The sequence below is a fragment of the Actinomadura sp. 9N215 genome, from assembly GCF_044326345.1.
Classification (GTDB): Bacteria; Actinomycetota; Actinomycetes; order Streptosporangiales; family Streptosporangiaceae; genus Spirillospora.
The window spans coordinates 1-115,343 of sequence record NZ_JBIRBA010000029.1 but is presented as its reverse complement, the minus strand read 5'-3'; the positions used below and the strand labels follow the sequence as shown (position 1 = coordinate 115,343).

The window sequence follows — 115,343 nt, the reverse complement described above, 5'->3', positions numbered from 1 at the left end:
GTGTTCGTTCAGCCCTCAGCCAAGCCCGACCGCGCCGCGAGGGCAACAGCCGATCCTCGAACGGCATTTCGCCGCAAGCGATGACCGCCACGGGCGCTGACCGCCCCGGGCCGCGGCGTGCCCGTCCCAGTGAGGCGATCAGCCCCGGTGATGACCTGTGCGCGGATTGCCTGTGTCCCCTGCCGAACCGCCGGTCTTGCCTAGAAGGTGGCGGGCCACTTTGGTGACCGCGCCGATATCCCAGGGCCGTCCGCCGCTCATCGAGCCGCAACTCACCGAGCCGGACGGTCCTGGACCACCAGGCCGACCCGTCCCAGATGAAGGCATCATGACCAGCGTCCAGGCCACCACCACCCGGCCAGCACAACACCAACGCCGCGACCACTACGACGGCCTCTCCCCCTTTCCCACATCCGACACCCCCATACCGCCCCGAAGCGGGGCCCAGAGTGTCCAGGCAGTCCTGACCGGGGCGATCGCGGTGGCGCCGGTGGCCGCGCTGGTGGCGGGGGCGTGGCTGGCCTGGGGGTACGCCGTCACCCTCACCGATGTCGCGCTGGCTCTCGCGTTGTACGTGGTGACGGGTCTGGGCGTGACCGTGGGGTTCCATCGGCTGATCACCCATCGGAGTTTCACCGCGCGCCGGTGGCTGAAGGTGGGGCTGGCCGTCGCGGGGTCGATGAGCTTCCAGGGCAGCGTGCTGGACTGGGTCGCGACCCATCGCCGCCATCACGCGTTCACCGACCGCCCGGGCGATCCGCACTCCCCGTACCGGTACGGGGCCGGGGCCGTCGGGCAATTGCGCGGTGTGGCGCACGCGCATGTGGGGTGGATGTTCCGCAACGACCCCACGGCGGTCGGACACTATGCCCCCGACCTGCGCGCCGACCCGGCGATGGTGCGGGTCGGGCGGGCCTTTCCGGCGCTGTGCGCGGTGTCGCTGACGCTGCCGTTCGCGGTCGGGTGGGCGGTCACCGGCACCTGGTACGGCGGCGTCACCGCGTTCGTGTGGGCCGGACTGATCCGCGTCGCGCTACTCCAGCACGTCACCTGGAGCATCAACTCGTTGTGCCACCTGATCGGCGCGCACCCGCATCCGACGCGACGGCACGACCGCTCAACCGATCTTTGGCCGCTGGCCCTGCCCTCGTTCGGGGAGAGCTGGCACAACGGCCACCACTCCGACCCCTCCTGCGCCCGGCACGGCCGAGAGCGGGGGCAGATCGACCTGTCGGCCGAACTCATCCGGCTGTTCGAACACCTCGGCTGGGCCACCAACGTGCACTGGCCCGACACCGGACGCCGAACCCAGCACCCCCGCACGAACCTCCACCTCGACCACGACAGCGCCGCACACCACAACCAATCGCGCCCGGCCCCATCCATCACGCCGCCGACTCCGCGAACTGATGACCGACTCCTCACGGGCGAGCCAGGACTCAGCAGACGCGCACGCACAGGCCCCGCCGCACCTCGCGGTGCCCGCCAGCACCGCCAGGCCGGAGCGCCAAGGCGCGGCTCTCACCGCTGATCTGCGAGCACATCAACCACTGATCTGGACACAATGCCGAAGCGTTCATGCGGCTGAGCGAGCGGTTCCTTCTGCCCTGCGGATGGCGGACGGCGGGGTCAGCTCTCCGGATGGTCCGGTCGGACAGGCTCGCTGGGCTCGGCGAATAGGTCGCAGATCTGACTGGAGCCGGCGGAGTGCCATTCAACCTTGCCAGGCCGGCCGCGCTCGACCGCGTCCTTGATCAGCTGCTGCTCGACCACAAGGCGTGCCCGCAGCCGTAGTGCGTACTCGCTGGCGGTGAAGAACTTTGGGCGCCGCAGGTAGGTCGCCCTCGCAGGTGCCTTCAGTCGGGGTGCGCAGGCAGTGGCCGAGTTCGGTCTTGAAGAAAGTTGGTCTTCAGCCAGTCCAGGGTTTCCTGGGCCGGTACGACCGGGACCACGCTGACAAGCTCGCCGAGGACGCCGTGGAGATCCAGTTCAGCGCACGCCGCTGGACGGGGAACCACTGCGTGCGGTGGCGCGGGGCGGCAACGACGCAGCGACGTGGGCGACCGGCTCATCCAGCCGCGGCTTGAGTTGCCTGTGCCGTTCCTCCGCCTCCGGGACGTCCACTCCCAGGATCGCGGCGATTTGCTCCCAACCCATGGCCGCCGCCTGCGCAGTGTCCAGCAGCCGTGCTTCGGCCTGGTCGGTTTCAAGGCTGACCGCTTCCAGCAGCACCAGCGCCGCGGCCACCTCCAAGAGCTCGGGTTGCACGCCGGTGCCGACCTGGGCCGCCTGAGAGGCGGCGATGACCGCGCCGATGGCGGCATCGTCGGGCATCGGATGCCGCCTGGCCTCCCACATCACCGCATCCACGCCGGCAGCGTGAAGAGACGTCAGGTGAGCGCGCGCAGCGTGCACCTGCGCGGGCACCGGAACCGGCAGAACGGTAGCCGGGGCAGGAGTTCACCGGCTGTCGCGGGAGCCAATCGGAGGGATGCTGGCGATGTCGCCCTGCGGCCTTCAAGGAGTCCTGAGCGCTGGTGTGTCGATGACCGAGCCGGCGCCGCGGAAAATCTGATCGCCGTGCGGGGCGGGCCTGGGCCCATAATGCTGCGGGTCGGCTGATTCCGCTGGTTTGATCCTGGGAGGCGGGCATGGATGGCACGGATCTGCGGGAGCGCTTCGCCCAGGACGGGTTCGTACGGCTTGCGGCCGGCTTTCCGGCCGGGGCGGCGGAGGCGATGGCCGGGGCGGTCTGGGCCGAGTTGGAGCGCCGGCACGGCATTGTGCGGGAGCGGCGGTCCACATGGACCGTGGCCGATCCCCGCGGCCTGGGCGCGCTACGCAGGCGGGGCGTCTTCGACGCCATGGCCACTGGCGAGGTGACGACCGCGATCGGGCAGTTGCTGGGTCATGGGTCGTGGCCCCGGCCGGGCGCTTGGGGCGTGCCGCTGGTGACCTTCCCGACACCGGGCACGTGGGACGTGCCGTCCAGCGGCTGGCACATTGACTACCCGGCGCGGGCGGCGTTGACGCTGAAGTGGCTGGGCTACCTCGCGCCCGTCGGCGAGCACGGCGGCGGCACGGTCGTGCTGGCCGGTTCGCACCGGCTGGTCGAGCGGTTCCTGAACGAGGCCGATCCGGCTGATCCAGGCCGCTCGCCGGCGGTGCGCGACGCGGTCTTCGGATCCGATCCCTGGCTGCGAGACGTCCTGCGCCCGGAAGAGGCTGGCGGGCGCTTTGAACGGTTGATGCGGGGGACGACGATCGCAGGCGTCCCGGTCCGCGTGGTGGAGCTGACCGGGCGGCCCGGCGACGTGGTCTTCTTGCATCCGCACCTGTTCCACGCCCCGGCCGCCAACCGTTCGGCAGCCCCCCGCCTCATGATCACCGGCGGCCTCGACGGCTAACGCCCTCCCGCCACCGCGCGTAGGCACCTCGCCGGCGGCGCGGTCATGTACGCGCGTTGCGGCGATGGAACAGAACGGCGCCGGCGGCCATCGCGGCGGTGGCGTAAGCGGCGAGGACGCCCAGGCCGGCGTCGTCGAGGAGCGTCCGGACGGGATCGTGGTGCGCGGCGCGCAGATGCTCGCCACCGGCGCGGCCGTCGCCGACGAGATCTTCATCTCGTGCATCAAGCCGCTGACGCCGGACGACCGCGACTTCGCCGTCGGGTTCACCGTCCCGGTCTCGGCGGACGGGCTGAAGCTGTACTGCCGCCGCCCGTACGCGACCACCGGCAGCCCCTACGACTACCCGCTGTCCACGCGCTACGACGAGACCGACGCGCTCGTCGTCCTGGACGACGTGTTCGTGCCCTGGGAGCGGGTGTTCGTCGACCGGGACGTGGACGGCCTGCGCCGCCAGTTCTTCACACAGGCGCGCACGTCCTCGGCAACTGGCAGGCCCAGATCCGGTTCACGGTGAAGCTGCGCTTCATCGCCGGGCTCGCCGGAAAGATCGCCGACGTCAACGGCGTCGGCCGGATCCCGGGCGTCCAGGAGAAACTCGGCGAACTGGCCGGGCTGGCGTCGCTGGTCGAGTCCGCCGTCCTCGCCGCCGAGTACCGCGCCGCACCCGACGCGAACGGCATGTGGCGGCCGGACGCCCGCGCCGTCTACGGCGCGATGGGCCTGCAAGCCGAGCTGTACCCGCGCGTCCTGGCGATCCTGCGCGACCTCGCGGGCGGGGGAATACTGCAACTGCCGTCCAGCGTCGCCGACCTGCACAATCCCGCGACGCGCGCCGACATCGACCGGTACGTCCAGTCGCCCGGGGTCGAGGCCGTCGAACGGGTGAAGCTGTTCAAGCTCGTCTGGGACGCGATCGGATCGGAGTTCGCGGGCCGCCACCACCAATACGAGATGTTCTACGCCGGCGCCCCGTTCGTCGCGAAGGCTACGCCTACCGCAACTTCGGCTACGACCAGGCCATCGCGGACGTCGACGCCTTCCTGGCCGGCTACACCGACACCGCCAAGACCGGAACCGACACCTCCGCCGCCTGACCCGCCTGGAGACCACCATGGCCAAGCCCGAACACGAGTTCTTCCCCGCCGACAAGATCGGCTTCACCCCGTGCGAGGGGCACGTTCCACAGCTCACCGAGCGCATCCTCGCCGCGGACGCCGTGTCCGGCGTGGCGACCCGGATGCTGCGCTTCGAACCCGGCACCGACACCACCCCCAACGGCGTCCAGGCGCACGACTTCTGGGAGGAGGTCTACATCCTCGAAGGATCGATCACCGACCTGCGGCTCGGGGAGACGTTCACCGCCGGGATGTACGCCTGCCGCCCGCCCGGCATGGAACACGGGCCGTGGCGCAGCGACGACGGATGCCTCACCTTCGAGGTCCGCTACCGCGTCCAATGAGCGCCTATCGAAAGGCACCGCCATGTCCGCAATCGCAGGCCCCATGGGCCGTGTCGTAGATCCGGCGACGATGCGCCGCGTGATGGGCCGCTTCGCCACCGGGGCGGCCGTCATCACCGCGCTGGACGGGCGCGGCGACCCGCACGGGATGACCCTCAACTCACTGACCTCGGTCTCTCTGGAGCCGCCGATCCTGCTGGTCTGCTTCAGCGCCCGCGCCCGCACCGCCGTCGCGGTCGCCGAGTCCGGACGGTTCGCCGTGTCGATCCTCGCCGCCCGCCAGGAGCCCATCGCGCTGCGGTTCGCCGGACGCGGCGAGGATCACTTCGCCGGCCTGCCGCTGGCCTACGGCGAGCACGACGTCCCGGTCGTCCCGGACGCGCTCGCGCACCTCGAATGCACCGTCGACCGCAGTGTCACGGCCGGCGACCACGTCGTGGTGTTCGGCGCCGTGGAACGAACCTGCGACCGGGACGGTCCACCGCTAGCCTTCCTCGGCGGCCGCTTCGGCGACTTCACCGGCAGAGGCCACCAGGCCCAGTCCTGGTTCTTCTGACCGAATACCTCCCGGCCTTCGTCCACCCAGCCACTACCGGCGATCTGGGTGCCGAACTCCTCGATAGAGAAGACCCTCGGCGGCGGCGACCTTCCGCATTACGGTCGGCGCGGCCATCAGCGCGACCATGTCGCCGATGGTCACCGGCACGTCCGCGTGGGTCCGAACCTTGATCGTCTTATCGCTGGCCATGGAGAGATCTTTCCCGGTTTGGCGTCATGGCGGCTGGCCCGGCTCGTCGGAGGAGGTGGCCGAGGCGGCGAGTAAGGGAGTGCCAGTGACGGGTGCAGCAGGTGCGGTGCGGCGGCGGGATGTTGCGGCGTTCGGGGATCGGATCGGTCGGGCAAGGTGGAAGACGCCGCGCCCTGCGAAGGATCCGGCGGCCTCGCCGGGGTTGCGGTTTGCGTTCTATGGGCGGATGTCGACGATGGAGTATCAGGATCGGGCGTCGTCGTTCGGCTGGCAGCGTGAGGCTGCCGAGCAGCTCGTCGCGGGCCGGGGTGTGATCGTGGCCGAGTTCTTCGATGCGGGATGTTCACGGAGGTTGCCGTGGGCGCAGCGCCCGCAGGCTGCCGCGTTGCTGTCGGCGCTGGCCGATCCAGAGCGCCGGTTGGATGCAGTGGTGGTCGGCGAGTACGAGCGGGCGTTCTCCGGCGATCAGTTCATCGAGATGGCGCCGCTGTTGCAGCGGCTTGGCGTGCAGGTATGGCTTCCTGAGGCCGGTGGGCTGGTGGAGCCCGGCAGTCTGGAACATCAGGTCCTGATGAGACTGCTGGGCGCGCAATCGCAGCGGGAGGTGTTGCGGTCTCGGCATCGGGTGCTGGCGGCCATGCGGGCCCAGGCGTGTGAGCAAGGCCGGTTCATGGGAGGCCGGCCGCCGTATGGGTACCGGTTGGTCGATGCGGGTCCGCATCCGAACCGGGTGCACGCGGAGTGGGGGCGGCGGCTGCGCCGCCTCGGCGTTGATCCGGTCACCGGGCGGCACGTCCGGTGGATCTTCGCGCGCCGGTTGGAGGGGTGGAGCATGACCGGGATCGCGCGTGCCCTCAACGAGCGGGGCGTGCCGTGCCCGTCCCATATTGATCCTGAGCGCAACAGGCATCGCAGCGGCGAGGCGTGGACGCTGGGCACGGTCGCGGCGATCTTGGGGAACCCGCGCTACACCGGGCGCCAGGTGTGGAACCGACAGCGAACCGATCGCGACACGGCCGGGGCTGGCGGTGGACGAGGAGGTGCGGTGCGGCGTTGGAATCCGGTGGAGGAGTGGGTGATCTCCGAGCAGGCCCTCCACCCTGCACTGGTCAGTGACGAGGACTTTCTGGCCGCGCAGACTGTCCGTGCCGCCAGGCCCACGAGGGATGGCGAGTGCCGTGTCTATGCGCTGGCGGGGTCGGTGGTGTGCGGAATCTGTACGCGGCGGATGGACTCGCACTGGGCCAACGGCCGCGCGGGGTATCGGTGCCGCCACGGTCACACCAGCGCTAAGCTCCGCAAGCCGGATCAGCCGAGGAATCTCTACGTGCGTGAGGACCGGCTGCTCGCCGTCCTCCCTGGGCTTCTCGCCAGCTTCGACCGCAGCCTGCAGGATGCCGGGCCGGGCGAGATCGCGCTCTTCCTGCGCGCCAACAATCTGAAGGTCGTTTGTGACCGCTCGCGTTGGGCCATCAGCGAAGAAATGGGACTGGTACCCCTGAGCCCTTCTTGATGAGCCTCATGGGGTAATTCTGTGTCCGAGGGGGGACTTGAACCCCCATGCCCCGTGAAGGGCACTAGCACCTCAAGCTAGCGCGTCTGCCTATTCCGCCACCCGGACCGGTTGCAGGCCGCAGCGCGGCTGCGGCGGGGTTCACCATACCAAAGGTGACGAGTCGCGGCGAAGTCGATCGGCGGGCACCATGGGACGGTACGCGAGGACGGGAGGGGAGCGCCGTGGTCCAGTTGCCGACCGCTGAGGACGAGGTCGTAGGGCTCTGCCAGGAGTTGATCCGGATCGATACCAGCAACCCGGGCGATCACTCGGGGCCCGGGGAGCGGGCGGCGGCCGAGTATGTCGCGGAGCGGCTTGAGGAGGTCGGGCTGGAGGCGCGGATCTTCGAGTCGTACCCGGGGCGGGCGAGTCTGGTGGCGAGGGTCGAGGGGGAGGACCCGGGGCGGGACGCGTTGTTGCTGCACGGGCATCTGGACGTCGTGCCGGCCCGGAAGGAGGACTGGACGCGGGATCCGTTCGGCGGAGAGATCGCGGACGGGTGCGTCTGGGGACGCGGGGCCGTGGACATGAAGGACATGGACGCGATGATCCTCGCGGTGGTGCGGCAGCGGTTGCGGGAAGGTCGGCGGCCGCCGCGGGATGTGGTGCTGGCGTTTCTGGCCGATGAGGAGGCCGGGGGCAACTGGGGGGCGCAGTGGCTGGTGCGGGAGCATCCGGAGCTGTTCGAGGGGTGCACCGAGGCCGTGGGGGAGGTCGGCGGGTTCAGCCTGACGGTGCCGGGAGACCGGCGGTTGTACCTCATCGAGACGGCGGAGAAGGGCATCGCGTGGATGAACCTGACCGCCAAGGGGACGGCGGGGCACGGGTCGATGGTCCATCCGGACAACGCGGTGACGGCGGTGGCGGCGGCGGTCGGGAGGCTCGGGTCGCATGAGTTCCCGGTGCGGTTGACGAAGTCGGTGCGGGCGTTCCTGGAGCGGGCGTGCATGGCGTACGGGGTGGAGTTCGATCCGGAGCGTCCGGAGGAGTGCCTGGAGAAGATCGGGCCGCTGGCGCGGATGATCGGGGCGACGCTGAAGAATACGCTCAACCCGACGCGGCTGGACGCCGGATATAAGACGAATGTCATTCCGCAGAGCGCCACGGCACAGGTCGACGGACGGTTTTTGCCCGGCCATGAGGACGAGTTCTTCGCGGTCGTGGACGAACTTCTCGGGCCGGACGTCCAGCGCGATTTCGTCCATCATGACCATGCGCTGGAGACGGACTATGAGGGCGCGCTCGTCGCGGCGATGGAGGCGGCGCTGACCTCGGAGGACGCGGGTGCGCTGCCGGTCCCGTACTGCCTGAGCGGCGGGACGGACGCCAAGGCGTTCGCGCGGCTGGGAATGCGGTGCTTCGGCTTCTCGCCGCTGAAATTGCCCCCAGAGTTGGACTTTTCCGGAATGTTCCATGGGGTCGACGAGCGCGTTCCGGTGGACGGTCTGCGCTTCGGTGTGCGGGTCCTTGACGCATTTCTCGACCGGTCCTGAATTTGCCGCTACCAATGCGCTCCGTGGTGCTACCATTACTGTTCGTTGAGGACGATCTGGTCGCAACGGAGGTTGATCGGTGGCAGGTGACGCGGCGCGGGCCGGGGCGATCGTCGTCCTCCCGCGTCGCGTCGCGACCGCCGGCAGGATTGTCCGGCAGCTGCTCGTCCTCGGCGGACTGCTGATCGCAGGCTGGCTCCTCGGTTGCGCCGCGCAGTCGGCGCACGCCGACGAGATGCCCGCGACGCCGCCGCGCGTGGTCGCGGAGGCGTCCGTGCTCGGACACGCGGTCCACGCCGCGACCGACCCTCGGCCCATGCCTTCTGTTGTGCGGGCCGTGGTGGAGCAACCGCCGCCAGAGGCGAAGCAGGAGGAACGGGTGACGCGTGACGCGGCGCCTCTTCCGAAGGTTTCCGAGGGCATGCATGAAGCGGGCGACGCGGCAGGGACGAATGCCGTGCCGGCGTCGCGGCCGCATCTGCGAACGCATGGGGTCGAGGCCGCGCAGACGGCCTTGGCGACCGGCGATCAGGTGACGCAGCGGACCGTCCGGCGGCATCCGGTGCCGACGCGGGCGCCGGAGCGGCCCAACGATCACTCCGTGGCCGGCGGTCTCGCCATGCCCGGCATGACCGCGGGTTTCCCGAGCGTCATTGCATGGGCGCCGGCCCCGTCGCGGGCCCCGCTCTCGCGCGCCTTCGGCGCGGCGCCCCCGGCCGTCCGCACCGCCGCGGACGAGCCGTCCTTCGCGCCCGACTGATCACTGATCACTGACTCCGGGCAGCGCCCATCCCCCTTGGGGCCCTGCCCGGGACCTGCCATGCCCTCCGCGCGGCAGGTCGTCCCCCGACGAGACCCACTTGATCGTGCGTCTCGATCCCCCCACTTCACTGAACGGAGCATCATGCGAACGTGGGCAAAGGGAACATCCCGGGCCGCGGTGCTCACCGCGGGCTTTGTCGCCCTCGGTGTCAGCGCCATCCCGGCCAATGCCTTCGCCGACACCACGGACGGCGGCGGAAGCGTCCTCGGCGGCAACCAGATCGACGCGCCGATCTCCGCGCCCGTTGAGGCGAGCGGCAACGGCGCGTCCCTGATCGGCAGCTCGTACGGCATCTCCCAGGGCGGCGCCAAGGTCCACAAGCGGGCCGAGGGCGGCGGGCGGACGACGTCCGGCACGGGCGGCGCCGCCTCCGGGAACCAGGTCAACGCGCCCGTCGCCGCGCCGGTGAACGTCTGCGGCAACGGCGCCGCCGTGCTCGGACGCGCGGACGCGGGTTGCGACGGCGGCGCCAAGGTCGAGGACGGCGGCACGAGCGGCCAGATCACCGACGGGACGGGCGGCGTCATCGCCGGCAACCAGCTGAACGCGCCGATCTCCATTCCCGTCAACGTGTGCGGCAACGCGGTGGCGGTCGTCGGCGACACGGTGGCCGGCTGCGACGGCGGCTCCCTCGTCAAGAACGGCGGACAGACCGGGTCCGGACAGGAGACGTCCGGCCTCTTCGGTGTCGGCAGCGGGAATCAGGCCGCCCTGCCGATCAGCGCGCCCGTCGACGTGTGCGGGAACGCGGTCGGCAACGCGGCGGCGTCCTGCGCGGGCGGCGCGTCCGTCCGCGACGGCGGCCACCGGACGGGCAGGCAGATCAGCGACGGCGCATTCGGTGTGATCGCGGGCAACCAGGGCAACGCCCCGATCAGCATCCCGCTGACCGTCTGCGGCAACGCGGCCGCTCTGGCCGGGGAGGCCGCCGCGTTCTGCGAGGGCGGCGTCCACGTGCGCAGCAGCTCCGGCGGCGATCAGTACACGTCCGGGATCGGCGGCGTCCTCGCAGGCAACCAGGGAAACGCACCGGTCACGGCCCCTGCGGCCGCGTGCGGCAACGCCGCCGCCGTCATCGGCCTCGCCGCCGCCCTGTGCGAAGGCGGCCCGGGCCATGACGACCCCTACCCTCACCATCGGACGGCCGGCGCCGGTGAGCCACTCCCGCTGAACCCGGCCCCGCTGAGCAAGGGCGCTGCCGTCCTGCCCATCCTGCCCAAGGTCCCGCCGTCCGGCCCCGTGACCCTTCCGCAGACCGACGACCTGCCCGCGACCACCGGACTGCCCAAGGTGGACGGCCTGAACAGCGTCGCTTCCTCGAAGGCGCAGCACCGTACGGGCGAACTTCCCGGTGCCGTGACCGTCCCGGACACCAAGTCCCTCAAGGGCGCCGACCTGGTCAAGGTCGTCCCCGGCACGAGCACGATGCCCAGTGGTGAAGGGACGCCGGTGGCGGTCTCGCTGCTCGGCGCGCGAAACCTCCCGGGCGACACCGTCCTGCCCGGCACGAACGACCGTCACTCTCCGAACGGTGTCCCCACCGCGGACGGCCTACTCAAAACCAATGACCTACCCAAGCCGGACGGCCTCCCCAAGGTGAGCGGACCGTCCGAACTGGAGGGCCTGCCCAACACGGACGCCCTACTCAAGGACCACGGCCTGCCGACGACGACCGTCCTCCCCAACCCGGAAGGCCTCCCCAAGCCGGTTGAGCTGCCCAAGGCGGACGTGTTGCCCAAGGCGGATGAGCTGTCCAACGTGGATGGGTTGCCCAAGCTGCTCAAGACGGACGGGTTGCCCAAGGTGGACGGGCTGCTCAAGGAGTGCGGTCTGCCGATGGCGGGCGGCGTGCCTGGGACGGGCCGTCAGGCTCCGGCGACCGTGCTGCCTGTGCAGGACGCCTCCCTGCCCCAGGTGGACGGCCCGCGCGGTGTGGACGGACCGGGCAAGGGTGGGCTGCCCGCGACGACGGAGGGACTGCTCGCGAAGGGTGGGCTCCCCAAGGTCCCCGAGGTGAAGGGGGTGCCCGCGGTCGATGGGGTGCCCTCGCTGGCCGGGATCGGCGGGCTGCCGCCGGTCAAGGGGGGCTCTCAGCGGGGCGGGAGCATGGCGCCGCTTGGCGCTGGGTCGCCCCTGAACACCAAGGGGCTGCCGGGTGCTGGAGGCATCGCGGACACGTCCGGCATTGCGGGCGGCGGGTCCCGGCCAGTCGACGTGGTGCCGAGGGCGTCGCTGCCGGTGGCGAAGAAGATTCCCGGTGTGCCGGGTGGGGACGTCCTGCCGGCGAAGCCGGTCGTCCCGACGCTCAAGACGGTGACCGCTGGGCTGCCGGACGCGACCGGTGTCGGCTCCGAAGGGCCGGTGTCCGAGGTCGTCCCGGGGGCGGGGGAGCTCGGGCCTGTCCAGCAGGTCGCGGCGGACGGGACGATCACGGACAGCGCCGAGGCCGGGGCGATGTGGACGCTCGTCGTGTCCGGGATGCTGGCCGCCGTGTCCGGGGCGCTGGCGCTGGCCCGCCGGATCCGCCTAGCCCGCCACTGAGCCCATGACCCGTGAGCCCATGACCCCATGAGCGCGTGAGTCCGGTGGATCGTTCGGGCCCTGCGGGCACGTGGCTCCGTGGATCCGTGAGCCGGTGGCCCTGTGGGCCCGTGAGCGCGTGAGCCCAGTGAGCCGTTTGAGCCGTTTGGGCCTGTGAGCCCGCGAGGCGGTGGGTCCGCGAGCCGGTGGGTCTTTGGGCCCGTGAGCCCGTGGCCCGGTGGCCCCGTGGCCCCGTGGGCCGGTGGGGTCGTGGGTGATGTGGTTGGTCGGTGGTTCTTGGATTCTGGTGCAGCCGGTGGGCTTGTTGTTGGTCGGTCGGTGAGTTGGGTGTGCGGCCGGGTGTGGTCGTGAGGACGCTTTGCCCGTCCCGGGAGGCGCGGTCCGGGGCGGGCGAAGCCTTGTCAAGCGAGCGCTCGCCTTCACCATGCGTCAATTGGGACGTACGTAGTGCTACACTCCCGGACGGACCGCCAGTATCGGCCGAGTCAAACTCGACGCCTGATCGGTGGTGGGTGGGGCTGGAGGACGGTCAGAACGTCCGGACGACGCGGATGACCTTGCGGCGGAGCTGAATACGGCGGCGGCCGTCCGGGTAGAGGCGCAACCGATCGATTTCCCAGCCGCCGCGCTCTGCGTGCTCGGTCAGGATCTGCCGGGCCGTATCACGCGTGGTGCCGCGCGGCAGCGACAGGACGAGGTAGGTGTACTCCACCATTGCGACCATTATTACTTGGTCTACCGGCGGCGCGGCACCGTACCGTGGCGACCCGGTCCGCACGGTCTCCGGCGGCATGTCATCCTGTCTGGGGCGTGCGGCGGTGAGAATCCCGTTCGTCCACGGGTCGGAGCGACGATGGTGGGGCGGCCGGAGCGACCGGCGGGCATGAACGCGCCGTCCGGCGACGTTGTACGAAGTCTGTAAGAGAGCAGCCTGTTCAAAGAAGACAAGACAGCGAGGTTGGAGCGACTGTGCCAGCCAAGAACGGCACCGCGAACAGTGGCCGGGGCAACGGCGCCGGTACCCGTCTGGTGATCGTCGAGTCGCCCGCGAAGGCGAAGACGATCGCGGGGTACCTGGGGCGCGGCTACATCGTGGAGTCCAGTATCGGCCATATCCGGGACCTCCCGGGCAGCGCCTCGGAGGTGCCGGCCAAGTACAAGGGCGAGCCGTGGGCCAAGCTCGGCGTGAACGTCGAGCGCGAGTTCGAGCCGCTGTACGTCGTCAACTCCGACAAGCGGCAGCAGGTCCAGAAGCTGAAGAAGCTGCTGGCCGAGGCCGACGAGCTCTACCTCGCGACGGACGAGGACCGGGAGGGCGAGGCGATCGCCTGGCACCTCCAGGAGGTCCTCCAGCCGAAGGTGCCGGTGCACCGGATGGTCTTCAACGAGATCACCAAGGACGCGATCCAGCGCGCCGCCGCGAATCCGCGCGAGCTGAACATGCCGCTGGTGAACGCGCAGGAGACGCGCCGCGTCCTGGACCGCCTCTACGGGTACGAGGTCAGCCCCGTCCTGTGGAAGAAGGTCATGCCGAAGCTGTCGGCGGGCCGCGTGCAGTCCGTGGCGACGCGGCTGGTGGTGGAGCGGGAGCGGGAGCGGATCGCGTTCGTCCCGGCCCACTACTGGGACATCGCGGCCCAGTTCGACACCGGCAAGGACGACGAGCCGAAGGTGTTCAAGGCCGGGCTCGTGTCTGTGGACGGCAAGCGCGTCGCGCAGGGCCGGGACTTCGCGTCCGACGGCACCCTGAAGACGAGGGACGCGCTGCACCTCGACGAGCCCGCCGCGCGCGCTCTGGCCGAGCGGCTCCGGGACAGGCCGTACGAGGTCAAGTCCGTCGAGCGCAAGCCGTACACCCGCCGCCCGTATCCCCCGTTCCGGACGACGACCCTCCAGCAGGAGGCGAGCCGGAAGCTGAACTACTCCGCCAAGTACACGATGTCGGTCGCGCAGAAGCTGTACGAGAACGGCTTCATCACGTACATGCGAACCGACTCGATCACGCTGTCGGAGACGGCGATCACGGCGGCGCGGCGGCAGGCGGCGTCGCTGTTCGGCGGCGAGTACGTGCCGGACAAGCCGCGCGTCTACGCGTCCAAGGTGAAGAACGCGCAGGAGGCGCACGAGGCGATCCGACCGGCGGGCGACACGTTCCGGACGCCGGCGGAGACGGGCCTGTCGGGCGACCAGTTCCGGCTGTACGAGCTGATCTGGAAGCGGACGATCGCGTCCCAGATGAAGGACGCGACCGGCCAGTCGGTGTCGATCCGCGTGACCGGGCTGTCGACGCAGAACGAGCGGGCGGAGTTCGGCGCGACCGGTAAGACGATCACGTTCTACGGGTTCCTGAAGGCGTACGTGGAGAGCGCGGACGACCCGTCCACCGACCGGGACGACCAGGAGCGGCGCCTGCCGAACCTGGCCGAGCACGACCCGCTGACCGCCACGGCCGTGGACGCGGAGGGACACTCGACCCGTCCGCCGGCCCGCTACACCGAGGCGAGCCTGGTGAAGGAGCTGGAGGAGCGGGAGATCGGGCGCCCGTCCACGTACGCCTCGATCATCGGGACGATCCTGGCCCGCGAGTACGTGTTCAAGAAGGGCACGGCGCTGGTCCCGTCGTTCCTGGCGTTCGCCGTGGTGAACCTGCTGGAGCAGCACTTCGGCAACCTGGTCGACTACGACTTCACCGCGCACATGGAGGACGGTCTCGACGAGATCGCCCGCGGCGAGGCGGAGCGCGTCCGCTGGCTGACCCGGTTCTACTTCGGCGATGACGGCGAGGAAGGGCTGAAGGAGCTGGTTGGCGACATCGGCGACATCGACGCCAAGGGCATCAGCTCGTTCCCGATCAAGGACTCCGACATCATGGTGCGGGTCGGCCGGTACGGCTCGTACCTCGACCGGGACGGCGAGCGCGCCAACATCCCGGACGACATCGCCCCGGACGAGCTGACCGCCGAGAAGGCCGAGGAGCTGCTGGCGCAGCCGTCCGGCGACCGGGAGCTCGGCACGGACCCGGCGACCGGGCACACGATCGTCGCCAAGTCGGGACGGTTCGGCCCGTACGTCACCGAGATCCTCCCCGAACAGGCCCCGCCCGCCGAGGGCGAGAAGAAGAAGCGGACGAAGAAGGCGGACGTCGCGAAGCCGCGCACCGGTTCCCTCTTCAAGTCGATGACGCTCGACACGGTCACGCTCGACGACGCGCTGAAGCTGCTGTCGCTGCCGCGCACGCTCGGCGAGCTGGACGGCGAGCCGGTGACCGCCCAGAACGGACGTTTCGGCCCGTACATCAAGAGGGGCACCGACAGCCGTTCGCTCGGCTCGGAGGACGACCTGTTCACCGTCACGCTGGAGCAGGCGAAGGAGCTGTTCGCGCAGCCGAAGCAGCGCGGACGCCGGTCCGCGTCCGCCGCGCCGCTGCGTGAGCTGGGCAAGGACCCGTCCAGCGAGAAGCCGGTCGTGGTGAAGGAGGGGCGTTTCGGCCCGTACGTCACCGACGGCGAGACGAACGCGAGCCTGCGCAAGGGCGACGAGGTCGAGTCGATCACCATCCAGCGCGCCGCGGAGCTGCTCGCGGAGCGCCGTGAGAAGGTGGCCGCGGGCGGCGGTAAGAAGAAGACGGCAACGCGCCGTCGAACCTCCGCAAAGTCCGGCTCCTAGGGACATCTACGCCGATACCCTGACCGACATGACCAGAACGGGCGCATCCCGGCCGCACCCCGCAGCGTCGCCGCCGCCGGGCGTTTCGTCTCTTTCGTCGATCGGGCCGTTCCGGCGGCTGCGGTCCGCGCTGTCGCTGTCCGGCCTCGGGCTGTGGCTGTGCGTCCCGGCGCTGACCGCGATGGCCGCGGCGCTGACCCGCGACGACGACGCGGCCGCCCGCGCGCAGGCGGTCGGCGCCGTGCTCGCGCTGATGCTGCTGCCCGCGGTGCTGCTCGCGCCGCTCGCCGGGATGATCGCCGCCCGCGTCGACCGCCGGCTCATGCTGATCATCGCGGACGTGCTGCGGCTGGTGATCCTCGTGACGGTCCCGCTCGTCGGCACGCTGCCGTGGACGATGGCCGCCGCGTTCCTCGTCGCCTTCCTGGGCCTGCTGTGGACGCCGGCGGCGCGCGCCTCGCTGCCCGCGCTCGTCCCGGACGACGAGCGGCGCGCGGGCGCGCACCGGTCGGCGACCCGCGTCGTGTTCGGGCCCGCCCCCGTCGCCGCGCTGCTGTTCGCGGTCATCGCCCTCATCGCCGAGGGGACGCTCGGCCGCGGCTCCCGCGCCGACCTCGCCCCGTACGTGACGGCCGCCGTGTTCCTGGCCGCCGCCGCGCTGGTCGCCGCGATCCGCGAGATCCCGGCGGCGGAGCCCATCCGGGTCACGTCGCCGCTGAAGCTGATCTTCCAGGGACCGGGGACGGCCACCGCGCGCGGTCTCGGCCTGGCCGTCACGGCGGCGTCCCTCGCGGCCTGCGCGGTCGTCTCCGTCGCGCGCGTCCACACCGGTGAGCTGGGCGGCGGCGACGCGGGCTACGGCAGCGTCCTCGCCGGTCTCACGCTGGGCGTCGCGTCCGGGCTGTTCCTCGGGCCGCGCGTGCTCGTCCCGTTCAGCCGCCGCAGGCTCCTCGGCCTCGCCGTCATCGCCGCCGCGGTCACGCTCGGGGTGATCGCGCTCGTCCAGAACCTCGTCGTCGTCGTGTTCGCCACGGGCCTGCTGGGCGTCCTCGCGGGCGCCGCCTGGACGACCGGCGCGGCCGCCGTCCACGACCCGGGCGCCGGCCACGACCCCGGCGCGCGCACCGACCAGGGCGCGCCCGACGGCGTCCGCCCGACCGCCTATCTGCGTTCCGTCGCCGTCGTCACGGCCGTGGTCGCGTTCGCCGCCGTCCCGCTGATCGCCGGGGCGATCGGCTCGCACCGCCTCGACCTCGGCGACAGCGTGTACGACTTCGACGGGACGGGCGCCGCGCTGCTCATCGCCGCCGTCGTGGCCCTGCTCGCGGGCGCCGTCGCGTACAAGCGGCTGGACGACCGGCGCGGCATCCCCCTCCTCCCCGACCTGCGCGCCGCCCTGCACGGCGATGTCTACACGCCACCGGAGCAGGCCGCCGCCGCTGCCGCCGCGCAGCAGCCCGTCCAGCGGCGGCAGCGCGGCGTGTTCGTCGCGTTCGAGGGCGGCGAGGGCGCCGGGAAGACCACCCAGGCGCGGCTCGCCGCGATCTGGCTCCGCGACCACGGCTACGACGTCGTCACCACGCACGAGCCCGGCGCCACCAAGATCGGCATGCGGCTGCGCGCGCTGCTGCTCGACCGCGACACCACCGGACTGTCCGTCCGCGGCGAGACGCTGCTGTACGCCGCCGACCGCGCCGACCACGTCGCCAACGTCATCAAGCCCGCGATGGAGCGGGGCGCCATCGTCGTCAGCGACCGCTACGTCGACTCGTCCCTCGCCTACCAGGGCTTCGGACGGCAGCAGCGGGTCGAGGACATCGCCCGCGTCAACGCCTGGGCCACCGGCGGCCTCGTCCCCGACCTGACCGTCCTGCTGGAGATCCCGCCGCGCACCGGCCTCGACCGGCTGTCCGCCCCCGCCGACCGCATCGAGTCCGAGTCGCACGACTTCCACGAGCGCGTCCGCGCGGGCTTCCGCGCCCTCGCCGAGGCCGACCCGGACCGCTACCTGATCCTGGACGCGAGCCGCCCGCAGGCCGAGCTGAGCCGCGAGATCCAATACCGCATCCGCGAGATCCTCCCCGACCCCGTCCCGGCCGGAACCGAGGACGTCACGAGCACCTTCCCCGTCATCACCGACCTCTGACCCGCCCACCACGGAGTTCCGAGCCGGTCATCGCGGGTCTTCGGCACGGCTAGCCTCTTACCCATGAGCGTCTGGGATGACCTGGTGGGGCAGGAGCCCGTCGTCGCGCAACTGTCGTCGGCCGCCGCCAACGACGGCGACCCGGCCCACGCGTGGCTGTTCACCGGCCCCCCAGGCGCCGGTTACGTCACCGCCGCGCGGGCGTTCGCGGCGGCGTTGCAGTGCACGGAGATCCCGCGCGGCTGCGGTCATTGCGCGTCCTGCCACCAGGTGCTGCAGGGCACGCACGCGGACGTGGAGGTCGTCCGTCCGGAAGGGTTGTCGTTCGGCGTCAGGGAGGCCCGTGCGCTGGTGTTGCGCGCGGGCTCCACGCCGACTGGGAGCCGCTGGCAGATCGTGCTGTTCGAGCAGGCCGAAAGGGCGACCGAGGGCGCCGCGAACGCGTTGCTGAAGTCGATCGAGGAGCCGCCGTCGCGGACGGTGTGGCTGCTGTGCACGCCGTCGCCCGAAGACCTGCCCGTGACCGTCCAGTCGCGCTGCCGGCCGGCGACGCTGCAGACCCCGCCCGTCGACGGCATCGCGGACATGCTCGTCCAGCGGGAAGGGGTGGACCGCGAGACCGCCGAGGTGCTGGCACGGGCCGCGCAGGGGCACATCGGCCGCGCCCGGCGCCTCGCGGCGGACCCGGAGGTGCGCAGGACGCGGGACGAGGTCATGGCGGTTCCGCGTCGTCTGACGGGGGTGAGCGCGGCCGTCGCGGCGGCCGCGATCCTGGTGAAGGCGGCCGAGGCGGAGCGGGACGCGCGGACGGTCGAGCTGGGCGAGTCGGAGCGGACGGCGTTGCGGCAGGCCCTCGGCGAGAGCGCGAAAGGGCGCATGCCGCGCGGGACGGCAGGCGCCCTCACCGATCTGGAGAAGCGGCAGAAGTCACGGGCGACGCGGGTCATGCGCGACGCCCTGGACCGGACGCTGCTCGACCTCGCGTCCTACTACCGCGACGTCCTGACGCTCCAACTCGGGGCGGGCAGCGACCTGGTCAACGTCGACCTCGGGCCCGAGCTGCGGACGGCGGCGGGCAACGGGCGCCCCGAGGTCACCCTCCGCCGGCTCGACGCCATCATGGCCTGCCGGGAGCGGCTGGACGCGAACGTCAACCCTCTGCTGGCGTTCGAGGCGCTCACCCTGGCCTTGCGCACCGGCTGAAGCTCCCGCGGCCCGCCTCTTCGGCATCGTTCTTTGGCCTGCCTCTTCGGGCTGGTTCTTTGACGAGCGGGCGTGGCCGTTGGCGGACGGCGCGGCGGCGCGGCGGCGCGGTGAGGCGGACGGCGCGGTGGAGCGGTGGGGCTGAGGGTTCTCAGGCGTGGCATGTCCCTTTGGCGGAGGTCGGGCGTCTGTGGGTGGAATGGACGTCCGAAACCTTTGTCTTACAGGAGATCTCCCTTTTCGTTATATAACCGTAGGCATCCCTCAATAGGAACATACGTACCTTGCTCCTCGCTTGGGCCCAATCCTCGGGTCTGCTCCCCCACGGCCAGGAGGTCTGCTTTGCGGCGAGCCTTGATTTCCGCCGCGTGCGCCGTCACCACCGTGACGGCACTCGCGTTCCCAGCGTCAGCGGCTCCGAACCCAACGCAGGCCAAGGGTGAGGTTTCGGAGTACGTCGTCCTCTACAAGGAGGGCGTGTCCCCAGGCAAGGCCCAGCGCGCGGTGCGGGCGGCCGGAGGGAAGATCGTCCACGAGAACCGGGACGTGGGCGTCGCGACCGTCCGGTCGGAGAACCCGGAGTTCATCCAGGACGCGATGGACGAGCGGGCCCTGGAAGGCGTCGCGCACAACCGGACCATCGGCCAGGCGCCGAAGACGGCGAAGAAGAAGTCCGAGAAGGTCGAGCGGACGGTCGGCACGAAGAACAGGGTGTCGCTCGGCGGGAAGCCGTCCAAGGACACCGAGCCGCTGGCCGACCTCCAGTGGGACATGAAGCAGATCCACGCGACCGAGGACGGCTCGTACAAGAAGGAGCCAGGCGACAAGCGTGTGCTGGTCGGCGTCCTCGACACCGGCGTGGACGGCGACCATCCCGACATCAAGCCGAACTTCAACCGCAAGCTCAGCCGCAACTTCACCACCGACATCCCGACCGACGCCGACGGCGCCGAGGTCGACGGCCCGTGCGAGTTCACGTCGTGCGTCGACCCCAACGACTGGGACGACAACGACCATGGCACGCACGTCGCGTCCACGATCGCGTCGCCCCGCAACGGCCTCGGCATGTCCGGGGTCGCGCCGAACGTGTCGATCGTCAACCTGCGCGTCGGCCAGGACTCCGGCTACTTCTTCCTCCAGCCGACCGTGGACGGCCTGACGTACGCGGCCAAGAACGGCATCGACGTCGTCAACATGTCCTACTACGTCGACCCGTGGCTCTGGAACTGCGGCGACAACCCTGCCGACAGCCCGCAGGACCAGCTCGAACAGCGCACGATCGTCACGGCCGTGCAGCGCGCGCTGGACTTCGCGCACAAGCGGGACGTCACGCTCGTCGCCGCCGCCGGAAACCACTACGTCGACTACACCAAGACGAACGTGGACGGGACCAGCCCGGACTTCCCGTCTGTCCCCGGCGAGAAGCCGTACGAGCGGACGATCCCGGCGAGCTGCCTGTCGATGCCCGGCGAGGGCGAGAACGTCATCCCGGTGTCCTCGACCGGGCCGAGCACCCGCAAGTCGTACTTCAGCAGCTTCGGCGACGGGTACGTCGCGGTGGCCGCTCCCGGCGGCGACAAGGCCGACACGCCGGACCAGCGTCCGGACGACCGCGCTGGCGTCTGGGCCGCCTATCCCGAGCGCCTCGCGAAGGCCCGCGGCGAGTTGAACCCCGACGGCACGCCGAAGGTGCCGAACATCATCCGCAGCTGCAAGGGCGACGACTGCGCCTACTACCAGTCGATCCAGGGCACCTCGATGGCGTCGCCGCACGCCGTCGGCGTCGCCGCCCTCGTCGTCAGCAAGTACGGGCACCGGGACCGCCACAACGGCGGCCTCACCCTCGACCCGCGCGCCGTCGAATGGGTGCTGCGCGGCACCGCGACCGAGAAGGAATGCCCGAGCCCGCGGACCGTCGAGTACGTCTGGTACACGCTGGAGGACGGCAAGTGGGTGAAGAACACGTCGACGCAGACCTGTGAGGGCTCGAAGGGCCAGAACGGGTTCTTCGGAAGCGGCATCGTGGACGCTTTGAACGCCGTCCAACGCTGACTCCGTCGGTCGCCGACCACGTCGGTCGCCGACCGCGTCTCGTCGGTGCTGTCGAACCGTCTCGTATCGCTAGTGGCCCAGGACCGGGACCGGTCCTGGGCCACTTCGTTAGCCTGGCCTTGTTTCGTTCGCTTCAAATAACTCTGCGACGGAAGCAACCTGTGAGGGCCCACGGCGTCTCTGGGACATGAAAGGTCAACTTCTCGGCAGTGAACGACCCGACCCGCTTACACGATCGTCCCCGTCGCCGACGTCTTCGGCGCCACACGTCTGCGCGGTCCGTAGGCGGAGAATGCGTTTCTTCCCGCGAATGACTCCCTCCCGGAGGTTTCTCGGATGAGCGGGATTGAGACAGTGGCCGCCGAATTCCCGCCGGACCCGGCCGCCGACCCGCCGGTCACCGATACGACGTCCGCGCTCACCAACGCGGCGCCGCCGACCAAAAGCAATGCGCCGTCCACCACCAGCGAAGCGCCGTCCACCACCAGCGCTGCGCCGTCCACCGCCAGCGCTGCGGCGTCCACCGCCAGTGATGCGGCGTCCACCGCCAGCGCTGCGGCGTCTGCCGCCAGTGATGCGCCGTCCACCGCCAGCGATGCGACGTCTGCCGCCAGTGATGCGCCGTCTAACGTCAGCGATGCGGCGTCTATCAGCAGCGATGGGACGTCCGTCGTTAGCGATGCGGCATCGACCATTAGTGGTTCCGCGTTCGCGGTGGGCGATGCGGGGTCGGCGGTCACGGAGCTTTATCGGGGGCATGCGCTCGGCCTGATGCGCCTCGCTCTGATGATGGTCGGTGACCGGGGGACGGCCGAGGACGTCGTCCAGGACGCGTTCACGGGCCTCTACAAGCGGTGGTCGCGCCTGCGGGATCGCGACAAGGCGCTGACGTACGTGAGGTCCGCCGTCCTGAACCGGTCGCGGACGGTGCTGCGGCGGCGAGGGAGGCCGTTCCGCGCCGTCCACCAGCCGCCCGTCTGGTCGGCCGAGGCGGAGGCGATGGTCGCCGAGGACCGGCGGGAGGTCATGGAGGCGCTGCACCGGCTCCCCGTCCGGCAACGGGAGGCCCTTGTCCTGCGCTACTTCTGCGACCTGTCCGCGGAGGAGATCGCCGACGCCATGCGGGTGAGCCGCGGCACGGTCAAGTCGACGACGTCCCGGGCGATCGCCGCGCTGACCCGGATCCTGGAGGAGGAACAGTGAACGAACCGGAAGAGCGCCTGACGGACGCGTTGAAGGACGTCGGAGAGACCGTCCGGTCCGGGGACGTTCCCCCGCCGCCGTTCCCTGACCGGCCGCCGACGACGACGCCCTTCTCGCGCCCGCTGGTCATGGGCGCCATGATCGCCGCGTTCGTCGTGGTCATGGGCGGTGTGGTCGCGGGCGGCTATCTGGCCGTCGACCGGACGTTCGGCGATCGCAACGCCGCGGCGTCCAGCGAGCGCACGGTGTCGGTGTTCCTGTGCACCAAGTCGTCCAGCGCGCAGAAGTGCCGCGGGGGTGACGCGACCGAGCAGCAGAAGCAGGAGATCAAGCGGCGGCTGCAGGCCATGCGGCAGGCGCGGCGGGTCGACTACGAGTCGAAGAAGCAGGCGTACGAGAGGCTCAAGACGGCGCTCGCCGATGACAAGGAGTTGCTGGAGTCGGTCCGCGCGGGCGACGTTCCCGACTCGTTCCGGGTCCAGGTCGCGGACACCGAGGACGCGCGGGCGGTCAAGGCCGCGATCGACGGCGTCCCCGGCGTGGACGCGGTCATCATCGATCATCGTCGGCCTCGGGCATGATGGGGTGATGCCGTACCGCGTCACGTTCGTCTGCACGGGGAACATCTGCCGCTCGCCGATCGCCGAATGGGTCCTGCGCCACCACGTCGAGGACGAGGGCCTCGACGTGGAGGTGGACAGCTCGGGAACCGGCGGCTGGCACGTCGGCGACCAAGCCGACGAGCGGACGGTCGCGGCGCTGCGTCGGGCCGGCTACCGGTCGGCCCACATCGCCAGGCAGTTCGAGCCGGGCTGGTTCGGACGATACGACCTGATCATCGCGCTGGACGAGGGACACCGGCGGGCGCTGTCGTCGATGGCGCCGGACGAGGAGACCCGCGGCAGGATCCGGATGCTGCGCGAGTTCGACCCGGACGCGGCCCCGTCCGACCTCGACGTCCCCGACCCCTACTACGGCGGACGGGCCGACTTCGATCTCGTCCTGGAGCAGGTGGAGGCGGCCGTCCCGGGCGTCCTGGAGGAGATCCGCGCGGCGCTCAAGGAGCGCTGACCGGGGGTGCGGGACCGGCTTGAGCGCCTCCTCGGGACGGGCGTCGACAGCCTCCACGACCTGGGATCCAGCCACTCGTGGACGCTGCACCGCGCGTCCCTGGCCGACGGCCGCGAGGTGTTCGTGAAGGCGGCGTCCGAATCCGCCGTCCGGGACCGCCGCGCGACCGGCGCCGGGGGAGGGGCGTTCGCCGCAGAGGCCGCGGGCCTGCGCTGGCTGGCCGCCGCGCCCTCCGCCCCCGCGGGTCTGGAGGCGCCCGTGCCCGAGGTGGTCGCGCAGGACGAGTACATGCTCGTCCTGCCGTGGCTGCCGTCAGCGTCGCCGACCCCGTCCGCCGCGGACCGGCTCGGACGCGAACTGGCCGCCCTCCACACCGACGCCCGCCCGACCACCTACGGCGCCCCCTGGGACGGCTACATCGCCGACCTCCCCCTCGACAACACACCGGACGATCGGGGCTGGCCCAGCTGGTACGCCGAACGCCGCCTCGAACCGTTCCTCCGGCTGGGCGCCCGGCATCTGTCGTCCGCCGACGTCCGCCTGATCGAACGCGTCATGGCCGACATCGAAACGCTCGCGGGCCCGCCTGAGCCGCCGAGCCGCGTCCACGGCGACCTGTGGTCCGGCAACATCCTCTGGACGGACGGCCGGGCGCTGCTCATCGACCCCGCGACCCACGGCGGCCACCGCGAGACCGACCTAGCCATGATGGCGCTGTTCGGGACACCGCATCTGGAACGTATCCTCGCCGCCTACGACGAGGCCGCACCACTCGCGGACGGCTGGCGCACCCGGATCCCGTTGCACCAGCTGCATCCCCTCCTAGTCCACGTGGCCCTCTTCGGCGGGTCGTACCGTGCGTCCCTGATCGAAGCCGCCCACACAACGCTCACCTGACCCGACGCGCAACCCTCAATAGACGCGGCCCCCGCGTTCAGCAGACATGGCGCCGGCACGCGTCTCTGAAATGGCGCGCCAGGACGTCGCGCTGGCGGCAAGGTGCGCTGGGACGCGGCGCTGGCGTTGCACGCCTGGCGTCGCGCCGTCATGGCCCGCTGGGACGTGGCACTGGCGTCGCCCGCTGGGACGTCGCGCGGGGTTGGTGCACCGGGGCGGCACGCCGGGGCGGTGCGTTGAGGCGTGCTGCTGGGTAGTGCGCTAAAACGCGGCGCTGGCCTGGCACGCCGGGACGCTGCGCTGGCGCGGCACGCCGGGACGTGGCGCTGGGTTGGTGCGCCGGGACGCTGCGCTGGCGCGGTGCGCTGGGACGTGGCGCTGGGTTGGTGCGCCGGGACGCTGCGCTGGCGCGGTGCGCTGGGACGTGGCGCTGGGTTGGTGCGCTGAGGTGGTGCGCCCGGGCGGTGCGTTGGGGCGGTGGGCTGGGACGTGGCGTTGCGATGGGCGCGTTGGGGTGGGGCGTTGGGCGTGGCGTGGGGCTGTGTGGGGCCGGGCGGCGTGGCGCGTGGTTTTGCTTCGATGTGGTAACTCCGCGTTCATGGGTTTTTGTCGCGAAGGAGATGAGGTAGAAACGACGGGCGACACGGACGCGGGGGCGCGTCCGGGGCGGGGGCGCGCAGGTGGGGCGACGGAGCAGCGGAGAGGAAGGTGCGGGACGGCCCGATGGACGGCAGGCGCGAGAATCCACCCTGGCGGGGTCTCATCCCCGTCGCCGTCGCCGCGGCGGCGGCGCTGTTCATCGGCGGTGGCATGGACGTGGTGCATCGTCACCAGCGCGCCGGCGAGAAGAAGCATGAGGCGGCGCCGGCCGCCGAGTCCAAGAAGACCGAGCCCCGGGTCGTCGTCGGCGTCGCCGAATCGGGTACGGCGCTCATCGTTCGCGACGTCCGCACCGGCGCCGACGTGGGGCTGCCCGTCGCCGCGCCGCAGGGCCGCCGCTTCCACCGCGTCGCGGCGCTGAAGGACGGCTCGTACGTCGTCGCGTCCTACGCCGACCGCCAGGTGACGTTCCATCGCCTCACGCTCCAGGAGAACGGGCGTCCCAAGGACCTGAAGGACATGCCGAAGGCCGCCGTGCCCGGCGTGTCCACCTCGTGGTCGGACCTGGCCGTCAGTCCGGACGGCGACCGCATCGCCTACGTCACCTACCAGCGCGCCCGCAGCCGGGTGGACGTCGTCTCCGCGCGCACCGGTGTCCACAAGGTGTGGACGACCAAATTGCCCGCCCGCGTCGGCAGCCTTTCCTGGTCGGGTGCGACGCTCTCGTTCGTCTGGAGTCCGGTCCGGTCCGCAGGCGCGCGCGCGGGAGCGGGCGTGGTCGCGGGAGCCCGAGGGGGCTCCGGCGGGGGAGCGTCCGCCGAGGTCAAGCACCAGCTCCGCACGCTCAACACCGGCGGCGCCGCGGGCGACCTGAAGCTGAGCAAGGCCGTCCTGACCCTTCCCCAGGGCAGCTCCACGGCGATCCTGAGCCCCGACGGCAAGACCGTCTTCGTCGGCACCGTGAAGAACTCCCACATGTCCCTGCAGGCGTACAGCGTGGCCGGGAAACCCACCAAGGTCCTGTGGCGCCAGAAAGTGGCGGACGAACTGACCAGCCTCGACACCTCGCACCGAGGCAAGGCCCTCCTGGCGACCGCCGGGGACCTCTACACGGCGGACGTCGCCGTCCCCGGACGGGATCTCGCCGACGCCGCCTGGTGAGACCCGGTTCCGGACGGCCTACAGTGGGTCGCACGGAATCGGGCGAACGGAGCGAAACCGTGGGCATGGTGATGGCAGTCAGCTTCACCCGTTACGGCAGGCTCTATTACCTCGACCCCGGCGCGCACAGTCCGAAGGTCGGCGACAAGGTCCTCGTCCCCACCGATTCCGGGCCCGAGGTGGCCGAATGCGTCTGGGCGCCCCAGTGGGTGTCCGAGGACATCGGCGGCCTCCCCGAATGCGCCGGCCCCGCCACCGACGAGCACCTGGCCCGCGACGAGACCAACCGCCGCCGCCGCGCCGAGGGCCGCTCGATCGCCAAGCGCCTCATCCGCAAGCACGAGCTCCCCATGAAGGTCATCGGCGTCGACTACCTCGACACCGACAACGTCTTCAAGATCTACTTCACCGCCCCGCACCGCGTCGACTTCCGGGCCCTCGTCCGCGACCTGGCCCGCGGCATCAAGGCCCGCGTCGAGCTCCGCCAGGTCGGCCCCCGCGACGAGGCCCGCCTCCAGGGCGGCATCGGACCCTGCGGCCGTGACCTGTGCTGCGCAACCTTTCTCAAGGACTTCGAGCCCGTGTCCGTTCGTATGGCGAAGGAACAGGACCTTCCCGTCAACCCGCTCCGCATAGCCGGCGCGTGCGGGCGCCTGATGTGCTGCCTCAAATACGAGCATCCGCTTTACGTCCAGGCCCACGAAAGAATGCCCGCCCTGGGCTCTCGAGTGGACACCCCTAACGGTCCCGGTCAGGTCGTTGGACGTAACGTTCCGTCAGACAAGGTCACCGTCCGGCTCACCAGCGGAGGCCGCTGCTCCTGCCCCTCCGCGTCGGTCTGCTCTCCCCGCCAGCAACACGACGCCCTGTACGACCCCCCGCACCCCGACGACGACGCCCCCCCGCCCCCCGACCACGCCTGACCGGCCCCCGACAGCGACCGCCCGGCGCTCGACGGCGATTGCCCGGCCTCCGACCACGACCGTCCGGCGTCCGACGGCGACTGATCGGCCCCCGACGGCGACCGCCCGGCGCTCGACGGCGATTGCCCGGCCTTCGGCCACGACCGTCCGGCGTCCGACGGCGACTGATCGGCCCCCGACGGCGACCGCCCGGCGCTCGACGGCGATTGCCCGGCCTTCGGCCACGACCGTCCGGCGCTCGACCACGACTGACCGGCGTCCGACAACGATCGTTTGGCCGCTGACGACGACCGCCCGGCCGCTGACGACGGCCGCCCAGCGCCCGATGGCGACCGACCGGCCGCTGACGACGACTGACCGGCCTGCCCGAACCGACCTCAGCCGTAGCGGGCCGAACCGCGACCCGGAGGGCGGAAAACAATCCCCGCGCTTACGCTCGGTGACGCGATAGGGCGCAAAATGTGCGCTTTTGCAGGTCGATCCCTAACTCGTCATCGGCCGGTGTTCATCGATCTCACTGGCCTTCGCCTGGCATTTGATATACGGCCACCGGAATCCTTGGCAGTTTCAACCCTTGTGAAGGATGCCGTCCTTTCTGCACTATTCCGAGAAACCGTCATCCTGGGCCGACCCCCCTCACCCGCCAACCCCAGGAGGCCCCGTGAGACCCGTCCCCCTGATCATGCTTGTCAGCGGCACGGCCATCGTCGTCGCCACGGCTCCCTACATGATCACCCAGGCTCCCGACTCCGTGTCCGCCCCCGCCCCGGTCCCGGCTCCCGCCCCCGAGGTCGATCCCCTTCCCGACGCTGAGCCGGTTCCGGAAACCGACTCCGTGAACGAAGCCGCGCGCGGCGGTGCCGCCGCCCACGCCTCCGGGGCCGCCCCGGCCCGCGGCCGCGACGGTGCCGACGGTCGCCGGCGCGGCGCCGCACCCGGTCGCGCGGCCGCCCCTGCCCCCGGGGCCGCGGCTCCGCGTGCCGCCGCTGCCGCGCCCGGCCACGGCTCGAAGTCCAAGCCCGGCTCGAAGACCCGACCCGGCTCGGGCTCCAGGCCCGGTCGCGTCCCCGCCCCCGACCCCGGGCCGCCCGACGACCCCGGGACGGGCCCCGGCTCCGGCCCTGGCGCCCCCGATCCGGGCCAGGACCCCGACCCCGGGACGGACTTCCCCAGCAGCCTCTTCGGTGCACCGGACCCCGAGGGCGGAGAGACGATCTTCGCGCGCCCCGGCGGCGTCCGCTGCACCCTGGGCTTCAACGTGCGCAAGTCCGACACCTACTACTTCCTCACCACGGGCGCCTGCGCCGAAGTAGGGCTGAAGATCTACGCCGATCCGGGGCTGAAGATCGAACTCGGCACCGTCGTCGCGGTCACGAACTCCTTCACCGGCCTCGCGCGCTATGTCCAGCCTCACGTGGAGAGGCCGGGCAGCGTGCGCACGTCCACGGGGTCCGTGGACATCACGGCGGCCAGCAGCCCGGAGGTCACCCAGCGGACCTGCCGCACCAGCCCCGTCACCGGCACGCACTGCGGCATCGTGACGGGGGTCAACGAGAGCGTGAGCTTCCCCGAGGGGACGATCAAGGGTCTGGCGAGGACGTCCATCTGCAAGGAGCCCGGCGACACTCCCGGCGCTCCCTACCTGTCCGGCACCTTCGCACTCGGCTTGGGAATCGGCGCCTCCGGCAACTGCAACAACGGCGGATCGTCCTACTTCCAGCCGGTCGACGAAGCCCTCAAGGCCTTCGGCGTCGACGTCTACTAACACCACCCTCCGCCAACCAAACCAGCCCCCGGCGCGCGGACTCCGCACCCATGGCGCGCGAACTCCGCACCCGGGCACAGGTGGGGTGGACGCCGCGCCTGGCCCCCGGCGGACGGCCGTGCTAGGACCTCGGCGGGCGGACGCCGCGCCCGGGCGCTGGGGGTGAGGACGCACCAGGGCGCCGGTGAGGCAGACCCTGTCCCAGGGCGCCGCCGTCTGGCCCGCGCTAGGACGCCGGTGGAGTGGACGTTGTGCCAGGGCGTCGCGGTCTGGTCCGCGCCTGGGTGCCGGTGGGGTGGACGCTGTGCGAGGGCGTTGGTGGGTGGACGTGGTGCCAGGGCGTCGCCGTCTGGCCCGCGCTAGGGCGCCGGTGGAGCGGATGCTGCGCTGGACCTTGGTGGAGTGGACGCTGCGCCGGGATGCCGGTGGGGGACGCCGTGACAGGGCACCGTCTGATGGAGGCTGCGCCAATGCGCCGGTGGGGGGAGGCTGCGGCAGGGCGTCGGCAGGGCGACGCACGATTCGGCTTTCGACCCCGGCAGTGATGGCGGTGGCGGGGCCAGGAAGGGCGCAAAATTCGGTTGTGCGGCGAGATGACGCCGATCTAGCGTCCGACCATGGATTCACCGGTGCCGGACGGCCCCGTGCGGCTGCTCGGAATCAACGACCTCCCCGCCTGCCAGCGCCTCGCCGAAGACCGCGACTGGGGACGCGAAGACCACAAATGGCGGTTCCTGTTCTCGGTCGGCGATGTCTACGGTATCGACGACGGGAACGGTGAACTCGCCGGCACGGTGATTTCGACGCCGTACGGCAAGGACGTCGCCGCGATCAGCATGGTGCTCGTCGCCAAGCGCTACGAACGACGCGGGCTCGGCGGACGGCTGATGCGTCACGCGATGGACAACGCGCGCACGGTGAGCCTCTGCCTGACAGCCACCGAATACGGACGTCCACTGTACGAGCGTCTGGGATTTCGGTCCGTGGGCCTCTGCACGGCGTATAAGGGTGTGGCCGAGGGGTTGTCCAAGCGGGGAGTCTCCGTCCCTGCGGAGGCGAGCGACATGCCAGCCGTCCATGCGCTCGACACCGAGGTCTTCGGCGCCGACCGCTCGGAGCTGGTCAAGGGCCTCCCGTCCTTCTGCGAATCGTTCCGCGTCGTCCGAACCAGCCCCGGGCCTGCCCCCGCCCCTGCCCCCGCTTCCGCCCCCGCCCCCGGTTCCGGCCCAGGTGTCGGGATTGCGGGCTTTGGAGGGGTGTGGAGGAATGAGGACTGGGCACTGGTCGGCCCGGTCATCGCGCAGGACACCGAAACAGCCCTCACGCTCGTGGACGAAGTCATCCCGCCGGGCCCGGTACGGCTCGACGTCGATCACCGGCACCCGGAACTGATCGCCTGGGCCGAAGCGCACGGCCTGCGCCCCGCCTTCACCACCACGGTCATGGAATACGGCGCCCCCATCAGCAACGACCCGTCCCGCCTCTACGTCCCCGTGGCCCAAGCCCTCGGCTGACGCCCGCCCCTACCAGGTGCCCCAGACCCTCGGCCGACGCCCCCGGTGTCCCAGACTCCCGGCGTCCCAGACTCCCGGCTGACGACCCGCCTTTGCGGCCCGGGGAGGGGGCGAGTCATCGGCTGACGTTCGGGCTCAGCGAACCGAGTGGAGCTAGGCGGTCGCCTTCTTGGGTGGAAGGGCGTAGCGGAAGATCTTCTTCCAGGTGCTGGTGACCTGCTTGGACAGCGAGCCCGTGTGGTACGGCAGGCCGTACCGCTCGCACAGGGCCCGGACGCGCGGAGCGATCTCCGCGTACCGGTTGCTCGGCATGTCGGGGAACAGATGGTGCTCGATCTGATGGCTGAGGTTGCCGGTCATCAAATGGAACAGGCTCCCGCCGGTGATGTTGCCCGAGCCGAGAAGCTGCCGGACATACCATTCGCCCTTCGTCTCGCCGTCCAGCCGCTCCTCCCCGAACACCTCGATGTCGCCGGGGAAGTGCCCGCAGAAGATGACCGTGTGCGCCCAGACGTTCCGCACGATGTTGGCGGTGAAGTTCGCGGCCAGCGTGGAGACGAACTGCGGGCCGCTGAGCAGCGGGAACGCCAGATAGTCCTTGCCCCACTGGCGGACGACCTTGCGTCCGATCGCGCGCAGCTTGGCCTTCGTCACCTCCGGGTCGTGCGTGCCGTCCTGGATCTCCTCGACCTCCAGGTCGTGCATCGCGACCCCGTACTCGAAGAACATCGCCAGCAGCACGTTGTAGAGCGGCTGCGCGATGTGCGCGCGGCTCCACTCCTGCTCCGGCGCGACGCGCAGCAGCCCGTAACCGACGTCCCTGTCCTTGCCGAGAATGTTGGTGAACGTGTGGTGGACGTAGTTGTGCGTGCGCTTCCACTGGTCGGACGGGGACACGTTGTCCCACTCCCAGGTCGTCGAATGGATCTTCGGGTCGCGCATCCAGTCCCACTGGCCGTGCATGACGTTGTGCCCGATCTCCATGTTCTCCAGGATCTTCGCGACGGCCAGCGTCGCGGTCCCGGCGATCCAGGCGGGCGGCAGCGAGGACGCCATCAGCAGCGTCCGGCCGCCGATCTCCAGGCCGCGCTGCCAGCGGATGACCCGGTGGATGTAGGACGCGTCGCGCTCACCGAGCCCGCCGATGATCTCGTCGCGGAGCGCGTCCAACTCGCGGGCGATGGCGTCGTAGTCGGCGGCCTTGAGGTGTCCCGTCGTGGTGGACGCGGCAGGGGTCGTGGTCGTGGCGGTCATCGTCGTGCTCCTTCAGAGTTCGATTTCCACGGGCCCGGCGGCGGCCGAGACACAGGTCTGGACGATGTCGCCCTCTTCTCCGTGCACCTCTCCGGTGCGCAGGTCCCGGACTTGGCCGGAGCAGAGGCGGCCGACGCAGCTGTGGCAGATTCCCATCCGGCATCCACTCGGCAGCAGCGCACCGGCGTCCTCTCCGGCCACGAGCAGCGGCGTGTCGCCGTCCGCATCGACCTCGACGCCGCTCCTGACGAACATCACACGCCCCCCACCGGCGCCTTGCCCGCCCCCAGCCCTTATCCCGTCTCCGCCACTCGCCCCGCCGCCGCCCCCTGTCCTGCCGCCGACACCTGTTCCGTCACCGGCCCTTGTTCCGTCACCGGCCCTTGTTCCGTCACCGGTCCTAGTTCCGTCACCGGTCCTTGATCCGTCACCGGTGCGCCCTGTTCCGTCGCCGGTGGGGCCTGTTCCGTCGCCGGTGGGGCCTGTTCCGTCGCCGATGGGGCCTGTTCCGTCGCTGGGGTTTGTTCTACGTCGGGTGCTTGTCCGGGTGCTGTTCAGGGTCGTCTGGAAACGTTCGATGCGCAGCCTGTCCCCGGCTCCGGCGGCGTGCCAGTGTGCGGCGAGGTCGTCCAGCATCTCTCCGGGGCCGCAGGCCCAGGCGTCCCGCTCCGCCCAATCGGGGCAGATGCCGGGCAGGTCGGACGGCTTGAGGCGTCCGTCCGCCGCCGTGTGCCGTTCATGCAGACGCAGCCGCCCCATCGCCCGGAGCTCGGCGCCGAAGATGACGTCGCCGGCCGTCCGGTCCGAGTGGACGAGCACGACGTCGGACGCGCCGCCGAGCTGCCGCAGCATGGCCATGACCGGCGTGATCCCGCTCCCCGCCGTCACGAACAGCAGCTTGCGGGGGACGTCCGGGGGCAGCACGAAGTCGCCGTCCGCCGCACCGAGCCGGACGATCGCGCCAGGCCGGACACTTCTGACCAGGTGCGCGGAGACAAAACCGCCCGGCGCGGCCTTGACCGTGATGGTGATCCGCCCGTCCCGCCGCGGCGGGGACGACAGCGAGAACGTCCGCCAATGCCGGACACCGCCCACGTCCACGCCGACCTTGGCCCACTGCCCCGGCCGATGCCCCCGCCACGCTCTCCCCGGCTTGATCACCAGAGTCGCCGCGCCCGGCGCCTCATGCCGGACGGCCTCGACCCGTCCCCGAAGATCCGCCGCGGACCACAGCGGGTTCAGCAGCCCGAGATAGTCCTCCGGCAGGAGCGGCGTCGTCAGGTGACGGACGGCCGCCTCGATGCCCCGGCGTGTCGCACGAGGCGTCGCGGCGGAGCGGCCCGGGCGTCGCGATGCGGTGGCCAAAGGTTCCTCCCGATGGCGGCGCTAACTTACGATTGCGTAACCTACGGAGCCGTAAGGAGGTGTTCAAGACCTCCGACCGGAAACGCGACAGGCATCACACCATCGCGCGATGTCCCATCCGACGCTGTAACCCGCGTCACCAGCGCTCCGCCACCCTCTCAGCGCCATCGGCCATGGGCCGCCGGCCACCTGAGCAGCCGATTCGGGCCCGACAATTCAGCCCTTATGCGTCGCCCGGACGGCATCGGCAAGGGCACGGAACCGCAGTAGGCATGGCCGGGACGGGAATCTGCGCATACCCGATCAGCAGGGCCGGGACGCCAGCGCTCGGTGGGATCCAGAAATCGCGCATCGTCCTCAGGACGATCCCCCGGCGGCGGCCCTGGTCGAGGATGGCCTGTCCGTCGTAGTCCTCGGGCAGCTCGACGGTGGCGTGCAGCCCGGCGGCGATGCCCCGGACCGCGGCCTCGGACCGCGGCCTCGGACCGCGGCCTCGGACCGCGGCCTTGGGCAGCGCGTGGGCCAGCTCGTCGAGCACGAGATCGCGGCGGTGGCGGTACCGAGCGCGCAGGCGGCGCAGGTGACGGTCGAGCTCGCCCCGAGCGACGAAGCCGGCGAACGCGCGACGACCGGCTGTGCGGTCAGATGCTGGACGAGGTGCTGGACGTCCTCATCACCGCCTGGACAGGCGAGCCGGTGCACCACCGCGGCGAGCACTACACCGTCGACGGGATTCGGTTCCTTCCCCGTCCGGTTCAGCGACCACGGGTGCCGGTGTGGGTCGCCGGCTACCCAGGACGGATCAGGCCCCTACGCCGAGCCGCCCGCCACGACGGGTTCTTCCCCCTCGACCTCGAACACCCCGACCAGCTCGCCGAGATCGTCGTGACGCTCACTGACCTGCGGGGCCCGCGACGACGCCGTACGACATCGCCGTAGCCCTCACACCCGGCACCGCCCCCGAGCCGTACGTCGCGGCGGGCGCCACCTGGTGGATGACGTACTTTCCCGCAGAGATCACTCATGACCTGGTGCGGGGCGTCCTGCACGACGGCCCCTACAAGACGAAGGACCATCAATGAGTACGTTCGTTCTGATCCACGGCGGTGGCGACGTCGGCTGGTACTGGCATCTGGTGGAAGCCGAGCTGCGCGCCCGCGGGCATGACACCGTCGCCCCCGACCTCCCGGGCGACGACGACTCCGCGACCCTCACCGACTACACGGACGCCGTGGTCCACGCTGTCGGCGACCGAAAGGATCTCACCGTCGTCGGACATTCGTTCGGCGGATTCACCGCGCCTCTGGTCGCCGACCGGCTCCGGGCCGACGTCCTGGTCCTGGTCGCCGCCATGATCCCTTCCCCTGGTGAGGCACCTCGCGACTGGTGGAGCAACACCGGCTACGCCGAAGCCGCCCGGGAGCAGGCCGCCCTGGACGGCGGCGCGACCGGCAACGACGACCCGTACGTCAGCTTCTACCAGGACGTGCCGCGCGAACTGGCCGAGCAGGCGATGAGCATGGAGCGCGCGCACCCGTCCGCGGCCGCCATGAACGCGCCCTGGCCACTGGAGACCTGGCCTGACGTGCCAACGAAATTCGTCCTATGCGACCAGGATCGCTTCTTCCCGCCCGCATTCTTGCGCAGGCTGGTACCTGAGCGCCTCAACATCGTCCCGGACGAGATCACCAGCGGGCACTGCGTCGCGCTCAGCCGCCCAAAGGAACTCGCAGCCCTCCTGACGCATTACGCGACGACCACCAACCAGAACCCACCCTTCATCCCGACTTAATTGCGAACCGACCCTCCCCTCTCGCTTCAGCCGCCCCCATCTCCCTCACCGCAGGTCAACCCGAGGGCCATCCGCGAACCGCCAGACCAGGCGACGGCTCAACCTGGCAGGATCATCAGCGGCCCGCCCGCAGGATCATCAGCGGCCCGCCCGCCGCCCTTCCGGGCGGCAAGATCTACCTTGGACAACACGGATGGCGCACGGTCACCGCGCAACTGGGCGGGCTTGGCGCACCCCGTCGACGAAGATGTCGACCTTCTCGCTGTAGAAGCAGACCAGCCCGGCGATCTTGCGGCTCTCGTCCAGCGGGGTCGGGTACGACCACGCCAGGTCCTCGTGGACGGTGCCGTCCGCGCGCACCGACCAGTACTCGGCGGTGCCCTTGTACGGGCAGCGCGTCACCGTGTCGGTCGCTTCGAGCAGGTCCATCCGGACGTGCGTTTTCGGCAGGTAGTAGCGCACCGGCAGGCCCGTCTCGAACAGCAGCCGCGGGCTGGACGACTCCGCGACCGTTACCCCGTCCACCTCGACCCGCACGTTCCGCGAAGCCGTCAGGACATCGACGCGCGTGTACGGGTCGCGCGGATGGACGAAGACCTCCTCGTCCTCCTCGAACCAGGCGTCCATCGCGTCCCAGTCCAGGCGGACGAGACCGCGCAGCTCCTCGATGGTCGACTCCGTGTACCGGAGCGCACCGCCCGGAGCCTCGGCGCCGTCCACCCTCACCGTGTAGGCGGTCGCGTCGCCTCGGCTCGGCGACCGCTTGCCCGGCCCGTCTTCGACGAGTTCGGCCCGGACGTCCGCCTCGGGGAAGTAGTAGGTCGGGTAGTGGGGGATCTCCCACACCAGGAACGGACCCGTGGTGTCGGCCACCAGGCGACCGCCCAGATAAGCCCGGACGCGCTTGCCGCTCTTCTCGACCCGAATCCTGGTCTTCTGCGATGTGGTCATGCCTGGGCAACCTTCCCGACCCCCCCACCTATTTCGAGCGAACCCACCCAGTCCCGCCCCCTCCGGACAACGACCTGCCTTTCGCATAACCCCGCCTGATACAGCCTTGGCCACGCGCCGCCCCCCCGATGGCCGTCGAGCCGCGCGACCCGTCCTGCCGGGCCCTCGGCGTTGAGGCTGGCCAGGTCGAGGCTCTCAACGTCCACCCACCAGCCGCTCGGCGTCCGGCGGTGTGTGCTCATTTCGTCAGCTGGACCTCCTTCGGCCTCGGCTTGCGGGGGACGGCGATGATCGGGATGAGGGCGAGGAGCAGGATCGCCGCGGCCCACCAGAACGTCTCGGTGAAGGCGTTCGTGAGGAGCGTGGGCGTCTCCGCCGTGTGTCGTGCGGCGGCGTCGGCCAGGTTGCCGGACGCGCCGGGGATCTCGCCGCGGATGGCGATCTGCAGGACGACCGCCATCGCCGCGGTGCCGAACGAACTGCCGACGCGGATCAGGATGTTTGCGCCGGTTGTCGCCGCGGGCACGGTCTCGTGCGGCAGGCCCTGATAGGCGATCGACATCAGGCTGGGGGTGATCATGCCGTGTCCGAGACCGACGACGAACATCGTGCCCATGATCATGCCGCGCCCGGTCTCCGGGGCGAGCGTGGTGAGCGCCAGGGCGCCGGCGAGGACGCACAGGGTGCCGCCCACGGCGAACCACCGTCCGCCGAACTTGTCGACCAGCCGTCCCGTCCGCCACATCGTGATCATCGCGCCGACGCCCATCGGCGCCAGCAGCCAGCCCGCCTCCAGGGCCGACTCGCCGCGGACGATCACCGCGAACAGCGGGATGAGGATCATCAAGCCGAACATCGCGCCGCAGTAGAGGAAGAGCCCTCCGGTGGCGGCGGTGAACGCGCGGGTGCGCAGTCGGCGCAGATCGATGAGCGCGCCCTGGCCCTTGCGCAGCGCGTGCGCGACGAATGCCGCCACCAGGACCCCTCCCGCGATGACGCTGGCGAGGAAGCGCGCGCCGGTGAGGCTCGCCCCGTTCCCGGCCTCCGACAGCCCGTACACCAGGGCCGCCAGGCCGGGGGACAGCAGCAGTATGCCGAGGGCGTCCAGCCGGGCGTCCGCGCTGCGCTCGTTGTCGCGCGGCAGCATCCGCAGGGCTGCGAACATCGCGATCGCGCAGAATGGGACGTTGACGAAGAACATCCAGCGCCAGCTCAGATTGTCGACGATCACGCCGCCGAGGAGCGGGCCGAGCACCGGCGCGAGCATCGCGGGCACGGAGACGATGCTCATCGCGCGGCCCATCCGTCCGGGCCCGGCCTCGCGGACGAGCATCATCTGCCCGACCGGCATCAGCATCCCGCCGCCGAGGCCCTGCAGGACGCGGAACGCGATCAGTGACGGGATCGACCAGGCGAGCCCGCACAGCAGGGACCCGCCGATGAACAGCCCGAGCGAGACGAGCCACATCGTCCGGGCGCCGAAGCGCTGCACCGACCACCCGGTCAGCGGGATCGCCATGGACAGCGCGAGTGTGTAACCGGTCACGACCCACTGGATCGTCGACAGCGAGGTGCCGAAGTCCCTGCCGAGCGACGCGACCGCGACGTTGACGATCGTGGAGTCGAGCACCGTCATGATCGCGCCGAGCAACACGACGACCGCGAGGTTGCGCAGGCGCGGGTCGATGCCCTCCTGGTCGGCAGGCGGTGCGGTCGTTGTGCTGGTCATCCGGCCGCCTTTCGTTTCCGTACGCCGTATCGGTACTACCGTACACCGTATCGCCGAATCCGTACACCGTATCGATACGGTGTATCGCGTAAGATCTTTGATGTGGCAGGTTCAGCGAGGTCAGGCGACGTTTGGACGCGCCCCCGCGGCGGGCGCCGGCCGAAGCTGACGCGCGAGGCGATCGTCGAGACCGCGATCAAGGTCGCGGACGCCGACGGCCTGGACGCCGCGTCGATTCGCCGCGTCGCGAGCGAACTGGGCGTGCGCGCGATGAGCCTCTACACCCACATCGACACGAAGGAAGACCTCTTCGACCTCATGTACGACGAGGTCGCGGAGGAGGTGCTGATCAAGGGCGATCTGCCGGACGACTGGCGCGAGGCGTTCCTCCAGATCACCCTCAAGGAACGCGAGGCCGGCCTCAGGCATCCCTGGATGCTCGAACTCGCCCACCGCTCCCCGCGCGTAGGGCCGAACGGTCTGCGTCATGCAGAGCAATCCCTGGCCGCCGCCGCGCTGCTCACCGACGACCCAGAGAGCATGGTGGCCATCATCACCACCCTCGACCACTACATGCTGGGCTACACGGTGCGGGAACAGCACGTCAACGACATCGGTGAGAACGGCCTGGAGCGCGCCCACACCAGCCTGCTGGAACGGGAGTACATCCGCTCGCTTCTGGAGAGCGGCGAGTTCCCTCACCTCAAACCCGTCTTCGAGCGGGGCCTCTACGGGCGCGTGAACTTCGAGCGGGGCCTCAACTGGCTGCTCGACGGGATAGAACACGACTACGGACAGAAGTAGCCCCGGCCACGATGTCGACGTAGCGTAGGCGGCGGCGTACGTGGCGCTACGACGAGACGGGGTCCCAGGTGCGGGCAGCGAAGTTCATCAGTGTGGCCACCGTGCTGACGATGGCGACGGTCACCGGATGCAGCGACGACGGCGGCGAAAGGGCGACCGCGTCAGCGAGCGCTCCGTCCGGCCTCGAATCGTTCTACAAGCAGAAACCGTCCTGGAAGGACTGCGGGGACGGATTCGAATGCGCGACCGTCCAGGTACCCCTCGACTACACCAAACCGTCCGGCGGAAAGGTCGGGATCTCCGTCGTCAGGCTCCCCGCCGAGGACGAATCCGACCGCATAGGTTCTCTGCTCACCAATCCTGGCGGCCCAGGCGGTTCCGGTACGGACTTCGTCCGCCAGGCGGCCCGGACGTTCGGGAACGACCTGCGCCGCCGCTTCGACATCGTCGGCTTCGACCCCCGCGGCGTCGCCAAGAGCGACCCGGTCCGCTGCAACACCGGCCCGCAACTCGACGACTTCTTCGCCACCGACGCATCCCCGGACGACCAGAAGGAGACGAACGCACTCGGCGCCGAAGGCAAGGAGTTTGCCCAGAACTGCAAGGCCAAGGCGCCAACCGAGCTCCCTCACGTGGGCACGCTCAACGCCGCCCGCGACATGGACGTCCTACGCGCCGCCTTGGGCGACCCCAAGCTCACCTACTACGGCGCCTCATACGGCACCTACCTGGGCGCCACCTACGCCGAACAGTTCCCTAAGAACGTCCGTGCCCTCGTGCTGGACGGCGCCGTCGACCCCAGGCTGTCCTCGACCGAAATGCTGATCGAACAGGCCAAGGGCTTCGAGACGGCTCTGCGCGCCTTCGCCGCCGACTGCATCAAAGCAGGCTTCTGCCGTTTCGGTGACTCCGTCGACGCGGTCCTGGCCAGCGTCTCGTCCTTCCTAACCAAGACGGACAAGACACCGCTCAAGAGCACTCGCGACCCCCGCAAGGTCACCGAGTCCCTGGCCGTCATGGGCATCGCCAGGGCCCTCTACGTCAAGGAGTACTGGCCCGTCCTCCGCCAGGCCCTCACCCAGGCGACCCAGAACTCCGACGGCACCATGCTCCTGGCCCTCGCGGACGAAATGGTCGAACGCAAGCCGAACGGCGCCTACAGCAACCAGACCGACGCGAACATGGCCATCAACTGCGTCGACAAACCCAACCCCCCGGACCTCAACACCTACGGCAAGTCGGCCGCCGAAGCCGAGAAGGCCGCGCCCCGCTTCGGCCCCTTCGTCGTCTGGGGCGGCCTGCCCTGCGTCTACTGGCCCGTCCAGACCGAACAACAGCCGAAACCCATCACCGCCAGGGGCGCCGCTCCGATCGTCGTCATCGGAACCATCCGCGACCCCGCCACACCGTACAAGTGGTCCCAGAGCCTGGCCGACCAGCTCACCAGCGGCGTCCTCCTCACCTTCGACGGTGACGGCCACACCGCCTACCTGCAGGGCAACCACTGCATCACCGAGGCCGCCGACAAGTACCTGCTCACCGCCACCCCGCCCAAGGACGGCACCACCTGCCGCTGAATAACCAGTGCACGCCGACCCCCGGAGACCCGGTAGACTTCACCCAGCCGTGCCCCGCACGGCGCGCCGCCTTAGCTCAGTCGGCAGAGCGATTCACTCGTAATGAATAGGTCATCGGTTCGATTCCGATAGGCGGCTCCAGGTCAAGGGCCCGTTCCGATCTTCGGAACGGGCCCTTGCTAACGAGTGAGTGACCAACTGAGCGACTAAGACTCGCGGTCTTCTTCCAGAAACACCATCGCCTCCGCTCCGCCGAGCAGGGCGGGCCGGATCTGGTGCCAGTACACGGTCTCGGTCACCTCGGTGCTCTTGTGCTCGGCCCGCTGCGAGATCTCCTCGATGGGCACGCCCGCGTCCGACAACACGGAGACGAAACTGTGGCGCATCTCCCGCGGCCTCGCCACTCGGTGAGCGTCTCGGGCATCGTGGTTCGAGACGACGAACGCGTCCTCGCCCTCAAGCGTGCCGACGACGGGCGTTGGGCACCGCCCGGTGGTGTCCTGGAGTTGGACGAGACACCGTTCGAAGGCGTCGTCCGTGAGGTATTCGAGGAAACCGGCGTGAAGGTCGAGCCTGACCGCCTGACGGGCGTCTACAAGAACATGAGGCAGGTGTGGTCTCCCTGGCCATTCTCTGTCGGCCAGTCAGTGGGGAGCCTCACCCGTCAGACGGAGCGACCTCGGTCGCCTGGCTTCTGCCGTCCGAGGCGACCGAGGTGATGCCCGTGGCCCGCGCCGTCCGTGTGACGGATGCACCGAGCTCATTTCATTCGGGTGGAGTGGGTGACGCGGTGGTTTTGTAGGACGGCGATGGCCTTGACGATGTGGCCGACTTCGCCCGGGCTGCAGCGCAGCTTGTGCAAGATCCGTCATGACTTGAGCGCGGCGTTCGCGTGTTCGCCCGGACCGCGGAGCTTGGCGTGCGACCGGTTCGCCTGCTTCTGCGACTTCGGTTTGTCCATGCCGTTGTAGGGCGTGATGATCATCGAGGCCTCGGCCCTTGGCAAGCTTTGTCGGCCAAGGTGAGGATGCCTGCCCTCTCCAGTTCCCGCAGGATGCCCCACACGCGGGCGGCGGTCAGGTGGTGGACCTTGCCGGACACGCGGCCCCAAGGTCCACACGGGTGCCGGATGTCCGAGGCGGAGGGCGAGAGGGGCCAGCCGGGTCGGCCGCTGGGGGCGGACGGTAGGTCCAGGTGCCCGCGCTGTTCGCATCCCGGCAGGTGTTTGCTGGCGGCCGGGTCTGCGGGTCATTGGGTGGGGCGAGGATGTCGGCGATCTCGTCCAAGCCGCGCAGCGCCACCGGTCCGGCCAGCTCGACCCACAGTTTGGCGCAGTCGAGGTTGGGCGGAGTGCCGACGGCGAAGCTGAAGCGCTCGGCGAGAACGGCGACCTGGACGAGGGTTCCTGTTCAGGGAGTAAAGCGGGCTGCCTCAGGGCTCGGTCTCGTCGTCACTCGAGCCTAGATACTCCGCGGAGGTCATTAGCGCGACGATTTCGGCGTCGAGGTCATCGAGATCGATCTTTGTCGACAGTACTTGGGTCGGTAGCCCATCTTTATCGCGCAGTAGAGCCAAGAAGAGATGCTCCACGCCAGCGTGCGAATGCCCCATCCGCCTGGCCAGGTCATCGGCAGCAGTGATGGTCCGGAGGTAGCGGGGTGTGTGTATCGGCCCCGACTCGCTGTTCTCCATTTCCGCCCTTTTGAGGTCGCGGTTGCGTCGCCTGCACTCTACTTCGCATGCGCCGACGCCGGTCTTCAGTGTTGGCGAACGGAGAAAACGCTCAACGCCTGTCAGGCCGATGGACCTGCACCTTCGATCGAGGGTGCGGGGTCCATCGAACCGCTGGCGGGTCTAGGTGCTGCCGGGCACGTCAACCCTGCGGCACCCACCAGAATCCTCCGATGGAGGGCGCGAACCTGCACTCCCACCAGACCCCGGCGTAGAAGGCGATGGCGCCGTCCTCCCAGGAGTTGCAGCGTCCTGGCGGGGACGACCTGAGACTGCTCGGGGAGATCTGGCTGTGCAGGACCGTGGCCTCGGCCGCGGTCTCGGCGGATGCTGGAGCGGCCGTCAGGGCTCCGGCGAATGTGGTCACCGCGGCAGCGGCAACCAGCGTACGTACCATGGTGGAACGAATTCGCGGCATGGATTTCCTCTTTCGGAAGCAGGTGAATTCACGGGGTCATCGCGAACGTGTCGCGGCCGCTCATGCGGCTGCCTGTGGCCAGGCGGACTACATGACTACAGAGTCCTTGCCATGGGGCGAGCTTTGGTTTGGACGCTGCCCAGCGTCGGGATGGCTTGGCCCGGGACATGAATGCGGAAGCGTGTACCTCGGCTCCCTTCTGCTTCGCTTCTGACGGCCACGCGCGGTTCAGGGTTTTCCACGATGGTCGGCCGGACTGTTCTGTCAGTAGCTTTCGATTTACTTGTCAACACAGGAGTCAGTCGGCCTCACCGTCTTACACGCGTCATGCATCGCTGACCGTTGCATCGATGGCTCAAGATCTTGAGGTGCCCTGTGGAACCGAACCCCGACGATGGTTTCTCTCAATACGTCAAGCAGGTCCGGTCCGAGCTGCGACGAAGGGCCTTCTTGCTGTGCGGCGACTGGTTCGAGGCCGACGACCTAACCCAGAAGACCCTGGTCAAGATGTTCCTTCTGTGGCCGCAGTTGGACAACCGCGAAGAATTGGCCGGCTACCTACGGTCATGGTCCGCACCTACATCAGCGGTCGCCCGGTCGCCCGGTCGCCCGGTGGTCACGGGAGGTCCTCGTTGACCACACTCCCGAACCCCGAGCCGGTTGAACCGGATCGCATCGGCACTCACCCGCTGCTGTCGTCGGCTCTGGACCGGCTCGGCCACCGGCAGCGCGCGGCCACCGGCAGCGCGCGGCCACCGTGCTGCGCTATTGGGAACACCTCACCGTGCGTGAGACCGCGGATGCCCTAGGCTGTTCACCAGCGACAGTACGCAGCCAGATCTCCCGGGCCCTGGCCACACTCCGCTCTTTGTTACGACGTGGTCCGTCTTCCCGGGATGCTGGCGATCAGGTACCGACCCGGAAACGGCCCGACCCATGAGTGAGATTCCACTCGCCCCCTCCTCTGGGCATCCAAACGAGGACACAGCCACAGCGCTGCAGCAACTTCTCGAGGAGTTCCGCGCAGCCCCCGCCTCACCACCGGCGAAAAGCGATGACGAACTCATCACTGAAATCCGCGCCGCCAGCCAGCGTTCTGACGACCACCAGCCTGACTGAAAGCCGGTACCACCGCCACGGTGAGCATGACCCCGGCCACGGCAAAGGTTATCTGTGCGGTACGGCGCGAACCGCTCCGACGGGCCGCCGGGCGCCGCTAGGAGCGGCGCGGGGTCTCACATATCCTGTTTACGTGAGATCGCTGCGGGCGAGCTCGGTCCATGTCCCGTCCGCGTGAACCTGCACTTTCTGGACTCGGAGTAGTTGGCACCTCGCGCTGTACCGTCCGCGCTTTCATGGCACCGGCCCGGACATCACGGCCGAACACGTCCGGCCATACGGCGCAGCGGAAAGGGCCTATCGACGCATGGCACCGAAGGTGCGCCCGACTGTCACCGTTCGGACGCAGCACATCAACGTCATCGGCGCCTACTCCTTCCGCACCCGACCTCGGCCCTCCCCGGCGTCCGCGAAATCCGCGACCCCGACACCGCTGACCAAGACCAGTAGGCATTGGCTCCCAACTCCCCCGGCGAGCCGGTCCGACGGTATGGGTTGGGCAGTGCGTCCTTCTCTCAGCTGTAGGAGTCGAGTTGGAGGGCGCGAAGGTGGCGGACGCGAGCTTAGCTCAGGGCCTCCAGGAGGCCTTGGGTAGACGGGCGGTCGGTGGGACGGGACGCCAGGCAGGTAGCGACGATGCGGCGATGTCGCGCACGCTCCCGGTCGGTGGGAACGGGGCATGGTGTTGGCGCCCTGCCAATATGGCACGGACTGTCACGTCGCGGTTACTCGCTCCCATGAAGGGGTCTGCGGTGAGTGACTAACCGAGTGACAATCGTGGTGGACGGTGGGAGCGCTGTAGGTACTCCTGCGCATGGCCGGCGATTGGATCACTCCAAGTTGATCTTCGCTTGTAATGAACTAGGTCATCGGTTCGATCCGATAGGCGGCTCGCAGTCCAGGCCCCCTTCCTATCTTGGAAGAGGGGTGTTCGCTGCAGGCTTGCTGACAGCGACTCCTGAGCCGCCTCGTTTCTGACCCGCGCGGTCACGCCATCACCTCGGCGGGCCGAAACACGTGCGCGTGGCCTGAGGGCCTAGGCAACGCCAGAGCCGCGCGGCCGCCACGTGGACGGGCGCTTGGGTGGGCGTGCTTCTCGACTGTAGGAGCAAGGTGCCGGTGTCAGGTGCTCGAGCCGGAGGTGCCTGCTCCAGCACCAGGTCAGGGCACTGGTGCCAGGTACTCGGCGAGGATCTTCAGGTGGGTTTCGCGGGCCTCGGCGTGGCATCGGCGGCCCGCGTCGGTGATCTCGACGAAGACGCCGCGGCGGTCGGCTTCGCAGAGGCCGCGCTGCACGTACCCGTGCTTCTCCAGGCGGGCGACGGTGCGGGAGAGGGCGCTCTGGCTGAGGTACATGGCCGCGGCGATCTCCTGCATGCGGCGCTTCTCACAGTTTGCGTCGACGAGGCGGTCGAGCGTCTCGTACTCGCTCATGCTGAGGCCGTGGGCGTCCTGGAGGGCGCGATCAAGGGCGCAGGCGACCGAGTTGTAGCAGGTCGCCAGCCCGCGCCACCGGTCGACGAGTGCAGCCTCCGCTTTCATGCCGCGCATCGTAGCATGTGCGCGCATCTGATGCACTCGAATTAAATTCTACGGAATTTAGTGCGTAGACATTTGATGCATGTGCATGTACTGTGCTTCGACGTGACTATCACTGACACCTCACCTGCCTCCGCCGTCCGTGCGCCGGGCGCCAAGAGCGCGCCGGCCGAACAGACCTGGACTCCCCGGCTGTGGGGAGTCCTCGCGGTCCTGTGCGCCGTGTTGTTCCTCGATGGACTCGACGTCTCGATGGTGGGCGTCGCGCTGCCGTCCATCGGCGCCGAGCTGGGCCTTTCGACGACGTCGCTGCAGTGGATCGTGAACGGTTACGTCCTTGGTTACGGCGGGCTGCTCCTGCTGGGCGGACGCACCGCTGACCTGCTCGGCCGCCGGAAGGTCTTCCTCACCGCGTTGGCCGTGTTCGCCATCGCGTCGCTGGTGGGCGGGCTCGTGAACGACGGCACGTTGCTGATCGCCACCCGTTTCGTGAAGGGACTGGCCGCCGCGTTCACCGCGCCGACCGCCCTGTCCATCTTGACCACCACCTTCCACGAGGGGCCCGCGCGTAACCGGGCGCTGTCGGTCTTCTCCGTGTTCGGCGCCAGCGGCTACTCGTCCGGCCTGATCCTCGGCGGACTGCTGACGAGCTTCGGATGGCGCTGGACGTTCCTGACGCCCGTGCCCCTCGCCGTCATCGCCCTCGTCGCAGGCCTCGCGTTGATCCCGCGGGACAAGCCGGCGGCCGGCGGCGGTCACGACATCGTCGGCGCCGTCACGCTCACCGGCGGCATGCTGCTCGCCGTCTACACCGTCGTCTCCGCGCCCGAACGGGGCTGGCTCGACCCGGTCACGCTGGGCTCGGTCGCGCTGGCGGCGATCCTGCTGGCCGCCTTCTTCATCACCGAGAAGAAGGTTCGGCACCCGCTGATCCGGCTCGGCATCCTGCGGATCGGATCGATCGTCCGGGCCAATCTGAGCATCGTCGCGCTGTTCGGGTCGTACCTGAGCTTCCAGTTCATGATGACGCTCTACCTGCAGGACGTGCTGCGCTGGTCGCCGCTGAAGATGGCCATGGCCCTGTTGCCGGCCGGACTCATCGTGGCCTTCGGCTCCCCGTTCGTCGGCCGCCTGATCGACCGGTACGGGACGCCCCGCCTGATCATCAGCTCCATGACGTCGCTGACCCTCGGTTACGGCTGGTTCCTGGCCACGGCCGGGAACGCCCCGCACTACCTGTTCACGATCCTGCCGACGATGCTCCTGCTGGGCGGCGGGTTCGCGTTCGGGTTCAGCTCGATCATGGGCCAGGCGACGGACGGGATCGACGACTCCGAGCAGGGGCTGGCGTCCGGTCTCGTCCAGACGTCAGGCCAGGTCGGCGCCGCCCTCGTCCTGGCGGTGGTCACCGCCCTGGTTGCGGGCGGAACGGCCGCCGGGGGAGACGGCTTCGGCGAGTTCCACCCGGGCGTCAACCTGGTCGGCGCCGTCGCCGTGGTCGGCTTGGCGCTGAACCTGGTGCCGCTCCTGCGCCGCTACCGCCCCAAGCACGCCTGACCGATCTGTCCATGACACGCGGGGACGCACTCACCCAGAGTGCGTCCCCGCCCTCTTTTCTGCGTCCACGTCCCTCCGAGACATTGCGCCGACTCGTCACTCACCTCCGTCCTGGTCGTGTCGAACCTCCGTCCTGGTCGTGTCGAACCTCCGTCCTGGTCGTGTCGAACTTCCGCCCTGGTCGTGTCGAACCTCCGCCCTGGTCGTGTCGAACTTCCGCCCTGGTCGTGTCGGACTTCCGACCTGGTCGTGTCGGGCTTCCGTCCGGGACAGCCGCCCCGCCCGAGCCGGCCGACCCACCGGACCACCGGTGGCTAGATGCGGCGCTTGCATGGGTTGGTGATCCTGGGGCGATGGCGAGGAAGACCCTCTCCGGCGGGAGCAGAGGGGGCCGAGTGCCCGGTTCACCTGTTGCGCTTCCAGAAGGGGCGGCGGGGTGCGGGATCTCCGGCGAAGTCGCCGAGGACCTGGAGTGCGCGGGTCCATAGCTCGTCGACGCTGGACTGGTCCGATGCGGCGTGCAGGCGGCGGAGGTCGTCGAGAAGCGCGGTGAGGGATGCGGTGTCGAGGTGTTGTGCCTCCATTCGCTGGACGATCGATTCCAGGACGGGAAGGAGCTCGCTCCGCAGGTGTTGAACGCGCTGATCACGCGTTTCGGGGACCTCGCGGAGACGGTCGAGCACGTCGCTCAGTTCCTGCTGAAACTCCGTGGCGGCGGGTGCGCTGCGGGCGCGGCGTGGTGACATCGCGACTGCGCCGGGCGCGCCAGAGGAACGGCTGGAGCCCCGCGTAGGCGGCCCAGACGGCGGCGGCGTACCGCCATACGCGAACGGTGGCGCGACCTCAGGAGCAGGGAGTATCGCGGCGTCGGCCGCCGCCGCGAGTGGAGCTTCCGGAGTGGCGACCGAGAAGGCGGCGTGCATCGTTCTCGGCAGGGCGGTGGGCGCCGCCCAGCCCCGGGGCATCTCCACCGGCTGGACGACCTGATGCGGAGCGTCGCCGTCGGTGACCACTCGGCTGTCCACGGCCACGAACGCGGTGAAACGGCACAGGACGCCGAAGCGGAGCGACGTGTCGACGATGCGCTGTTCCAGGTCGTCAAGGCCGCGGGCCGTGTAGCGGTCTTCGAGTTCGCGCAGGTGCGCGCGGGCCCAGATGGACGTGGCGGCCGGGTTCTTGGTGACGGTGCCCGTGGCGCGCTGCTCCCACGCCGTCCCGCCGGACGCGGTGCCGCGCACGGACAGCGAGCCCGACGGGCTGCCGCGGAACCGCCCTGCGATCACCAGTGGCACATCAGGGAACAGCGCGCCGAGCCGGGCCGGTGTGACGGAATCGGGGATGAGTTCCAGGCCGTCGGGATGGAGTGAGAGCCCGGTCGCCAGCGGCGCGGCGATCCGGTGATGGATGTGCTCCATCACCTCGTCCAGGCGGTCTTCTGACTCGACCAGCTCGCAACGCCCTTGGCCGATGGCGGCGAGACGGTTCAGGAATCCTGCGTTGACCGCCTGATCGATGCCGACGGTGTGGACGCGGACGCCCGACAGACGGGGTTCGAGGTGGGCGAGGAGTTGGTCTTCGTTGCCGACCTGGCCGTCGGTGATGAGGACGAGCACCCGGTCACGCACGGAGTCGCCCAGCAGGCGGCAGCCCTCGTCGAGCGGGGCCAGCATCTCGGTGCCGCCCCGCGGTGTCAGGGCGGACAGGTGCTCGACCGCGCGGAACCGGTTGCGGTCGGTGCCGTCCACCAGCCCGGTACCGAGGTCGCGGGGACGATCGACGACGCTGTCGAAGGACAGGACGGCGAACCGGTCCTCGGTGCGGAGCGTATCGACGATGCGGGCGGCGGCGCGGCGCGCGGCGACCATCTTCCAACCCTGCATGCTGCCGGAACGGTCGAGGACGAGCACGACGTCGCGAGGGCTTGGCCGGGTCTGCCCGGAGGGCAGCACGGTGAAGCTGAACGTCCCTTCCTCGCCGGACTCGTCCGGGACCAGTGTGAGGGCCGCGCTCTCGTGCGCGGCAAAGTCGAGTCGGAGGATGAAGTCGCGATCGAGGCGTTCGCCGGGCCGTAGCCGGACGGTCGTGCGTTCGCCGTCACCCTCTTCGGCCACCACATGCAGCGCGGAGCGGATCTGGGTCAACGGCAGCCCGGCGGGGTCGATGTCGACGGTGACGGCCAGCCGGACCGGGTTGGGGAAGCCGGGGAGCAGCACGGGCGGGCTGATCCGGGACGCGTCCGGGACGGCGTCGGTGTCGTCGGCAACTCCGGCCCCGGCGCGCTCACCGTCCAGCGGCGCTCCCGGGATGTAGCGGGGTGCGACAACCAGGGGGAAGCGGAACGTCGCGCTGGACGCCGAATCGTGCGGCAGCGGCTGGTCGAGCGTCAGCCTGATCGTCACGCGCTCGCCCGGCAGGATGTTGCCGACCCGCATGGTGAAGACGTCCGGTCGGTCTTCCTCCGCGATGGCGGCGCGCTGACCCGCGGCGATCGCGGTGTCGTAGTCCTGCCGGGCCTGGCCGCGTTCTTTCAGCGTCCCCTCGATGACCCGGTCGGCGGCCTCCATCCGCAGGGCGGTGACGGCGCCGCGGTCGGGCAGGGGGAAGACGTAGGTGGCCTCCAGCGGCGTGTCGTGGGGGTTGCGGAAACCTTGGACGACCTCGATCCCGGCGGCGAGCCCGGTGATCGAGGCGTGCACGTCGACGGAGTCGAGCGGCAGGTTGCCCCTGTCGGTGGTGAGCGCGCCCAGCCCGTGGTCGGGCTTCGGCGGCGCGGTCTCGGGCAACGGCAGTATGCGCACGGTCACTGGGACCTCCGAGAAGGATCGGCGGATGGAAACGCGGGGCTTTCCGCGGGGACGAGAAGACCGCGTCGGTGCAGTGTTTCGAGCAATGGGCGGGCGGCGTTCTCGATGGCGGCGAGGTCATCACCGCTCAGGGTGGGAACGTCCAGGAGCAGGGTGAGGCCGGACGCAAGCCGGACACCCTGGACGATCGGTGGAAGTGGTCGGTGGTGGCCGTCGGCCACGGTCGCCCGGCTGTACGACACGTCGGGACGCGTGCTCCAGAAGGTTCCGCGGGAGGTTTCGCCTTCCTGTTCAGTCGTTCCCGCCAGGTCTGCTGGGGTTCCTGATGCGGCGGTGTGGTTCATCGGCCCAGCCGCAGGGTTCGCAGGCGCTCCCGATTCGCTCGCTGCCGAGTCTGTGGAGCCCGTCGAGGCGGAGGTGAGGCGAGTCGGTCGACTCATGGGGTCGGCGAGGCCCGCCGATTCACCTTCCGTTGCCACGGAGTCCGTCGGAGCGGGGGCGAAGGGTGTTGAGCCACCGGCGGAGCCTGCGGGATCGGCGGGGCGACCGGCCATAGAGGCGTCTGCTTGGCCGCCGCCGTCGGCTTCCAGGGCCGCCTGGGTGACGGAGTCGGCCCGCCTGACAGCGGGGTGCGCAGTGTGGCCGGAGGCGGGAGCCGGCCGGGTCGGGAGTGAGGCGATTCGTTCGAGGGTCGCGTCGGTGGCGGCGGCGAGTTCGATTTGGATCTCGGCGATCGAGCGGCCGGCGGCCTGGCGGCGTTTCACCGCGACCAACTGCAGGAGATGGCGGGGCCCGTACAGGGCGGTGCGGCCGCGCCGGCCGAGCGGCGGGTCGATCAGGCCGATCGTGGTGTACCAGCGGATCAGCCGCTCGTTGGGCAGATCGCGCACCCGGCCGCTGACCTGCGCGGATCCGTCCGCGGCGAGGGCCGCCGCGGCGTGGTCCGCCAGCTCGGTGATCGTCCAGGTGCTGTCCATGGCTCGATGATGACACTGTCACGATAACAGTGTCAAGTTCATCTCAAGATCGAGCCGAGGAAAGTCCTTGCTGGAACCGCCGGGCTGCCGCACGCTTGGTGCCTCCAGGTGCGGCTTCGGGGGCAGAGGAGAAGGGGCTTTTGCGGTGCGCAGCAGCGGTGTCGCCGTGTCCAGCGCCGGGGCCTCGGCCCTGTACCGTTACCGCGCGCTGGCCGCGGAGCATCGCTGGGAGCGTCGCGCGGTGCGGGCTGTGCTGGCCTGTGGAGCGGGCGTCGTCGCGGTCGGTGTCACCGTCTGGTGGGCGGGGATCCTGGTCGCAGTTCTCTTCTTCGTCGCGCATGCGGTGTATGTGCGGTACCGGCCGGCGCCTGTGAGCAACTGGCGCAGAGGTGCCTTGGCCGAACGGCGAACCGGGCGGCGGTTGTCGCGCCTGGATCCGGCCGGCTTCCACGTTCTGCATGACCGGGCCTTCTCGGATGATCCTGCGCCGGCGACGAACCTCGATCACCTGGTGGTCGGCTTGTCCGGGATCTATGCGATCGCCAGCAGAAGGCTCCGCTGGGGCGCTCAACTGCACGCCGAACAGAACCGCCTGTTGGCGGGTGCCCGGCCCGTGACGGGCGTGAGCGCTGCGGCCGCCCGTGCTGCCGAGACCGTGGCCGAGCTGCTGTCCGAAGAGTTGGACCAGGACGTACAGGTCACGCCGATGGTCGTCGTACACGGGGCGCGGGTCGCACGGGACGGTGTGCGGCATGGGAGAGTCCTGTTCCATGCCGCCAGGAGCATCCCGCGCGCAATTGTGGGCGAGCCGGTCATCTACACCAGTGCACAAGTCGCCGCCTTGGCCGCGGCCGCTGAACGACGGTTGCCGTCGATGATGGAAACGCTTCTTTCGGAGTGAGCGTCGGTATTAACAATCCCTTCGCTCTAGGTAATGCGTTGATCGCCCATCGATATTCTTGGCTGGTAGCAGTCTGATCATCTTGCCGCGACGGATCGGGCAAAACCCCATGAACTCCACATCTTTGACACACGGGAAAAGTGTCGGCGAAGCGTAAGAATGGTGTTCGGTATTTGGGATTGATCTCTTAAATTGGCCGGTAAGAAGCGCTCGAAGCCTTTACCTTCGGTGGCATGAACGACCATCTCCTGGTCGAGGCGCTACGTGAGCGCGACGCCGACGCCCCCGCCGCGGTGTACGACGCCCATGCCGACCGCCTCTACGCCTACTGCTGGTTTCAGCTGCGTTGCAGAGACGCCGCGCAGGTAGCGCTGCGCGACACGTTCATCGTGGCTGAGGCGCACATCGGCAAACTGCGCGACCCCGACAGGTTCGGCCCATGGCTCTACGCCATCGCCAGGCTGGAATGCGCGCGCCGCCTGCCGCCCAGGGACCAACTGCCGGATGTGCCGGTGGCCAGCCACGACCAGGAGGACGTCGACCATCGCATCATGGCCTGGCAGGCGGTTCTGGCGCTGCGCCCCATCTCGCGGGAGATTCTGGAGCTCAGAGTCAGGCACCAACTGTCCGTTCCCGACCTCGCCGCGGTGTTCGACGTTCCGTTGAAGGACGCCCAGTCGGCCCTTGAGCACGCGCACAGCGAACTGGAAGAGGCGCTGACAGCCGAGATACTCGCGCATCAGGGGCCGTACGGTTGCGCCGGACGCGCCCGGCTGCTGCGAGAACCGCGCGGCGAGTTCAACCACGAACTGAACGGTCGGCTGACGAAGCACGCGGAGGACTGCTCCGTCTGCGGAGCGTTCCGTCCACGCACGGTGTCGGCCGCCAAGGTATTCGGGCTCCTGCCGGACGCCGACCTGGCAGGGGAACTGCGCCTTCGCGTCATGAGCTGCTTTCTGGACCCGGAACTCGTCGGCTACAGGCTCTTCGTCTCCACCCGGGTCACCGAGTTCACCGCGGACGGATTCCCGGTCCAGGCTGGACAGCCGACACGGCCGCTCAGGGCGTCCTGTCCTCGCGGGCTTCTGTGGCTTCGTCAATTCCGCAGGACCGGTTTCTGGTCGAAGGAGAACCTCGTCAGGGATGGCGGCCCCAGGCCGATCCGCCATGGCGCCCAGGCCGTTCGCGTCGTCGGGGTGCTCACGGCGATGGCCCTCCTAGCCGGAGGCGGGGTCGCGTCCATCTACGGGCTCTTCGCCACAGAGCGACGTGACACGGACACTGTGGCCGGTCCGCGCCCGCGCGCGTTTCCCGGGGTTTCGCAGGAAGCGGAGCTAGGCCGATCGCCCGCGGACCATCCGGATGCTGCTGCCCACATGGACGTCGCTCCGGTATCCGCCACGTTCCCGTTGGGTTCGCGGGCTTCGTCCGCACCGCCGACCGCTCGGCCGACACCGTCACGACCGTCCGGTCCCGCGGACGGACCGTCGGGTTCTCCGGCGAAGGGCGCGCTAGCGGTCTCTCCGCTCTTCGTGGATCTGGCCGGTGGTTCGGACGGTTCCGTAGACCTGCGGGCAGAAGGCGGACCAGTGTCCTGGCAGGCGAAGAGCCGTGCACCCCTGCGAGTCGAACCAACGTCCGGACTCCTGAAGGCTGGCCAGAGCGTGACCGTACGCGTGCACGTTTCGCGCCAGCCAAGCTCTCATGGGGACGGCGCCATCGCCTTCTCCCCGGGCAGGAGGCAGGTGCACGTCACCTGGCGACCTGACGCCCCGGACCCGGATCCGACACCGTCGCCGACGCCGACGGGTTCCGGCTCTGGAAACCCGTCCGCTCCGCCGAGCACCAAACGGCCGACCAGTCCGTCGCCCTCCCGCCCCAAGCCTCCGTCCTCCAAGCCTCCGTCGTCTGACCCGCCCACCTCCAGGCCCCCGTCGCCCTCAGAGTCGCCGCCGTCCGGATCGCCACCGTCTGGTGATGGCCCGGATCCGTCACCGTCCACGGGGTCGTCCTCGCCGACCCGGGCTACCGCTCCCGGTACCCGTACGACGTCCAGCCCCTGATCGGCGGCGTGCCAGAAGTACTTGCTATTGCCCGACTCAACTACTCTTCGTAGGTGATCGTTTGCGCTAAGCAGTATTGGTCGGGGGGAGGACGTGCTCATGGCACCTGGCGTAGCAAAGGCCCGTCGCGCGACCCAGTCCTCTTTCCGCGTTGCGGCGCTTCCATTGGTCGCGTTCTCCACGAGCCTGACGCTCGGCATGAGCGTGCAGGCGCCGACCGCGTTCGCCGGCTCCACCGCCGTCGCCGACCCTGGCCCCAGCGCTCGCGACGTTGAGCAGAGCCAACACCAGGTCAAGGAAAGGGCCGCCGAGGTCGGACGGACGAAGGCCACGCTCGCCCAGGCGAACGGCGAACTGGACCGGCTCGCTGTCGCCGCGGAGGTCGCGATAGAGCACTACAACGGCGAACGGCTCAAACTGCAACGCTCGCAGCAGGCCTACAGGGACACCCAACTGCGGCTGGCCGAGGCTGGCCGCAGGCTAGAGGAGACGCGAGCCGAACTGGCATCATTCGCCGCGCAGGCCTACCGGAACAGCACCGGCTACAACCAAATGTCGTCGGCGCTTGTCGGCAATGGTGGCCCGCAGGGCTTCATGGACCGCGCCGCGATGGTCGAGATGCTCGCCAAACGCCGGACCGCCATGGTCGAACGAGTGAGAGCGTCCAGGAACGTCGCCGACGTGTTCCGCCGCCAGGCGCAGACGGCGTTCGCCGAGCAGAGCACTGCGACGCGCCGCGCCGACGAGGCCAAGCGGGTCGCGCAGGACGCCGTCGCCAAGCAGCAAGCGTCCGTGCATCGCATCGAGGCGGAGAAACGCCGCCTTGAGCGGCGGCTTGGCAGCGCTCAGGCTCGAGCTGCCCGCGTCAAGCGCGCGCGGGAACGGGCATGGGAGAAGGTCGAGGCCCGGAAAGCCCGCTCCGAATTTGCTGGCTCAGGACGCCCTGTCGCAGGACCGTCGACGATGGCGGCGCGTGGTGTGGTCGCGGCGCGAGCGGCGCTCAAGTGGCTCGGCACCCCGTACTCGTGGGGCGGCGGCACCGTGGCCGGTCCGAGCTACGGTGTGGCGCAGGGCGCGGGGACGGTCGGCTTCGACTGCTCCGGCTTGACCATGTACGCGTGGGACAAGGCCGGTGTACGGCTCGACCACTGGACCGGTACGCAGTGGACGTCCGGCCCCCACATCCCCATCGACGAGTTGCGCCTCGGTGACCTCGTCTTCTTCGCGACGGATACGTCCGATCCCGGAACCATCCACCACGTGGGCATCTACATCGGCAAGGGCCGGATGGTAGAGGCCCCCTACACGGGCGCACGGGTACGCGTAGCCAGTATCCACCGTGGTGACCTCATCGGCGCGACTCGTCCCGCCTCTGACGGGGACCTCGTGCTGGACTGACGGAGCCTGTATGCGCTGGAAGACGAGAACCCTTCCGCAGGGGATCTGTGCGGAAGGGCTCTACGCAGTCGTATCGCATCGGCGCGGGAGCGGATTCGGCGCTGTTGACGACGTTCGACGTTCAGCTAGGACGCAGCCGGGTCGGTTCAGGAAGGCGGTAGGCAGCCTGTCGGCCGGCCAAGTCGACGTTCAGTGGTCGCCCTGGTCCGCCGCACGCTTGAGGGACCGCTCGATCTCCTGTTCGGCCTCGACGCGCCCGACCCAGCTGGCGCCCTCGACGGACTTGCCGGGCTCCAGGTCCTTGTAGACCTCGAAGAAGTGCTGGATCTCCAGGCGGTCGAACTCGGCGACGTGGTGGATGTCGCGCAGGTGCTCCATGCGGGGGTCGGTCGCGGGCACGCAGAGGACCTTGTCGTCACCACCGGCCTCGTCGGTCATCCGGAACATGCCCACCGCGCGGCAGCGGATGAGGCAGCCGGGGAAGGTCGGCTCCTGCAGCAGGACCAGCGCGTCCAGGGGGTCGCCGTCCTCGCCGAGGGTGTGCTCGACGAACCCGTAGTCGGCCGGGTACTGCGTCGAGGTGAACAGCATGCGGTCGAGCCGGATGCGCCCGGTCTCGTGGTCCACCTCGTACTTGTTCCGCTGGCCCTTCGGGATCTCAATGGTGACGTCGAAATCCAAGATGTCCTCCGCTCCCCGCGCTCTCGCAGTGAATAGTCTTTCGGAAGCCCGTGGGCGAGGCCGGTCCCCACAGGTGAGTGTTTCCCTTATATAAGGATGTCGCACGTTGGTGAGTGCTGAGTGGGAGAGGGGCGTTCACGTGCCTGGACGGGCCCGTGCCCTCGTGGTTCTGTCGCTGTCCCTCCTTAACGTTTTCGCCATCGCCGCTGGGGCGGCAGTGGTGAAACTCACACCCGACCAGCGTCTGACTCCGCAGCCGCCCAGCGTGGCCGTCCGCGACCTAGTGCGGGCACCCGCGTCGGCGGCGATCCCCGTAGCCGATCTCGGGTCCGGCCGGCCTCCGAACCCGTCCACCCTGGCGGGACGGCTCTCGGCGTTGATCGGCGGCCCGCGCGCGAAGGTCAGCGCTGTGGTCATCGACGTGGAGACCGGTCGGCCGCTGTTCGATTGGCACGCCGACCGGCCGGCGACGCCGGCCTCGACCACGAAAGTGGTGACGTCGGTGGCCGCGCTGGCCTCGGTTGGGCCTGCGCACAGGATCACCACGCAGGTCGTGCGGGGTGCCGGTGGCGGGATCGTACTGGTCGGCGGCGGGGACCCGACACTGACGGCTCTTCCCACACGTCCTGACGCGAGTCACCCGCCTTATGCGTCGCTCCAGGACCTGGCCAGGCAGACGGCTACCGCGCTCAAGGCGTCCGGGGTGGGACGAGTACGCGTCGACTACGACACGTCCGCGTACAAGGGGCCTCCCATAGCAGCGGGGTGGAAGCCCAACTATCTGCCCGATGGGGAGGTCGCGCCTGTCAGCGCCTTGGCGGTCGATGAGGGACGCGTGGCTCCGTCTGACCCGTCCAAGAAGGCGCGGGTTTCCGATCCGGCGGGCGCTGCCGCGAAGCAGTTCGCACGGTTGCTGTCCAAGCATGGGGTCAGCGCGAAGGCGGGGCGCAGGATCGTCGCGCAGGAGGGGGCGGTGCGGCTCGGCGCCGTCCAATCACCCCCGATGTCCGCGCTGGTGGAGCACTTGCTGACCGAGAGTGACAACGACGTGGCTGAGGCGGTGGCCAGGCAGGTCGCCATGAAGCTGGGCCGTCCGGCGACATTCGCGGACGCTGCGCATACCGTCCAGCAGGTCCTGGCCAGGCTGGGCGTTGCAGGCGGGGTCTCGATCAACGACGGCAGTGGTTTGTCCACGCGCAATCGCATCTCGCCTATCGCTCTGGCACGCATCGTCTCTGTCGCCGCCGGTGAGGAGCGCCCGGAACTGCGTTCGGTGGTCACCGGCATGCCGATCGCAGGGTTTTCCGGGACGCTGAGCCCGCCGCGCTACGCGGTCGCGGCCAGCCGTGCGGGCGCGGGCATGGTCCGCGCCAAGACGGGCACCCTGGCGGGCGTCAGCACGCTCGCGGGGCTTGCGTACGACGCCGACGGACGGTTGCTGGCGTTCGCCTTCATGGCGGGAGACGGCAAGGGGCCGGTCGATCCGGGCAAGCTGGACCAACTGGCGGCGGCGATCGCGGCCTGCGGCTGCGGCTAATCCGGCATTTCCGGGCGCTCTCGCCCATCTGTCCCGGCCTTGGTTATCCACAGAATCCCGTTCTGCTGCGGTGTGCGGGCGGGGGCGGCGAGGGTGGATGGACGGTCCGCCCCCGGGTGGGCGGGGACTGTTTTGCGGGCTACTGGGGGTTTGGGGTGGGGTGTGGGCTGGTCCGTACGGGAGATAACCAGAACGGTTGTTCGTTGAACGACTGTGCAGGGCGCTCCGGCGCCGCGTCCGAAACGTACGGTGGAGTACATGAGCGCCTCAATGATCGACTGGAACGTGGCGGTCCAGGCCGGGACCCGGCTCGTCAGGCCAGGACCGCAGGTCAGCCACGCCGAGGCCCGCGAGGTCGTGGCGGAGCTGCGCGAGCTGTCGAAGATCGCCCACGGCCATGTCAGGGACTTCACCGGCATGGCCTCCGAGCTCGATCCCGACCCCGCGACGATCGTGGACAGGCCCGGCTGGATCCGGGCGAACGTCGACGGTTTCCGCGTGGTGCTCGAACCGCTCATGGAGCAGATGTCCGAGCGACGCGGGCCGGGCGCCCTGGGCGGCGCGGGCAACGTCGTCGTCCAGGCCGTGGGCTCGCGGGTCACCGGCATGCAGGTCGGCGCGATCCTCGCCTACATGGCCAGTCGCGTTCTCGGCCAGTACGAGCTGTTCCTGCCGCCCGACCCGTCCGGGCGTGCGCCGACCGGACGCCTCACCCTGGTCGCGCCCAACATCGTGCACGTCGAGCAGGAACTCGGTGTTGAGTCGCATGACTTCCGCCTCTGGGTGTGCCTGCACGAAGAGACGCATCGTGCCCAGTTCACCGGTGTTTCCTGGCTGCGCGAGTACGTGCAGGAGCAGATGACCCAGTTCCTGCTCGCGTCCGACCTCGACCCGGGCGTGATGCTGGACCGCATCCGGGACGCGGCCGAAGCCGTCGCCGACGCCGTGCGCGGCGGCGACGCCAACCTCATCGACGCGATCCAGAGCCCCGAGCAGCGCGCGATCCTCGACCGTCTCACCGCGGTGATGACGCTGGTCGAAGGGCACGGCGACTACGTGATGGACGCCGTCGGCCCCGAGGTCGTGCCCTCGGTGAAGCAGATCCGGTCACGCTTCCAGGGACGGCGAGACGGCGGCTCCAGGCTCGACAAGACGATCCGCCGCCTCCTCGGCATCGACCTGAAGATGAAGCAGTACGCGGAGGGATCGCGGTTCGTCCGACGGGTCGTCACCGAGGTCGGCATGAGCGGGTTCAACCAGGTGTGGCAGTCTCCGGAGACCCTGCCCACGCACGACGAGATCAAGGAGCCGACCCTGTGGATGGACCGGGTCATCGGCCCGCGTGCCCTCGACGCGCCGCCTAAGGCCAACGAGGCCTGAGCGTACGAAACCGGGTCGAGTACACCTGGGCCCTGGTGCCGGGCCAGCCCGGGATCTGCACCGAGCGTGGCCGGGCCGGACGCGGGACGCCGCGTAGTGGTAGGGGTTTCTCATGGGGCCTGATCCGGCAGTTGCTGCGGTACGTCTCGCGGTGAGGCGCGTCTTGGCCGACCTTCCACAGGGCGCTCTTGTGCTAGCCGCGTGCAGCGGCGGAGCCGACTCCCTGGCACTCGCCGGTGCGCTGGCCTTCGAAGCGCCAAGAGCGGGGCATCTGGCGGCCGGTGTCACGATCGACCACAACCTCCAGGACGGTTCCGGCGGACGCGCCGATGGCGTCGTCCGAACCATGGCCGACCTTGGCCTGGACCCGTCCGGATCGATCGCGGTCACCGTCGACGGGCCCGGCGGGCCGGAGAAGGCAGCCCGCGACGCCCGCTACAGAGCTCTCGACGCCGCCGCCGGCCGGCTGGGCGCTGCGGCCGTCCTCCTTGGGCACACGCAGGACGACCAGGCCGAAACCGTCCTGCTGGGCTTGGCGCGTGGCTCTGGAGCCCGATCGCTGTCCGGCATGCCAACCGTGTTCCACCACCCAGCCGCCACGGGCGATAGCGAGGGAGTGCGGAGCGTCCGCTACCTGAGGCCCCTCCTTGACCTCGACCGCGGGACAACGCGCAGGGCATGCGAGGCGATGGGCCTCGAACCCTGGGACGACCCCCACAACGTCGATCCCGCCTACGCGCGCGTGCGCGTACGTCATCAAGCTCTACCGGCTCTGGAGAAGGCCCTCGGCCCCGGTGTGACGGAGGCACTGGCGCGGACGGCGAAGATGCTGCGCGATGACGCGGACGCCCTCGACGAACTCGCCGCCCAGGCCTACGCCGAGCTAGAGGCCCCTGAAGACGGCTACACCGTGGCCGTCCGTCTGGAAGGACTCGGAGACCTGCACAGGGCCGTCCGTACCCGTGTAATGCGGATGGCGGCGATAAAGGCGGGAAGCCCACCGGGTACGCTCGCGGCCGTCCATGTTGATGCAGTCGATCGGCTGGTCACGGCCTGGCACGGCCAGCGGCACGTGGATCTGCCCGGGGGGCTTCGAGCCGTCCGGCGGTATGGGAAGCTGCTGTTCGGCCCGGTTTGACCTCGCGGCGTGTGCGAATCGTCACGCGACCGGCCGTACGGCGCGCCCGCAGCGAGAACGGCACGCGGTGATGTCCGTCCCACAGGACGGGCGGGGCTGAACGATGAGGGTGGGGTTGTGGACGAGAAGGACCTGGGCACGGATCTGGCGAAGGTGCTCATCCCTGAGGCCGACCTGCAGGGCAAGGTGCAGGAGCTCGCCGGGCAGATCGACGCCGACTACGCGGGAAGGGATCTGCTCCTCGTCGGGGTACTCAAGGGCGCCGTCATGATCATGGCGGATCTGGCTCGGGCGCTGCATTCGCCCGCCTCGATGGACTGGATGGCTGTGTCGTCGTACGGCTCGGGGACGAAGTCGTCGGGCGTCGTGCGCATCCTCAAGGACCTCGACACGGACATCCTCGACCGGCACGTCTTGATCGTGGAGGACATCGTCGATTCGGGCCTGACCCTGTCGTGGCTGGTGAGCAACCTGCGCTCGCGCGGCCCGGCGTCGCTGGAGATCTGTGCCCTGCTACGCAAGCCGGAGGCGGTCAGAACCGACGTCGAGGTCCGCTACGTGGGGTTCGACATCCCGAACGAGTTCGTCATCGGCTACGGGCTCGACTACTCGGAGAAGTACCGGAACCTGCCGTTCGTGGGCACGCTCGCCCCGCACGTGTACGGCGGCGGGTCCTAGCACGTCCCAGGGGTTCTGGGGCGTGCTCAGGGAACAAGGGACCGTGACGAATCGTTGCAAAGGTCGTTGACGGGTATATGGAAGGGATGCGGGAGAACAGCGTCGGCTGCGTCTGCTGCATCCCGCGGTGTACCGTCGGTGTCCCGGACCCTCGGTCGGGGAGGCACACGAGGGAAGCCGCCATGGCGGATCCGGAGCCCCCGGGCGTCGGGCCGTTCGTGGGGCGCATTGTTGGTCGCCCCGGCGTCCGTCCCGCGGGACGGACGAGGATCGTACACAGATGTTGGTCAGGAGGGACGGGCCCCGGAGGGGTAACCGGATAAATGGACGTGAAGCGCTACTTTCGCGGGCCGCTGCTGTGGATCCTGCTGTTCGGCCTCTTGGTCGCCCTCGTCATGTGGGGCGTCAACCCCGGCCGTTCCTACGAGAAGGTCGACACCTCCAAGGTCGTTCAGGAGATCAACGCTGGTCAGGTCAAGTCTGCAAAGATCATTGACAAGGACCAGCGGATCGAGCTGACGCTCAACAACGGCAAGCAGCAACAGGCCTCCTGGGTCGACGGCCAGGGTCTCCGTCTGCAGGAGCAGCTGCAGAAGCAGGCCGATGCGGGCAAGATGTCCGGCGGCTACAACGTCGACGTGCCGAAGCAGAGCTTCTTCCTGAACCTACTGTTCAGCCTGCTGCCCATCGTCGTCATTGTGCTGATCTTCCTGTTCATCATGAACCAGATGCAGGGCGGCGGCTCGCGGGTGATGAACTTCGGCAAGTCCAAGGCCAAGCTCATCACCAAGGACACCCCGAAGACCACCTTCGCCGACGTGGCCGGGGCCGACGAGGCCCTGGAAGAACTGGAAGAAATCAAGGACTTCCTGCAGAACCCTGCGAAATTCCAGTCCATCGGCGCCAAAATCCCGAAGGGCGTGCTGCTGTACGGCCCGCCCGGTACCGGTAAGACGCTGCTCGCGCGCGCCGTGGCCGGTGAGGCGGGGGTCCCGTTCTACTCGATCTCCGGTTCGGACTTCGTCGAGATGTTCGTCGGCGTCGGCGCGTCCCGTGTCCGCGACCTGTTCGAGCAGGCAAAGACCAACGCGCCCTCGATCATCTTCATCGACGAGATCGACGCCGTCGGACGGCACCGTGGCGCGGGCCTGGGCGGCGGTCACGACGAGCGCGAGCAGACCCTGAACCAGCTCCTGGTCGAGATGGACGGGTTCGACGTCAAGGGCGGTGTGATCCTGATCGCCGCGACGAACCGTCCCGACATCCTCGACCCGGCGCTGCTGCGCCCCGGCCGGTTCGACCGCCAGGTCACCGTGGACCGTCCGGACCTGGAGGGCCGCAAGGGCATCCTGCGCGTGCACGGGCGCGGCAAACCGTTCGCCCCGGACGTCGAGCTGGACATCATCGCGCGCCGCACCCCGGGCTTCACCGGCGCCGACCTGGCCAACGTGATCAACGAGGCGGCGCTGCTCACCGCGCGCTTCGATCGCAAGCTGATCGACATGGACACCCTTGAGGAGTCCATCGACCGCGTCATGGCCGGGCCGGAGCGCAAGACCCGCGTGATGTCGGAGAAGGAAAAGAAGATCATCGCCTACCACGAGGGCGGGCACGCTCTGGTGGCGCACGCGCTGCCGAACTCCGACCCCGTGCACAAGGTGACGATCCTTCCGCGTGGACGGGCCCTGGGCTACACCATGACCCTCCCGATGGAGGACAAGTTCCTCACGACGCGCTCGGAGATGAACGACCAGCTCGCCATGCTGCTGGGTGGGCGCACCGCGGAGGAACTGGTCTTCCACGAGCCGACGACCGGTGCCGCCAACGACATCGAGAAGGCGAGCTCGATCGCCCGCAACATGGTGACCGAGTACGGAATGAGCGAGCGTCTGGGCGCGCGTAAGTTCGGTACCGGCCAGGGTGAGGTGTTCCTGGGCCGCGACATGGGTCACGAGCGTGACTACTCCGAGGACATCGCGTCCGCCATCGACGATGAGGTTCGCCGGTACATCGAGGCCGCGCACGACACGGCGTGGGAGATCCTCGTGGAGTACCGGGACGTCCTGGACGAGCTCGTCGTCAACCTGATGGAGAAGGAGACGCTCTCCAAGGAGATGGTGCTGCGGATCTTCGAGCCGATCCAGAAGCGGCCGCACCAGAACTCCTACACCGGTTACGGCAAGCGTCTTCCGTCCGACCGTCCGCCGATCATGACGCCCAAGGAGCTGGCTCTGCTCGGCCCGCAGGACGTCACCGACCTGACCAAGAACAACGGCCAGGGCGGCGTCACCTCGGAGGCCGCCGACCCGGCCCAGGGCGAAAGCTGACCGCGTTGGCTGATTCGCAGGACGAAGGGCCGGCGCACGACAGGCCGGGGGACGGGACACCGTCTCCCGGCGGTTCGTCCGCCGGTGCCAGGCGAGACCGGTTGTCGGCGGACGAAAAGGCCACGAGCGACATGGCGAAGTCCGCGAACAGCTCGGAAACGGCCGCGGACGATTCGCAGAAGGCCGCGGACGATTCGGAAGCGGCCGCGCGCGACGCCGGCCGTGCGTTCGTGGAAGGCGAGGCGCGGATCCTGGAGGAGCCGCCTGGGTTCGACCACGCTCGGATCGAGAAGGCGGTCCGCGAGATCCTGATCGGGATCGGCGAGGACCCAGACCGCGACGGGCTCCGCGAGACGCCGGCCAGGGTGGCGCGTGCGTACGCCGAACAGTTCGCGGGCCTGCGGCAGCAGCCGGAGGACGCGCTGACGACGGTGTTCGACGCCGACCACGAAGAGATGGTCCTGGTGAAGGACATCGAGGTGTACTCCGTCTGCGAGCACCACCTGGTGCCCTTCCACGGGGTGGCCCACGTGGGTTACACCCCCAACAAGAAGGGCCAGATCACCGGGCTGTCCAAGCTGGCCCGGTTGGTGGACGTGTACGCGCGTCGCCCGCAGGTTCAGGAGCGGCTGACGAGCCAGGTCGCCGACGCGATGATGAGCGTGCTGGAGCCGCGCGGAGCGATCGTGGTGATCGAGGCGGAGCATCTGTGCATGACGATGCGCGGGGTGCGGAAGCCGGGCGCGAAGACGGTGACGTCGGCGGTCCGCGGCGACTTCCGTGATCATGCCGAGACGCGGTCCGAGGCGATGAGCTTGATTCTCGGGCGTTACTGACCGCCCGCCCCGCCCCCAGGCCGGAGATCGTGTGAACGGGCCTCAGCGTCGTGCTGAGGCCCGTTCCGCTGCCATCGGACTGGAATGCCGGGTGATCCGGGCCGCCGGAGGCGCCGCCGCGGTCGGGCGAGTTCAAGGCATAGGGTTGGGTGTCATGACCATTGCCGTCGTTCCGGGGCTGCCCGCGCCAGGGCGCTGCCTCGTCATGGGCGTGGTCAACGTGACCCCTGATTCGTTCTCGGACGGCGGGGCCTGGTTCGACCCTGAGAAGGCCGTCACACATGGGCTGGACCTTGTCGCGGAGGGCGCCGACATCGTGGACGTCGGCGGCGAATCCACGCGGCCTGGAGCGCAGCGCGTGTCAAGGGACGAGGAACTGCGGCGCGTGGTTCCCGTCATAGAGGCGCTCACCGACGAGAACGTCCCGGTCAGTGTCGACACCATGCGCGCCGAGGTAGCGGAGGCGGCCGTCGAAGTTGGCGCCCAGTTGGTGAACGACGTCAGTGGTGGGCTGGCCGATCCACAGATGCCCCAGGTCGTCGCCGCGGCAGGCGTTCCGTACGTCGTGATGCACTGGCGCGGTCACAGCCATGACATGCAGACGCGCGCCGTCTACGAGGACGTGGTGCGGGAGGTGCGCGACGAACTGCTGCGCAGGGTCGACGCCGTGCTGGACGAGGGCGTCGACCCGTCGATGATCGTGCTCGATCCTGGGCTCGGTTTCGGCAAGAACCCGGTGGCCGGGCACAACTGGTCGCTGATGGCCCATCTGGACGCTTTCACCGGTCTCGGCTACCCCGTCCTGGTCGGGGCATCCCGGAAGAACTTCCTCACCAGGCTTCTCGCCGAGCCCGACGGGACGCGCCGTCCGTTCCTCGAATGCGACGACGCGACCGTGGCGGTCACGTCGCTGGTCGCCGCCGCCGGGGCATGGTGTGTGAGGGTCCACCGCGTTCGCCCGAACGCGGACGCCGTGCGCGTGGCGGCCGCCATCCGCGCGGCCCGCCCCCTGGACGAAGGCGAAGACAGCCCTGGGTCCGCCCATTCCGTCAGACATGACAGCGCTGGGGCCATCCGACCCGTCGACGAAGACGGCGCTGGGGCGGACCGTCCCATCAGTGAGAGGACCCCTAGGCAAGCCGCGGCGGACGGTCGCGCCGACCAGGACGGGAGCCACCGCCTATGAGTCGTGCAGTGAATCGCGCCGACGTGGACGAGGTCCACGCGGAGTTCTACGCGGCGTTCGAGGCCGGTGACTTCGACCGCATGTCCGACGTTTGGGCGGACGGGCCGTACGCCGACGGCGTCTCCTGCGTGCATCCCGGTTGGACGATGCTGCACGGCCGTGAAGAAGTGCTGCGTTCCTGGGCGCTCATCATGGCCAACACGACGTACATACAGTTTGTGCTCACCGACGTGGAAACCGACGTCTACGGTGACCACGCCGTGGTGACGTGCAAGGAGAACGTCCTCACCGCCGACGAGGACACCGAGGGCGGGTTCCTCGCGGGGGGAAGCATCGTGGCCACCAACCTGTTCGTACGGGCGGACGGAGAGTGGCGGCTTCTGCTCCACCATGGTTCCCCTGTCCTCAACGTCGCGGATGCAGAGGAAGAATGAGTCTCGACCGCATCGAGCTGCGCGGCCTACGGGCGCGCGGACGGCACGGATTCCTGCCCGCGGAGCGTGAGCTCGGGCAGGAGTTCGTGGTGGACGCCGTCCTCGGCCTCGACACCCGCCCCGCCGCCGCCGGGGACGACCTTTCACGTACCGTCGACTACGGAACGCTCGCCGGCCGCCTGGTCGCCGTCGTCGAGGGAGAACCCGTCAACCTGCTCGAAACACTGGCCGACCGGTTGGCAACAATATGTCTGGAAGATAGGACGGTGTCCGAGGTGGAGATCACCGTCCACAAGCCGAGCGCCCCGGTGCCGCACCCCTTCACGGACGTGGCCGTGAAGATCAGGAGGAGTCGCCCATGACAGCGTCCGACCGCATGCCCGACCGCACCGCCACCGGCGGCCACATGCTGGTCGAGCACCGCGTCGTCTTCTCGATCGGCAGCAACCTCGGAGACCGCCTGGACAACATCCAGGGGGCCGTGGACGCGCTGTTCGACGCACCCGGGCTGAACTTCGTGGCCTTTTCCCCCGTGTACGAGACATCCCCGTACGCGCCGCCCGGCGAGACCCTCCCGGAACAGGGCGATTTCCTGAACATCGTGCTCATCGCCGACACGCGGCTGCCACCGGAGAACCTCCTCGAACGCGTGTTGAACATCGAGACCTCGATGCGGCGGGAACGCGAGGTCCGCTGGGGGCCGCGCACGCTCGACATCGACATCGTGGTGTTCGGGGATGTCTCGTCCGACGATCCCGATCTGACGCTCCCGCACCCGCGCGCGCACGAGCGGGCGTTCGTACTCGTCCCCTGGGCCGACATCGAGCCGGACGTGCTGCTCCCCGGGCACGGCCGCGTAGGTGACCTGGCCCAGGCCAAGCAGTCGCAAGGTGGTCCGTCGGCCGTTCGCCGCCGGGAGGACCTGGTCCTGCAGCAGCCTGCATGAAACCGTCCCGACCGCTGTTCCTCGTCGCCCTCGTGGCCGTCATAGCGGTGATCACCTGGGCGGTGCTGCGTTCCGCCTACCTTTCGTTGCCGCCGCTGCCCTGGACGGCCGTCCCCACCCTGCTGCTGCTGGCCCTCGGCGAAGCCTTCACCGGCCTGAACGTGCTGCGCCGCATCCGCCGCAGGCCCGACAGCAGACGCGGACCGGACGCGCGCCGCAGGCCGTCGCCCAAGCCGCTGGATCCGATGGCGGTGGCGCGGCTCGCCGCCCTGGGCAAGGCCAGTGCGCACTCCGCCGCGGTCATCGCGGGCGTCTTCGCCGGGTTCGCCGCCAGCCTCGCGTCGTCGCTCGACAAGCCGACCCCCCGCCATGACTTCTTCGTCAGCGGCGGCACGTTCCTCGCCGCGTGCGTGCTCGTCGCCGCCGCGTTCCTCCTGGAGTACGCGTGCCGCGTGCCCAAGGATCCGGACGAAGAGGAACGCAACCGTGGCGCGTCCCGCGCTTAACCCACGTCGCTTCCGGGGAATCCCGTCATTTGTCGATGTCGCCGACGACGAAGAACATCGAGCCTAGAATGGCGATCATGTCGGCGATCAGGTTGCCGGGCAGCAGTTCCTTCAGGACCTGGATGTTGTTGAAGGACGCGGACCGCAACTTCATCCGCCACGGAGTCTTCTCACCGCGCGACACCAGGTAGTAGCCGTTGATGCCTAGGGGGTTCTCCGTCCAGGCATAGGTGTGGCCCTCCGGCACTTTCAGGACCTTCGGGAGCCGCTGGTTGATGGGGCCGGGCGGGAGTTCGGCCAGGCGGTCGAGGCAGGCGTCGGCGAGGTCGAGCGACGCGTGCGCCTGGTCCAGTAGGCACTCGAACCTGGCGAGGCAGTCGCCCTCCGTCCGTGTGACCACGCGGACGTCCAGGTCTCCGTAGGCGAGGTACGGTTCGTCCCGGCGAAGGTCGAAATCCAGACCGGACGCGCGTGCGATCGGCCCCGACACCCCGTACTGCAGGATCTGTTCCTGCGTGAGCACTCCGACGCCTCTCGTCCGCGCACGGAAGATTTCGTTGCCCATGATGAGGTCGTCGATGTCGCCCATGCGGCCACGGACCTCGGACACCGTCTTCCGCGCGCGCTCCGTCCAACCGGCGGGAAGCTCCTCTTTCAGCCCGCCGACCCGGTTGAACATGTAATGCATGCGTCCACCGGAGATTTCCTCCATCACACGCTGCAACGCCTCACGCTCACGGAACGCGTAGAAGATCGGGGTGATGGCGCCTACTTCGAGCGGATACGAGCCGAGGAACATCAGATGGTTGAGGATCCGGTTGAGCTCGGCGAGGAGCGTCCTGGCCCATACGGCGCGGGCAGGGACCTCCATGCCCAGCATCCGCTCGGCGGCGAGGACGACGCCGAGCTCGCTGGAGAACGCGGACAGCCAGTCGTGCCGGTTCGCCAGCACGATGATCTGCCGGAAGTCCCGGACCTCGAAGAGCTTCTCCGCCCCCCGGTGCATGTAGCCGATGATGGGCTCGGCCGCCGAGATGCGCTCGCCGTCCAAGGTCAGCTTCAGCCGGAGCACGCCGTGCGTGGACGGGTGCTGGGGGCCGATGTTCAGAGTCATGTCCTCGGTGGCGAGCTCCTTGGCGCCCGCACCGATCCCGACGATCCGTTCGGTGGTCATGATCCAGCCTCCGCCGCTCCGGTCACCGCTTCATGGTCGCATGGCGAGTGGTACGCGTTATCCGATTGACTAGGAGATGATGAACGCGACCCATGGCGATCCGCCATACGAGCCTGCCGCGGACTCTGGAGCCCAGGGCGCGGCACACCAGCCCGCGCCGCCCGGCCCAGGTCATGGCGGTCAACCGCCGGGCCCTCCCGGTCACGGTCAGGTGCCGGTTCACTACCCGCCGAACCCGTCTCGGCCGTCGGGGCAGCCCGGCTACGCCGCGGACGAGGCGTTCGCGGCGGGCGGCGGACTTGTTTGGTCCCCCATCTCGAAACGCCACGCGCTGCACAGGCTTCTCACCGCCGTCCTGTGGGCGATTCCGGTAGGTGGTGTGGGCGCGTTCATCGTATGGAGGAACGGCGGGGTGGTCCCCGCCGTCATGTGGGTCGCCGCCGTCGGGCTCGGGGTCGGCCTCACCTGGCTGGTGGCCGAGCTCGACCGCCGGGCATACGGCTACGTCGAGCGTGCGGACGACCTCATCGTCACCCACGGGGTTCTCGTCAAGCGGCTCATCGTCGTCCCGTACGGGCGGATGCAGTTCGTGGACGTCACGGCAGGGTTGCTGGAGCGGTGGATGGGCATCGCCACCGTCCGGATGCACACGGCCGCCGCGGCCACCGACGCCACCATCCCTGGCCTGCCCGCCTCTGAGGCCGCCTACTTGCGCGACCGCCTCGCCCAGAAGGGCGAGGAACGGAGCATGGGCCTATGAGCGGCCCCTACGGCCCGGCCCGTCGGGCCCTCTTGGCCCTCACGGCCCTGGCCCGTCGGGCTCCCCTGCCCCGAACGGTCCCGGCCCGAACGGTCCTAGACCGAACGGCCCTGGACGATCGGGGCAGCCCGGCACCTACGGCTCCGGCCCCTCCGGTCCTGCGGGTCCGCCTGGCCCCTATGGTCCGCCAGGGCAGCCCGGTCCGTACGGGCAGCCTGGACGGCCTGGCCCTTATGGGCCTTACGGGCCCAATGGTCGTCCTCGTCCGCCCTATGGCCAGCGTCCGCCGCACGGTCCTCCGCCCGGCCAGCCGTATGGGCCGCCTCATCCGCCCTACGGCTACGGGCCACCGCCGGGTCACCGTCCACCGATCCGGTTTTCCGAAGGCACGCACAGGCTTCATTGGGCGACTGCGCCACTGCGCGCGTTCATTTTCCTCATCATCTACTTCGTTCTGCTCGGCTTTCCCTTGCTGCTGACCCAGACGGAGGACGGCATAACCCTCGCGCTCACTCCAGAGGTGGTTGCCAGATTCCTCATCGTGACCGTCGTCATGGGGCTGATCGCAGTGGGAACGGGCCTCTGGACGTGGCTCGCCGTACGTTTCCGCGTCGACGGTGACGACCTCGTCGTCGAGACCGGTCTGCTCCGCAAGAACAAGCGTCGAATCCCGCTTTCCCGTATCCAGGCCATAGACCTCGTCCGTCCGCTGGTCACGCGCGTGTTCGCGCTTGCCGAAGTGCGCGTGGAACTGGCCGGTGGGGCGCGCAGCGAGATTGCGCTCCGCTACCTGGGGCGGCAATCCGCCTTGCAGTTGCGCGCTGAACTTCTGGCCCGCGCGGCCGGATTGCCCGGCCACACTCCCGAGGCGCCGGAACGTCACCTGTGGCGCGTTCCGTTCGGTGCTCTGCTCGGTTCCCTGATCGTTCGGTTGCCCGTGATCGGGACGGTGCTGCTCTTCTTCGCGTCCCTGGTGTTCCTCGTGATGTACGCGGAGGGCGGGATCCTGGCGGTCACCATCCCCGTCCTGCTCGGGCTCATCCGGGCCGTGACCGCGCCTCTGGTGATGTACGCCAACTTCACGGTCGCTATGTCACCGGACGGGATCCGGCTCCGCTACGGGCTTCTGGAGACCCGGATGCAGACGCTTCCGCCGGGACGCGTCCAGGCCGTCAGCATCGTCGAACCGGCGATCTGGCGCTCCCTCGGCTGGGCGCGGGTCGAAGTCACCGTCGCCGGGTACGCGGGCGAGCGGCAGGCGTTGTCGTCGACGCTGCTGCCTGTGGCGCCCAGGCACGTCGCCATGCATCTCGTTTCGCAGGTGTTCCCTGGAACCCATGTCGACGCCGTCTCCCTCATTCCCGCGTCGTCCAAGGCGGTGGCGATCGACCGCGCGGACGGTGCCGGCACCGACGACGTCGTCTTCGTGGCCCGGCACGGATGGCCCTGCCGTCGCACCGACGTCATCGCTCATGCGCGCGCGCAGAGCGTCCGTCTCACGATGAACCCGTTCCAGCGGCTCTTCGGACTCGCCACCGTCCACGTCGACGCGCCTCCAGGCCCGGTACAGGTGGCAGCGACCGACCGCGAACTGGGCGAGGCCCGCGCCATCGTGGAATCGACCGCCCGCCGTGCCCTGGCCGCCCGCCGAGCCGGCGGGGACCCTGCCCGCTGGGCCCGCTGACCTGACTTATCCACAGAATCACGTTCTAGTTCCGTGGCCGTCCGGGGTCGTCGAACATGGGTTCCGGTCGGCCCGCCCGATGGGGGGAAGGGCGGGCCGACCACCTGAACGTCACAACCACAAGCACCCCGGCGAGCGTGAATGAGTCGACGCCGTCTTGGCCGAGGCGACAAGGGCGCGCCAGCGGTAACGGCGCACTTGAGACGCCTACGCCGCCATCTCGTGGCCGCCGGCAGCGGAAAGGAGTGGTCTTGAACTATGTGAGATGCGAATATCGTCAGAACATGAGCGTTTTAGCCTATGACCCCTGGTCTCCAGAGTTCGTGGCGGATCCCTACCCGGTGTTCGAGCGGCTCCGCGCCGACCGTCCCGTGTTCTTCCACGAACCCACCTCCCAGTGGGTGATCAGCCGATACGACGACGTGAACGCTCTCTTGCGGGACCGTCGGCTAGGACGGACGTACCTCCACATCGCGAGCCACGAGGAATTCGGTCAGGAACCGGAGGCCGACTTCCTCAAGCCGTTCTGGGACCTCGTCCGCGCCGGCATGCTGGACATGGAACCGCCCACGCACACCCGGCTGCGGCGCCTGGTGTCCAAGGCGTTCACCGCCCGCATGGTGGAGGGCCTGCGCCCGACCATCAAGCGGCTCGCAGCGGAGCTCGCCGGGGCGCTCGCCGCAAAGGGCGGCGGCGACCTCATCGCCGAGGTCGCGGAACCGCTGCCCGTCAACGTGATCGCCGAGATGCTCGGCGTCCCCGTGTCGGACCGGCACCTCCTGCGTCCCTGGTCCGCCGACATCTGCGGCATGTACGAACTGAACCCGCCCGACGAGGTCCAGCGGACGGCCGCCCGCGCGGCCGCGGAGTTCTCCGACTACCTGCGCCGCCTTGCCCGCACCCGCCGCCACGAGCCGCGCGACGACCTCATCACCGCGCTCACCCAGGTGGCGGACGAGGGCGACCGGCTAACCGAGGACGAGCTGATCGGCACCTGCGTCCTGCTGCTCAACGCCGGTCACGAGGCGACCGTCAACGCGACCGGCAACGGCTGGTGGGCGCTGTTCCGCAACCCCGGCGAACTGAAACGGCTCCGGGCCGACCCGTCTCTCGTCCCCACGGCCGTCGAAGAACTGCTGCGCTACGACACGCCGGCGCCGATGTTCGAGCGCTGGGTCCTGGAGGACATCACCGTCGCCGGCGTCCACGTCCCCCGTGGGGCCGAGGTCGCGCTGCAGTTCGCGTCCGCCAACCGCGACCCTGAGATGTTCCCCGACCCCGACCGGCTCGACCTGTCGCGCATCCCGAATCCGCACATCACGTTCGGCCTCGGCATCCATTACTGCCTCGGCGCCCCGCTCGCCCGGATCGAACTCGCCGAGTCCTATGACGCGCTCCTCCGCCTCGCTCCCGACCTCCGCCTGTCCGCCGAACCGGAGTGGAAGCCCGGCTTCATCCTGCGCGGCCTAGAGGCCCTTCACGTGGAACGCTGACCCGCCAGGTCGTCCGTCGGCGGTCGACCGCCGGGTGATGAGGGTCCGGGACGCGTGGAGTCAGCAGGATTCGCCGGCGGAGCGGGGTGGCGCAGTCGCGAGGACATTCTCGCCAAGCGTGGCCGTCCTCGCTCATCTGCGGCACCGCCGCGAGCGGGATCGTGTTGGCGAGCCGTCTGGCGCCGGACCGACCATGGCCGGCCTGGTACCTCGCCACCGGGCCTCGGTCGATCTCGAGGCGCCGACGGCCGACAGCCGCATCGGGTGCGGCCGCTGCAGGGGGCGCCAGGCAGCGTGACCAGGCAGTGGGGTGGTCAGCAAGCGCGATCATGATGTGAGCGGTCGCGAAGTGCGGCGTCGCGAGGCGGGATGGTGGCGGGGCGAGGTGGTCTGGGAGCGGGGTGGTCAGGGAGCGTGGCCTCGAGGTGGGGCGTTGCGGGGCGGGATGGTGGCGGGGCGAGGTGCTCCGGGGAGTGGGACGGTCAGGGAGCGTGGCCTCGAGGTGGGGCGTCGCGAGGCGGGATGGTGGCGGAGGGAGGTGGTCAGGGAGCGGGACCGTCAGGGAGCGTGGTCGCGATGTTGGGCGGTCATGGGGTGGACGGTCGGGGCAGCAGGTGGTCAAGAGCGGGGGTGGTCCAAGGCGGGTGATCAGGAGGAAGGTGGGCCACGAGCAGGAAGGGGGTGGGCCACGGAGGGGATGTCACGGGGTGAGGACGTCCGGGATTGGGATGTCCACGGCCTGTGTCAGCCATCCGAAACCGCCTAGGCCCGACGGGTCGGTCAGTTCGGCGTCCTCGCCGGCGTGGCAGAGGGCGGCGACGTAGGACCGAGGGTCCCGATGGGCCAGGTACATCGGCGGGCGGGTGCCGGTGAGGCCGAGGGCGCGCAAGGCGGTGCGCTGGGTCGTCAGGAGGCTGGACGTGGCACCGGCGCGTTCGCCGGCGGCGGTGCAGGCGTCAAGGGCGACATGGGCGGTGACGTCGCAGGAGCCGTCCGGGACGGCGGGGACGGTCAAGCCGTCGCGGTAACCGGTCAGGGTGCCGTACGCGGGACGGGACTCGCGGGAGTGCGAGTAGTCGACGGCGAGCGCGAGCCCGCGGGAGACACGTCCGACTACGGAGGCCCAGGCGGTGCAGCGCGGGTGACCGATCTCGGCGCGGTCGCCGGGTTCGTGGAGCGGCCACCAGTCCGCGAGCCAGGCCCGGTCCTCGTCGGACGGTGCCGGCCCAGGGCGTTCGGTGCCCGTGGACGGTTGGACCAGCACCTTACGGACGCCGTCAGGGGCGCGTTCGACGACGTCCAACGGCACGTTGTCGAGCCACTCGTTCGCCACGGCGAGGCCGGTGATGCGGCTCGGCAGGTCGGTTCGCCAGGCGATCCGCGCCGGGGTGTCGGGCGGGCGCGGTGCGATCTCCACGGCGGTCGGCGCGAGCCGGGACGCCAGCTCGGACGGAACGGAGGCCAGGATGTTGCTCAGCAGCCGCCCGGAGCCCGCGCCGATGTCGACGACGTCCACCCGGTCGGGCCGGCCGAGCAGGGCGTCGACCTCGACGAGGAGGCGGGCGATGGCGGTGGCGAACCGAGGGGAGGCGTGCACGGAAGTGCGGAAATGCTCGGCCGGATGTTCACCGCGCCGGTAGAAGCCGCCTTCTCCGTACAGTGCGCGCTCCATCGCGGTGCGCCAGGGCAGCCACTCGGTAACCAACGCCTCCACGACTGTGACGTTACCGTGGGCGACGGTGTCCGGTCGGCCATCCTTGAGGTGGACGGGGGTCCGACCTGCGGCTGATCCATCGCTGAGCGGCCGGTACGTACGCTGTCCGCATGGTAGTGAGGACGTGGGATTGGCTGCGGTGCAGGAAGCCGCTGGTCGATGCGTTCTTCGCGGCGCCGGTGCTGCTCCTCACCCTCGCCGGACTGGTGGGGGAGCCATACGGGATCAGCAAAGTTAAGTACGCGCTGATGATGGTCCTGCTGACCCTCCCCTTGGTTCTGCGCCGTACCCTCCCGCGCACGGTATTCGCTGCGATCGCGCTGATCTCGTTCGTTCAGTGTGTGCTGGATGTCGTTCCGGTGTTGGCGAATGTCGCCGTCCTGATGGGCCTCTACACGGTCGCGGCCAACTGCTCGTTCCGGTGGGGGCTGGCGGCGATGCTCAGTACCGAGGTGGGCGCGGCCTTGGCGACGTGGCGTTACCCGGATGGTGCGAACAACAGGAAGTACACGTTCGTCATGCTGACGGTGGTCGTGGCGGGCGTGTGGCTCCTCGGCCTGCACATGCGGACACGCCGCGCATATCTGCGTTCGGTGGAGGAACGGGCCGAACGGCTGGAACGTGAACGCGACAACGAGGTCAAGGTGGCCATGGCAGGAGAACGCGCGCGGATCGCCCGCGAGCTTCACGACGTCGTGGCGCACAACGTCAGCGTGATCGTGGTGCAGGCCGACGGCGCGTCCTACGCCATCGACACCGATGTGGGACGGGCCAGGCAGGCCCTGGAGACGATCTCCTCGACGGGACGGATGGCGCTGGCGGAGATGCGGCGGCTCCTGGGTGTCCTGCGCGAGAACGACGACATAGGCGCGTTCGCGCCTCAGCCGGGGGTGGCGCAGATCGACGACCTGGTGGAGCAGGTCCGCGCGTCCGGGCTCCAGGTGATGTTCGAGGTGGACGGGTCGCCGGTGGTCATGTCGGAAGGACGCCAGCTGACGGTCTTCCGGATCGTCCAGGAGGCGCTGACCAATACGCTCAAGCACGGCGGCCCGCGCGCGGCCGTGTCGATCCGATTGCTGTACGCGGGCGACGCGCTGGAGGTCCGGGTGGACGATGACGGCCGCGGCGCCGCGGCCCCCGACGACGGACGGGGCCATGGCCTCGCCGGTATGCGGGAGCGCGTCGCCGTGTACGGCGGCAACGTCCGAGCGGCGCCGCGCCCCGGAGGCGGCTTCGAGGTGGTCGCGCGGATCCCGGTCCGTGAGGAAGTGGGTGCGGCATGACGGAGGAGATGCGGCCGCGATCCGAGCCGCGGCCTGGCGAGGCGAGAACGTGGGCGCGAATCTGGCTGCGGCCTGGGCTTGCCTGGCCTGGCCGAGGCGGGGGGTGTGGGCGCGAACCTGGCGCGGGCGAATGTGTGGGGGCAAGCCTGGCTGTGACCTGGCGGGGGCGAATATGTGGGGGCGAATCTGGCTGTGGCCTGGTGGGGCGAGGAGTGTGGGAGCGAGCCTGGCGGGGGCGAGTGTATGGGCGCGAATCTGGTCGGGGTCTGGTGGGACGAGGGAGTGGGGGCGAGCCTGGCGGGGGCGAAAGTGTGGCCCGAACGTGGCTGGGGCCTGGTGGAGGCGAGGGTGTGGGGCGAATCTGGCTGCGTTTGGTGGGGGCGAGCGTGGCGGGGGCGAGCCTGGATGCGGCCGGGAGGGGGTGTTCCTTGAGCGGGGGCTGCTCGACGATGGGGGCGTCCCTCTGGGGGGCTTGGGGACGAGGTCGTTTCTCTGCGGGGAGTGCGCATGATGGAGGTTGACGACGTGGCGGCTCCCATCCGTGTGGTGCTGGTCGATGACCAGGAGCTGGTGCGGGCCGGGTTCACGATGGTGCTGGACGCGCAGCCGGACATCGAGGTCGTCGGTGAGGCAGGCGACGGTGTGCAGGCACTCGAACTGCTGCGCGGGACGCACGCGGACGTGGTGCTCATGGACGTGCGGATGCCGCGCATGGACGGGATCGAGGCGACCCGGAGAGTGGTGGCGCAGTCCGGGCCGAAGGTCGTCATCCTGACCACGTTCGACCTCGACGAGTACGCGTTCGCGGCGATCAAGGCGGGGGCGGGCGGGTTCCTGCTGAAGGACGCGGGGCCCGCGCAGCTGATCGAGGCGATCAAGGCGGTGCACTCGGGGGACGCCGTGGTGGCGCCGAGCACGACGAAGCGGCTGCTGGACCGGTTCGCGGTGCATCTGCCGGAGGCGGGGGAGAAGGCGAGCGGGGCGCTGGAGAGCCTCACCGAGCGGGAAGGCGAGGTGCTCAAGCTCGTCGCGCGCGGGATGTCGAACGCGGAGATCGCGGAGCGGCTGTACGTCTCGGAGGCCACCGTCAAGACGCACATGGGACGGATCCTGATGAAGCTCGGCCTGCGCGATCGGGTCCAGGCGGTTGTCTTCGCCTACGAGACAGGGCTGGTGAAGAGCGGCCAAAGAGGCGACTCTCCGTAACAGCGTTGTCAATTCATGATGACCATTTGCCGTCATCATGGGGATTGACCTTGGTCTACCTGAGGGTAGCTGGGTAACTACCGTACGCGACGCCGCCTTATCGCGCGACGTCGGCAATTTTCAGATCGGGCCTGCTAAGCCCACGTACGGGAGGATTCTCGTGTTCAAGAAGCTTGCCGCCACCGGCATCCTCGGCTTCGCCGTCGCCGGCGCCGCGCTGGGCGCGACGCCCGCGTATGCCGCCACCTACGGCGGTGACCACGGTCACGGCCACGGTCACGGCCACGGTCACGGCCACGGCCACGGCCACGGCCACGGTCACGGCCACGGCTCGTTCAACCACAACAAGACCAGCGGTAACTTTTCGATCCTGGGCGGCAACCAGGTGTTCGCGCCGATCTCGATCCCGGTGAACGTCTGCGGCAACGCTGTCGCGGTCATCGGCGCGGCGCAGGCGGGTTGCAAGGGCGGTGCGTCCGTCGACAACTGAGTCTTCTGATCCTGGCAGGAGCCGAGAAGTGCGGCTTCCGCACGCATCGGGATGAAGACTCACTGGTCCTCATGGACGGGGCGTTCGCGCCCATCGCTGAAGCGCCGGAAACCTGAAGGGGTCTCCGGCGCTTCCGCATACCGTCATCTGTCTCCTGCGGCCCGTCCTCCTAGGCCCGCAGCGTGTCCGGCAAGCATCGAGTAGCACGCACACCCGGCAACGGCTCAGCGCCCGCGAGCAGCGTTCGCGGGGATCCGTCAGCCGACTCGCACAGCGTTGCAGGACATGGCGGGTGTGCGGGACGCGGGGCGGCGGGAGTCTGGACGTACGGGGTGGAGCGGCGCACTACGGCCGTCGGCCGCGGGGGTGTAGCGGTGCAGAGCATGGGGTGTGGGTGGGACGTGCAGGTGTGGGTGGGGACGTGCTGGGTGTGGGTGGGGACGGGCACTGCCAGGCGCCTCTGCTCGTCGGCCAGCTCGCCGGGACGTGCCGGGTGAGGGTGGGGAGTGCAGGGTGTAGGCGGGGACGTGCAGGGTGTAGGCGGGGACGTGCACTGCCAGGCGCCTCCGCTCGTCGGCAGCTTGCCAGGACGTGCCGGGTGTGGGTGGCGACGTGCAGGGTGTAGGCGGGGGCGTGCAGGGGTGTGGTGTGGGTGTGGAGTGTGGTGGGGGTGGGTGGGTTTGTGGTGTGTCGGTGGGAGGGGCGATGGGGTCGTACGACTTAGGTCGTACGTGGGGGCGGTGTGTAGGCGCGAGGTTGACGGGGAGCGTGGCCGGCGGGCGGATGGCAGGGGCGGCGCGGATTTCTAGCGTGGTCATCGTCCAGTCCGAGCCATGAAGGAGTCCACGTGACCAGCACGTTCGTCGATCCGCCCGGGGGAGTCCCAGGGGCCGCAGCAGCGCCGGCCGTCACGGCCGAGGGGGTGTCGAAGGTGTACGGGTCCGGTGACGCGGCGGTGCACGCGTTGCGCGGGGTCAGCGTCGCGTTCGCCAGGGGCGCGTTCACCGCGATCATGGGGCCGTCGGGGTCGGGGAAGTCGACGCTGATGCACTGCCTCGCCGGGCTGGACACCGTCACGTCCGGACGGATCGTCCTCGGCGACGCCGAGATCACCGGGATGGGCGACCGGCAGTTGACGATGCTGCGCCGCGACCGTGTCGGGTTCGTGTTCCAGGCGTTCAACCTGCTGCCGACGCTGACAGCCGAGCAGAACATCCTGCTCCCGCTCGAACTCGCGGGCCGCAAGCCGGACCGCGCGTGGTTCGACCAGGTCGTGGACGTCCTAGGGCTGCGCGACCGGCTGCGGCACCGGCCGAGCGAGCTGTCGGGCGGGCAGCAGCAGCGGGTGGCGTGCGCCCGCGCGATCGTCGCCCGCCCCGAGGTGATCTTCGCGGACGAGCCGACCGGCAACCTCGACTCGCGGGCGGGCGCGGAGGTCCTGGGGTTCCTGCGCGCGTCGGTCCGGGAGATGGGGCAGACGATCGTGCTGGTCACCCATGACCCGGTGGCCGCCTCGTACGCCGACCGGGTGGTGTTCCTGCGCGACGGCGAGATCGTCTCGGAGATCGTCCAGCCGACGCCCGCGGCGGTGCTCGACCAGCTCAAGAGCCTGGGGGCGTGATGCTGAGGACGACGTTGGCGGGCCTGCGCGCCCACAAACTCCGGCTGCTGCTGACGGGGATCGCCATCACTCTCGGCGTCGGTTTCATCTCGGGGACGTTCGTCCTCACCGACACGATGGACAGCGGCGTCGCCAAGACGTTCGCGCGTTCGGCCGACAAAGTCGATTTCGCGGTGCTCCCCGACGACGACGCAGAGGAGGAGCTCAGCGCCGACACACTCAGCCGGGTTCGTGCAGTACCCGGCGTGACGGACGTGCACGGCATGGTCAAGGGCGACGCAGCCCTCGTCGGCAAGGACGGTAAGGCGGTTGGCGATTTCCCCACCGTCGGCATGTCCGTGCCGTCCGGACGGCTGCTGCGCTACGAGTTCGATAAGGGACGGCCTCCGTCTGGCGGGGGCGAGACCGTCCTCGACACCGAATTGGCCAAGCGGGAGGGCTACACCGTCGGTGACGCGGTGACGATCCTGGACAAGAAGGGCCGGCCGCACCGGTTCAACGTCGTCGGGCTGGTCGATTTCGGCATCGACGAGGAGGCGAGCTTCCGCGGCGGCGTGGGGTTCGATCCCGCGACCGCGAGGGCGATGACCGGCGAGAAGGCGTACGAGGAGATCGACGTCGCGGGCGGGGACCGGGCGGCGATCGAGGCGGCGGTGAGGGCGGCGGGCGAGGCGTCCGGCCAGGCCCGGGGCCAGACCGGGGACGCGGGGGCGTCCGGTCGTGTGTACAGCGGGACGGAGCTGGGGGCGAAGCTGGCGAAGGCGGCGGGCGCCGACACGAAGATCATCCGCACCGGGCTGCTGATCTTCGGGCTGGTGGCGATGCTGGTGTCCGCCCTGGTCATCTACAACACGTTCTCCATCCTGATCGCGCAGCGGATGCGGGAGATGGCGCTGCTGCGCTGCGTCGGCGCGACCCGCCGGCAGGTCTTCGGCGGTGTCGTGGCGGAGTCCGCGGTGGTCGGGCTGGTCGGGTCGCTGCTCGGCCTCGCCGCCGGCGTCGGCCTCGGCGCGGGCGCGCTCGTCGGGATCAGGCAGCTGGACGCCAGCCTCGCCATGACGGGGCCGTCCGGCACGTCCCTCGCTCCGCGGACGATCTTGATCGGCCTGGCCGTCGGCGTCATCGTGACGGTCGTGTCGGCGCTCCTGCCCGCCCGCGCGGCGACCCGTGTCGCGCCCGTCGCGGCGCTGCGCTCGGAGTTGGAGCCGGGCAGCGGACGGTTCCGCCTCGGCGTGCCGCGCACCACGATCGCCGTCGTGCTTGGCGTCGCGGGCCTGGCCATCGGGGCGCTCGGGTCGCTCGCCATGCCGAAGGGCCAGGCCGCGATGTTCGTGGTGGCGCTCGCCGGCGGCGTGTTCTTCCTCGCGGTGATCGCGGCGATGCCCGCGCTCGTCCGTCCGCTCGGGCGGTTCGCGGGCGCGGCCCCGGCACGGCTCGGCGGGGTCCCGGGACGGCTGGCGGTGGCGAACGCGCAGCGCGCCCCGCGCCGCACCGCGACCACCACGATCGCGCTGACCATCGGCGTCGGGCTGATGAGCCTGTTCGCGGTGATCGCGGCGAGCGGGAAGGCGACCGCGACGCACCAGCTGGAGGAGCAGTTCCCCGTCGAGTTCCAGATCCAGACGCAGGACTTCGACGGGACCGTCCCGCGCGCGCTTGGCGAGACCCTCCGCAAGCGCCCCGAAGTCGCCGAGGTCATCGAGCTGCACCGGCAGGAGACCAAGGCGGCGGGTAATGACGAGGACGTCGCCACCATCACCGCGTCCGCCCTCGGCACGATCGTGAAACCCGAGATGAAGGAGGGGACGCTGGACGCGGCGCGCAAGCCGGGCACCGCGATGGTGGACGCGGACACCGCCAAAACGCCTGGCCTGGCCATGGGGAGCACCGTCCAGGTGAAGACCGCCCACGGCACCGTTCCGGTGAAGATCGCCGGGGTCTACGCGCCGGGCACGGGCCTGGACGGGATCGTCGTCCCCGAACCCGACTTCACCAGGTACTTCGGCGCCCGCGACCCCGCGGCGATCTTCGTCAAAACCAATGACGACGTGCCCGCGTCCGCCGCCCGCCGGGCCGTGGAGAGCGCCGCGCAGCCCTATCCGGCCGCGAAGGTGACCTCCAGCGCCGAGTTCAAGGAGTCGATGACGAAGGCCGTCGACATGATGCTGATGATCTTCGCGGGCCTGCTCGGCCTGGCGATCGTCATCGCGCTGTTCGGCATCGCCAACACGCTCACGCTCTCCGTCGTGGAACGCACCCGCGAATCGGCGCTGCTGCGGGCCCTCGGCCTCACCAAACGACAGCTCCGCCGGATGCTGTCCGTCGAAGCCCTGGTCATGGCCGTGATCGGCGCGCTCACCGGCGTCGTGCTCGGGGTGGCGTTCGGCTGGGCCGCGACGAACGCGATGGCGTCCGACTCGATCTTCTCGCTGCCCTATCTGCAGGTCGTCGCGTTCGTCGTCCTCGCGGGCCTGGCCGGGACGGCCGCCGCCGTGATGCCCGCACGCCGCGCCGCGAAGACGTCCATCGTGGAGTCCCTGTCCCATGACTGACCAGGGGTACGGGGTGACGACCGCCACCTGGCCGTCACCCCGTACCCTCGGCGCCACCGCAGCGGTCACCCCTGGCATCCCAGCCTCGGCCAGCGCCTCGGCCGCCTCTTCGGCTGTCACCTCGGCCGTCGTCGCAGTTCTCGCCTTGTTAGCCGCCCCTTAGCCTTGGCTGTCGCCCTGGCCCTGGCCCTGGCCTGGCCTTGGTCTTGGCTTTCGCTCAGGCCTTGGCCTTGGCTGTCGGCTTGGTCGTCGTGGCGGCTGCCTTCCTGGCCGTCACTTCGGCCGTATCCGTGGTTGCCATCCTGGCCGTTGCGTTGGCCGTAACCTTGGAGTCGCCCTGACCGTCGCTTCGGTGGCCGACCGGGCTGCCACTTGGCTGTCGCCTCGGCCGTCAGCTTGGCCGCCGGCGCGGACGTCATCCTGGTCGTGACCCGCCGGGCGGCGTGACCCGGGCCCGCGGGTAGCCTGGTTCGCGCACGTCCGGTACCTACCTGAGGACTGGAACGAACCGATGGACCCACACGTCACGCATTCCTCCGCCGCGCCTGGAAACGGGCCGGAGCCGACCCCGGAGGACAGGCCCGCGCGGCTCGCGGTCGGCGTCGTGGGCGCCGGACGCGTCGGCACGGCGCTCGGCGCGGCGCTGTCCCGCGCGGGGCACCGTGTGATCGCCGCGACGGCCGTGTCCGAGCGGTCGCGGTCACGGGTGGCGGAACGCCTGCCCGGCGCGGACATCGCGGCGCCGCCCGACGTCGTCGCGGCCGCCGATCTGGTGCTGCTGACCGTCCCGGACGACGAACTGCCCGAACTCGCGTCCGGCCTGGTGACGGCGGGTGTCGCGGTCACCGGCAAGCTCGTCCTGCACACCAGCGGCCGCTACGGCGCCGCCATCCTGGACCCGCTCACCCGCGCCGGCGCGCTCCCCCTCGCCCTGCACCCGGTCATGACGTTCACCGGACGTCCGGACGACGTGAACCGGCTCGCCGGGATCTCGTTCGGCGTCACGTCGCCCGAGCCGCTGCGCCCGGTCGCGGAGGCGCTCGTCGTGGAGATGGGCGGCGAACCCGTCTGGATCACCGAGGAGATGCGCCCGCTGTACCACGCGGCGCTCGCGGGAGGCGCGAACCACCTGGTCACGCTGGTCGTCGAGTCGATGAACCTGCTGCGCACCGCCGGCGTCGCCGAACCTGGCCGGATGCTCGGCCCGCTCCTCGGCGCCGCCCTCGACAACGGCCTGCGCCTCGGCATCGACGGGCTCACCGGCCCGGTCGCCCGCGGCGACGCCGGAACCGTCTCCGACCACGTCGGCGAACTGGCCAAGGTGTCGCCCGAAAGCCGCCGCGCCTACATCGCGCTGGCCCGCCTCACCGCCGACCGGGCCCTCGCGGCCGGAATGCTCAAGCCCGAGGACGCCGAACGCCTCCTCGAAGCCCTGGCCGACTGACGGTGCGGCCGACGTTGGCGGGTTTCAACGGAACGCGGTCGCGGATGAGATCGGCGGACCGTTCGGCGGGGGCCGTTGGTGTTGCCGGCTCATCGGACGTCCGCCGGAAACCCAACGGTCGCATCGGACGCGAGGCACCCGGGCCTCGCGGCAGTGAAGGGGACACCGTGACACCGACGATCACCCGGACACGGGACGAACTGACCGGAGCCCGCTCCCGGATCAAGGGACGCCTGGCGCTCGTCCCGACCATGGGGGCGCTGCACGAAGGCCACCGCTCCCTGTTCCGGCGGGCCCGCCGAAGCGCGGACGCGGTAGCGGTCAGCATCTTCGTCAACCCGCTCCAGTTCGGCCCGGACGAGGACCTCGACCGCTATCCCCGGACCCTCGCCGCCGACCTCGAAATGTGCGCCGCCGAAGGCGTCGACCTCGTCTTCGCCCCGCCCCACTCGGTGATGTATCCGGACACCCCGCAGGTCACGATCAAGTCGGGCCCGATGGGAGAGGTCGTCGAGGGCGCCTCGCGGCCCGGCCACTTCGACGGGATGCTCACCGTCGTGCTGAAGCTGCTCAACCTCGTCCGTCCCGATATGGCGATCTTCGGCGAGAAGGACGCGCAGCAGCTGGCGATGATCCGCCGGATGGTCGCCGACCTGAACGTCCCCGTCGAGATCGCCGCCGGGCCGACCGTCCGGGAGCCGGACGGCCTGGCCCTCTCAAGCCGCAACCGCTACCTCTCCGAGGCCGAACGCCGAACCGCCCTCGCGCTGTCGCGCGCGCTCCACGCCGGTGCGGACGCGTCCTCCGGCGGGCCCGAGGCCGTGCTCGCCGCGGCGAACGCCGTCCTCGACAAGGCCGTCACCGCGGACCCGCCGCTCCTCCTCGACTACCTCGTCCTCGTCGACCCCGCGACCTTCACCGCGATCACGCCCCCGTACGAGGGCCCGGCCGTCCTGGCCGTCGCCGGCCGCGTCGGCGCCACGCACCTCATCGACAACGTCCCCGTCCAGTTCCCCGAGGAGCCCTGATGATCCGGACGATGTTCAAGTCGAAGATCCACCGTGCCACCGTGACCCAGGCGGACCTGCACTACGTCGGCTCCCTCACCGTCGACCAGGACCTGATGGACGCCGCCGACCTGCTGCCCGGCGAGCAGGTCGCGATCGTGGACATCGACAACGGCGCCCGGCTGGAGACCTACCTGATCGCGGGCGAGCGCGGCTCCGGCGTCATCGGCGTCAACGGCGCAGCCGCCCGTCTCGTCCAGCCCGGCGACCTGGTCATCATCATCAGCTACGCCCAGCTCACGGACACCGAGGCCCGCGAGTTCGTCCCCGGCGTCGTCCACGTCGACCGCTCCAACAAGATCATCTCCCTGGACACCGACCCCGCCGCCCCCGTCCCCGGCACCACCGAACTCCGCGGAGACCAAACCCACCCCTAACCCCAAAGACAACGTCCGCGGACGCCCTTGCGCGGGCGCTCGCGGCCTCGGGCTGGACGGCAGCCCCTAGCCAAGCGAAGACCCAACTCGCTCCTAACCCTTGAGATGACGTACCTGACCCTTATGCGCGGCGCGATCGCCGATGACCGCTAACGCGGGCGGGGCCACCACTTGGCGCGATGGGGGGCCACTGTCGAGCCGAGGCGAACATGCTCTTGGTCCTGAAGGTGAGATGCGTGGCCCTCCTACGTGAGCGGTCGATGCCTCAAAGTGGGGCCGGGAGCCTCCTGACGAGCGCAGGACAACCCGCTGGTGTTTCTGGAGGTGAGATGCGTTGGTCTTCTGCGTGAGCGGTTGTTGCCTTGGTGGGCTGGGGGCCTGTTGGTGAGCGGAGGGCGACCCGCTGTCGTTTCTGGTGGTGAGATGTGTCGGTCTTTTGCGTGAGCGGTTGTTGCCTCGGCGTGGGCCGGGAGCCTCCTGGCGAGCGGAGGCCTAGCTCGCCCTAAGCCTCAGGGACGACGTGCGGCGTTTGGCGTGGGCGCGGGTTGTCCGGTTGCTGCCCTCTTTAGCTGGGGTCTTTGGTGACCGGAGACCTGACCTGGCCCCTGGCTCCTGAGGTGATGTGTGGGGGTGGGTGCGTCGCTTGGTGGCCGCCTCCGGGTGGCGGGCCTCCACCGTCCGTAGTCGCCGGTCCGCTTGCGGGCGTACTCCACCTGCGTCACCGGCATCGCCGTCACCGGCATCGCCGTCACCGGCATTGCCGTCACCGGCATTGCCGTCGCCAGGTCGGGCGGGTCCAACGCCCACGTCACGATCCGGGGTGTGACGTGCGTGGGCGTTTGGCGTGGGCGTGGGCTGTCTGGTTGCTGCCCCAGGCGGCGATGGGTTCTTGCGAGTGGAGTCGTAACCCTGCTCCGGTCCCAGAGGGGATGCGCGTGGGGCGTTTGGCTTGGGTGGGCGGTTGTTTGGTTGGTGCCTCGGTGGGGGTGGTGGGCCTCTTGGTGGAGAGTGTTGACACATTCCCGTTGTCCTGCGGTTTTGTGTGAAATGTGGGGGTGGGCGGTGGAGTGGTCCGGGGTTAGGGTCATAATGACGAGAATCGATCCCGAGGAGGGTTCATGATCCCTTCCGTTCTCGCCGCCCCCGACCCCGGCTGGAGCACCGAGACCGACGTCGTCGTCATCGGCTCCGGCATAGCGGGCCTGGTCGCCGCGTTGCGGTGCCGTCCGCGCGGGCGGGTGCTGCTCGTCACCAAAGCCCTCCTGGACGCGGGGTCGACCCGCTGGGCGCAGGGCGGGATCGCCGCTGCGCTCGCGCCCGACGACACCCCCGAGGAGCACTTCGCCGACACCCTCACCGCCGGCGTCGGCCTGTGCGACGAGGACGCCGTCCGGGCCCTCGTCACCGAAGGGCCGGAGGCGGTCCGCGGCCTCATCGAGCTTGGCGCCGCGTTCGACCGGTCCAGCGGTGGCGACATCGCCCTGACGCGCGAGGGCGGCCACCACCGGCGCCGGATCGCCCACGCGGGCGGGGACGCGACGGGTGCGGAGATCAGCCGCGCGCTCCTCGCCGCCCTCAAGGACTCCGGTGTCGAGGTCATCGAGCACGCACTGGTTCTCGACCTGCTGAAGGACGTCGCAGGACGCGCGGCCGGGGTCACCCTCCACGTCATGGGTGAAGGACAGCCGGGCGGCGTCGGCGCCGTCCGCGCCCGGGCCGTCGTCCTCGCCACCGGAGGGCTGGGCCAGGTGTTCTCGGCCACCACGAACCCCGAGGTCTCCACTGGCGACGGCGTCGCGCTCGCGCTGCGCGCCGGGGCGGATGTCGCCGACCTCGAGTTCGTCCAGTTCCACCCCACCGTGCTGTGGCTCGGCGAGGGTGCGCGGGGCCAGCAGCCGCTGATCTCCGAGGCCGTCCGGGGTGAGGGCGCGCATCTCGTCGACCACTCCGGGACACGCTTCATGGTCGGACGCCACGACCTCGCCGAACTGGCTCCGCGCGACATCGTCGCCAAGGGGATCATGAACCGGATGCGCGAGACCGGCACGTCCCACATGCTGCTGGACGGTCGGCACTTCGGCGCATCGATGTGGGAGAACCGGTTCCCGACCATCCTCGCCGCCTGCAGGCATCACGGCATCGACCCCGTGACGGATCTGATCCCGGTCGTCCCTGCCGCTCACTACGCGAGCGGGGGCGTCCGGACGGACCTGCATGGACGGACGTCCGTCCCCGGCCTCTACGCCTGCGGCGAGGTCGCCTGCACGGGTGTCCATGGTGCGAATCGTCTGGCTTCTAACTCCCTTCTGGAAGGCCTCGTCTTCGCCGAGCGCATTGCCGCGGCCCTTCGCCTAACCGACGCAGGGTCGAGGGACGCGGAGATGCCGCGTGGCTCCGATGAGGGGAGCAGGCTGCTCGGGGCGGGGGTGCGGGGGGAGATTCAGCGGATCATGACCTCCTATGCGGGTGTCCTTCGTGGGGCGGACGGGTTGGAGACCGCTGCCCGTGAGCTGGCCGGATTGCTCCGGACAGATCCACAGCCGGGCCCCGGGCCGAGCCCCCGGCCGAGCCCCCGGTTTGGTCCCGGGCCTGCTCCAGGGCCGACGTCTGGATCTGCTCCCGGCACGGGGTCGGAGTCTGCTCCCGGCAGGGCGTCTGGGTCTGGTCTCGGCAGGGCGTCTGGGTCTGGTCTCGGAATGGGGTCTGGGTCTGGTCTCGGAATGGGGTCTGGGGCTGCTCGCGGCACGGGGTCAGGGGCTGCTCCCGGGATGGGTTCCGGATCGGTGTCTGGGGCGGAGTCTGGGTCTGGGGCGGGGGCCGGGGTTGGTCTCGGGTCGGGGCTTGAGCCAGGGAGCGGGGCGGTTCTGGAGCCGGGGGTGGAGGCGTGGGAGGTCACCAATCTGCACATTGTCGCGTCCGCGATCGTGGCGGCGGCGCGGCGGCGGGAGGAGACGCGGGGCAGCCACTGGCGGGAGGACTTCCCCGAGAGACGCGACGAGGAATGGCGCGGCCATCTGGTCACGCGGCTGGAGGGGAACGTCCTGACGACCACCTACGAACCTCTGGAAGGAAAGCGCTCATGACACCGGAACTGTCGCAGAAGCTGAGCGACGCCGGGCTCGATCCACAGACTGTGGATAACCTCGTCCGGACGGCGCTGGCCGAGGACGGCGAGGTCGACGTCACCAGCATGCCGATCTTCGCGCCCGACGAAACCGCGGCCGGGGACCTCAGGGCCCGCGAGGACGGCGTCGTCGCAGGCATCCCCGTGGCGTGCGTCGTGTTCGACGTCTTGGACGTGGCATACGACGCGAAGGCCGAAGACGGCGAACGGGTCGTCCCCGGACAGGTGCTCATCTCGGTGAGCGGTCCCACCAGAGCATTGCTGCGGGCTGAGAGGACGGCCCTGAATCTGCTCACTCACCTGTCTGGAATCGCGACGGCGACCCGGAAATGGATGGACGCGATGTCCGGTACCAAGGCCAAGGTCCGTGACACCCGCAAAACGCTCCCGGGCCTACGCGCCGTGCAGAAGTACGCCGTGCAATGCGGTGGCGGCGTCAACCATCGGATGGGCCTGTACGACGCCGCCCTCATCAAGGACAACCACGTCGCCGCGGCCGGAAGCGTCACCAAGGCGTACGAGGCGATCCGCGCCGTGTACCCGTCCCTCCACATCCAGGTGGAGTGCGACACTCTCGCGCAGGTCGAGGAGGCGCTCGCGGTGGGCGCGCGGAGCATTCTGCTGGATAACATGACCGACGCCGAGATGACCGAGGCGGTTCGCCTTGTCGCGGGGCGGGCGGAGCTTGAGGCCAGCGGTGGGCTTACCCTGGATCGGGCCCGAGACGTCGCCGTGACCGGGGTGGACTACCTTGCGGTCGGCGCGCTGACGCACTCGGCGCACGTGTTCGACATCGGCCTTGACTTCACCTGACCAGCGGGGACCTGATGCTGCTCACCATCGACGTCGGCAACACCCAGACCGTTCTCGGCCTGTTCGAGGGCGACGAGGTGATCGAGCACTGGAGGATCAACACCGATCCGCGGCGCACCGCCGACGAGATCGCCGTGGTCCTGCAGGGACTCGTCCAGCAGAGCCCGCTGCTGGCCGACACCGACATCAGCGGCATCGCACTGTGCTCCACGGTTCCGTCCGTCCTGCACGAGATGCGGGAGATGTGCCGCCGCTACTACGGCGACGTCTCTGCGGTGATCGTGGAGCCCGGCGTCAAGACCGGCGTCCCCGTCCGGATGGACAATCCGAAGGAGGTCGGCGCCGACCGCATCGTGAACGCGCTGGCCGCCGTCCACACGCACGGCGGCCCCGCGATCGTCGTCGACTTCGGCACCGCCACCACCTTCGACGCCGTCTCCGCGAAGGGCGAGTACGTGGGCGGCGCGATCGCGCCCGGCATCGAGATCTCGATCGACGCGCTGTCGTCGCGCGGCGCCCAGCTGCACAAGATCGAGCTGGTCAGGCCGCGGAACGTGGTGGCCAAGAACACCGTCGAGGCGCTGCAGTCCGGGATCATCTTCGGCTTCGCCGGGCAGGTGGACGGCATCGTCGAGCGGATGTCCGAGGAACTCGCCGCAGACCCCGGCGAGGTCACGGTCATCGCCACCGGCGGCCTCGCGCCCCTCGTCCTGGAGGAGTCCCGCAGCATCGACGCGTTCGAGCCCTGGCTCACCCTCATCGGCCTACGCCTGATCTACGAGCGCAACACCGTCTAGCCGCCACAGACCGGACCCACCCGACGCACGCTTGACAGGACGGCCGGGCCCCGCCCCATTGGCGGCGCGCGCGGCCCCAATTCCCGTTCTATGCCCTCGACCGGAGTCCTGCGGGCCTACGGCCTTGCGAGTGCGCCAGGGCCCCAGGCCGGACCGCCCAGAACGCACAGAGCCATTCGAACGGGCCCCAGGGCAGCGTGCAGGTCGGCGCCCATCCCAGTCGGCTGCGTGACGTCCGAAACTGATGACTCGCTGAGCACAGGGCCCACGCAGACGGTGTCGCTCGCCCGCGTGGACGAGATGTCACTCTCCTGGGTACGCGCCGCCTTGGCCGCTCGTCCGGCTGTGGATCACTCTTTGGGGCGCGAGCGCCCGGGGGTGGCCGGGAGGGGCCGGGCAGGCTCGACGGGTGGCGTGTCAACGACTGACTAGGCGGGGGACGGCCTTCCCACGAAGCGCGCACACGGACGCCTAGGCGACGGCACGAGTCGCCGACGGGGCGACCGCGTGCGAGACGCCGGTGCGGGACGGCGGTACGGGACAGTGGCACAGACGGCGGCGCGGGAGGACGGGACGGCGGTGCGGGACGGTGCGGCGGGATGGTGCGGCGGGATGGTGCGGCGGGACGGTGCGGCGGGACAGTGGCACAGACGGCGGCGCGGGAGGACGGTGCGGGACGGCGGTGCGGGACGGCGGGACGGCGGGACGGCGGTGCGGCGGTGCGGCGGTGCGGTGCGAGAGTGTTGGGGGACGAGGCTTGCCGGGGGCAAGGGTGACTTCTGGCCTGGGGGGCGGCGAAGGTTAAGCGCTTTCGCGGATGACAAGGTCGGGTCTGAGGACCACCTGACGGTGCTGATGGGACTTGCCCTCGCCTACCTCGGCCAGCGCGAGTTCGGCGGCTTCCCAGCCGAGTTCGCGGCGGGGCTGCCGGATGGTGGTGAGGGGCACGGCGGCGCTCGCGGCGAGTTCGATGTCGTCGTATCCGATCACCGCGATGTCCTCGGGGACGCGCGCGCCGAGCCGGATCAGCTCGTTGATCAAGCCGATCGCGAGCAGGTCGTTGGCGCAGAACACGCCGTCGGGTGTCGGCGACATCGCCATGATCTGGTGGGCGGCGGCTTGGCCCTCGCTGGGGCTCAGCGCGTCCAGAATCAGGATCGGGGGTTTTCCGAAGCCGGCCTCGACGATCGTACGGGCGGCGCCGTCGCGGCGTTCGACGCAGGGCTGCGGCTCGGGGACGCCGGTCACGAAGGCGATCCGCTCCCGGTCGGTGCCGAGCAGGTGCGCGGCGGCGATCTCACCGCCCGCGACGTGGTCGACCTGGGCGGAGCAGACCCCGGACGCGTCCCGGTCGATCAGCACCACGCTCATCCCCGCGGCGCGCAGCTGGGCGATGTCGCGGGAACCGAGCCCGACGGGGATGATCAGGACGCCGGCGGCGTTCTGCTCTTCCAGGAGTTCCACGGAACGCCGCTCCTTGGCGGCGGAGTGGTCGCTGGAGAGCCAGAGCGCGTCGTGACCGAGGGCGTTGAGCGCGGCCTCCGCCCCCCGGGCGACGTCGGTCGCGTACGGGTTGGTGAGGTCTTCGACGACGACGCCGAATGCGCGCCGCGGCTCGTCGCCGAACTCGCCCGCGGTGCGTTCGGGACGCCGCCGGAGCCGGCGCGCGGACTCGTTCCGGACGAATCCGAGCTCCTCGATCGCCGCGCGAACACGGTCACGGGTAGCTTCGGCCACGAGGTCTGGCCGGTTTAGGACATTCGAAACGGTCCCAACTGAGACTCCAGCACGCCTCGCGACCTCACGAATACTGGTCTGTGGCAACTCGCTCCTCGTCCCGTCCCAGGCATGTTTCCCCAGGTAGTGGAGTTTTGCATAGTGCATTCGCGAAAGCACGGTCACAGACCGCGACCATCGGCGCGCACATTGCACTGAACCAGCGCTTGACGGGCCGGATCCGGCCGCCTAGCGTTCCGAGCCGAAGCGTAGCTTGAAACGATTCACGATCTTCGACCACGGCGAGATCTGGCGAGTCCAACGAGAAGGGACGGTGCGGATGGCTGGCGATCCCATCCCGTCTCCCTCGGATGGCCAACGAGTGAATCGTCACCCGGAGTTCCCCCGAAAGCCCCCGCAATCGGCCCAACGGCCACCTCCGGCCAAGCGCGCGAGACAGAAAAGGAAACCGATGATCTGAGTCCGGAGGCGCTCCGGGCCCGGCAACCCAACGCGCGTACAGATCGAGGCCAACCCGTGCCTGTGCAGCGGACGGCTGCATCCCCGCGGTCATCACCACGGACGAGGGAGGACGGAGTGGAACAGGCCACACTCGCACGTCGTGGCACCGACGATTTCGGGCTGAGCGAGGAAGAGATTCGGCTGCTCGCTCAAATCGCCAGCGGTGTCACCGCCGATGTGGCGGCTCGCAAGCTGGAGCTGAGCGCACGGACCTTGCGACGCCGGTTGCGGACCATCTGCGACCGGCTGGAGGTCAACACCCCTATCGAGGCCGTGGTGTGGGCGGCCCGAAGGCAGCTCATCTAGCGGCAACCCCCAATGACGCTCGTCCGGGGACGGCGAGCGCCACGAGAATCCAGGCGGCAAACATTCAGAACCCTCCGTCCGACCCCGCAGCGGCGGCGCCCGCACCCTGACAGGTAGGTCCCTGCAGGAGGCGTCGCCGCGGACGGTGTTCAACGCTCGCCGCAGACGGTGTTCAACGCTCGCCGAGGACACGTCAAGCGCGCCCTCGATCTCATCGACGCCCGCAACGCCCGTGACACCCACCAGATGCGCCCGCCGACCGCAGGGGCCCATCCGAGGGCGTCCAGGGGCGTCCTAGGACGCTTGCCGAGCGCAAGGGATTCCGCTGACCATTCTCAGTCGGACACCAGGGCGCTAGGACGCTGGGGGCGTCCGCCGGGCTCAGGCGACTCGGACGCCGCCGGCGAAGGGACGGCCCGCCATGGGCGCGATCTTCACGACGTCGCCGGTGTGGGGCGCGTGCAGCATCTTGCCGCCGCCGACGTAGATCCCCATGTGGTGCAGGTCGGAGTGGAAGAACACGAGGTCGCCCGGCTGGAGCTGGCCGCGGGACACGTGGGTGCCCGCGTTCCACTGGCTGCCGGTGTAGTGCGGCAGGTTGATGCCGACCTGCTTGTAGGCCCACATCGTCAGGCCCGAGCAGTCGAAGGCGTTCGGCCCGGCGGCGCCCCAGACGTACGGGTCGCCGATCTTGGTCATCGCGTAGCGCAGGGCCTGCACGCCCTTGCCGGTGCCGACGACGGGGAGTTTGGCGAGCTGGGTGGGGTCTCGCTTGACGAGCGTGCCGCGGACCTTCTCGTACGTCTCGGTGACCTTCTTGCGCTGCGAATCCAGTTGCGTACGCAGCGCCTTCACCTGCGTGGCGCGCGCTTCGGCGGACTTGCGGGCGCGCTGCGCGGCCTGCATGGCCTGCATCAGCCCGAGGACTTTGGTGCTGTCCCGCTTGGCGAAGTAGTTGAGCGTGGCGGCCTGGTCGAGGACGGACTGCGGGTCCTGGGAGGCGACGAACGACACCGTGGGGTCGGAACCGCCCTGCATGTAACTGGTCGCGGCCAGAGAACCGACCTTCTCGCGGATGGTCTGGAGGGATTTCTCCTGCCGTTGGGCGTTCTCGGTGGCGACCTTGGCCGCGCGCTGCGACTGCGCGAGTTTGACCTTCAGCCCGTTGTACTGCTCGGTGAGCTGCTCCAGCTGGTCGGCGAGCTTGAGGGCCTTCGCCCTGAGTTCCTTCGTGGACGGCTCAGGGTCTGCGTGCGCGACCGCGACCGTGTGCGGTGCGACCGAAAGGGCGACGAGCGCACCGGCCACGGTGATCGCTCTACCGCGGAACCGGGCCGTCCAGGGCGCCCAGGCCGTCCGGGGCTTCTGGACTTTTCGGGCCGTCCGGGCTTTCCGCGCCGATGGCGACTGCCGGGAGCTTGAACGAGCAGATCGTGAAAGGGAAGCAGGGCGCGATGGCTCCACGAATTCTCCTCTCCTCGTCCGCCTACCGAGTTAGCTGACGGGTTGGGGCTGGAGCAGCCCGTCCGCGGGCACGCGTGGAATTCGGTTCCACGCGGCTGCGGATTCACCCCTCACGGTGTCAGCCCGGGGCGGCTCCCCGAACGCTCCGGAAGTGGGTCCCCGGCTCCTCGGGGCGCTGGTTGCGGCCCTTGGACTCGGCGGTGCGGCCTCCGCGTCCTGCGGTTGGCCGACGTCAGCGCAGGACACTAACGGAACCCGCTTTGGATGCCAACCAGAACATGCGAAATCGCAGGTGGCGGCGGCTTGTCGGCACCGGAGCGCCGGTCACGCCCCCTGAAATCCTGTGTCCTTGCTCACTTTTTGGCACCCCGGGCAATGCCTAGTCGGTTTTATCTAGTCACTGCTGCTCGCCCATCGCCGCATGCGGAGCCAGCCCGCATCGCCCGCCTGCGGGCACTACTGACCGCTGGCGGTGGCGACGCGTTCGATAATCTCGCCTGTTTGTGGAGGTCGTGATCCGGCGAGCCCGTACCGCCGACGTTCAAGAGATTCGCAGGCTGGTCGATCGGTACGCCGGTTCGGGACGACGCCTGCTGAAGAAGTCCACGGTGAAGCTGTACGAGGACGTCCAGGAGTTCTGGGTCGCCGAGGACGTCCAGCACAGCACGCCGGGACCGGTCGTCGCCTGCGGCGCGCTGCACGTGATGTGGGAGGACCTCGCGGAGGTCCGTTCCGTCGCCGTGAGCAAGGAGTACGGCGGACGCGGCATCGGGCACCGGATCGTGGCCCGTCTGCTGGAGACCGCGCGGGAACTCGGCGTGCGGAGGGTGTTCTGCCTTACCTTCGAGGTGGAGTTCTTCGCGCGCCATGGCTTTCAGCAGATCCTGGGGACTCCGGTGGCGCCAGAGGTGTACGAGGAGCTTCTCCGCTCCTACGACGAAGGCGTTGCAGAGTTCTTGAACCTCGACCGGGTCAAGCCCAATACGTTGGGCAACACCCGGATGTTGCTTCGCCTGGAGGACTGACCCGATGAGCGATTCCCCCGACCGCGGGCGGCGGTACCCGCCGCAGCAGGGGCAGGGTTCCTACGGCCCGCCGCCTCCGTACCAAGGTCCCCAATGGCAGCAACCTCAACAGCAACCGCAGGGACAACCACAGCAGCAGTGGCAGCAGCCGCCGCAACAGCAACAGCAGTGGGGTCAGCAGCCGGGGTACAACGAGCCGTACGACGCGTCCCATGACGACTACGGCGGCGATGAGCTGCCCTTGGCGCCGATCCATCGCCGTGCAGGCGCGCGGCTCATCGACAACGGGCTCGTCGCGGTTTTCGGGTTCGCGCTCGTCCTGCCGATCACGATCGGTGCGTTCGGCCTGGGCAAGCCTGGCAGCAAGACCGAGGACGAGGGGGGTGTGTGGAACTGGCCCATCATCTTCACCCTTTTCTGTGTCCTGTCGGTGTTGCCGTTGCTCTACGAGGCCGTCCAACTGTCCATGTCTGGACGAACGCTCGGCAAGCGCGTCATGGGGCTTGGCATCGTCCAGGCGCCCGGCGGGCAACCATTGACCACCACGCAAGCCGTGTGGCGCGCTGGAATCGTCCATGTGGGCTACCAGATCGGCGTTTTCTTCTTCCTGGTCATCGCGGTGATGGTGTGGGACTACGCCGCGTACGGGATGGTGCTGGTCTGGGCGGGCGCGTTGATGGCGTACCTGTGGGCGATCTGGGACCAGCCCCTGCACCAGGCACTCCACGATCGCTTGGCCGGGACGCTGGTCGTCGATGAGCGGGCCGGCTACGACGAGTACGCCGAATACCCGGAGTAAGGCCCGTGCGGGAGGCACCGCTCGCCGAACCGGGCCAGCGCCTCCTGGCGCGCATCGTCGACACCCTCATCGTCGGTGTGCCCGTCATCGTCGTCGTCCGTGCCTTGGTGTCCGGACCCACGGTGGACGTCGTCGCCCCACCGGCCTTCGCCGGATGCATGCTGCTGTACGAGGCGATCCAGCTCACCCTCTGGAGCCGGACGATCGGCAAACGCGTCGCCGGCATAGAAGTCGTCGTCGTCGCCCCCAATGCGCCTCTCGCGCCCGGGGAGACGGCGGCGAAAGCCCGCCGCGGCAAGACGGAGGCACTGACCTCCGAATCCGCGCCCGAATCGCAAGAGACAGACGCCGAGTCGAGCCGGCAAGGGCAAGAGGACGAATCGGGACCGACGCCGGACGCCGCGACGGACCTCGTGCCGATCAATGAGCGGCCCCGCCTGGACGTTGTGCGCGCCGTTGCGCGTGCCGCGGTCTATTCGCTGCCGATCGCGGCGCGTCCGATTCCCGTTGCCGGGCTACTTGCGGGCATCTTCTGGTTGGCGAACGCGGGGGCCCTGTACGAGGGCACGCGCCGCCAGGCCGTCCATGACAGACTCACCGGGACGCTGGTCGTAAAACGCCTCTCCCGTTGAATCATCGGCCTTCTGAGAGCCACTCTCAGGTTTCCTCGTCCGAACTGTGAGACGGCCGGGCCCGACTTCGCCGGCTCATGATCCCTCGGCGCACGGAGTGGACACGCCCGGCCATACCGGCTTTCGTGGAGATGTCCGCTCTGTTTCGGACGCCCGGCGTTCGCACGGCTAATGCCAGCTCGTTCAGGTTACGGCCCTGAATCGGGGTGAGATGTGTCTCGTCCCGGACGCGTCCTCCGCTTTGAGAGGGCGCTTGTGGCCCCTTGCCCTTCGGCCTGGGCCTGGCTCACATTGGGCCCAGGACTTACTCCGGATGGGACACCGTCTCGCTTGGAACGGGCCTTTCGCTTCACGTGTCCCTCGGGATCGGAGGAGCTCGGCACCCGGCTCCGGCATCGCCTCCGACGCGGGTTGAAGAACTGGGGCGGAGGTGGGATTGTGTCGCAATCTCCTGATTTCGGGATGGGCGAGTACCGAGCGCTTCCACGCGGAGAGCGCGGTCCGTGACTTCCCGTCACGGGCGGGCGGCAACAGATTTCGGCTCGGCTCACCAGGTCGTTATCCAGCCACATCGTCCGGCCGGGGCGGTGATCAGCCGCCGTGCTGCGGGCCGGGCGGCCCCCGGGACATTCCCCCGGGTCGCGGTTAGCGCCGTTACGTCAGAGTTAATCGGTGGCGGCGGTGTCCGTGTGCCCCGGCTGTTAAGGTCGCCCGCACCGCTTTCGCCTCCGGACGGTCCGTCCGCCGGAAAGCGGAGCCGTCCGCAAACGCGGGCCAATGCGCGAGCGCCGACCCAGGTCAGCGCGTCGCGTCGTGACGCCCGCCGTGCCCGAAAACCCCGTCGTGCTCGGGCCTGGCGAAGAATTCGCAGGCCGTGTCCGGTGCGTCCGGGCGCATCGCCGGACGCTCTGGAAACGACGAGGCGATTACTCCCGGTCACGGGCCGGAAGGCGACTTCGCCGGGGAGTGCCGGTTCAAGGAGGGCGGCGGAATTGTCATCGGCGCACCACTCGGTATATGTTTGTCAACCGAATGCAGTTTGCTCAAGCCGAAAGGGTCTGTCCCCATGGCACAGAAGGTTCAGGTGCTTCTCGTCGACGACCTCGACGGTGGCGAGGCGGACGAGACCGTAGCGTTCTCGATCGACGGCGCCTCCTACGAGATCGACCTGAGTGGCGCCAACGCAACGAAGCTGCGGGATTCTCTTAAGCCGTTCGTGGAGAAGTCGCGCAAGGCGGGTACGGGCACGCGTCGTCGCCGGCAGCGCGGCGCGTCCAGCCGCGAGCGCAGCGCTGAGATCCGCGCCTGGGCCAAGAACAATGGCATCAAGGTCAATGAGCGCGGCAGGATCCCGGCCCATGTGATCGAACAGTACGAGGCGGCCAACTGACCCGTCAGCCCACCGGCGGCCCGTCTCCGTTCGTGAGACGGGCCGTTCGTCTGCGGCCCGGTTCACTGTTCACTTCACCCGTTCACTCGGCCGGTTCCCATGCGCATCGTTCCTCTGGCCCGTTCGCTCAGCCGAGTTCGCATGTGCCACCGTTCCCGTGGCCAGTTTCCGCCCCGTTGCCTGCCTCCGTTTCCCGTCCGGTTTCGTTTGGGCTCCAGTTCGCCTGACTGGTTCGTCCGACCAGTTCGTCCGACCTGGTTCGCCCGACCCGGTTCATCCGCGCCGTCGTTTTACCTGCGGGCCGCTCGTTACCCGCAGTCCGCTCGCGTTGCGGCGTCGTTTCGCTCGCGGCTCCAGTTCACTTGACTGGTTCGTCCGCCACGTCGTTTCCGGCTTGGCCGGTACGCGCACCGCTTCACGCGGCGTCGTCGTTTCGTCCACGGCTCCTGTTCGCTTAGCGGTTCGTCGGACAAAGTTCCCCGCGCGGCGAACAAGAGTTGCCCGCCCGGCGAGTTGACGTGGCTGGTCGGCAAGGTCTCGTTCGCGCGGCGGCGTCGTTCGCTCGCGGTTTGCCTTCGTTCGTTGCGTTCATTCGCTTGAGTTGTTCGTCTGCGGACTGGTCTCCCAAGTGGTCGGCCTCGGCGGCCTCGGTGGGGCTGCGGCTCCTTGCTGGACGGTCGGCCGCCTCGTCCACCACGCGGCGGTTTCCGTAGTTGATTCGTGTGGCGGGCGGCTTGGATGACTTGCGGCCGCAGTTCGCTTGATCCGTCGTGCGCGGTCTCGTCTTCCGCTCTTCCGCGTGGTTCGTTCGGGTTGAGCGGTCACGCGCCCCGGGTTCGGGGGATCGTTCGCGGTGTCGACTTGCTTGCTCTGGCCCCCTTGGCTGGCTGGTTTGCTTGGGCCGGTCTTGCAGCCGGTCCGCGTGGGCCGGTTCGGTTGCGGCGGTGCTCGCTCGTGCACAGCCCTCTTGTTGCGCGCTGGTCGCGTTCGCTTGTGGCGTAGCGGCCGGACGGTTTGCGCGCGCGCCCAGTGAGGTACAGAGGCCGCGCGGGTGGAACTTCACCCCCATTCGGCACTCCCGGCCCGCGCCCTGACCGACCTGCGGAAAGCCCCCGTTCGCTTGGGGCGTAGCGGGAACATGACGCACCGATGCGGTAGTTGGATGAGACTGAACAGCGCTTAGCTGGGGAACGTCTCCTGGTGGGAGTGCACCGGGCGGCCTCCTCGGGGCGGGCTAGCATGCGGAAGGACAGTTCCGGACGTTCCGGACTCTGCCCAACCGCTCTGTGAGGAGCGACGAGATGTTCGAGAGGTTCACCGACCGCGCGCGGCGCGTTGTCGTCCTGGCCCAGGAGGAGGCCAGGATGCTCAACCACAACTACATCGGCACCGAGCACATCCTCCTGGGCCTGATCCACGAGGGTGAGGGTGTCGCTGCCAAGGCTCTGGAGAGCCTCGGGATCAGCCTTGAGGCGGTGCGCCAGCAGGTCGAGGAGATCATCGGCCAGGGCCAGCAGGCGCCGTCAGGCCACATCCCGTTCACTCCGCGTGCCAAGAAGGTCCTTGAGCTGTCGCTGCGCGAGGCGCTGCAGCTCGGCCACAACTACATCGGCACCGAGCACATCCTGCTGGGTTTGATCCGTGAGGGCGAGGGCGTCGCGGCCCAGGTTCTTGTGAAGCTCGGCGCCGACCTGAACCGGGTGCGCCAGCAGGTCATCCAGTTGCTGCACGGCTATCAGGGCAAGGAGCCGGCCGCCTCCGGCGGGCCCTCGGAGTCGGCTCCGTCTACCTCCCTCGTCCTCGACCAGTTCGGCCGCAACCTGACGCAGGCCGCGCGCGAGGGCAAGCTCGACCCGGTGATCGGGCGGGGCAAGGAGATCGAGCGGGTCATGCAGGTGCTGTCCCGCCGTACCAAGAACAACCCGGTGCTGATCGGGGAGCCCGGCGTCGGCAAGACCGCCGTCGTCGAGGGCCTTGCGCAGAAGATCGTCAAGGGCGAGGTGCCCGAGACGCTGAAGGACAAGCAGCTCTACACCCTCGACCTTGGCGCGCTGGTCGCCGGCTCCCGGTACCGCGGTGATTTCGAGGAGCGCCTGAAGAAGGTGCTGAAGGAGATCCGCACCCGCGGCGACATCATCCTGTTCATCGACGAGCTGCACACGCTGGTCGGTGCGGGCGCCGCCGAGGGCGCGATCGACGCCGCGTCCATCCTCAAGCCGATGCTGGCGCGCGGCGAGCTGCAGACCATCGGCGCGACGACGCTGGACGAGTACCGCAAGTACCTGGAGAAGGACGCCGCGCTAGAGCGCCGCTTCCAGCCGATCCAGGTCGCTGAGCCGTCGCTGTCGCACACGATCGAGATCCTCAAGGGCCTGCGGGACCGCTACGAGGCGCACCACCGCGTGTCGATCACCGACAGCGCGCTGGTCGCCGCGGCGCAGCTCGCCGACCGCTACATCAGCGACCGGTTCCTGCCGGACAAGGCGATCGACCTGATCGACGAGGCGGGCTCGCGGATGCGCATCCGCCGGATGACCGCTCCGCCGGACCTGCGCGAGTACGACGAGAAGATCGCCGACGTCCGGCGCGACAAGGAGTCCGCGATCGACGCGCAGGACTTCGAGAAGGCCGCGGCGCTGCGCGATAGCGAGAAGAAGCTGCTCGGCCAGAAGGCGCAGCGGGAGAAGGAGTGGAAGGCCGGCGACATGGACGTCGTCGCCGAGGTCACCGACGAGCTGATCGCCGAGGTCCTCGCCACCGCCACCGGCATCCCGGTCTTCAAGCTGACCGAGGAGGAGTCCACCCGGCTGCTGCGCATGGAGGACGAGCTCCACAAGCGCGTCATCGGCCAGGAGGACGCCATCAGGGCGCTCTCGCAGTCGATCCGGCGCACCCGCGCTGGGCTGAAGGACCCGAAGCGTCCCGGCGGCTCGTTCATCTTCGCCGGTCCGTCCGGCGTCGGTAAGACGGAGCTGTCCAAGACGCTCGCGGAGTTCCTGTTCGGCGACGAGGACGCGCTGATCCAGCTCGACATGTCCGAGTTCATGGAGAAGCACACCGTGTCACGGCTGTTCGGCTCCCCGCCCGGCTACGTCGGGTACGAGGAGGGCGGCCAGCTGACGGAGAAGGTGCGCCGCAAGCCGTTCTCGGTCGTCCTGTTCGACGAGATCGAGAAGGCCCACCAGGACATCTTCAACAGCCTCCTGCAGATCCTGGAGGACGGCCGCCTCACCGACGCGCAGGGCCGTGTCGTGGACTTCAAGAACACCGTCATCATCATGACGACGAACCTGGGGTCCAAGGACATCTCCAAGGGCGTGTCGATGGGCTTCGCCCGTCAGAACGACGAGCAGGGCTCCTACGACCGGATGAAGGCCAAGGTGGGCGAGGAGCTCAAGCAGCACTTCCGCCCCGAGTTCCTCAACCGCGTCGACGACACGGTCGTGTTCCACCAGCTCACCCCGGCCGAGATCATCCAGATCGTCGACCTGATGATCGCCAAGGTGGACGACCGGCTCAAGGACCGGGACATGGGCCTCGAACTGCAGCAGGAGGCCAAGGACCTGCTGGCGCTGCGGGGCTACGACCCCGTGCTCGGCGCGCGGCCGCTGCGCCGGACCATCCAGCGCGAGATCGAGGACCAGCTCTCCGAGAAGATCCTCTACAACGAGCTGAAGGCCGGCCAGATCGTGCTCGTGGGCACCGAGGGCTTCGACCCCGACAACAAGGACGCGACGGTGGAGAACGCCAAGTTCACGTTCAAGGGCGTCCCGAAGCCGACCACCGTCCCGGACAGCCCGCCGCCCATCGAGGGCGCGGTCAACTTCAACAAGGACTGAGAACGTCCAGGAAGGGCCCGCATCGGATTCGTCCGGCGCGGGCCCTTTCGCATGCGTGGCGTCTTCTGCGGGCAGCATGCGCGTACCCACGACTCGCAGGAGCCGACATGAGTCCCGCGCCGCGCATGACGCTTTCCGCCCCCGTCCTCGACGCACCCGACCCGCGCGCCCTTGCGGCCTTCTACAGGCGGCTCCTGGGCTGGACGGTCGTGCAGGACGAGCCCGACTGGGTGAAGCTGCGACCGCCCAACGGCGGAACCGGGCTGTCGTTCCAGACTGAGCCCCTCTATGAGGCGCCCACTTGGCCCGCCTCTGCCGACGCCCAGCAGATCATGGCCCACCTGGACTTCGAGGTGGACGACCTGGACGCGGCCGGCGAACACGCAGAGGCCACGGGCGCCGTGCTGGCCGATTTCCAGCCCGAGGCGGACGTTCGCGTCTATCTCGACCCCGCCGGACACCCGTTCTGCCTCTTCCTTCCGGGGTCGGAGGAGCCTCGCGATCCCGAGGACGGCCCGTAATCCACAGAACGTTGTTCTAGTGCCTGTGGCCGGGCGCGTCCGCGATCGTGGATGTCGGAGGTGAGCCATAGTGTTCGAACATGCGATCGAGTACGGGACTTCGACGGGAAGGGGGCGCCCGCGAGGCCTACGTCGCGCAGGCGTTCCTGCGGGACGTCCGAGCCCCCGCGCCGGCCGAGCTTCCGATCTTCCGGTCGCGCCTGCAGGGCGAACTCCTGGCCCGTCTCCTGCTGGGGCCGGAACGCGAGATGTCGATGCTCGACCTGGCGGTGATGCTCCACACCGACCTCGCCTCCGTGATGCGCGAGGTGGAGCGCTTGTCCGGGGCCGGCGTTCTCGCCCTTCGCCGCACCATGGCCGGACGCCTCGTCAGGCGGGCCCCCGACAGCCCGCTGTACGGGCCCCTCGCCCATCTCCTGATGCTGACCTTCGGCCCCGCGGCGGTGGTGGCGGAGGAGTTCGGCCGGCTGCCCGCCGTCCAGGAGGTCCACCTCTTCGGCGCCTGGGCGGAACGCTACGAGCACCCCTCAGGCCCCCACCCGGCCGACGTGGAGGTCCTCATCATCGGCCACCTCGCCCCGGACACCGCATTCGACACCGCCCAGGAAGCCGCCGCCCGCCTGGCCCTCCCCGTACACCCCGTCGTCCGCACCCCACCCCAATGGCAGGACGGCAACGACCCTTTCCTCCGCGAAATCCGCAACGGCCCCCTAATCCCCCTCTAGCCCCACCCAGCCCGCCCCACACCCAACCCAGCCTGGTCACGCCCCCGCTCAGCCTGGCCAGCGCCTTTCGCTCGGCCCGGCCCGTGCCCTCGCTCAGCCGTACCTTGGTCCAGCCCGATCCCCTCGACCAGCCTGGTCTCTCTGGCTCAGGCCGGTCCGCACCCGACTCAGGCCGGTCGGTGCCCCCGCTTTGGCCGTTCCCCGGGGATTAGGCCGGTTCGCCTCTGCGCTCTGGCTGGCCCCGGTTCAGGTCGGGCGCGCCTCGGGTCGGACTCGGGGTGCGCCCCGCCCTAGCCCTTCCTCGCTCGGTGGTGCGGCATCAGGCCGGTGGTGCGGAGGTGGCGGGTGCTGAGGGGTGCCTGGTGGCGCTCAGACGTCCATCTGAGCTGGTTCGGCGCTCAGACCATGCCTGGCGGCTCCCGAGGCCTGCCGTGTCTCCTCGCTGGCCTGTGACCCCGCCAGGCGAGCTCAGGGCCGTTTGCGGGGCCTCTGCCAGGCCCCTTGAGCGAGAGCGGGACGCGTGCCGCCGGACCGGCGCTGGTGAGGAAGGGCAGCAGGAGCACGACGATCCCGGTGAGGACGGTGATGACCAGCAGCCCGGCGGGTGGCGAGGTGTGGGCGTCCAAGGCGTGTGCTGGCGGCCGGGCCGTGCCTGACCACTGACGTCTCGCGCGTGTCCACCTGGGCCTGCCTTGGTGCGGACGCGATGGCGGTCCAGGCCTTGGCCGGGGGTTGCGGTGGCGTAGGCGTAGCTCTGGCGTCCAGCGGTGTCGGGCAGGCGCGCGTAGGACTGTTCCAGGCGGTCGACGGTGAGGTCGGCGGCCCGGACGTAGACGGCGGGCGCGTCTGCGGTTTCGTCGACGTTCAGGTGCAGCCGGTGTACGGGCAGCGCGTTGGTCATCGCGGACGATTCGAGATTGACGTCGACACAGCCGTTGAGGCGTGGGTCGTGGCGGTCGTGGATCGGCCATCGGCCGTCCGGTGCCTCGTCCAGGGCGAGTGGGCGTCCGCCCAGGGGGTGACGGACGCGTCTCTCCGCTGGGTGGTGAGGTGGTGATGTCTGGGTGGTGGGGGGTGGTGGTGTCTGGCGGGCGGGGGATGGATTGGTTGGGTGGGGGTTTGCGGGCAGGCTCAGGGTGTGGTGGTGAGCCAGGTGGTGATCTCTTGGTGGAGGCGGGTCTTGGTTGAGGCGGGGGCGAAGGAGGCGTCCACGCCGGCGCGGGCCAGGTTGGCTAGGGCTTGGTCGTCGTAGGCGAAAGTGTCGCGGACGCGGGTGTATTCGGCGGTGAGGGGGGTGCCGACCAGGGCGGGGATGTCGGTGTTGAGGGTCACGATCAGGCCCGCGCCGAGGAGATGAGGGAGGGGGTGGTCCTCGAGGGTTGGAGCGAAGCCCAAGGCGACGTTGGAGGACGGGCACACCTCCAGCGGGATTCGACGGTCGCGGACTTCGGCGACGAGGTCGGGGTCGTCCAGGATGCGGATGCCGTGGCCGAGACGTTCGGTGCGGCCCGGGCCGAGCGCGTGCCGGATGCTGGCCGGGCCCTCGCCTTCGCCTGCGTGGTGAACGACGTGCAGGCCCGCGTCGCGGGCGGCGGCGAAGACGTCGTTGAACGGGTCGCCGGGGTGGGCCTCGTCGCCGGCGAGTCCCACGGCGACGACGCCGTCGTGGTGGCGTGCGAGGTCGAGGGTCCGCCAGGCGCGTTCGACGGAGCGGCGCCGCGAGTGGTCGAGGATGAGGCGGCATTCGATCCCGAACGCCTCGCGTCCGGCGTCCAGGCCCTCCAGGACGGCCGCCAGCGGCATGCCGAGGTCGCCTAGCCGCTCGCCGTGGCCGGCGGCGGTGAAGGACACCTCGGCGTAGCGGGTGCCCTGCGCGGCCTCGTCCTCGCAGAACTCGTAGGCGACCCTCCGGAAGTCGGCGGGACGGCGCAGGCAGGCGCGGACGAGGTCGTTCTGCGCGAAGAAGGCGGCGAAGCTCCCGAACGTCCCCACGTCGTCGGGCACCTTCACGCCGTTGGCCGCGCCGATCTCGCGGAGAGTGGCCCACCGGACGGTGCTCTCCAGGTGCACGTGCAGGTGGGCTTTGGGCAGGCTCAGCAGGTCACGCACGGGCGTACGGTATGCGACGGCCGGCTTGGCCCACCAACCATTATTCGCGTTGACCTTGCATGAGGTCCCGGGGCCGGAGCCAAAGGCGGTGCGAGGCGCGCCGGGCAGTGTCGGGAAGCAGGTGCTGGTCGAGCACGCGCTACGGATAGCCCGCGGTATCAGCCACCACCGCCTCCTGTGTCATTCGCACCGCTCGTATCACGTGACTGACCTGCTGGTGTTCGCGGCCGGGGCGATCAGCTGCTGGGAATGGGTTGACGTCGAGGGGTTGCGCGGGAAGCTCTACAGCGGCTGGGGCGTGACCGAAGTGTCCGAGGGCGGTCAGATTAATGCGTTCGAGCTGGGGCGTTGGAAAGCGGCGGAACCGGCGTTCGGGCTCACGCCTGAGATGCTCCTTGGGGAGGTGGCCGACGACCTGGACCGCCTCAACGGTTGTCCGGATTTCACCGGGCGGTGCCTGGCCGTGCTTGACCGGTACCTGGAAACCCGGGAGGAGACCGACCGGCGGGCTCTGCGGAACGCCTACCTGGCGATTCCCGAGCATCAGCGCCATTATTCGCTGGGTGACATGGACAACACGGCGAGCGTCCGATAGGCGGTTGGTTTCGGGACGAGGACGTGGTCACCGAGGTCATGCGCGAATGGGCGCTGGACTATTTTGCTGATCGCGCCCGCGTCGCGTTGAGTACGCGGTCGAGCGTCCCGCGGACGACCCGGAGGAACCTGCCGCCGGGACGATTACCCGAAGGGATGGCCTGAGGACGCGGGAATCGCCGTGCTGTAGAACGACCATCCGTCGCCGATCGAGGTCGGCGGCGTCGTCTATCCGTCGGTCGAGCATGCCCACTGGGCACTCGACGCCCGCGACCGGATCTGTGCCGCTGAACGTGCCTACGACGCCCAGAAGCTTGCGGAAATGGAGCTCCGCGTCGAGAACTGGCGGCAGATCCGGACGGCGGTGATGGCCGGTCTCCTGCGCGCGGAATACGGGCGGCATCCCGGGTTGGCGGACGTCCTGATCGGGACGGGTGACGCCCCGATCGCCTACGTGGGGATGGGCTCCGTCCACTGGGTCGCGCAGGGTGGAAACGGACGCAACTGGGTGGGCCGGCTGGTTGAACTCGTGCGCTAGGAACTTCGGGTCCAAAGTTCGGAGATCCCTTTCCCCTGACACCCGTCCAGCCCTAAGCTGATCAACTTCGCCGACGGGGAAAGGGGAACCGGTGAAACACAGGTGGGCATACGGGGCCATCGGGGTACTGACGGCGGCGGCCCTGACGGGCTGTTCCGCGAACCCGGCGCAGGTCGACGCGGCAAAGGTCGCCGATGTGCAGAAGACGAGCAAAGTCGCGGAACAGCTGCGGCAGGCCATGGACCAGTTGCGGTTCCAGGAGGTTCTCGACACGGCGCCGCCGACCACGGCACAGCTCCGCACCACGCGGAACCCCGTGGACAAGGAGGCGCAGCGCACGCGTCCGTTCGCCGCGGCCGACCCTAAGCCGATCGTGCAGCAGCCGCAGATGGACGCCACCATCATCGAACTGGACGGGCGCGGTCGTCCCGTCTCGTCCGGCACCGTTCTGATGAGCCCGACGTACAAGAACGGCGTGGTCGTGCCCGTCGACGGGAACCTGTCCACGACGAGTGTGCGGTGGCGGCAGTGGGATGACGCGGGCTGGTACAAGAACAAGGGGCAGGGCAGCATCGACGTGGTTCCGGGCAGGGAGGGCGCGCCGCTCGACCACATGCTCGACTACCCCGCCTCCGTCCTGAAGCTCATGGTCAACTTCGGGGTGCTGCGGCTCGTCGACAAGGGCGAGATCAAGCTGGACGACACCTACGCGTACAAGCCGACCGAGATCAGCCCGCTGTGCGGGGAGGCCACGAGCAACACCGTCCGCAAGTACATGGACGCGTCGCTCACCGTTTCGTCCAACGGTGCGTCGTGCGCGCTGATCAAGCTGCTGCACGACCACAAGGCCATCGACCCGCTGAACCAGACCTTCCAGGACCTCGGCCTGCAGACGCTGCAACTGAAGGGGACCAGGGCGTCCAACGGCGGCCGCTGGTCGAACGAGATCACGATGAGCTCGCTCGACACCGCCAAGCTGCTGACGCTCGTCAACGGCGCCCCGGGCACGGTGTGGACGGCGCCCGACGGCAAGCCGGTGAAGAGCGACGACGTGCTGAGCCCGGCGTCGCGCAAGTTCTTCCGCGCCGAGCTGGCGCAGCAGGGGTTCAACGACATGCTGTCCAGCACGAACTGGTGCGGCGGGAAGTATCCGGCGGCCGGTCTGCCGAACGCCGCCCCGTCCCGCTGGATCGGCGCGGACGGCACCGTGACGGTCGACGGGAACAAGTTCGGGCGCGACGTCCGTCCCTGCAACAAGAAGGCCGAGGTCGCGTTCGCGCACAAGACCGGCTGGGTGAACAACTCGGCGGGCGACGCGGGCATCGTCCGCGCCCTGCGCGGCGAGGGCGGGCGCAACTACGTGATCGTCGTCTTCTCGAACCTCGGCACGCAGTACATCGACGCCGGACGGCCCGAGACCCCGCCCGGCATCTACCCGTTCTCCTACACCGAGAAGTTCGCGAAGCTCGGCCGCGCCATGGACGCCTACGAAAAGCGTCGCGCCGCCGGTCACTGAGGCTCACTCCTGGCCTGGGGGCCGGTCCGATGGGGACCGGCCCCCAAAGGCTTGGAAAGTCTCCAAGCGCCGATCGCCTGGACGTCTGTCGCGCACGGGGCGGCGGGCGGCGTTACTGGGGGAGGGCGTAGAGGCCGTCGTCCAGGGGGTCGACCAGGCCGTCCGCGATCAGGGCGTCCAGGGCGCGTTCCCGCTGGACGGCGTCCGACCAGACGACGTCGAGGGCCGGTTTCGCGACCGGTCCTTCGGCGTCGCGCAGGACGGCGAGGATGCGCCCCCGGCACTGCCGGTCGGTGCCCGCGTACGTCTGGCCCCGGCGCGGCGGGCCGTCGTAGGCGGGACGGCCGTTCCGCTGCCACGCGCACTTGTCGACCACCGGGCAGTCGACGCAGCGGGGCGTGCGGGCGGTGCACACCAGCGCGCCCAGTTCCATGACGGCCACGGCCCAGCGGGCGGCCGTCGCGGGATCGACGGGCAGGAGGCTCTCCGCGAGTTCCACCTCGGCTCTCGTCTGCGACTTCGGCGGGTACTCGTCGCCGGACAGCAGCCGGGCCAGGACGCGCCGCACGTTCGTGTCGAGGACGGCGTGCCGCTGCCCGAACGCGAAACTCGCGACGGCCGCGGCGGTGTAGGCGCCGATGCCGGGCAACGCCAGCAGTTCCTCATGCGATGACGGGACGTCGCCGCCATGCCGTTCGGTGATCGCGCGGGCGCTCTCGTGCAGGCGCAGCGCGCGGCGCGGGTAGCCGAGGCGTCCCCAGGCCCGGACGGCTTCCCCGGACGGCTCGGCGGCCAGTGCGGTGGGCGTCGGCCAGCGGGACATCCAGGCGTCCCAGACCGGCAGGACGCGCGACACCGGGGTCTGCTGGAGCATGATCTCGCTGACCAGGACGCCCCACGGGGTCGCGTCCCGCGCCCGCCACGGGAGATCCCGGGCGTTCACCTCGTACCAGTCGAGGATCGGGGCTGTGTAGGCGGCGTTAACGGCGGTGGAGTTCATGGCGCGCCGCCATTGTGGCACGCGGCGGGTCGTCCCCTCTTTCCGGATCGCTGAATGCATACTGACCGCATGGGGGCGGACACTGAACGTAACCAGGACGGTTCCCGGCTCGACCAATACTGGCGGCGCCGTGCGGTGGCCTTGACGGGCGTCCTCGGCGCGGTCGCGCTGCTCGCCTGGGCCTGCACCGGCGGCTCGGGGGACGCGGAGGACGGCGAGCCGGTCCGGAACGCGGGCGCGGCCGGCGGCGCGGGCCCCGAGGCCCCGCCGACGTCGATGCCGACGGTCACCGTCACCGCGACGGCCACCCCGGAGGAGACCCCGGCGGACGACGGCGGCCCCTGCCGCGAGGACGACCTCGTGGTCAACATGTCGGCGTCCCGGGACACGTACGCGCGCGCAGACCGGCCCCAGTTCAGGATCACGGTCGTCAACATGGGCGGGGGCTCGTGCGCGTTCGACAAGCAGGGGTTGGACGTTCGCGTCACGTCCGGCCCCGACCGGATCTGGTCGTCGGCCGAATGCCGTCGCGGCGACCCGTCCAAGGAGACGCTCCGGCGCGGCATCCCCTTCGTCGAAACGATCACCTGGAACCGCACCCGCGGTTGCAGGGGCGGCGCCTCCGCTCGTCCCGGGACCTACGTGGCCGACCTGAAGGGCCACAAGGTCGAGAAGCGCATCTTCCACCTCCGCTGACCTTCCGATCAGCGGTTGCGAGAGGCGAGAACGGGGTTACACGTACCGTTCGAGGATTGAGGATTCGGCGAGGCGGGAGAGTCCTTCGCGGACGCTGCGTGCGCGGGACTCGCCGACGCCGCCGACCGCCTGGAGGTCGTCGATGCTGGCGGCGAGGAGTTTCTGCAGGCCGCCGAAGTGCTCGACGAGGCGTTCGACGACCATGCTCGGCAGCCGCGGGACCTTGGCGAGGAGCCGGAAGCCCTTGGGGCTGACGGGCAGGTCGAGGGCGTCCGGTCCGGCGAAGCCCATGACCTCGGCGACCGTCGACAGGTCGAGCAGCTCGGTCGCGGACAGCGTGTCGAGCGCCGACAGGATGGCGGCGACGCCGCGGGCGCGGGTGTCGTCGGACGGGTAGTCGCGGACGATCAGCTCCCGGTCGACGTCGACGCCGGAGACGAGCTCGTCCAGCTGGAGGGACAGGAGCCGTCCGTCGGTGCCGAGCTCGACGACGTAGCCCTCGATCTCGTCGGCGATGCGGCGCACCATCTCCAGGCGCTGGACGACGGCGCTGACGTCCCGGACGGTGACGAGGTCCTCGATCTCCAGCGCCGACAATGTGCCGGACACCTCGTCCAACCTCAGCTTGTAGCGTTCGAGCGTGGCCAGGGCCTGGTTGGCCTTGGACAGGATCGCGGCGGAGTCTTCGAGGACGTAGCGGATCCCGTCGAGGTACAGCGCGATGATGTGCATCGACTGGCTGACCGAGATGACGGGGTATCCGGTCTGGCGGGCGACGCGCTCGGCGGTGCGGTGGCGCGTTCCCGACTCCTCGGTGGGGATGGTGGAGTCCGGCACGAGGTGGACGGCGGCGCGGACGATGCGGCTGTGGGTGTGGTCGAGGACGATCGCGCCGTCCATCTTGGCGAGTTCGCGCAGCCGGGTGGCGGAGAACTCGACGTCGAGCTCGAAGCCGCCCGTGCACAGGTCCTCGACCGGTTTGTCGTAGCCGAGCACGATCAGGCCACCGGTGTGGCCCCGGAGGATCCGCTCCAGTCCGTCGCGGATCTGGGTGCCCGGGGCCACCGCGGCCAACGTGGCGCGGCGTCGTTCGTCATGACCCTTGTCGTGTGATGGCACCTGACCCCCGGAGGTCGCTGGACGGCGTCAGTTTACCGAGGAGGGCCGCGCGCTGGTTCCTCCCCAGGTCGCAAGCGTGTGCTGCGCGGGGTAATACTCTGGCGGGATCCACGTTACGGGGCCGTAAAGGCGACCTGCAGGGCCTGTTGCAGGCTGTCGACCTCCATCACCTTCATGCCTTCGTAGCTGGTCAGCTGCGGGTCGGCGCGCTTGAGCGGGGATCCGTCGGCGAGTTCGAGGGACCCGCGCGGGACGACGGCGTGCTTGAACCCGAGCCGCGCCGCCTCGGCGAGCCGCCGCTGGACGCCCGGCACGACGCGGACCTCACCGGCGAGCCCGACCTCGCCGAGCGCGATCAGGCTGCCCGACAGCGACTGCTCGACGGTGGACCCGGCGACGGCGAGGGCGAGGGCCAGGTCGACGGACGTCTCGGTGAGCCGGACGCCGCCGACCGTCGACACGTACACGTCCTGCTCGTGCATGGAGATCTTGCAGCGCTGCGCGAGGACGGCGAGGACCATCGCGACGCGCGACGTGTCCAGCCCGGACGTGGCGCGCCGCGGCGCCGGGAGGTGCGACTTCGCGACCAGCGACTGCACTTCGGCGACGAGGGGGCGGCGGCCTTCGAGCGTCACAGTCACGCAGGTGCCGGGGACGGGCTCCTCCCGCCGCGTGAGGAACAGCCCGCTCGGGTCGGGCAGGCCGACGATGCCGAGTTCGGACAGGTCGAAGCAGCCCAGCTCGTCGGTGGGCCCGTAGCGGTTCTTCACGGCGCGGATCATGCGGAGCCTGGAGTGCCGGTCGCCCTCGAAGTACAGGACGACGTCGACGAGGTGTTCCAGCAGCCGCGGCCCGGCGATGGCGCCGTCCTTGGTGACGTGGCCGACCAGCACGACGGTGACGCCGCGTTCCTTGGCGACGCGGATGAGGTTGGCGGCGACCTCCCGGATCTGGGTCACGCCGCCTGGCGCGCCGTCGACCTCGGACGTCCCGATCGTCTGGATGGAGTCGACCACGAGCAGCGACGGCTCCACGGTGTCGACATGCCCGAGGATCGCGGACAGCTCCGTCTCCGCCGCCAGGTACAGGTCGTCGGTGACGGCCCCGACGCGGTCGGCGCGCAGCCGCACCTGCTCGGCCGACTCCTCACCCGTGACGTACAGAACACGCGGCCCCGCCGCCCTCTCACCGTTCGCCCGCGCCTCGGAACCCCGGGTTTCAGAACCCCGCGCCTCCGATGCGCGGGTTTCGGAATCGCGGGCCGCTGGGACGGCGGCGGTTTCGGGCGGGGTCGACGCCAGTGCGGCGACCTCCAGCAGCAGCGTCGACTTGCCGATGCCCGGCTCGCCCGCGAGCAGCAGGACGGCGCCGGGGACGATGCCGCCGCCGAGGACGCGGTCCAGCTCGTCCAGGCCGGTGGCCCGGGTCTGCGCGGACCGCACGTCCACCTGCCCGATCGGACGCGCCGGAGAGCTGACCGGTCCGGCGGACACGACCCGCGCCGGGGTCGCGGACGTCGCCTCGGTGACCGTCCCCCAGGTCTGGCACTCGCCGCAGCGCCCGACCCATTTGGACGTCTGCCACCCGCAGTCCGAGCACCGGTAGGCCGCCTTGGCCGTCTTCGCCTTCGCCATGCGCGGAAGCGTAGAGGTCTCCTCCGACAGCCGGGCGCAAGCCAGCGCCCCGGTCGGCCGGGCGCGCGGCGGCGGCCTGGCCGGTCGGGTGGGCTCAGGCCGGGGGGGCGGTCAGGCGGCGAGGTTCTTGCGGGCGCGTTCCACGAGGTCGCCGAGGTGGTCGGCGACGATGTTCGGCCGTTCCATCATGACCATGTGCCCGGCGGACGGGACGATCTCCAGCCGTCCGTCCGGCACGCAGGAGGCGATCCTGAGACTGTGCCCGACGGGCGTGAGCAGGTCGTGCTCCGCGCCGATGACCAGGTTGTCGGCGGCGGCGAGGGACGCGCAGTCGCTGATCGCCTCGGTCGTGATCATCGAGTGGAGGAAGCCGGCGAAGGCGTCCATCCGGGTCTCGGCCATCATCCGCTCGGCGAAGGCGACGGCGGCGGGGCTCGCGTCGGGGCCGAACGCGATCAGGTCCTCGACGAGCGTGCCGGCACGTCGGCCGAGGTGGCGGACCCTCTCGACGGCGCCCGACCCGGCGCCGAGCGCGCCGAGCGCGCGCGGCAGGACGCGATGGGTGGCGCGCGCGAGCAGCGCGGGCGCGCCGAGGGTGATCTCGCCGAGCCCGCCGGACGACGTGCACACCAGCCCCGTGGCGACGATCTTGCTGCCGAGGAGGTCGGCGTACTCGTCCGCGTACCGCAGGACGGTCATCCCGCCCATGGAGTGCCCGACGAGGACGACCGGCGTCCCGGCCGGGACCGTGGCGTCGATGACGGCGGCGAGGTCGGCGGCTAGGCGGGAGATCGCGTATCCGTCGCGGGCGCCGCCTTCGGAGCGTCCGTGGCCGCGGTGGTCCCAGAAGACGAGGCGGGCGCGGCCGCGCAGGGCCTTGCGCTGGAAGTGCCAGGAGTCCTGGGTGAGCGTCCAGCCGTGGCAGAACACGACGGCGAGGTCGGTGCGGTCGTCGCCGTCGATCTCGGCGTAGAGGCGCGTTCCGTCGTCGGCCCGGACGGGGAAGGGACGTCCGCGCACCGCCCCGAACGGCTCGCCGGCGAACGGGTCGGGACGCGCTTGCAGCCGGCGCAGGGCGCGCCGCTGAACGGCCAGCCCGGCGATCCCGGCCGCGGCTCCGGCTCCGGCCGCGCCGATCGCCGTGGCCGCGAGCAACCCGCGGAAGCCCCGTCCCTGGGCCGGTTTGGCCGTTCGCGGAGTTCGGAGGGGCGGTGGTCCAGCGGTGGTGCGGGTCGACTTGGCGGCGAGACGGGCCATGGCCGGTTCCTCCCGTTGCTCAAGGTCGCGGCACGCCGTCTGGTGCCGCGAGCGCCTTCGGGACCCATTGTTGTATACGGAGTCTAGTAAGCGCCATCGCCGGGAGGGACCGAGCGGCTGACCCGGCGGTGAGCCAGACGCACCGCCACTACCAGGCGTGGCGCCACGTCCTCGCGCACCGGCGCCATCCAGGCGCGGCGCCGCGATCAGAGGCACCGCCGCGGTCAGGGGCGGCGCCACCAGAGGTTGACGGCGTAGTCCACTTCGAGGCCCGGGTGCTCGCGCAGGCAGGCGTCGGCCAGGTCGGGCGGGAACTCGATCCGCAGGACGGCGGCGAAATCGTCCCGGTTCTGGAACGACCAGCGGATCGTCAGCGGCTCGCGGGCGAAGCCGTGCCGCGTCCAGAACCGCTCCACCGCCTCCGGGTCGTACGACGGAAGGCCGCGCCGGAACCAGCGGCCGAACGTCGACCGGGTCGCGTCGTTGTCGATGATGAAGATCGCGCCGCCGCGCCGGACGACCCGTCCCAGCTCGGCGAGGCCCGGCTCGCAGCCGGGCCCGAAGAAGTACGCCCACCTGGCGTGGACGACGTCGACCGACGCGTCCGGCAGCGGCAGCGCCTGCGCCGCGCCGACCCGCACCGTGACGTTCGGCAGCTCACGGGCCCGGCGCGCCGCGGCCGACGCGAGGGTCGCGTGCGGCTCGACGCCGATCACCCGGCGCGCGTCCGCGGCGAAGAAGGGCAGGTGGAAGCCGGTGCCGCAGCCGACGTCCAGGACGTCCGCGCCCTTCCACGGACGGATCGCGCGCATCGCCTCCGCCAGGACGCCGTCGGGGTCGGCGGCGCGGTTCTCCAGCTCGTAGACGTGCGGGGTGTTCCAGATGTTGGGGCTCGGCACGGCGCCGTGTGCGATCTCGGCCACGGGGACAGAGGGTAGCCACCGCCTGGCGCGACGCGGCCTCGCCGCCGCCGGGAGGAAAGCAGGATCACGCGGGGCGAGGGTTTCATCACCGGCGCGGGCGCATAGGCTTTCCTTTGCGAACCGCACCTTTCGACCGTGCCCCTACGACACTGCCGAGCGACCATTCCTGGCGAGGAAGCCTTGACCGCGCAGCACAACGGCGTCTCTTCACCGGCCCTCCGCGTCCCGGACGCGCCGATCACGCTCTCCACCGCGTCGGTGTACCCGGAGAAGGTACCGAGCGCGTTCGAGATCGCCGCGCTGCTGGGCTACGACGGCATCGAGGTCATGGTCTCCACGGACGCCTCGTCCCAGGACCTGAACGTCCTGCGCCGGCTGTCCGACTACCACGAGGTCCCGATCAGGTCGATCCACGCGCCGTGCCTGCTGCTCACCCAGCGGGTCTGGGGACGCGAGCCATGGGGCAAGTTGGTGCGTTCCAAGGAGGTCGCGGAGGAGCTCGGCGCGGAGGTCATCGTCGTCCACCCGCCGTTCAGGTGGCAGCGCGACTACGCGAAGGAGTTCGTCGAGGGCCTCGCCCGCATGCAGGACGAGACCGACGTCCTGTTCGCGGTCGAGAACATGTTCCCGCTCAAGGCGCGCGGCGCCGAGGCGGGCATGTACCTGCCCGACTGGAACCCCGTCGACCAGGACTACCCGCACGTCACCCTCGACCTGTCGCACACCGCCGTCTCCGGCTCCGACCCCCTCGACATGGCGGCGAGTCTCGGCGACCGGCTGCGGCACATCCACCTCGCCGACGGCGTCGGCATCACCAACAAGGACGAGCACCTCGTCCCCGGCCGCGGCAACCAGCCCTGCGGGACGTTGCTGGAGAACCTCGCCGAGGGCGGCTTCCGCGGGCACATCGTCATGGAGATCAACACGCGGCGCGCGGCCAGCCGCGTCGAGCGGATGGAGGACCTCGCCGAGGCGCTGGCCTTCACCCGCCTGCACCTCGCCGCCGCCGACCGCACCTGGGAGGTCACCCCGGCCGGCGAGGTCAGCCGCCGGGGTGTCCGGTGACGCGTCCCGTGGACGAACCGGACGCCCGGCGACCTGGGAAGAAGCGCGGCTCGTCGCGCGAGGCGGGGCCAGGGCCCGCGCGGGGGCCGGGACGGCGGCCCGGACCGACCGAGACCCGCGAGAAGATCCTCGCCGAGGCGCGCGACCTGTTCGCCGAGAAGGGCTACGACGGCACGTCGCTGCGCGCCATCGCCCGCGCCGCCGGCGTCGACCCCGCGCTCGTCCACCATTTCTTCGGCAGCAAGGAAGGCGTGTTCATCGAAGCGATGCGCTTCCCGGTGGACCCGGCCACCCTGCTGCCCCGCGTGCTGTCCTTCCCACGGGAGCGGTTCGGCGAGCTGATGGTCCGGACGTTCCTGGACGTGTGGGGCGACGACGAGCGCAGGGCGCCGGTCCTCGCCATGCTCCGCTCGGCGATGACGAACGAGCGCGCGGCGGCGCTGCTGCGCGAGTTCGTCACGTCCGCGCTGTTCGGACGCGCGGGAAAGGCCACGGACACCCCGCAACTGCAGATCCAGGCCGCCGCCGGGCAGCTGATCGGGTTGATGATCCTTCGCTACGTCGTCCGCGTCGAGCCGATCGCGTCCGCCTCCGAGGACGAGCTGGTCGAGCTGGTGGCCCCCACCATCCAGCGCTACTTCGTCTCCTGACCGTCCGCGCGCCCCCTCCTTCCCGCACAGCCTCCGCCGCTTCCGTGTGCGCTGTCCGCTTCCCGTAGCGCGCTCCCCGCTCCCTTCGGAGCGCTTCTCGTTTTCTAGTTGTGTGAACCACTTGACCGTGCGCCTGCGCGAGCATAAATTCAACACATGATGAGTTTTAGTTCGGCGGTACGCGTCCAGGGCCTCCAGGTCGTGCGCGGCGGCCGCGAGGTCCTGCACGGGGTCACCTTCGACGTGCCGCGCGGTTCCGTCCTCGGACTCCTCGGCCCGAGCGGCTGCGGGAAGACCACCCTGATGAGGGCGCTCGTCGGCGTGCAGATCGTCAAGGGCGGCACGGTGACCGTGCTCGGCGAGCCCGCCGGGTCGCCCGGCCTGCGCCGCCGGGTCGGGTACTCGACGCAGACGCCCGCCGTGTACGCCGACCTGTCCGTCGCCGAGAACCTGCGCTACTTCGCGTCCGTCCTGCGGGTGCCGCACCCGCGCGCCGACGCCGACCGCGTGATCGACGAGGTCGGTCTCGGCGAGCACCGCGACCAGACCGCGCAGACGCTGTCCGGCGGACAGCTCAGCCGCCTCAACCTCGCCGTCGCCCTCCTCGGCACGCCCGACCTGCTCGTCCTGGACGAGCCGACCGTCGGCCTCGACCCGGTGCTGCGCCAGGAGCTGTGGGAGCTGTTCCGGGCACTGGCCGACCGGGGCGCGACCCTCGTCGTGTCCAGCCACGTCATGGACGAGGCGGGCCGCACCGACCGGCTGCTGCTCATGCGCGACGGCAGGCTCCTCGCCGACGGCACGCCCGACGGGCTGCGCGACCGCACCGGCACGTCCGACCTCGAAGAGGCGTTCCTCCAGCTGATCGCCGAGAAGGCAGGGAGCCCAGCATGAGCCTCGCCGTCACGCTCGCCACCATGCGCCGCATCCTGACGCAGCTCAAGCACGACCGCCGCACCCTCGCCCTGCTGATCGGCGTGCCCACGCTGCTGATGATCCTGCTGCGGTACGTGTTCGACCAGCCGGTGCTCTTCGACCGGATCGGGCCGATGCTGCTCGGCCTGTTCCCGTTCATCGTCATGTTCGTCGTCGCCAGCGTCGCCACCCTCCGCGAGCGGACGACCGGCACCCTCGAACGGCTGATGACGATGCCGCTCGCCAAGCTCGACCTGCTGGTCGGCTACGCGCTCGCGTTCGGCGTCCTCACCCTCATCCAGGTCGCCGCCGTCCTGCTCATCTCGCTGACGTGGCTCGGCCTCGATCTCAACGGCTCGCTCGCCTCACTGGTCCTCGTGTCCCTGCTGGACGCGCTGCTCGGCATGGCGCTCGGCCTGTTCGCGAGCGCGTTCGCCCGGTCGGAGTTCCAGGCGGTGCAGTTCCTGCCCGCGTTCGTGCTGCCGCAACTGCTGCTCTGCGGCCTCATCATCCCGCGCGAGAACATGGCGTCCTGGCTTGAGGCGATCTCGGACGTGCTGCCGCTCACCTACGCCGTCGAGGGGATGAAGGAGATCAGCGCCCACCCCGACCTCACCGGCACGCTGACCCTCGACATCGCCGTCATGGCCGCCTTCACCCTCGCCGCCCTCCTCCTGGGCGCCGCCACCCTCCGCCGCCGGACTGTGTAGGCCCAGGGGGGCGACCCCCTGGAACCCCCGTCACGGGCGGCGAACCGTTTCCCGAGCCGCTGGCGCGTCTCGCGAAACAGTCCGCCGCCCGGCGGGTCGTGCGACCTCCGGCGCGGGGCGCCTCCGGCCGCACGACCCGTGACTGTGCTGGCCCAGGGGGGCGACCCCCTGGAACCCCCGTTACCGGCCGGGCAGCCGTTTCCCGAGCCGCTGGCGCGTCT

Annotated in this window: 98 protein-coding genes, 2 tRNA genes, 4 pseudogenes and 1 riboswitch; of the genes and pseudogenes, 74 read left to right on the top strand and 30 right to left on the bottom strand. The window is 69.8% G+C overall.

Annotation, left to right across the window (positions count from 1 at the left end; all coding sequences use genetic code 11):
- The first annotated feature begins 328 nt into the window (after positions 1-328).
- Positions 329-1,531: an acyl-CoA desaturase gene (locus ACH34T_RS36000; protein ID WP_396025443.1), complete on the top strand. Its 1,203-nt coding sequence runs from the start codon at positions 329-331 to the stop codon at positions 1,529-1,531.
- Positions 1,532-1,989: 458 nt separating this feature from the next.
- On the opposite strand, the gene ACH34T_RS35995 is transcribed toward ACH34T_RS36000, so the two are convergent.
- Positions 1,990-2,370, bottom strand: coding sequence for a hypothetical protein (locus tag ACH34T_RS35995; protein WP_396025442.1), 381 nt, complete (start codon positions 2,368-2,370; stop codon positions 1,990-1,992).
- 281 nt (positions 2,371-2,651) lie between these two features.
- Here ACH34T_RS35995 and ACH34T_RS35990 point away from each other — a divergent pair, with 281 nt between their 5' ends.
- The 5 genes and pseudogenes from ACH34T_RS35990 (at position 2,652) to ACH34T_RS35970 (ending at position 5,425) form a co-directional block, all read left to right on the top strand.
- Complete coding sequence (locus tag ACH34T_RS35990; RefSeq protein ID WP_396025441.1) at positions 2,652-3,407, top strand: phytanoyl-CoA dioxygenase family protein; 756 nt, start codon at positions 2,652-2,654, stop codon at positions 3,405-3,407.
- A gap of 64 nt (positions 3,408-3,471) precedes the next feature.
- Positions 3,472-3,924, top strand: a complete 453-nt coding sequence (locus tag ACH34T_RS35985; RefSeq protein ID WP_396025440.1) for a 4-hydroxyphenylacetate 3-hydroxylase N-terminal domain-containing protein — start codon at positions 3,472-3,474, stop codon at positions 3,922-3,924.
- Positions 3,921-4,340: pseudogene (locus ACH34T_RS35980) on the top strand (4-hydroxyphenylacetate 3-hydroxylase C-terminal domain-containing protein); the annotation flags it as partial. The gene ACH34T_RS35985 and the pseudogene ACH34T_RS35980, both read left to right, overlap by 4 nt.
- Before the next feature lie 181 nt (positions 4,341-4,521).
- Positions 4,522-4,869, top strand: coding sequence for a cupin domain-containing protein (locus ACH34T_RS35975; RefSeq protein ID WP_396025439.1), 348 nt, complete (start codon positions 4,522-4,524; stop codon positions 4,867-4,869).
- A gap of 22 nt (positions 4,870-4,891) precedes the next feature.
- Positions 4,892-5,425, top strand: coding sequence for a flavin reductase family protein (locus tag ACH34T_RS35970; RefSeq protein ID WP_396025438.1), 534 nt, complete (start codon positions 4,892-4,894; stop codon positions 5,423-5,425).
- Positions 5,426-5,458: 33 nt separating this feature from the next.
- On the opposite strand, the gene ACH34T_RS35965 is transcribed toward ACH34T_RS35970, so the two are convergent.
- Entirely contained in the window at positions 5,459-5,617 is a 159-nt protein-coding gene (locus ACH34T_RS35965) for a hypothetical protein (RefSeq protein WP_396025460.1), read from the bottom strand.
- Between ACH34T_RS35965 and ACH34T_RS35960 the strand changes: the two genes are divergently transcribed.
- Positions 5,553-7,130, top strand: coding sequence for a recombinase family protein (locus ACH34T_RS35960; RefSeq protein ID WP_396025437.1), 1,578 nt, complete (start codon positions 5,553-5,555; stop codon positions 7,128-7,130). The genes ACH34T_RS35965 and ACH34T_RS35960 overlap by 65 nt on opposite strands.
- A 22-nt stretch (positions 7,131-7,152) precedes the next feature.
- On the opposite strand, the gene ACH34T_RS35955 is transcribed toward ACH34T_RS35960, so the two are convergent.
- Positions 7,153-7,238, bottom strand: a tRNA-Leu gene (locus tag ACH34T_RS35955).
- A 116-nt stretch (positions 7,239-7,354) separates the two neighbouring features.
- On the opposite strand from ACH34T_RS35955, the gene ACH34T_RS35950 reads away from it, so the two are divergent.
- From ACH34T_RS35950 to ACH34T_RS35940, 3 genes are all read left to right on the top strand, one after another.
- Entirely contained in the window at positions 7,355-8,665 is a 1,311-nt protein-coding gene (locus tag ACH34T_RS35950; RefSeq protein WP_396025436.1) for a M20/M25/M40 family metallo-hydrolase, read from the top strand.
- Positions 8,666-8,744: 79 nt separating this feature from the next.
- On the top strand, positions 8,745-9,425 hold the full coding sequence (locus ACH34T_RS35945; RefSeq protein WP_396025435.1) for a hypothetical protein: 681 nt from the start codon (positions 8,745-8,747) through the stop codon (positions 9,423-9,425).
- 144 nt (positions 9,426-9,569) lie between these two features.
- Complete coding sequence (locus ACH34T_RS35940) at positions 9,570-12,029, top strand: chaplin family protein (protein WP_396025434.1); 2,460 nt, start codon at positions 9,570-9,572, stop codon at positions 12,027-12,029.
- Positions 12,030-12,558: 529 nt separating this feature from the next.
- Here the strand turns inward: ACH34T_RS35940 and ACH34T_RS35935 are convergent.
- On the bottom strand, positions 12,559-12,744 hold the full coding sequence (locus tag ACH34T_RS35935; protein ID WP_396025433.1) for a DUF5703 family protein: 186 nt from the start codon (positions 12,742-12,744) through the stop codon (positions 12,559-12,561).
- Positions 12,745-12,998: 254 nt separating this feature from the next.
- Between ACH34T_RS35935 and topA the strand changes: the two genes are divergently transcribed.
- The 4 genes from topA (at position 12,999) to ACH34T_RS35915 (ending at position 21,096) form a co-directional block, all read left to right on the top strand.
- A complete protein-coding gene (gene topA, locus ACH34T_RS35930; protein ID WP_396025432.1) occupies positions 12,999-15,695 on the top strand; it encodes a type I DNA topoisomerase in 2,697 nt (898 codons plus the stop codon).
- Between the two features lie 28 nt (positions 15,696-15,723).
- Positions 15,724-17,841 (top strand): dTMP kinase, encoded by a 2,118-nt coding sequence (gene tmk, locus ACH34T_RS35925; RefSeq protein ID WP_396025431.1) that lies wholly within the window; start codon positions 15,724-15,726, stop codon positions 17,839-17,841.
- Positions 17,842-17,904: 63 nt separating this feature from the next.
- A complete protein-coding gene (locus ACH34T_RS35920) occupies positions 17,905-19,044 on the top strand; it encodes a DNA polymerase III subunit delta' (RefSeq protein ID WP_396025430.1) in 1,140 nt (379 codons plus the stop codon).
- Between the two features lie 477 nt (positions 19,045-19,521).
- Positions 19,522-21,096, top strand: coding sequence for a S8 family peptidase (locus tag ACH34T_RS35915; protein WP_396025429.1), 1,575 nt, complete (start codon positions 19,522-19,524; stop codon positions 21,094-21,096).
- Between the two features lie 227 nt (positions 21,097-21,323).
- Here ACH34T_RS35915 and ACH34T_RS35910 read toward each other — a convergent pair whose 3' ends face one another.
- On the bottom strand, positions 21,324-21,836 hold the full coding sequence (locus ACH34T_RS35910; protein WP_396025459.1) for a hypothetical protein: 513 nt from the start codon (positions 21,834-21,836) through the stop codon (positions 21,324-21,326).
- Here ACH34T_RS35910 and ACH34T_RS35905 point away from each other — a divergent pair.
- The 8 genes from ACH34T_RS35905 to ACH34T_RS35870 all read left to right on the top strand — a co-directional run bounded on the left by ACH34T_RS35905 (position 21,811) and on the right by ACH34T_RS35870 (position 30,230).
- The gene (locus ACH34T_RS35905; RefSeq protein ID WP_396025428.1) at positions 21,811-22,299 is read left to right on the top strand and encodes a SigE family RNA polymerase sigma factor; all 489 of its coding nucleotides are present in this window, start codon (positions 21,811-21,813) and stop codon (positions 22,297-22,299) included. The two genes, ACH34T_RS35910 and ACH34T_RS35905, sit on opposite strands and share 26 nt — an antisense overlap.
- Positions 22,296-22,880 carry a permease-like cell division protein FtsX gene (locus tag ACH34T_RS35900; RefSeq protein ID WP_396025427.1) on the top strand — a complete coding sequence of 195 codons (585 nt, stop codon included), beginning with the start codon at positions 22,296-22,298 and terminating at the stop codon, positions 22,878-22,880. Before ACH34T_RS35905 ends, ACH34T_RS35900 begins: the two co-directional genes overlap by 4 nt.
- Positions 22,881-22,887: 7 nt before the next feature.
- A complete protein-coding gene (locus tag ACH34T_RS35895; protein WP_396025426.1) occupies positions 22,888-23,370 on the top strand; it encodes a low molecular weight protein-tyrosine-phosphatase in 483 nt (160 codons plus the stop codon).
- A gap of 6 nt (positions 23,371-23,376) precedes the next feature.
- Positions 23,377-24,267, top strand: a complete 891-nt coding sequence (locus ACH34T_RS35890; RefSeq protein WP_396025425.1) for a fructosamine kinase family protein — start codon at positions 23,377-23,379, stop codon at positions 24,265-24,267.
- Between the two features lie 723 nt (positions 24,268-24,990).
- Positions 24,991-26,028 carry a hypothetical protein gene (locus ACH34T_RS35885; RefSeq protein ID WP_396025424.1) on the top strand — a complete coding sequence of 346 codons (1,038 nt, stop codon included), beginning with the start codon at positions 24,991-24,993 and terminating at the stop codon, positions 26,026-26,028.
- A 65-nt stretch (positions 26,029-26,093) separates the two neighbouring features.
- Positions 26,094-26,951, top strand: coding sequence for a stage 0 sporulation family protein (locus ACH34T_RS35880; protein WP_396025458.1), 858 nt, complete (start codon positions 26,094-26,096; stop codon positions 26,949-26,951).
- A 661-nt stretch (positions 26,952-27,612) separates the two neighbouring features.
- On the top strand, positions 27,613-28,716 hold the full coding sequence (locus ACH34T_RS35875; RefSeq protein WP_396025423.1) for a S1 family peptidase: 1,104 nt from the start codon (positions 27,613-27,615) through the stop codon (positions 28,714-28,716).
- A gap of 617 nt (positions 28,717-29,333) precedes the next feature.
- Positions 29,334-30,230: a GNAT family N-acetyltransferase gene (locus tag ACH34T_RS35870; protein WP_396025422.1), complete on the top strand. Its 897-nt coding sequence runs from the start codon at positions 29,334-29,336 to the stop codon at positions 30,228-30,230.
- Positions 30,231-30,383: 153 nt separating this feature from the next.
- On the opposite strand, the gene ACH34T_RS35865 is transcribed toward ACH34T_RS35870, so the two are convergent.
- The 3 genes from ACH34T_RS35865 to ACH34T_RS35855 all read right to left on the bottom strand — a co-directional run bounded on the left by ACH34T_RS35865 (position 30,384) and on the right by ACH34T_RS35855 (position 33,387).
- A complete protein-coding gene (locus ACH34T_RS35865) occupies positions 30,384-31,484 on the bottom strand; it encodes a fatty acid desaturase family protein (RefSeq protein ID WP_396025421.1) in 1,101 nt (366 codons plus the stop codon).
- A gap of 12 nt (positions 31,485-31,496) precedes the next feature.
- A complete protein-coding gene (locus ACH34T_RS35860) occupies positions 31,497-32,849 on the bottom strand; it encodes a ferredoxin reductase (protein ID WP_396025420.1) in 1,353 nt (450 codons plus the stop codon).
- Positions 32,850-33,072: 223 nt separating this feature from the next.
- The gene (locus ACH34T_RS35855; protein WP_396025419.1) at positions 33,073-33,387 is read right to left on the bottom strand and encodes a hypothetical protein; all 315 of its coding nucleotides are present in this window, start codon (positions 33,385-33,387) and stop codon (positions 33,073-33,075) included.
- A gap of 107 nt (positions 33,388-33,494) precedes the next feature.
- On the opposite strand from ACH34T_RS35855, the gene ACH34T_RS35850 reads away from it, so the two are divergent.
- Complete coding sequence (locus ACH34T_RS35850) at positions 33,495-33,788, top strand: LLM class flavin-dependent oxidoreductase (protein ID WP_396025418.1); 294 nt, start codon at positions 33,495-33,497, stop codon at positions 33,786-33,788.
- Positions 33,789-33,927: 139 nt separating this feature from the next.
- Complete coding sequence (locus ACH34T_RS35845; protein ID WP_396025417.1) at positions 33,928-34,641, top strand: alpha/beta hydrolase; 714 nt, start codon at positions 33,928-33,930, stop codon at positions 34,639-34,641.
- A 204-nt stretch (positions 34,642-34,845) separates the two neighbouring features.
- On the opposite strand, the gene ACH34T_RS35840 is transcribed toward ACH34T_RS35845, so the two are convergent.
- Entirely contained in the window at positions 34,846-35,592 is a 747-nt protein-coding gene (locus ACH34T_RS35840) for a DUF427 domain-containing protein (RefSeq protein ID WP_396025416.1), read from the bottom strand.
- Between the two features lie 238 nt (positions 35,593-35,830).
- Positions 35,831-37,321, bottom strand: coding sequence for an MDR family MFS transporter (locus ACH34T_RS35835; RefSeq protein ID WP_396025415.1), 1,491 nt, complete (start codon positions 37,319-37,321; stop codon positions 35,831-35,833).
- Between the two features lie 102 nt (positions 37,322-37,423).
- Here ACH34T_RS35835 and ACH34T_RS35830 point away from each other — a divergent pair, with 102 nt between their 5' ends.
- The 3 genes from ACH34T_RS35830 to ACH34T_RS35820 all read left to right on the top strand — a co-directional run bounded on the left by ACH34T_RS35830 (position 37,424) and on the right by ACH34T_RS35820 (position 39,843).
- A complete protein-coding gene (locus ACH34T_RS35830; RefSeq protein WP_396025414.1) occupies positions 37,424-38,125 on the top strand; it encodes a TetR/AcrR family transcriptional regulator in 702 nt (233 codons plus the stop codon).
- Between the two features lie 68 nt (positions 38,126-38,193).
- Entirely contained in the window at positions 38,194-39,702 is a 1,509-nt protein-coding gene (locus tag ACH34T_RS35825) for an alpha/beta hydrolase (protein ID WP_396025413.1), read from the top strand.
- A gap of 65 nt (positions 39,703-39,767) precedes the next feature.
- Positions 39,768-39,843: transfer RNA gene (locus ACH34T_RS35820), tRNA-Thr, on the top strand.
- 65 nt (positions 39,844-39,908) lie between these two features.
- Here the strand turns inward: ACH34T_RS35820 and ACH34T_RS35815 are convergent.
- On the bottom strand, positions 39,909-40,106 hold the full coding sequence (locus tag ACH34T_RS35815) for a hypothetical protein (protein ID WP_396025412.1): 198 nt from the start codon (positions 40,104-40,106) through the stop codon (positions 39,909-39,911).
- Between ACH34T_RS35815 and ACH34T_RS35810 the strand changes: the two genes are divergently transcribed.
- Positions 40,014-40,421, top strand: coding sequence for an NUDIX domain-containing protein (locus ACH34T_RS35810; RefSeq protein WP_396025411.1), 408 nt, complete (start codon positions 40,014-40,016; stop codon positions 40,419-40,421). The two genes, ACH34T_RS35815 and ACH34T_RS35810, sit on opposite strands and share 93 nt — an antisense overlap.
- Positions 40,422-41,133: 712 nt before the next feature.
- Here the strand turns inward: ACH34T_RS35810 and ACH34T_RS35805 are convergent.
- Both ACH34T_RS35805 and ACH34T_RS35800 read right to left on the bottom strand, forming a co-directional pair.
- On the bottom strand, positions 41,134-41,394 hold the full coding sequence (locus ACH34T_RS35805) for a Clp protease N-terminal domain-containing protein (RefSeq protein WP_396025410.1): 261 nt from the start codon (positions 41,392-41,394) through the stop codon (positions 41,134-41,136).
- A 181-nt stretch (positions 41,395-41,575) separates the two neighbouring features.
- The gene (locus ACH34T_RS35800) at positions 41,576-41,800 is read right to left on the bottom strand and encodes a hypothetical protein (protein WP_396025409.1); all 225 of its coding nucleotides are present in this window, start codon (positions 41,798-41,800) and stop codon (positions 41,576-41,578) included.
- A gap of 426 nt (positions 41,801-42,226) precedes the next feature.
- On the opposite strand from ACH34T_RS35800, the gene ACH34T_RS35795 reads away from it, so the two are divergent.
- Positions 42,227-42,487 carry an RNA polymerase sigma factor gene (locus tag ACH34T_RS35795; RefSeq protein ID WP_396025408.1) on the top strand — a complete coding sequence of 87 codons (261 nt, stop codon included), beginning with the start codon at positions 42,227-42,229 and terminating at the stop codon, positions 42,485-42,487.
- Positions 42,488-42,602: 115 nt separating this feature from the next.
- Positions 42,603-42,791, top strand: a pseudogene (locus ACH34T_RS35790) (RNA polymerase sigma factor); the annotation flags it as partial.
- Between the two features lie 1,340 nt (positions 42,792-44,131).
- On the opposite strand, the gene ACH34T_RS35785 reads toward ACH34T_RS35790, so the two are convergent.
- Complete coding sequence (locus tag ACH34T_RS35785; protein WP_396025407.1) at positions 44,132-44,512, bottom strand: MarR family winged helix-turn-helix transcriptional regulator; 381 nt, start codon at positions 44,510-44,512, stop codon at positions 44,132-44,134.
- A gap of 102 nt (positions 44,513-44,614) precedes the next feature.
- On the opposite strand from ACH34T_RS35785, the gene ACH34T_RS35780 reads away from it, so the two are divergent.
- Complete coding sequence (locus ACH34T_RS35780) at positions 44,615-46,066, top strand: MFS transporter (RefSeq protein ID WP_396025406.1); 1,452 nt, start codon at positions 44,615-44,617, stop codon at positions 46,064-46,066.
- Positions 46,067-46,470: 404 nt separating this feature from the next.
- On the opposite strand, the gene ACH34T_RS35775 is transcribed toward ACH34T_RS35780, so the two are convergent.
- Complete coding sequence (locus ACH34T_RS35775) at positions 46,471-48,870, bottom strand: VIT domain-containing protein (protein ID WP_396025405.1); 2,400 nt, start codon at positions 48,868-48,870, stop codon at positions 46,471-46,473.
- Positions 48,867-49,760, bottom strand: a complete 894-nt coding sequence (locus tag ACH34T_RS35770; RefSeq protein WP_396025404.1) for a MerR family transcriptional regulator — start codon at positions 49,758-49,760, stop codon at positions 48,867-48,869. The genes ACH34T_RS35775 and ACH34T_RS35770 overlap by 4 nt, the downstream gene beginning before the upstream one ends.
- Positions 49,761-49,992: 232 nt before the next feature.
- Here ACH34T_RS35770 and ACH34T_RS35765 point away from each other — a divergent pair, with 232 nt between their 5' ends.
- Positions 49,993-50,748 (top strand): nuclease-related domain-containing protein, encoded by a 756-nt coding sequence (locus ACH34T_RS35765; RefSeq protein WP_396025403.1) that lies wholly within the window; start codon positions 49,993-49,995, stop codon positions 50,746-50,748.
- 260 nt (positions 50,749-51,008) lie between these two features.
- On the opposite strand, the gene ACH34T_RS35760 is transcribed toward ACH34T_RS35765, so the two are convergent.
- Positions 51,009-51,554, bottom strand: coding sequence for a hypothetical protein (locus ACH34T_RS35760; protein WP_396025402.1), 546 nt, complete (start codon positions 51,552-51,554; stop codon positions 51,009-51,011).
- 1,356 nt (positions 51,555-52,910) lie between these two features.
- On the opposite strand from ACH34T_RS35760, the gene ACH34T_RS35755 reads away from it, so the two are divergent.
- Complete coding sequence (locus tag ACH34T_RS35755) at positions 52,911-54,209, top strand: NlpC/P60 family protein (RefSeq protein ID WP_396025401.1); 1,299 nt, start codon at positions 52,911-52,913, stop codon at positions 54,207-54,209.
- Positions 54,210-54,398: 189 nt separating this feature from the next.
- Here ACH34T_RS35755 and ACH34T_RS35750 read toward each other — a convergent pair whose 3' ends face one another.
- Positions 54,399-54,890 carry an inorganic diphosphatase gene (locus ACH34T_RS35750; RefSeq protein ID WP_396025400.1) on the bottom strand — a complete coding sequence of 164 codons (492 nt, stop codon included), beginning with the start codon at positions 54,888-54,890 and terminating at the stop codon, positions 54,399-54,401.
- Positions 54,891-55,053: 163 nt separating this feature from the next.
- On the opposite strand from ACH34T_RS35750, the gene dacB reads away from it, so the two are divergent.
- The 11 genes and pseudogenes from dacB to ACH34T_RS35695 all read left to right on the top strand — a co-directional run bounded on the left by dacB (position 55,054) and on the right by ACH34T_RS35695 (position 65,858).
- On the top strand, positions 55,054-56,427 hold the full coding sequence (gene dacB / locus ACH34T_RS35745; protein ID WP_396025399.1) for a D-alanyl-D-alanine carboxypeptidase/D-alanyl-D-alanine-endopeptidase: 1,374 nt from the start codon (positions 55,054-55,056) through the stop codon (positions 56,425-56,427).
- Between the two features lie 270 nt (positions 56,428-56,697).
- The gene (locus tag ACH34T_RS35740) at positions 56,698-57,807 is read left to right on the top strand and encodes a zinc-dependent metalloprotease (RefSeq protein WP_396025457.1); all 1,110 of its coding nucleotides are present in this window, start codon (positions 56,698-56,700) and stop codon (positions 57,805-57,807) included.
- 112 nt (positions 57,808-57,919) lie between these two features.
- Complete coding sequence (tilS, locus tag ACH34T_RS35735; protein WP_396025398.1) at positions 57,920-58,945, top strand: tRNA lysidine(34) synthetase TilS; 1,026 nt, start codon at positions 57,920-57,922, stop codon at positions 58,943-58,945.
- A gap of 117 nt (positions 58,946-59,062) precedes the next feature.
- Positions 59,063-59,623 carry a hypoxanthine phosphoribosyltransferase gene (gene hpt / locus ACH34T_RS35730; RefSeq protein ID WP_396025397.1) on the top strand — a complete coding sequence of 187 codons (561 nt, stop codon included), beginning with the start codon at positions 59,063-59,065 and terminating at the stop codon, positions 59,621-59,623.
- A 323-nt stretch (positions 59,624-59,946) separates the two neighbouring features.
- Entirely contained in the window at positions 59,947-61,950 is a 2,004-nt protein-coding gene (gene ftsH / locus ACH34T_RS35725; RefSeq protein ID WP_396025396.1) for an ATP-dependent zinc metalloprotease FtsH, read from the top strand.
- Positions 61,951-62,081: 131 nt separating this feature from the next.
- The gene (folE, locus tag ACH34T_RS35720) at positions 62,082-62,786 is read left to right on the top strand and encodes a GTP cyclohydrolase I FolE (protein ID WP_396025395.1); all 705 of its coding nucleotides are present in this window, start codon (positions 62,082-62,084) and stop codon (positions 62,784-62,786) included.
- Positions 62,787-62,991: 205 nt separating this feature from the next.
- Positions 62,992-63,807, top strand: a pseudogene (folP, locus tag ACH34T_RS35715) (dihydropteroate synthase); the annotation flags it as partial.
- Between the two features lie 161 nt (positions 63,808-63,968).
- Positions 63,969-64,406 carry a nuclear transport factor 2 family protein gene (locus ACH34T_RS35710; protein ID WP_396025394.1) on the top strand — a complete coding sequence of 146 codons (438 nt, stop codon included), beginning with the start codon at positions 63,969-63,971 and terminating at the stop codon, positions 64,404-64,406.
- Entirely contained in the window at positions 64,403-64,768 is a 366-nt protein-coding gene (folB, locus tag ACH34T_RS35705) for a dihydroneopterin aldolase (RefSeq protein ID WP_396025393.1), read from the top strand. Before ACH34T_RS35710 ends, folB begins: the two co-directional genes overlap by 4 nt.
- The gene (folK, locus tag ACH34T_RS35700; RefSeq protein ID WP_396025392.1) at positions 64,765-65,352 is read left to right on the top strand and encodes a 2-amino-4-hydroxy-6-hydroxymethyldihydropteridine diphosphokinase; all 588 of its coding nucleotides are present in this window, start codon (positions 64,765-64,767) and stop codon (positions 65,350-65,352) included. The genes folB and folK overlap by 4 nt, the downstream gene beginning before the upstream one ends.
- Positions 65,349-65,858 (top strand): DUF3180 domain-containing protein, encoded by a 510-nt coding sequence (locus tag ACH34T_RS35695; protein ID WP_396025391.1) that lies wholly within the window; start codon positions 65,349-65,351, stop codon positions 65,856-65,858. The genes folK and ACH34T_RS35695 overlap by 4 nt, the downstream gene beginning before the upstream one ends.
- Before the next feature lie 25 nt (positions 65,859-65,883).
- Here ACH34T_RS35695 and ACH34T_RS35690 read toward each other — a convergent pair whose 3' ends face one another.
- Positions 65,884-67,032 carry an NADH-quinone oxidoreductase subunit D gene (locus ACH34T_RS35690; protein ID WP_396025390.1) on the bottom strand — a complete coding sequence of 383 codons (1,149 nt, stop codon included), beginning with the start codon at positions 67,030-67,032 and terminating at the stop codon, positions 65,884-65,886.
- Between the two features lie 412 nt (positions 67,033-67,444).
- On the opposite strand from ACH34T_RS35690, the gene ACH34T_RS35685 reads away from it, so the two are divergent.
- The 3 genes from ACH34T_RS35685 to ACH34T_RS35675 all read left to right on the top strand — a co-directional run bounded on the left by ACH34T_RS35685 (position 67,445) and on the right by ACH34T_RS35675 (position 70,969).
- A complete protein-coding gene (locus tag ACH34T_RS35685) occupies positions 67,445-67,792 on the top strand; it encodes a PH domain-containing protein (protein WP_396025389.1) in 348 nt (115 codons plus the stop codon).
- Between the two features lie 541 nt (positions 67,793-68,333).
- Positions 68,334-69,476, top strand: a complete 1,143-nt coding sequence (locus ACH34T_RS35680; protein ID WP_396025388.1) for a PH domain-containing protein — start codon at positions 68,334-68,336, stop codon at positions 69,474-69,476.
- A 284-nt stretch (positions 69,477-69,760) separates the two neighbouring features.
- Positions 69,761-70,969, top strand: coding sequence for a cytochrome P450 (locus tag ACH34T_RS35675; protein ID WP_396025387.1), 1,209 nt, complete (start codon positions 69,761-69,763; stop codon positions 70,967-70,969).
- Between the two features lie 700 nt (positions 70,970-71,669).
- On the opposite strand, the gene ACH34T_RS35670 is transcribed toward ACH34T_RS35675, so the two are convergent.
- Positions 71,670-72,683 (bottom strand): SAM-dependent methyltransferase, encoded by a 1,014-nt coding sequence (locus ACH34T_RS35670; RefSeq protein ID WP_396025386.1) that lies wholly within the window; start codon positions 72,681-72,683, stop codon positions 71,670-71,672.
- 110 nt (positions 72,684-72,793) lie between these two features.
- Between ACH34T_RS35670 and ACH34T_RS35665 the strand changes: the two genes are divergently transcribed.
- From ACH34T_RS35665 to panD, 8 genes are all read left to right on the top strand, one after another.
- A complete protein-coding gene (locus ACH34T_RS35665; RefSeq protein WP_396025385.1) occupies positions 72,794-73,966 on the top strand; it encodes a sensor histidine kinase in 1,173 nt (390 codons plus the stop codon).
- A 507-nt stretch (positions 73,967-74,473) separates the two neighbouring features.
- Positions 74,474-75,172, top strand: coding sequence for a response regulator (locus ACH34T_RS35660; protein WP_396025384.1), 699 nt, complete (start codon positions 74,474-74,476; stop codon positions 75,170-75,172).
- A 160-nt stretch (positions 75,173-75,332) separates the two neighbouring features.
- A complete protein-coding gene (locus ACH34T_RS35655) occupies positions 75,333-75,662 on the top strand; it encodes a chaplin family protein (protein ID WP_396025383.1) in 330 nt (109 codons plus the stop codon).
- Positions 75,663-76,509: 847 nt separating this feature from the next.
- The gene (locus ACH34T_RS35650; RefSeq protein ID WP_396025382.1) at positions 76,510-77,283 is read left to right on the top strand and encodes an ABC transporter ATP-binding protein; all 774 of its coding nucleotides are present in this window, start codon (positions 76,510-76,512) and stop codon (positions 77,281-77,283) included.
- Complete coding sequence (locus ACH34T_RS35645) at positions 77,283-79,835, top strand: ABC transporter permease (protein ID WP_396025456.1); 2,553 nt, start codon at positions 77,283-77,285, stop codon at positions 79,833-79,835. Before ACH34T_RS35650 ends, ACH34T_RS35645 begins: the two co-directional genes overlap by 1 nt.
- 511 nt (positions 79,836-80,346) lie before the next feature.
- Positions 80,347-81,279, top strand: a complete 933-nt coding sequence (locus tag ACH34T_RS35640; protein WP_396025381.1) for a Rossmann-like and DUF2520 domain-containing protein — start codon at positions 80,347-80,349, stop codon at positions 81,277-81,279.
- Positions 81,280-81,446: 167 nt separating this feature from the next.
- Positions 81,447-82,307: a pantoate--beta-alanine ligase gene (gene panC, locus ACH34T_RS35635; RefSeq protein ID WP_396025380.1), complete on the top strand. Its 861-nt coding sequence runs from the start codon at positions 81,447-81,449 to the stop codon at positions 82,305-82,307.
- The gene (gene panD / locus ACH34T_RS35630) at positions 82,307-82,723 is read left to right on the top strand and encodes an aspartate 1-decarboxylase (protein ID WP_396025379.1); all 417 of its coding nucleotides are present in this window, start codon (positions 82,307-82,309) and stop codon (positions 82,721-82,723) included. The genes panC and panD overlap by 1 nt, the downstream gene beginning before the upstream one ends.
- A 671-nt stretch (positions 82,724-83,394) precedes the next feature.
- Here the strand turns inward: panD and ACH34T_RS35625 are convergent.
- A pseudogene (locus tag ACH34T_RS35625) lies at positions 83,395-83,574 on the bottom strand (hypothetical protein); the annotation flags it as partial.
- A 267-nt stretch (positions 83,575-83,841) separates the two neighbouring features.
- Here ACH34T_RS35625 and ACH34T_RS35620 point away from each other — a divergent pair.
- The 3 genes from ACH34T_RS35620 to ACH34T_RS35610 are packed head-to-tail and all read left to right on the top strand — an operon-like array spanning position 83,842 to position 87,457.
- Positions 83,842-85,806: an L-aspartate oxidase gene (locus ACH34T_RS35620; protein WP_396025378.1), complete on the top strand. Its 1,965-nt coding sequence runs from the start codon at positions 83,842-83,844 to the stop codon at positions 85,804-85,806.
- Positions 85,803-86,660 carry a carboxylating nicotinate-nucleotide diphosphorylase gene (gene nadC, locus ACH34T_RS35615; protein WP_396025377.1) on the top strand — a complete coding sequence of 286 codons (858 nt, stop codon included), beginning with the start codon at positions 85,803-85,805 and terminating at the stop codon, positions 86,658-86,660. Before ACH34T_RS35620 ends, nadC begins: the two co-directional genes overlap by 4 nt.
- A 14-nt stretch (positions 86,661-86,674) precedes the next feature.
- Positions 86,675-87,457, top strand: a complete 783-nt coding sequence (locus tag ACH34T_RS35610; protein ID WP_328362219.1) for a type III pantothenate kinase — start codon at positions 86,675-86,677, stop codon at positions 87,455-87,457.
- A gap of 801 nt (positions 87,458-88,258) precedes the next feature.
- On the opposite strand, the gene ACH34T_RS35605 is transcribed toward ACH34T_RS35610, so the two are convergent.
- On the bottom strand, positions 88,259-89,341 hold the full coding sequence (locus ACH34T_RS35605) for a LacI family DNA-binding transcriptional regulator (protein ID WP_396025455.1): 1,083 nt from the start codon (positions 89,339-89,341) through the stop codon (positions 88,259-88,261).
- Positions 89,342-89,770: 429 nt separating this feature from the next.
- Between ACH34T_RS35605 and ACH34T_RS35600 the strand changes: the two genes are divergently transcribed.
- A complete protein-coding gene (locus ACH34T_RS35600; protein WP_067902439.1) occupies positions 89,771-90,001 on the top strand; it encodes a LuxR C-terminal-related transcriptional regulator in 231 nt (76 codons plus the stop codon).
- Between the two features lie 381 nt (positions 90,002-90,382).
- Here ACH34T_RS35600 and ACH34T_RS35595 read toward each other — a convergent pair whose 3' ends face one another.
- On the bottom strand, positions 90,383-91,309 hold the full coding sequence (locus ACH34T_RS35595) for an NlpC/P60 family protein (protein WP_396025376.1): 927 nt from the start codon (positions 91,307-91,309) through the stop codon (positions 90,383-90,385).
- Positions 91,310-91,468: 159 nt separating this feature from the next.
- A riboswitch (cyclic di-AMP (ydaO/yuaA leader) is annotated at positions 91,469-91,662 on the bottom strand.
- 306 nt (positions 91,663-91,968) lie between these two features.
- Here ACH34T_RS35595 and ACH34T_RS35590 point away from each other — a divergent pair.
- The 7 genes from ACH34T_RS35590 to ACH34T_RS35560 all read left to right on the top strand — a co-directional run bounded on the left by ACH34T_RS35590 (position 91,969) and on the right by ACH34T_RS35560 (position 100,396).
- Complete coding sequence (locus ACH34T_RS35590; protein ID WP_396025375.1) at positions 91,969-92,490, top strand: amino-acid N-acetyltransferase; 522 nt, start codon at positions 91,969-91,971, stop codon at positions 92,488-92,490.
- Between the two features lie 4 nt (positions 92,491-92,494).
- The gene (locus ACH34T_RS35585) at positions 92,495-93,289 is read left to right on the top strand and encodes an RDD family protein (RefSeq protein WP_396025374.1); all 795 of its coding nucleotides are present in this window, start codon (positions 92,495-92,497) and stop codon (positions 93,287-93,289) included.
- Positions 93,290-93,294: 5 nt separating this feature from the next.
- On the top strand, positions 93,295-93,921 hold the full coding sequence (locus ACH34T_RS35580; protein ID WP_396025373.1) for an RDD family protein: 627 nt from the start codon (positions 93,295-93,297) through the stop codon (positions 93,919-93,921).
- Between the two features lie 1,066 nt (positions 93,922-94,987).
- The gene (locus ACH34T_RS35575) at positions 94,988-95,311 is read left to right on the top strand and encodes an Lsr2 family protein (RefSeq protein ID WP_396025372.1); all 324 of its coding nucleotides are present in this window, start codon (positions 94,988-94,990) and stop codon (positions 95,309-95,311) included.
- Positions 95,312-96,612: 1,301 nt separating this feature from the next.
- Entirely contained in the window at positions 96,613-99,150 is a 2,538-nt protein-coding gene (locus ACH34T_RS35570) for an ATP-dependent Clp protease ATP-binding subunit (RefSeq protein WP_396025371.1), read from the top strand.
- Between the two features lie 107 nt (positions 99,151-99,257).
- Positions 99,258-99,671, top strand: a complete 414-nt coding sequence (locus ACH34T_RS35565) for a VOC family protein (RefSeq protein WP_396025370.1) — start codon at positions 99,258-99,260, stop codon at positions 99,669-99,671.
- Between the two features lie 80 nt (positions 99,672-99,751).
- Positions 99,752-100,396, top strand: coding sequence for a hypothetical protein (locus ACH34T_RS35560; RefSeq protein ID WP_396025369.1), 645 nt, complete (start codon positions 99,752-99,754; stop codon positions 100,394-100,396).
- Between the two features lie 319 nt (positions 100,397-100,715).
- Here the strand turns inward: ACH34T_RS35560 and ACH34T_RS35555 are convergent, their stop codons facing one another.
- Both ACH34T_RS35555 and add read right to left on the bottom strand, forming a co-directional pair.
- Entirely contained in the window at positions 100,716-101,411 is a 696-nt protein-coding gene (locus ACH34T_RS35555; RefSeq protein WP_396025454.1) for a putative glycolipid-binding domain-containing protein, read from the bottom strand.
- Positions 101,412-101,527: 116 nt separating this feature from the next.
- On the bottom strand, positions 101,528-102,505 hold the full coding sequence (gene add, locus ACH34T_RS35550) for an adenosine deaminase (protein ID WP_396025368.1): 978 nt from the start codon (positions 102,503-102,505) through the stop codon (positions 101,528-101,530).
- Positions 102,506-102,626: 121 nt separating this feature from the next.
- Here add and ACH34T_RS35545 point away from each other — a divergent pair, with 121 nt between their 5' ends.
- The 3 genes from ACH34T_RS35545 (at position 102,627) to ACH34T_RS35535 (ending at position 105,153) form a co-directional block, all read left to right on the top strand.
- Entirely contained in the window at positions 102,627-103,100 is a 474-nt protein-coding gene (locus tag ACH34T_RS35545) for a hypothetical protein (RefSeq protein WP_396025367.1), read from the top strand.
- Positions 103,101-103,421: 321 nt separating this feature from the next.
- A complete protein-coding gene (locus ACH34T_RS35540; RefSeq protein WP_396025366.1) occupies positions 103,422-103,637 on the top strand; it encodes a hypothetical protein in 216 nt (71 codons plus the stop codon).
- Between the two features lie 91 nt (positions 103,638-103,728).
- Complete coding sequence (locus tag ACH34T_RS35535; protein ID WP_396025365.1) at positions 103,729-105,153, top strand: serine hydrolase; 1,425 nt, start codon at positions 103,729-103,731, stop codon at positions 105,151-105,153.
- Between the two features lie 112 nt (positions 105,154-105,265).
- On the opposite strand, the gene ACH34T_RS35530 is transcribed toward ACH34T_RS35535, so the two are convergent.
- On the bottom strand, positions 105,266-106,153 hold the full coding sequence (locus tag ACH34T_RS35530; RefSeq protein ID WP_396025364.1) for an A/G-specific adenine glycosylase: 888 nt from the start codon (positions 106,151-106,153) through the stop codon (positions 105,266-105,268).
- A 69-nt stretch (positions 106,154-106,222) separates the two neighbouring features.
- On the opposite strand from ACH34T_RS35530, the gene ACH34T_RS35525 reads away from it, so the two are divergent.
- Positions 106,223-106,849: a hypothetical protein gene (locus ACH34T_RS35525; RefSeq protein ID WP_396025363.1), complete on the top strand. Its 627-nt coding sequence runs from the start codon at positions 106,223-106,225 to the stop codon at positions 106,847-106,849.
- Between the two features lie 36 nt (positions 106,850-106,885).
- Here ACH34T_RS35525 and disA read toward each other — a convergent pair whose 3' ends face one another.
- The 4 genes from disA to ACH34T_RS35505 all read right to left on the bottom strand — a co-directional run bounded on the left by disA (position 106,886) and on the right by ACH34T_RS35505 (position 111,782).
- The gene (disA, locus tag ACH34T_RS35520) at positions 106,886-107,968 is read right to left on the bottom strand and encodes a DNA integrity scanning diadenylate cyclase DisA (RefSeq protein WP_396025362.1); all 1,083 of its coding nucleotides are present in this window, start codon (positions 107,966-107,968) and stop codon (positions 106,886-106,888) included.
- Between the two features lie 113 nt (positions 107,969-108,081).
- Positions 108,082-109,602 carry a DNA repair protein RadA gene (radA, locus tag ACH34T_RS35515; RefSeq protein WP_396025361.1) on the bottom strand — a complete coding sequence of 507 codons (1,521 nt, stop codon included), beginning with the start codon at positions 109,600-109,602 and terminating at the stop codon, positions 108,082-108,084.
- Between the two features lie 111 nt (positions 109,603-109,713).
- Complete coding sequence (locus tag ACH34T_RS35510) at positions 109,714-110,859, bottom strand: alpha/beta fold hydrolase (RefSeq protein WP_396025360.1); 1,146 nt, start codon at positions 110,857-110,859, stop codon at positions 109,714-109,716.
- A 224-nt stretch (positions 110,860-111,083) separates the two neighbouring features.
- Positions 111,084-111,782, bottom strand: coding sequence for a class I SAM-dependent methyltransferase (locus tag ACH34T_RS35505; RefSeq protein WP_396025359.1), 699 nt, complete (start codon positions 111,780-111,782; stop codon positions 111,084-111,086).
- A gap of 180 nt (positions 111,783-111,962) precedes the next feature.
- On the opposite strand from ACH34T_RS35505, the gene ACH34T_RS35500 reads away from it, so the two are divergent.
- The 4 genes from ACH34T_RS35500 (at position 111,963) to ACH34T_RS35485 (ending at position 115,122) form a co-directional block, all read left to right on the top strand.
- A complete protein-coding gene (locus tag ACH34T_RS35500; RefSeq protein ID WP_396025358.1) occupies positions 111,963-112,847 on the top strand; it encodes a sugar phosphate isomerase/epimerase family protein in 885 nt (294 codons plus the stop codon).
- Positions 112,844-113,497 (top strand): TetR family transcriptional regulator, encoded by a 654-nt coding sequence (locus ACH34T_RS35495; protein ID WP_396025357.1) that lies wholly within the window; start codon positions 112,844-112,846, stop codon positions 113,495-113,497. Before ACH34T_RS35500 ends, ACH34T_RS35495 begins: the two co-directional genes overlap by 4 nt.
- Before the next feature lie 156 nt (positions 113,498-113,653).
- On the top strand, positions 113,654-114,391 hold the full coding sequence (locus ACH34T_RS35490; protein WP_396025356.1) for an ABC transporter ATP-binding protein: 738 nt from the start codon (positions 113,654-113,656) through the stop codon (positions 114,389-114,391).
- On the top strand, positions 114,388-115,122 hold the full coding sequence (locus tag ACH34T_RS35485) for an ABC transporter permease (protein ID WP_396025355.1): 735 nt from the start codon (positions 114,388-114,390) through the stop codon (positions 115,120-115,122). Before ACH34T_RS35490 ends, ACH34T_RS35485 begins: the two co-directional genes overlap by 4 nt.
- Positions 115,123-115,343 lie beyond the last annotated feature (221 nt).

Excerpts from the sequence above, each read along its gene's own strand:
- ACH34T_RS36000 (WP_396025443.1), top strand. The coding sequence starts at position 329 with ATGACCAGCGTCCAGGCCACCACCACCCGGCCAGCACAACACCAACGC.
- ACH34T_RS35990 (WP_396025441.1), top strand. The coding sequence starts at position 2,652 with ATGGATGGCACGGATCTGCGGGAGCGCTTCGCCCAGGACGGGTTCGTA.
- ACH34T_RS35985 (WP_396025440.1), top strand. The coding sequence starts at position 3,472 with ATGGAACAGAACGGCGCCGGCGGCCATCGCGGCGGTGGCGTAAGCGGC.
- ACH34T_RS35975 (WP_396025439.1), top strand. The coding sequence starts at position 4,522 with ATGGCCAAGCCCGAACACGAGTTCTTCCCCGCCGACAAGATCGGCTTC.
- ACH34T_RS35970 (WP_396025438.1), top strand. The coding sequence starts at position 4,892 with ATGTCCGCAATCGCAGGCCCCATGGGCCGTGTCGTAGATCCGGCGACG.
- ACH34T_RS35960 (WP_396025437.1), top strand. The coding sequence starts at position 5,553 with ATGTCGCCGATGGTCACCGGCACGTCCGCGTGGGTCCGAACCTTGATC.
- ACH34T_RS35965 (WP_396025460.1), bottom strand. The coding sequence starts at position 5,617 with ATGGCCAGCGATAAGACGATCAAGGTTCGGACCCACGCGGACGTGCCG.
- ACH34T_RS35940 (WP_396025434.1), top strand. The coding sequence starts at position 9,570 with ATGCGAACGTGGGCAAAGGGAACATCCCGGGCCGCGGTGCTCACCGCG.
- ACH34T_RS35935 (WP_396025433.1), bottom strand. The coding sequence starts at position 12,744 with ATGGTGGAGTACACCTACCTCGTCCTGTCGCTGCCGCGCGGCACCACG.
- tmk (WP_396025431.1), top strand. The coding sequence starts at position 15,724 with ATGACCAGAACGGGCGCATCCCGGCCGCACCCCGCAGCGTCGCCGCCG.
- ACH34T_RS35920 (WP_396025430.1), top strand. The coding sequence starts at position 17,905 with ATGAGCGTCTGGGATGACCTGGTGGGGCAGGAGCCCGTCGTCGCGCAA.
- ACH34T_RS35895 (WP_396025426.1), top strand. The coding sequence starts at position 22,888 with ATGCCGTACCGCGTCACGTTCGTCTGCACGGGGAACATCTGCCGCTCG.
- ACH34T_RS35885 (WP_396025424.1), top strand. The coding sequence starts at position 24,991 with ATGGACGGCAGGCGCGAGAATCCACCCTGGCGGGGTCTCATCCCCGTC.
- ACH34T_RS35880 (WP_396025458.1), top strand. The coding sequence starts at position 26,094 with ATGGTGATGGCAGTCAGCTTCACCCGTTACGGCAGGCTCTATTACCTC.
- ACH34T_RS35870 (WP_396025422.1), top strand. The coding sequence starts at position 29,334 with ATGGATTCACCGGTGCCGGACGGCCCCGTGCGGCTGCTCGGAATCAAC.
- ACH34T_RS35865 (WP_396025421.1), bottom strand. The coding sequence starts at position 31,484 with ATGACCGCCACGACCACGACCCCTGCCGCGTCCACCACGACGGGACAC.
- ACH34T_RS35850 (WP_396025418.1), top strand. The coding sequence starts at position 33,495 with ATGCTGGACGAGGTGCTGGACGTCCTCATCACCGCCTGGACAGGCGAG.
- ACH34T_RS35845 (WP_396025417.1), top strand. The coding sequence starts at position 33,928 with ATGAGTACGTTCGTTCTGATCCACGGCGGTGGCGACGTCGGCTGGTAC.
- ACH34T_RS35840 (WP_396025416.1), bottom strand. The coding sequence starts at position 35,592 with ATGACCACATCGCAGAAGACCAGGATTCGGGTCGAGAAGAGCGGCAAG.
- ACH34T_RS35835 (WP_396025415.1), bottom strand. The coding sequence starts at position 37,321 with ATGACCAGCACAACGACCGCACCGCCTGCCGACCAGGAGGGCATCGAC.
- ACH34T_RS35805 (WP_396025410.1), bottom strand. The coding sequence starts at position 41,394 with ATGGAGAACAGCGAGTCGGGGCCGATACACACACCCCGCTACCTCCGG.
- ACH34T_RS35785 (WP_396025407.1), bottom strand. The coding sequence starts at position 44,512 with ATGAAAGCGGAGGCTGCACTCGTCGACCGGTGGCGCGGGCTGGCGACC.
- ACH34T_RS35755 (WP_396025401.1), top strand. The coding sequence starts at position 52,911 with ATGGCACCTGGCGTAGCAAAGGCCCGTCGCGCGACCCAGTCCTCTTTC.
- ACH34T_RS35740 (WP_396025457.1), top strand. The coding sequence starts at position 56,698 with ATGATCGACTGGAACGTGGCGGTCCAGGCCGGGACCCGGCTCGTCAGG.
- tilS (WP_396025398.1), top strand. The coding sequence starts at position 57,920 with ATGGGGCCTGATCCGGCAGTTGCTGCGGTACGTCTCGCGGTGAGGCGC.
- ftsH (WP_396025396.1), top strand. The coding sequence starts at position 59,947 with ATGGACGTGAAGCGCTACTTTCGCGGGCCGCTGCTGTGGATCCTGCTG.
- folE (WP_396025395.1), top strand. The coding sequence starts at position 62,082 with ATGGCGAAGTCCGCGAACAGCTCGGAAACGGCCGCGGACGATTCGCAG.
- ACH34T_RS35710 (WP_396025394.1), top strand. The coding sequence starts at position 63,969 with ATGAGTCGTGCAGTGAATCGCGCCGACGTGGACGAGGTCCACGCGGAG.
- folB (WP_396025393.1), top strand. The coding sequence starts at position 64,403 with ATGAGTCTCGACCGCATCGAGCTGCGCGGCCTACGGGCGCGCGGACGG.
- folK (WP_396025392.1), top strand. The coding sequence starts at position 64,765 with ATGACAGCGTCCGACCGCATGCCCGACCGCACCGCCACCGGCGGCCAC.
- ACH34T_RS35695 (WP_396025391.1), top strand. The coding sequence starts at position 65,349 with ATGAAACCGTCCCGACCGCTGTTCCTCGTCGCCCTCGTGGCCGTCATA.
- ACH34T_RS35690 (WP_396025390.1), bottom strand. The coding sequence starts at position 67,032 with ATGACCACCGAACGGATCGTCGGGATCGGTGCGGGCGCCAAGGAGCTC.
- ACH34T_RS35675 (WP_396025387.1), top strand. The coding sequence starts at position 69,761 with ATGAGCGTTTTAGCCTATGACCCCTGGTCTCCAGAGTTCGTGGCGGAT.
- ACH34T_RS35665 (WP_396025385.1), top strand. The coding sequence starts at position 72,794 with ATGGTAGTGAGGACGTGGGATTGGCTGCGGTGCAGGAAGCCGCTGGTC.
- ACH34T_RS35660 (WP_396025384.1), top strand. The coding sequence starts at position 74,474 with ATGATGGAGGTTGACGACGTGGCGGCTCCCATCCGTGTGGTGCTGGTC.
- ACH34T_RS35645 (WP_396025456.1), top strand. The coding sequence starts at position 77,283 with ATGCTGAGGACGACGTTGGCGGGCCTGCGCGCCCACAAACTCCGGCTG.
- ACH34T_RS35640 (WP_396025381.1), top strand. The coding sequence starts at position 80,347 with ATGGACCCACACGTCACGCATTCCTCCGCCGCGCCTGGAAACGGGCCG.
- panD (WP_396025379.1), top strand. The coding sequence starts at position 82,307 with ATGATCCGGACGATGTTCAAGTCGAAGATCCACCGTGCCACCGTGACC.
- ACH34T_RS35620 (WP_396025378.1), top strand. The coding sequence starts at position 83,842 with ATGATCCCTTCCGTTCTCGCCGCCCCCGACCCCGGCTGGAGCACCGAG.
- nadC (WP_396025377.1), top strand. The coding sequence starts at position 85,803 with ATGACACCGGAACTGTCGCAGAAGCTGAGCGACGCCGGGCTCGATCCA.
- ACH34T_RS35610 (WP_328362219.1), top strand. The coding sequence starts at position 86,675 with ATGCTGCTCACCATCGACGTCGGCAACACCCAGACCGTTCTCGGCCTG.
- ACH34T_RS35605 (WP_396025455.1), bottom strand. The coding sequence starts at position 89,341 with ATGCACTATGCAAAACTCCACTACCTGGGGAAACATGCCTGGGACGGG.
- ACH34T_RS35585 (WP_396025374.1), top strand. The coding sequence starts at position 92,495 with ATGAGCGATTCCCCCGACCGCGGGCGGCGGTACCCGCCGCAGCAGGGG.
- ACH34T_RS35575 (WP_396025372.1), top strand. The coding sequence starts at position 94,988 with ATGGCACAGAAGGTTCAGGTGCTTCTCGTCGACGACCTCGACGGTGGC.
- ACH34T_RS35570 (WP_396025371.1), top strand. The coding sequence starts at position 96,613 with ATGTTCGAGAGGTTCACCGACCGCGCGCGGCGCGTTGTCGTCCTGGCC.
- ACH34T_RS35565 (WP_396025370.1), top strand. The coding sequence starts at position 99,258 with ATGAGTCCCGCGCCGCGCATGACGCTTTCCGCCCCCGTCCTCGACGCA.
- ACH34T_RS35560 (WP_396025369.1), top strand. The coding sequence starts at position 99,752 with ATGCGATCGAGTACGGGACTTCGACGGGAAGGGGGCGCCCGCGAGGCC.
- ACH34T_RS35540 (WP_396025366.1), top strand. The coding sequence starts at position 103,422 with ATGGAGCTCCGCGTCGAGAACTGGCGGCAGATCCGGACGGCGGTGATG.
- ACH34T_RS35530 (WP_396025364.1), bottom strand. The coding sequence starts at position 106,153 with ATGAACTCCACCGCCGTTAACGCCGCCTACACAGCCCCGATCCTCGAC.
- ACH34T_RS35525 (WP_396025363.1), top strand. The coding sequence starts at position 106,223 with ATGGGGGCGGACACTGAACGTAACCAGGACGGTTCCCGGCTCGACCAA.
- radA (WP_396025361.1), bottom strand. The coding sequence starts at position 109,602 with ATGGCGAAGGCGAAGACGGCCAAGGCGGCCTACCGGTGCTCGGACTGC.
- ACH34T_RS35510 (WP_396025360.1), bottom strand. The coding sequence starts at position 110,859 with ATGGCCCGTCTCGCCGCCAAGTCGACCCGCACCACCGCTGGACCACCG.
- ACH34T_RS35490 (WP_396025356.1), top strand. The coding sequence starts at position 113,654 with ATGATGAGTTTTAGTTCGGCGGTACGCGTCCAGGGCCTCCAGGTCGTG.
- ACH34T_RS35485 (WP_396025355.1), top strand. The coding sequence starts at position 114,388 with ATGAGCCTCGCCGTCACGCTCGCCACCATGCGCCGCATCCTGACGCAG.